The 87,268-nt window shown below is 32.7% G+C and carries 53 protein-coding genes and 1 pseudogene; 49 read left to right on the forward strand and 5 right to left on the reverse strand.

Going from position 1 to position 87,268, the window contains the following annotated elements:
- The 26 genes from ABRY23_13585 to ABRY23_13710 form a co-directional block, all read left to right on the forward strand.
- The coding region (locus tag ABRY23_13585; protein MFA3784086.1) for a FlgD immunoglobulin-like domain containing protein at window positions 1-406 on the forward strand (406 nt) is incomplete at its 5' end.
- A gap of 214 nt (window positions 407-620) precedes the next feature.
- Window positions 621-3,347: a carboxypeptidase-like regulatory domain-containing protein gene (locus tag ABRY23_13590; protein MFA3784087.1), complete on the forward strand. Its 2,727-nt coding sequence runs from the start codon at window positions 621-623 to the stop codon at window positions 3,345-3,347.
- A 177-nt stretch (window positions 3,348-3,524) separates the two neighbouring features.
- Window positions 3,525-6,758: a hypothetical protein gene (locus tag ABRY23_13595; protein ID MFA3784088.1), complete on the forward strand. Its 3,234-nt coding sequence runs from the start codon at window positions 3,525-3,527 to the stop codon at window positions 6,756-6,758.
- A gap of 88 nt (window positions 6,759-6,846) precedes the next feature.
- The gene (locus ABRY23_13600; protein ID MFA3784089.1) at window positions 6,847-7,878 is read left to right on the forward strand and encodes a PorV/PorQ family protein; all 1,032 of its coding nucleotides are present in this window, start codon (window positions 6,847-6,849) and stop codon (window positions 7,876-7,878) included.
- Between the two features lie 46 nt (window positions 7,879-7,924).
- The gene (locus ABRY23_13605) at window positions 7,925-9,436 is read left to right on the forward strand and encodes a hypothetical protein (protein ID MFA3784090.1); all 1,512 of its coding nucleotides are present in this window, start codon (window positions 7,925-7,927) and stop codon (window positions 9,434-9,436) included.
- Complete coding sequence (locus ABRY23_13610; GenBank protein ID MFA3784091.1) at window positions 9,437-10,726, forward strand: extracellular solute-binding protein; 1,290 nt, start codon at window positions 9,437-9,439, stop codon at window positions 10,724-10,726.
- A gap of 1 nt (window position 10,727) precedes the next feature.
- Window positions 10,728-11,579 (forward strand): carbohydrate ABC transporter permease, encoded by an 852-nt coding sequence (locus tag ABRY23_13615; protein MFA3784092.1) that lies wholly within the window; start codon window positions 10,728-10,730, stop codon window positions 11,577-11,579.
- Window positions 11,580-11,584: 5 nt separating this feature from the next.
- Window positions 11,585-12,394, forward strand: coding sequence for a carbohydrate ABC transporter permease (locus tag ABRY23_13620; GenBank protein MFA3784093.1), 810 nt, complete (start codon window positions 11,585-11,587; stop codon window positions 12,392-12,394).
- A gap of 181 nt (window positions 12,395-12,575) precedes the next feature.
- Window positions 12,576-13,478, forward strand: coding sequence for a glycoside hydrolase family 130 protein (locus tag ABRY23_13625; protein ID MFA3784094.1), 903 nt, complete (start codon window positions 12,576-12,578; stop codon window positions 13,476-13,478).
- A gap of 13 nt (window positions 13,479-13,491) precedes the next feature.
- Window positions 13,492-14,784, forward strand: coding sequence for a hypothetical protein (locus ABRY23_13630; protein ID MFA3784095.1), 1,293 nt, complete (start codon window positions 13,492-13,494; stop codon window positions 14,782-14,784).
- Between the two features lie 249 nt (window positions 14,785-15,033).
- Window positions 15,034-17,325 carry a glycosyltransferase family 4 protein gene (locus tag ABRY23_13635; GenBank protein MFA3784096.1) on the forward strand — a complete coding sequence of 764 codons (2,292 nt, stop codon included), beginning with the start codon at window positions 15,034-15,036 and terminating at the stop codon, window positions 17,323-17,325.
- Between the two features lie 25 nt (window positions 17,326-17,350).
- Window positions 17,351-18,601, forward strand: a complete 1,251-nt coding sequence (locus ABRY23_13640) for a glycoside hydrolase family 130 protein (protein ID MFA3784097.1) — start codon at window positions 17,351-17,353, stop codon at window positions 18,599-18,601.
- Between the two features lie 18 nt (window positions 18,602-18,619).
- Window positions 18,620-21,235: a hypothetical protein gene (locus ABRY23_13645; GenBank protein MFA3784098.1), complete on the forward strand. Its 2,616-nt coding sequence runs from the start codon at window positions 18,620-18,622 to the stop codon at window positions 21,233-21,235.
- A 157-nt stretch (window positions 21,236-21,392) separates the two neighbouring features.
- Window positions 21,393-23,861: a glycoside hydrolase family 2 protein gene (locus ABRY23_13650; protein ID MFA3784099.1), complete on the forward strand. Its 2,469-nt coding sequence runs from the start codon at window positions 21,393-21,395 to the stop codon at window positions 23,859-23,861.
- A gap of 1 nt (window position 23,862) precedes the next feature.
- Complete coding sequence (locus ABRY23_13655) at window positions 23,863-27,114, forward strand: LamG-like jellyroll fold domain-containing protein (GenBank protein MFA3784100.1); 3,252 nt, start codon at window positions 23,863-23,865, stop codon at window positions 27,112-27,114.
- 14 nt (window positions 27,115-27,128) lie between these two features.
- Window positions 27,129-28,223, forward strand: a complete 1,095-nt coding sequence (locus ABRY23_13660) for an ABC transporter ATP-binding protein (protein MFA3784101.1) — start codon at window positions 27,129-27,131, stop codon at window positions 28,221-28,223.
- Between the two features lie 1,131 nt (window positions 28,224-29,354).
- Window positions 29,355-30,077, forward strand: a complete 723-nt coding sequence (locus ABRY23_13665) for a hypothetical protein (protein MFA3784102.1) — start codon at window positions 29,355-29,357, stop codon at window positions 30,075-30,077.
- A gap of 3 nt (window positions 30,078-30,080) precedes the next feature.
- Window positions 30,081-31,100, forward strand: coding sequence for a dTDP-glucose 4,6-dehydratase (gene rfbB / locus ABRY23_13670; protein MFA3784103.1), 1,020 nt, complete (start codon window positions 30,081-30,083; stop codon window positions 31,098-31,100).
- A gap of 175 nt (window positions 31,101-31,275) precedes the next feature.
- Window positions 31,276-32,727 (forward strand): SLBB domain-containing protein, encoded by a 1,452-nt coding sequence (locus tag ABRY23_13675; GenBank protein MFA3784104.1) that lies wholly within the window; start codon window positions 31,276-31,278, stop codon window positions 32,725-32,727.
- Window positions 32,728-32,767: 40 nt separating this feature from the next.
- Entirely contained in the window at window positions 32,768-33,997 is a 1,230-nt protein-coding gene (locus ABRY23_13680; GenBank protein MFA3784105.1) for a GumC family protein, read from the forward strand.
- A gap of 2 nt (window positions 33,998-33,999) precedes the next feature.
- Window positions 34,000-35,394 (forward strand): O-antigen ligase family protein, encoded by a 1,395-nt coding sequence (locus tag ABRY23_13685; protein ID MFA3784106.1) that lies wholly within the window; start codon window positions 34,000-34,002, stop codon window positions 35,392-35,394.
- 72 nt (window positions 35,395-35,466) lie between these two features.
- Complete coding sequence (locus ABRY23_13690) at window positions 35,467-36,732, forward strand: flippase (GenBank protein MFA3784107.1); 1,266 nt, start codon at window positions 35,467-35,469, stop codon at window positions 36,730-36,732.
- Between the two features lie 76 nt (window positions 36,733-36,808).
- On the forward strand, window positions 36,809-37,864 hold the full coding sequence (locus ABRY23_13695) for a hypothetical protein (protein ID MFA3784108.1): 1,056 nt from the start codon (window positions 36,809-36,811) through the stop codon (window positions 37,862-37,864).
- A 177-nt stretch (window positions 37,865-38,041) separates the two neighbouring features.
- A complete protein-coding gene (locus tag ABRY23_13700; protein ID MFA3784109.1) occupies window positions 38,042-38,968 on the forward strand; it encodes a glycosyltransferase family 2 protein in 927 nt (308 codons plus the stop codon).
- A gap of 4 nt (window positions 38,969-38,972) precedes the next feature.
- Complete coding sequence (locus ABRY23_13705) at window positions 38,973-40,049, forward strand: glycosyltransferase (GenBank protein MFA3784110.1); 1,077 nt, start codon at window positions 38,973-38,975, stop codon at window positions 40,047-40,049.
- A gap of 412 nt (window positions 40,050-40,461) precedes the next feature.
- Window positions 40,462-43,110 carry a T9SS type A sorting domain-containing protein gene (locus ABRY23_13710; protein MFA3784111.1) on the forward strand — a complete coding sequence of 883 codons (2,649 nt, stop codon included), beginning with the start codon at window positions 40,462-40,464 and terminating at the stop codon, window positions 43,108-43,110.
- Between the two features lie 135 nt (window positions 43,111-43,245).
- Here ABRY23_13710 and ABRY23_13715 read toward each other — a convergent pair whose 3' ends face one another.
- The gene (locus tag ABRY23_13715) at window positions 43,246-44,307 is read right to left on the reverse strand and encodes a glycosyltransferase family 9 protein (protein ID MFA3784112.1); all 1,062 of its coding nucleotides are present in this window, start codon (window positions 44,305-44,307) and stop codon (window positions 43,246-43,248) included.
- Between the two features lie 132 nt (window positions 44,308-44,439).
- Between ABRY23_13715 and ABRY23_13720 the strand changes: the two genes are divergently transcribed.
- Window positions 44,440-45,627: a glycosyltransferase gene (locus tag ABRY23_13720; GenBank protein ID MFA3784113.1), complete on the forward strand. Its 1,188-nt coding sequence runs from the start codon at window positions 44,440-44,442 to the stop codon at window positions 45,625-45,627.
- A 25-nt stretch (window positions 45,628-45,652) separates the two neighbouring features.
- Complete coding sequence (locus ABRY23_13725; protein ID MFA3784114.1) at window positions 45,653-46,771, forward strand: glycosyltransferase; 1,119 nt, start codon at window positions 45,653-45,655, stop codon at window positions 46,769-46,771.
- Window positions 46,772-47,459: 688 nt separating this feature from the next.
- On the opposite strand, the gene ABRY23_13730 is transcribed toward ABRY23_13725, so the two are convergent.
- The 3 genes from ABRY23_13730 to ABRY23_13740 form a co-directional block, all read right to left on the reverse strand.
- Window positions 47,460-49,010 (reverse strand): lipid II flippase MurJ, encoded by a 1,551-nt coding sequence (locus tag ABRY23_13730; protein MFA3784115.1) that lies wholly within the window; start codon window positions 49,008-49,010, stop codon window positions 47,460-47,462.
- A gap of 235 nt (window positions 49,011-49,245) precedes the next feature.
- Complete coding sequence (locus ABRY23_13735; protein ID MFA3784116.1) at window positions 49,246-50,391, reverse strand: glycosyltransferase family 4 protein; 1,146 nt, start codon at window positions 50,389-50,391, stop codon at window positions 49,246-49,248.
- On the reverse strand, window positions 50,388-51,200 hold the full coding sequence (locus tag ABRY23_13740) for a glycosyltransferase family 2 protein (protein MFA3784117.1): 813 nt from the start codon (window positions 51,198-51,200) through the stop codon (window positions 50,388-50,390). The genes ABRY23_13735 and ABRY23_13740 overlap by 4 nt, the downstream gene beginning before the upstream one ends.
- A 178-nt stretch (window positions 51,201-51,378) precedes the next feature.
- Here ABRY23_13740 and ABRY23_13745 point away from each other — a divergent pair, with 178 nt between their 5' ends.
- Entirely contained in the window at window positions 51,379-52,782 is a 1,404-nt protein-coding gene (locus tag ABRY23_13745) for an undecaprenyl-phosphate glucose phosphotransferase (GenBank protein ID MFA3784118.1), read from the forward strand.
- A 42-nt stretch (window positions 52,783-52,824) separates the two neighbouring features.
- On the opposite strand, the gene ABRY23_13750 is transcribed toward ABRY23_13745, so the two are convergent.
- On the reverse strand, window positions 52,825-54,888 hold the full coding sequence (locus tag ABRY23_13750) for an O-antigen ligase family protein (protein ID MFA3784119.1): 2,064 nt from the start codon (window positions 54,886-54,888) through the stop codon (window positions 52,825-52,827).
- A 97-nt stretch (window positions 54,889-54,985) separates the two neighbouring features.
- Here ABRY23_13750 and lhgO point away from each other — a divergent pair, with 97 nt between their 5' ends.
- The 20 genes and pseudogenes from lhgO to tnpA all read left to right on the forward strand — a co-directional run bounded on the left by lhgO (window position 54,986) and on the right by tnpA (window position 87,057).
- Window positions 54,986-56,185 carry an L-2-hydroxyglutarate oxidase gene (gene lhgO / locus ABRY23_13755; protein ID MFA3784120.1) on the forward strand — a complete coding sequence of 400 codons (1,200 nt, stop codon included), beginning with the start codon at window positions 54,986-54,988 and terminating at the stop codon, window positions 56,183-56,185.
- Between the two features lie 16 nt (window positions 56,186-56,201).
- Window positions 56,202-57,605 carry a sugar transferase gene (locus ABRY23_13760; GenBank protein MFA3784121.1) on the forward strand — a complete coding sequence of 468 codons (1,404 nt, stop codon included), beginning with the start codon at window positions 56,202-56,204 and terminating at the stop codon, window positions 57,603-57,605.
- Between the two features lie 95 nt (window positions 57,606-57,700).
- On the forward strand, window positions 57,701-58,423 hold the full coding sequence (locus ABRY23_13765) for a polyprenol monophosphomannose synthase (protein ID MFA3784122.1): 723 nt from the start codon (window positions 57,701-57,703) through the stop codon (window positions 58,421-58,423).
- A 9-nt stretch (window positions 58,424-58,432) separates the two neighbouring features.
- Window positions 58,433-60,424, forward strand: a complete 1,992-nt coding sequence (locus ABRY23_13770; GenBank protein MFA3784123.1) for a glycosyltransferase — start codon at window positions 58,433-58,435, stop codon at window positions 60,422-60,424.
- On the forward strand, window positions 60,424-61,374 hold the full coding sequence (locus tag ABRY23_13775) for an acetyl-CoA carboxylase carboxyltransferase subunit alpha (protein MFA3784124.1): 951 nt from the start codon (window positions 60,424-60,426) through the stop codon (window positions 61,372-61,374). The genes ABRY23_13770 and ABRY23_13775 overlap by 1 nt, the downstream gene beginning before the upstream one ends.
- Window positions 61,375-61,450: 76 nt before the next feature.
- Window positions 61,451-61,861 (forward strand): acyl-CoA thioesterase, encoded by a 411-nt coding sequence (locus ABRY23_13780; protein MFA3784125.1) that lies wholly within the window; start codon window positions 61,451-61,453, stop codon window positions 61,859-61,861.
- A 402-nt stretch (window positions 61,862-62,263) separates the two neighbouring features.
- Complete coding sequence (locus ABRY23_13785; protein MFA3784126.1) at window positions 62,264-63,730, forward strand: polysaccharide biosynthesis C-terminal domain-containing protein; 1,467 nt, start codon at window positions 62,264-62,266, stop codon at window positions 63,728-63,730.
- A 98-nt stretch (window positions 63,731-63,828) separates the two neighbouring features.
- Window positions 63,829-64,284: a dUTP diphosphatase gene (gene dut / locus ABRY23_13790; protein MFA3784127.1), complete on the forward strand. Its 456-nt coding sequence runs from the start codon at window positions 63,829-63,831 to the stop codon at window positions 64,282-64,284.
- Between the two features lie 116 nt (window positions 64,285-64,400).
- Window positions 64,401-67,859: a DNA polymerase III subunit alpha gene (gene dnaE, locus ABRY23_13795; protein MFA3784128.1), complete on the forward strand. Its 3,459-nt coding sequence runs from the start codon at window positions 64,401-64,403 to the stop codon at window positions 67,857-67,859.
- 123 nt (window positions 67,860-67,982) lie between these two features.
- Entirely contained in the window at window positions 67,983-68,807 is an 825-nt protein-coding gene (locus tag ABRY23_13800; GenBank protein MFA3784129.1) for an enoyl-ACP reductase, read from the forward strand.
- A gap of 12 nt (window positions 68,808-68,819) precedes the next feature.
- A complete protein-coding gene (locus ABRY23_13805; GenBank protein ID MFA3784130.1) occupies window positions 68,820-69,962 on the forward strand; it encodes an acyl-CoA dehydrogenase family protein in 1,143 nt (380 codons plus the stop codon).
- 10 nt (window positions 69,963-69,972) lie between these two features.
- A pseudogene (gene trxA / locus ABRY23_13810) lies at window positions 69,973-70,305 on the forward strand (thioredoxin).
- Window positions 70,306-70,402: 97 nt separating this feature from the next.
- Window positions 70,403-71,986, forward strand: a complete 1,584-nt coding sequence (gene serA, locus ABRY23_13815) for a phosphoglycerate dehydrogenase (GenBank protein ID MFA3784131.1) — start codon at window positions 70,403-70,405, stop codon at window positions 71,984-71,986.
- A 796-nt stretch (window positions 71,987-72,782) separates the two neighbouring features.
- Entirely contained in the window at window positions 72,783-73,235 is a 453-nt protein-coding gene (locus ABRY23_13820) for a transposase (protein ID MFA3784132.1), read from the forward strand.
- A gap of 1,278 nt (window positions 73,236-74,513) precedes the next feature.
- Entirely contained in the window at window positions 74,514-75,269 is a 756-nt protein-coding gene (locus ABRY23_13825) for a hypothetical protein (GenBank protein MFA3784133.1), read from the forward strand.
- Window positions 75,270-75,309: 40 nt separating this feature from the next.
- Window positions 75,310-78,291, forward strand: coding sequence for a TonB-dependent receptor domain-containing protein (locus ABRY23_13830; GenBank protein ID MFA3784134.1), 2,982 nt, complete (start codon window positions 75,310-75,312; stop codon window positions 78,289-78,291).
- Window positions 78,292-78,345: 54 nt separating this feature from the next.
- Complete coding sequence (locus tag ABRY23_13835; protein ID MFA3784135.1) at window positions 78,346-81,564, forward strand: T9SS type A sorting domain-containing protein; 3,219 nt, start codon at window positions 78,346-78,348, stop codon at window positions 81,562-81,564.
- 67 nt (window positions 81,565-81,631) lie between these two features.
- Window positions 81,632-82,690: a PorV/PorQ family protein gene (locus ABRY23_13840; GenBank protein MFA3784136.1), complete on the forward strand. Its 1,059-nt coding sequence runs from the start codon at window positions 81,632-81,634 to the stop codon at window positions 82,688-82,690.
- A 1,718-nt stretch (window positions 82,691-84,408) separates the two neighbouring features.
- The gene (locus ABRY23_13845) at window positions 84,409-86,394 is read left to right on the forward strand and encodes a tetratricopeptide repeat protein (GenBank protein MFA3784137.1); all 1,986 of its coding nucleotides are present in this window, start codon (window positions 84,409-84,411) and stop codon (window positions 86,392-86,394) included.
- Window positions 86,395-86,577: 183 nt separating this feature from the next.
- Window positions 86,578-87,057 carry an IS200/IS605 family transposase gene (gene tnpA / locus ABRY23_13850; protein ID MFA3784138.1) on the forward strand — a complete coding sequence of 160 codons (480 nt, stop codon included), beginning with the start codon at window positions 86,578-86,580 and terminating at the stop codon, window positions 87,055-87,057.
- Window positions 87,058-87,268: the final 211 nt, after the last annotated feature.

Below are 87,268 nucleotides of genomic sequence, written 5' to 3' on the forward strand. Positions count from 1 at the left end.
AGAAGGTTCAAAATCATTGTCAGTAAGATTACATCCGTTAGGTAAATTTAAGGGAACAGTGTATTGTGACCTTCTACAAGTTCAGAAGTTGGATATTACAGGTATAAAGTCTAACGAAATAATACCTGTTCAGTATACTTTGTTCCAGAACTATCCAAATCCATTTAATCCTACAACTATAATCAGTTACACTTTGCCAAAACAAAGCATTGTTTCATTAAAGATATATGATATTCTTGGCAGAGAAGTTCGTACACTCGTAAATACAGAACAAACAGCTGGTACTCATAAAATTGAGTGGGATGGAAAAAATAACTATGGTTCAAGAGTTGCATCTGGAACATACATATACAGAATTGAAGCTGGTGACTTTATACAATCTAAAAAAATGATTTTATTAAAATAGTATCAAATAATACTAACTAAAGCAGTTGTTTATTTAATTGACCTTCGAGGCTTGTGCCTCCATGAAAAACAAAGCCTCGAAGGCTTATCTAAGTGATTTTTAATATGATTAAATTTTGTTGAATTGCTTTTAATAAAACGAAAGTTTTAGAGAGCTTAAAGTTAGCAATAACTTAAGAGGCAATTTAAATCTAAAAGTGTAGGGAATACGTTTTATGTATGGCCTAATAAATAGAAGTTTACTACAAGATTTAAAGATTATTGAAAAACTAAAAATTGCTTTGTCCATTGCAGCAATAATTGGTTTAATGACAGTTAATATTTATGGAGGAACTACCGGGAAAATAGCTGGAAAGGTTATAGACGCATCTAACGGTGAGCCGTTGGTTGGGGTTAATATAGTGCTTTTAGGAACAACAATGGGAGCTGCTACAGATGTAAATGGTGAATATTATATAATAAATATACCGCCAGGTACTTATCAAGTAAGAGCATCTTTGATTGGGTACTCTCCCGTTACAATTCAAGATGTTAGAGTCTCGGTAGACCAGACTACGAAAATTGATTTTAAACTTACCACTGAAGCAATTGAAATTAAAGATGTTGTAGTTACTGCCCAAAAGCCAATTGTACAGAAGGATCTAACTTCTACTGAGGCCAAAGTTAGTGGTGACCAAATATCAATGCTGCCACTTGAAGATATTCAATCAGTAGTTAATTTGCAAGCAGGCGTAGTAGACGGGCATTTTAGAGGCGGTAGAACTGGCGAAGTCAAGTATCTTATTGATGGTGTTTCTGTAAATGATGCTTTTTCAGGTAGTTCTGCTTTGGATGCTGAAGTTAACAGCATCCAAGAATTACAAGTGCTTACTGGGACTTTTAATGCTGAATATGGCGAGGCTCTCTCTGGAGTCGTGAATCAAATCACTAAAATTGCTGGCAACAAACTTGAAGGTGAAATCTCAGCTTATTCCGGTGATTATTTCACGAATAGAACATGGCTTTATCCCAACATTAATAAAATTTCTCCAAAAGACGTATACAATTTTCAAGGCAATCTAAGCGGACCAGTTCCTGGTTTGGAAAATCTTCTTAAATTTTTTATTTCTGGGCGTTATGTTTATGACTCGGGTGCTATATATGGCAGAAGAATGTTTAATCCTTCAGACTCATCAAATTTTTCAGCTAATGACCCTAAAGATTGGTACATAGGAGCTACGGGGGATAATAAGTATATCCCAATGAATTATAATCGAAGATTTACACTGCAGGGGAAAATTTCAATTAATATTGGTGATAAAGGAAGGGGGTTAGTTTTTAATACTCTTTACCAGGATCAACAGTATAAAATTTACGATCACAGATTTAAATTAAACCCAGATGGTGATTACAACTACTTTCAAAAAAGTTTCTTAGGAAGTATTAGTTACACTTATGTCATGAGTAATTCAGCATTTTTGGATCTTGTCGGCTCATCATTTACAACTAAATACAATCAGTATGTGTATGAGAATCCGTTAGACCCACGATATGTTAAACCTGAACGTATGAGAGATGTAAGTGGTAATGCTTTTTTAACAGGTGGTACTGAAAACTGGCATTTTCATCATACAACAACAACCTATACTGCTAAAGCCGATCTCACATGGCAAATAAATAACATACACCAAATTAAAACTGGTTTTGAGTATAAATTCAATACAATTGATTATCAAGATTTTCAAGTTGTTATTGATGCAACTACAAATTATAAGCCTGCTTTACCTTCGCCGGGTTCATTCAACTTTAATCAATATACTGCACATCCTTATCAGTTAGCAGGATATATCCAAGATAAAATTGAACTTGATTACCTGGTTGTAAATTTAGGAGTTCGCTTGGATTATTTTGAACCAGATGGTTTTTACCTTAAGAACCCGGATAATATTGCTGTGCTTGATCAGTTACAACCTCCATTTCCCGACTCACTTATGGCTAAGGCAAAAGCAAAATACCAAATTAGCCCGCGCATTGGATTGTCCTATCCAATAAGTGAAAAAGGAGCTGTTCATATTTCTTATGGCCATTTTTTCCAAATACCACCATTTGAATATTTATATCGTAACCCAAATTTCAGAATCCCTTTGACAGGCGATTTTCCAGCTAATATTGGGAATACTATTGGTAATACCGACCTTGATGCACAGCAGACGGTTATGTACGAAATTGGGCTGCAACAAGAGCTAACAACTAATCTGGGGTTAACTGTTACGGGTTACTACAAAGACATTAGAAATTTACTGGGCACAGAAATTCATATTAAAAACGAATTTAGAAAATTTAGTAAACTTGTTAATAGAGACTATGGTTCTGTAAAAGGATTTACAATTTCTTTCGAAAAAAGATTTAGTGATGGAATTGGCGCAACATTAGACTATACTTTCCAAGTAGCAAAAGGTAACGCCTCAGACCCTAACGACGCTTTTAACAAAGCTCAGGCAAATCCTCCTATTGAAGTTAATAAACAACTTGTTCCTTTAGATTGGGATAGAAGGCATTCTCTCAATTTTACTTTAACTGCAGGTAAGCCTGGTAATTTTATAGCGAGCGTTATTGGCAAACTTGGTTCGGGACTGCCTTATACACCCTCTATCCAAAATCAAAGAACTGGACTTGAAAATAGTGAGAATCGTCCTGCTTATTTTAATGTTGACCTCTATTTAACTAAATACTTTGACTTTTTTGGTAAACAAATATCGGTTTTTGCAAAAGTTTATAATTTGTTTGATACAGCTAATGAAATAAATGTATTCGGAGATACTGGCAGAGCTGGATACACCCTTGAATTAACCCGTGCTCAAGAAGCACCACGTGGCGTTAATACATTGCAAGAATATTTTACTAGGCCAGATTTTTACTCATCGCCACGTCAAATTATAATTGGAGCATCGTTTGGATTTTAGTCTCAAGTATTATGCGAGATATTTTATCTGTGAAAATTAATAGCAGTATAAATAAAGAAAAAGATTGCCTCGAGGTTTTTAATAAGTGAAGATGGAATATTCAAAAAATTGCATCGTGCTTTTTAGCAAAAGAAAAAACTTTGTCTATTAGCATCCTTCAACAGGAGGTTATTTAATATGTACAAAAGAACAGCCGCTTTACTTATACACTTAATATTTTTTTGTGGAATGATAACGGCTCAGGTGATTGTTGATAAGAACAAAGGGGACCATAATCAAACAAGAAAAGGATATATGGATGGCAATCTTGCTGCTACTGTATATTATAATTTTGGCGAAATTGCTGACTGGCTTAATGAACCGAGTAGAAGCGGAGTATGGCCTAAAGGTACAAATCATACTTATGTTGATGGCGTTGCAGTAATTGTTCAAGCTGAAACTAAAGACCCCTCTGGTAAAATAATTCACCCGTTAGAAACGAATTACTATGAATTTACCCGTTACGACCCCGCTACTGGGGTAACCTATGGATGGTGGCCGCTTCCCGGCTATGCCGCACCTTACTCTAAAATTCCTGCGCGGAGTGATGATCCTACAAGCTGGCCCTCATTGTGGCCTGACAGACCTTTAGATTGGAGCGGCTTATGGAATGGATTCTTTGGTAAAGGTGTCAAAAATGCAGATGTGGAAACTTACTTTGTTTTTGATGATAATGAAGACAGAGAGTATCTATTAAAAAATAACTTCACACCTGATGCCGAAGACCTAACACGCGGCGGACTGGGAATGCAAGTAAAAGCACGCGGATTTCAATGGTCGCAAGTCTTAGCTGAAGATGTAATTTTTTGGTACTACGAAATTACAAATATGAGTACTACAGACTATGAAAAAACACTTTTCGGGCAATATATTGATTGGGGTATTGGGGGACACGACAACTCATCAAATAATGCAGGAGATTACGATGACCTGCTTGATATTTCTTATGCTTGGTCTACTGTACCCACAGGCAGCCCCGGTAACTGGAGCCCTGTTGGTATGGCAGGTTACGCTTTCCTCGAAAGTCCAGGTATTTCAGACGACCGTAAAGATAATGACCAGGATGGTCTAACCGACGAAAGAAGAGATAATGTTGCAACTAGGTTTATTACGTCTCCCGACCAAGACCCGTTTATTTTAGACCCCGTTAGAGATACAGTTAATTTTAAAAACTTTTATGGTTATTCATGGAGACCTCATTGGGATGCAGATGAGAATGCAAACTGGAGGTCTTTTACTGATGAAAATGGTAATGGCAAATGGGACCCAGGTGAACCACTAAATGATGATGTGGGAAGTGATGGTATTGGTCCTTTTGATGAAGGTTACACAGGACCAGATGCTGATGGTACTGAAGGCAATGGGAAACCAGACCAAGGCGAGCCTAATTTTGGAATTCTCGATAAAGATGAATCAGACCAATTAGGACTTACAGGCTTTGCCATATTTCCTGTTCACCAGTATGAACTACATGATGATGAACAAAATTGGAAAGTGCTTTCTGGTTTGCCGTCACCACATGGGCAATCTTTGGTTGGTGTAAATCTTGCAAATTATTTTTCAAGTTATCTGTTTCATATGTGGGGTAGAAATAAATATTCTCAGATTACAGGCAAACAACAACAAACTGGAGAAACGGAAAGATTCTCTATGGCTTTGATTTTTGGCATTGATAAGGACGACCTATTTAGAAGAAAAAGAACTGTTCAGCAAATCTACAATGCTAACTATCGATTTGCTAAACCACCTGAAAAACCGAGAGTCAAAGCAATAGCTGGTGATAAAAAAGTTACCCTCTATTGGGATGACCGTGCCGAAAAAACTTTCGACGCCTTCTATCAAAAATATAATTTTGAAGGCTATAGAATTTATCGCTCTACAGAGCCAAACTTCATAGAAGACAAAATTATTACAGATGCTTATGGTAAACCTACTTTCAGAAAGCCTATTGCACAATTCGATTTAATAGATGGGGTAAAAGGTCTGCATCCGATTGATGTAAATGGAGCTTTATTCTATTTAGGAGACGATACAGGTCTTAAACATTCTTTTATTGATAGTACTGTAGAGAACGGTCAGACTTATTATTATGCAGTTTCAGCTTACGATCAGGGATTTACAACAACAACAGTACAAGGTGAATTTATAGGGATACCGCCTTCAGAAACGACAACAATTATTAAGAAGGATATTAATGGAAATATTACGACAGATATTAATACTGCCGTTGTTACTCCTAGAGCACCAGCAGCGGGATATATAGCACCAGAAATTAAAAATTTCTTTGCTAGTGGTCCCGGCACAGGTAACGTCTCAATTGATATTTTAGATCCCGATTCAATAAAAAATAATCATATATATCGAATAGAATTTACAGAGAATTCAAGATATAATAATGAATCCAAACCTAAATTCAAAATTGTAGATTATACACAAGGGGATACTCTAATTAAACCTACAGTTCTCGAAAGTTCTTCTTACGCATCAAAAGTGATTGACGGATTTTCTGTTAATATTAATAATGACAACACAGTTCTAATTGATTATGATAAAAGTGGATGGGAGAAAGGGAATAGTAATTACATTGTTCAACTTGGATTTGATTCCCGATTTGCTGCTGCTTACAATAGCAAACGTGTTAACTATCCAGCCGATTTTGAAATTGAATTAACAGAACCCGGCAAAGGTGATTTATCTTTTCCAGCCACTGGGTTTAGTCAACCTATACAATCAAACATAATTGTGAGAAATGTTACTGAAAACAAAAATTATCAATTTATATTTAGAGATGTAAACAATAATCAAATTTTTGATGACGGCGATGCAATTTTTATAGTTATGGGAGATTCTGCAGGCAAACCTGCTACTTCATTTTCTAATCTTAGAGTAAGTTGGTCAATAACGCTTGTTAAAGATACAACTATTGCCGAAGCCAACCAAAAGCCGCCACAGTTTGGAGATGTATTTAAATTGGTTACAAAAAAACCATTTCGAAACGGGGAATATTTTGAGTTTAACACACAAGCACCACAATTCGATAAGCAGAAGGCGATTAGTGATATGGATAAAATAGCCGTTGTTCCTAACCCATATGTTGGTGCCGCATCTTGGGAACCTGCTACTGTAGAGGTTGGCAGAGGCGAAAGAAGAATTTATTTTATTAATTTACCACGACAATGCACTATTCGTATCTACACAATAAGCGGGAAACATCTTAAAACAATTGAGCATAATAGTACGCTAGATAACGGACAAGAATCTTGGAACTTAGTTTCAAAAGATGGTATGGATATAGCTTACGGAGTTTATGTTTACCATGTTGATGCACCGGGCATAGGAGAAAAAATAGATAAGTTTGCAATTATTAAATAAGGCACGAACCTGTCTGCCGGCAGGCAGGTTTCACAAATTTTTACAAATAAAAGTAAACATGAGGTATAAAAATTTATTTGGGGTTTTTATGCGTAATGTGTATTTGATAAGTTTTTTAATTATGATTTTTATTTTACCGCACTCGAAGTATTTTGGCCAAAGTGTTTCTAAAACTGGTACAACCGCAGCTGCATTTTTGGAAATTCCAGTTGGAGCAAGTGCTATTGGAATGGGCGGTGCGTATGTTAGCGTAGTAAAAGATGCTTCTTCTTTATATTGGAATCCAGCAGGTGCGGCATCTATTGAAAATTATGAGGCAATTCTTTCTCATACAAATTGGATTGCTGATACAAGATTTGATTTTGCTGGACTCGTAATTCCTCTTTCAGATTTTGGGAATGTAGGCTTTAGTTTTACCTCTTTTTCAATGGATGATATGAAAGTGCGCACAGTTGAAAAGCCAGATGGAACAGGCGAATATTTTAGTGCTGGTGATATAGCTGTAGGGGTTTCTTATGCTCGTAATTTAAGTGACAGATTTTCAATTGGATTTACAGCAAAGTATATACAACAAAATATTTGGCATATGTCTGCTCAAGCTTTTGCTATTGATGCCGGTACTAAATTCAAAACTGATCTCTTTGGTGGAATGATAATCGGCGCTTCAATGTATAATTTTGGAACCCCGATGAAAATGACAGGAAGAGATACTCGATACTTTATAAGCGTTGACCCAACTAAACTTGGTTCTAACGACCAGATTCCTACTGAAATAGAAACAGACTCGTGGGATTTACCTTTAACTTTTCAAATAGGAGTTTCTACAAACTTGTTTAATTCTGAACTTTATCGTATGAGCATAGCAATAGATGCTATTCACCCCAACAATGAATATGAGAGCATGAATTTTGGCCTTGAAGCTTCATTCAAAGATTTTCTTTTTTTAAGAGCCGGCTACCAAAATGCTTTTTTGAAAGATTCTGAAGGCGGGCTATCGCTTGGTGTTGGAATAAACTCAAAGTTAATTTTATCTAATGCTTTATTGAAATTCGATTATGCATATAGGGATTTTGGACGCTTAGAAAATGTTCATACGTTTTCGTTGGAGATAGCATTTTAATTCAAAAAATTTATACAAATGAATTTGTTATTTGCGTTGAGAACGAATGAAAAAGTTATTTGTAGTAATTGTTTTGATTAATGTAATATTTTCTGAAGAAATAATTTCTCAAGTAGAAAGAGAAAATTCTAATTATGGTGAAAAAATCGTAGCTGAAGTTGGTAATATTAGAATAACAGCCGATGAGTTTATTAGTGGCTACGAATTTGGTCCAGCATTTTATAAAAGGGAAAAAAATTCAAAAAAAATTTATTTGGATAATCTTATTAGAGAAAAACTTTTAGCATTGGATGGCTATGCACGATTTCTTGATACCACACAAAATGTAAAGGAGTATTATCAAGCCATTTTAGATGATATTGCAACTGAGGAGCTTTTTAAAGATTCAATTCAAAGTAAAATTACATTCACACATGCAGAAATAGATACTGTAGCAAAACAGAAATTAATTGAAGTTGAAGTTCTGTGGCTTTATTCTCCTACCGAAAAAGGTATTGTTGATTTATTAGATTCATTGAAGCACGGAACAGATTTTCAAACACTTTTTAATAGACAGTTGAATGATTCTGTAACGATTGATGATCGTTCAATGAAAACTACGCGCTATCAAGTGGAATTAAAAAATCCACAGTTAGGGAAAATAGTAGATAAACTTGAACACGGTAAATATTCTTTGCCTGTTAAAACTAATGATGGCTGGTATATTGTTATGCTGAAAAATTTTTCATACAATCTTATTACATCTGAAACAGAGCAAAATAAGATTTTAGAAGAAGCTCGTCGTGCAGTAATTAAAATGAAGATGGACCATTTGAGCAATGAATATGTTAATAAACTAATGTTAGCTCATAATCCAATTATAAAAAGGAAAGCATTCCAAATTTTAAGATCTTACCTGGCAAATTTTGAGTTGCCTAAAAAAAAGTACTTTGAATGGAAGATGGATAAAATTCTTAGTGACGCACTTAAAGCATATAACATTGATAGTGTGCACAACTATGCTTCAATTACTCTTGTTGAACTGAATGATAGTAAAATTACAATAGCTGATTTTTTAAAGTGGTATAGAACGAGAGATGAATATATTAAATACGACAAGAGAAGCTTTGCTAATTTTTCGCGCTCACTTGAGCAAATTATTTGGAGAATGGTTCGTGATAAATTACTTACTGCTGTTGCAAAGAATAACGGATATTATAATTCTAAAGATATTATGAAGCAGTCTAAATGGTGGCTTGATAAAATTCTATATTCCACTGTTAAGAATGAGTTAACTAATTCAATTATTTTGGAACATAATGAGATGGACTCAAATAAAGTTAAATTTGAATCACAGTCTGAACTCATAGAGAATGAACTAACAAAAAAAATTTTTCATAAACTGAACGAGTTAAAAAAGAAATATTCTGTTGTTATACATAATGAAGTTTTAGATAAAATAAAAGTTGGCGATGAGAATGATCCTAAGGCAGTTGACTTTTATTTTATTAAAAGAGATGGGTTAATTCCAAGAACACCATATCCAACAATAGATGTTTATTGGGCTAACTGGCAATAAATGAAGAGCATTAGACTTATATCGTTTATTTTTTCATTTATGATTTTAGTCTCATGCAGCTCTAAAGTTGAGAAGCGCAGAGATGAAATTATATACTGGTCATCAAACAACACTGAGGAAATTGAATTTGCTAAGTATGTAGTTAATAAGTGGAATCAAATCAATAAAAATCAAAAAGTAAAATTTCAGCCTGTGCCAGAAGGGCAATCGAGTGAAGAAGTTATTCTTGCTGCAGTGGTTGGTAAGACCACACCAGATATTTACTCGAATATGTGGGAAGGTGATGTTGAATCTTATGCGCGTGCAGGTGTTTTAGTTGCTCTCGATACTCTTGAAGGATTTATGAATTTTTTATATGAAAGGTGCGACAGTTCTGTTATTAAAGAGGTGACCTCACCAGATGGACACATCTATCAAATACCTTGGAAAATAAATCCAGTAATGATGATTTATAATGTTAATGAATTCCGAAATTTAGGTTTTTTAGAACCGCCAAAGACATATTCTGAATTTTTAGAAGCAGCAAAAAAATTTCAGAGAGATGTAAATGGTGATGGATATGTTGATAGGTGGATTGGCTATGCTGAAGTTGTAGTTACTTGGTGGCAAAGACTATTTGATTTTTATCCGCTTTACTTAGCAGCATCAAACGGTGCTCCTCTCGTAAAAAATAACAAAGCTGTTTTTAATAATGAAGCGGCAAAAAAAGTGTTCGATTTCTTACGTAAACTTTATAAGAATAATTATTTTCCAAAGGAGAGATTGTCTGTACGACAGGATGTTTTTTTAGATGGAATTATTGCTACTAGATTTACAGGTCCCTGGGAAATTCCACATACAGAAAAATTCAAACCTGAAGGCTTTAATTATAATTTCACTAACATGCTGGTACCAGATAATCATGAAGGACCTGTATACACATACGGCGACCCTAAAAATATTGTTATATTTAAAAAATGTCCAAACCCCAATCTAGCTTTAAGATTTCTTATGTTCGCTCTTGATGAGGAGAACGATTTAAAGTTTCTCGAAATTACAAACCAACTGCCGCATAGAAAAAATTTGGATACTAACCCAAAATATTTGAGTTATTTTAGCAGAAATCCTAAAATGAAAATTTTCGCATCAGAGGTAAAATATGTAAAAGGAACGGATCAATCGCCTCAATTAAGGGAAGTTTTTGATTTGATATCACAAGAGTATGAAGCTTGCGTTATTTATGGTAAAAAAACTCCAGAAGAAGCATTAAATGATGCAGAGAAAGCTGTTAACCTTTTATTTATAAAATAAAATGAGAAAGAAAATAATTCCATATTTACTGGTATCGCCTTATTTGATTTATTTTTTAGTATTTATGGCCTTTCCAGTAGGTTTTTCTTTTTTCCTTACTTTTACGAATTGGAATATTATTTCTCCAATTGAATATGCTGGACTGAGCAATTACAAAAGATTAGTAAACGATGCTGTTTTTTGGAAATCACTTCTTAATACTTTTATCTTTTTGATAATTCATATACCGCTTCAAATTATAGTCTCTCTTTTTCTTGCAGAACTTCTTAATCAGAAAATTAGACTTCGAGGCTTTTTTAGAGCGGCGTTTTTCTTGCCGGTAATTGTATCTGGTGTAGTTGTAACTATTATATGGCAGCAGCTTTATGGCTTTGATTCGGGTTTGCTAAATCGTTTATTAATTAAAATTGGGTTTAGCAAGGTTGGATGGTTAACCGACCCTAATTTAGCAATGCCATCAATTGCTATCATGGCTACATGGAAAAATGTAGGCTTGTATATTGTACTTTTTTTAGTGGGCTTGCAAACTGTACCCCCTCAATTTTATGAAGCAGCTGAACTCGAAGGCGCTACTCATATGCAGAAGTTCTTTAAAATAACACTGCCAATAATAAATCCTACAATTTTTATGGTGGTTGTGCTTTCTACAATTGGTGGGTTTTCTTTGTTTATCGAACCTTATGTTATGACTGGCGGCGGACCGATGAATAGTACTATGTCGGCTGTACTTTACATTTATAAACAAGGTTTCTTTTATTATCACATGGGTTACGCAGCCACTCTTGGCTTGTTCTTTGCCTTATTAATTTTAGCTGTCGTCATAATTCAAAAGAAATTTGTTGAAAGAGATTAGTGATAATGAAAAAAATTTTTCTTTACATATTTCTGAGTTTAGCAGCAATTATATTTATTTATCCATTTTTTTGGATGGTAACTGCTTCGCTAGCATCTGAAAAAGAAATTGGCAGTCTAATTTTCTTGCCTTCAAGTTTTACATTTAGCAGCTATTTGCAATTATTTGATAAAATTCCAATTCTTAGAGCATTTTTTAATAGCATAGTTGTTTCATTTGCAATTACTCTTTGCGTTCTTGTTTTTGGTTCTATGGTTGGATATGCATTGTCTAAACTCGAATTTAAAGGACGAAATCTGATTTTTTACATAGTAATTTTTACTATGACCCTCCCTTTTCAAATAACATTGATACCACAATATATTTTAATTGTTAAGTTCAAATGGGTTGATACTTATGCTGGTCTGATTGCCCCTTATTTTATGAATGCTCTTGCAATAATTATGTTTCGTCAATATTTCAAATCTATTCCACAGGATTTAATTGATGCTGCAAGAATTGATGGCTGCGGTGAGTTAAGAATTATTTTTGGAATTTTATGGCCTAATTCAATTCCGGCAATTGTTACTGTTGGAATAATTACTTTTATGACATCATGGAACGAAGTACTATGGCCTCTAATTGTTGTTAGAAATGAAAATTTAATGACTTTGCCGCAGCTTATAACTTTGTTTGTTGTAGGAGGAAGAGCAGAATCACAGCTTGGTGTTAAATTAGCCGCTGCTACGGTTCTTGCTTTGCCTATAATTATAGCCTATTTGTTCTTTCAAAAATATTTTATTCAAAGTATGACTTCTTCAGGAATGAAAGAATGACTGATACGAATTACACATTTTATCATAAGTTTTCTTGTGAGTGTTTTTGAATCAATTAATAAAATTAGTGCCTTTGTAACTTAGGGGCGAGTATAAATGCTACAGAGACATTAAAACACAAAGAAAAGGAAGATATTTTATCAATAAATCATGGTTAAAATTTAATTTGAGGTGGTTTAATATGGGAATAATCAAATATTCTAAAAATCCAATTCTCACAAAAAAAGATGTTCCTTTTAATGTAAACAGCATTTTTAATGCTGGATCAACTAAAATTAATGATAAATATTTATTAATGTGCAGAGTTGAAATGCCTAACGGCAGGTCCTCGTTTGTTAAAGCTGTAAGTGATAACGGTTACGATTTTACTGTTGATTCAAAATTAACACTTACTCCACAAGACCATAAAGAACATTATAAATATGTAGAATGGGGAATTGAAGACTCGCGTATAACAAAAATTAACGATAGTTATTATTTAACTTACACAGGTTATTCTAAGTATATGCCATTGGTAATATTAGCTGAGACTAAAGATTTTAGTACCTTTAAAATTTTCGGTCCAATTACTGAACCGTCGAACAAAGACTGCACGATATTCCCAGAAAAAATTGACGGCATGTATTGGAAAATTGATAGACCTAACGCAGAACATCGACGTGACATTTGGATTAGTAGTAGTCCTGACTTGCTGCATTGGGGCAATTATAAAGTATTAATGGAGCCGGCAGAAGGAACGTGGGAAAATGATAAAATTGGTTCCTCAAGTCAGCCTATAAAAACAAAAGATGGCTGGTTATTGCTTTATCACGGTGTACGTGGATTTGGAATCTCTTCGTTATATAAAATTGGTGTTGTACTTCTTGACCTTCAAAAGCCATGGATAGTTAAAGGAAAATCTCAAGAGCCTATCCTTTCACCAGAGTTTAATTATGAGCGAATCGGCGATGTTCAAAATGTGGTTTTTTCATGTGGCTGGATTGACGAACCTGATGGTAAAGTTAAAATTTATTATTCAGGCGCCGATTCAAATATTTGTCTTGCTGAAACATCAATCGACTATTTATTAACTATCTGCAAATAATTCTGATAACAATATGAATCGCATTTTCAAAAATTTGTTTCCCTTTTTGATAATCTGTTTTTTAGGCTTAGTTAATATAAATCTAAGAGCCCAGCAGAAATTTCTCAACACATCACATCTCGACTCGCTTTATGAGGAAATTAATGTCAATGGAAATAGCTTTGGGATTGTTCATATTTACAGTGAATATCCAGATTACAAGTGGGTCGGGGATGATGACGAGGGGATTGCATGTGTAGATGATGCAGCACGTGCTCTAATTTTTTATGTAAGATATTCTAAAGAATATAACGATACTTCATCAGTCTTAAAAGCTAAAAAGTTGGTTGAGTTTCTTGTTTATATGCAATCGGAAAATGGTTTTTTTTACAATTTTATTTTACCAGATTATTCAATTAATAGAACACACCGAAACAGCATTGCTGAACCAAACTGGTGGAGTTGGCGTGCCTTGTGGGCTTTAACAGAAGGTTATGATTTTTTCCAAGACAAGGATTCTGTATTATCTAACAAAATAAAAAATGCTGTTAGTAAAATAGTTAGTGCAATTAAGCTATCCTTTGAAGGGAAAAAACAAGTCGTTGAACTCAATGGTTTTAAAAGAGCTTCTTGGAAACCCTTCGCTTCGGCATCAGACCAAGTTGCATTAATTATTGTTGGTTTGAGTAAATATTATCTTTTGTTCGGTGATAATTCCATCCTAAGATTAATAAACGATTTTTCAGAGGGTTTATTATTATCACAGGAAGGAAGCAAAAATCAATTTCCATATTATGCTTTTTTAAGCTGGGAGAATTCATGGCATGCTTGGGGAAATTTACAGTCTTACTCACTTTTATATGCTTATGAAGTCACGAAAAATCAGAGGTATCTTAAAGCTTCTTTAAGGGAGATAAAAAATTTTTATAAGTATCTTATCAAAGAAAATTTTTTAAGCGGATTTTCCTTAAAGAAAGATAACGGAAAAATTGTCTGTGATTCACTTAAAAAATTTCCGCAAATAGCTTACGGAATTAGACCAATTGTATTCGCATCTATGAAGGCAGCTGAATTAACAGGCGATGGAAAATATCTTTCTATTGCTGCAGAATCAGCATCATGGTTTTTTGGAAACAATCCCGCAAAAACAAAAGTTTATTTTGAAAAAAGTGGAATTTGCTACGATGGAATAATTAATCAAAGTGAGATAAATAAAAACTCTGGTGCGGAGTCTACTATAGAAGCTTTACTTTCTCTTCTTTCTATTGAAAAAAACAAAAAGGCTTGTGAGCTATTAAATAAAATTGTGATGTCGTTTGCTAAATAAAAAGTGAGTAGGGGGAAGTTTTTTAATTATTAAAACTTTTTGAAATAGGAACCATCATGAAAATTTCAAATAAATTAAAAGCATTCGAAATAAATTTTTTTCATGGGAACAATAAGTTTTTTATCTTTTTAAAAACCTCCTTGCAAAGATGTGATTATTTAGCATAATACTTCACTTCATTTGCACTAAGGTAATTAAGAAATAATGGTTAATGTGCTTGATTAATCAACTTTTCAAGGAGGATAAATTATGAGAAGAGATATTCCGCAAAAAATTGTTTTCTTAGGTGATTATGTGCCCCGTAAATGCGGCATTGCAACTTTTACTTACGATTTAAGAACAGCAATAGCAAATCAATACCCCCAATGCGAGTGTCTTGTCGTTCCAGTAAACGATAAAATATATGATTACCCTGATGAAGTAAGATTTGAAATAGAAGAACAGGATATTTCATCTTATCAACGTGCAGCTGATTTTATAAATTTTAATAACGTCGATATTGTTTCTCTTCAACATGAATTTGGAATTTTTGGGGGGCATTCAGGCAGTTATGTACTTGCACTTTTAAGAGATCTTAAAATGCCTGTTGTTACAACATTGCATACCATACTTAAAGAACCTAGTCCAGAGCAAATGAGAATAATGAGAGAACTTATAAAATATTCTGCTCGACTTATCACTATGACCGAAAAAGGAAAAGAGTTTTTAGTTGATATTTATAATGTGAACGAAGATAAAATAGATGTAATACCGCATGGAATTCCTGATATGCCATTTGTAGATCCTAATTTTTACAAAGACCAATTTGGTGTTGAAGGAAAACATGTTTTATTAACATTTGGATTACTTTCACCAAATAAAGGAATTGAAAATGTACTGAAAGCCTTACCCGAAGTATTGAAAGAATTTCCTAACCTTGTTTACATTGTTTTGGGTGCAACACATCCAAATTTATTAAAAACACAGGGTGAATCTTACAGAATTAGTCTCGAAAGAATCGCTTCTGATCTTGGCATAAAAAAGTCAGTTATTTTTTATAATCGATTTGTAGATATTGAAGAACTAAAGGCATTTATAGGTGCTGCAGATATTTACATTACTCCTTACTTAAATCAGGCACAAATTACTTCAGGTACTTTAGCGTACTCCTTCGGTTGTGGCAAGGCGGTTATTTCTACTCCTTACTGGCATGCTGAAGAACTGCTTTCTGATGGAAGAGGAATTTTAGTGCCTTTTGGTGACCATAAGTCTATTGCAAGCGAACTAATTAGCTTGCTTAAAGATGAAACAAAAAGACATGCTTTGCGTAAGAAAGCATACATGCTGGGTAGAGAAATGGTATGGAGTAATGTTGCTCATTTATACATGGAAAGTTTTCAAAAAGCAAAAATGGTTCGAAATGAAAAAATCACAAAAACTTTTGCAGTTAAGACTTTAGATGAGGCAAGAGAAGAACTGCCCGATATTAGGTTAGATCATTTGATTAGAATGACAGATTCAACTGGTCTGTTGCACCATGCTAAAGGTTCTATTCCTAATTTTTCTGAAGGGTATTGTACAGATGATAACGCCCGCGCACTTTTACTTACAGTTTTGTTGGAAGAAGTTTATAAAGAGCCTGATGTAGTGGAATCATTGGCTAATAAATATGCTTCATTTGTTAATTATGCTTTTAACTACGAGAAAAAGAGATTTAGAAATTTTATGAGTTACGATAGAAAATGGCTTGAAGAAGTTGGCTCTGATGACTCGCATGGAAGAGCAATTTGGGCTTTGGGTGCATGTGCGGGCAGATCAAAATTCAAAAATTTCCAAATCTGGGCTGTCCAACTTTTTAATGAGGCATTGCCTGAGTTACTAAAATTAAAATCACCGCGCTCATGGGCTTTTGGCATTTTGGGTATCAATGAGTACTTTAAAAGATTAAGTGGTGATAGGTTCGCTGCACAAGTGAACGAAATATTAACTTCTAATCTCATAGAATTGTTTAAAAGCAATATCTCGGATAATTGGTATTGGTGTGAAGAAATTGTTTCGTATGATAACGCTGTGATTCCTCATGCGTTAATTGTTAGTGGTTCTTTAACTCAAAACCAAGAAGCTTATGATATTGGAATTAAGTCCTTGAAATGGCTGCTTGACCTGCAGTTGAATGAAACGGGTTACTTTCGTCCAATTGGCAGCAACGGTTTTTATAAGAAAGATGGAATTAAGAGTGATTATGATCAACAGCCTCTTGAGGCTTATTCTACGGTCTCAGCTTGTTTAGATGTATATAAAATTACAGAAGAAGAATTTTGGCTTAACACTGCAAAAAAAATTTTTGAATGGTTTTTGGGACGAAACGATTTAGGTCTCCCACTTTACGATACACAAACTTGTGGCTGCCACGATGCACTTCACCCAGACCGACTCAATCTAAATCAAGGCGGTGAATCTACTTTAGCATTTCTTCTTTCTCTTACCGAGATGCATATTGTTGAAGCTAATATTCGTTCATTCCAGACAATAAATAATAAGGAAATTAAAATAGCCAACTAAACCATTAACAAAAATCTAAATGTATATGAAAGTAAACAGATTACCAGTTAAAATATTGCCAGATACTAAACGAGTGATTTTTAGACCCTTCATCATTCTTTCTGAAGAAAGAATCCAAAGAATTATAAATAGAATCTTGCTGCTTTCTGAGGAAGAAACAAAAGAAGAATTATTGAAAGTAATGGACAACTTTGAAAATCGCCATCATAAAACTCGTCAATTTTTTTATAAACGATTTGAACAAATGAAAAAATTTGTCCCTACCAATATTAACTTAAGTGAAGAAAGAAAATTATTAATCGGAGCTTATTTTACTCACGAGTATTCATTGGAATCTGCTGCTTTATTTAATCCTTCAATGATTTGGCACCCAGACCAATCAAATTTACCCGATAATAAGAAACGATTTATAATTAGTTTGCGAGCTACCGGCGAAGGTCATGTTTCCTCGCTTGTATTCCGCAGCGGAACTATCGATTCAAATAATAATATAGAGTTAGATGGTGTATCTAAGTTTGCTGTAATGCCAGAATACTTGACCATTGATGATGATAATTATATAGCTCAATTTGCCGATAATGATGTGCTTTCAGAAAGGACAATATTTCCTCATTCCCCTTCTGAACTAAATGGAATTGAAGATGCGAGATTTGTCCTTTTTGAAGATGATAATGAGCATACTTACTACGCTACCTATTGTGCTTACGATGGACATAATATTTCAATGAATCTTTTGCAAACTAATGACTTTCTGAACTTTAAAATAAGCAAATTGAAAGGCGCTGAAGTTAAAAACAAAGGTATGGCACTTTTTCCAAGAAAAGTTAATGGTAAGTATGCAATGCTTTCGCGCCAAGATAATGAAAATAACTACATAATGTTTTCAGACGATATTTACAGGTGGGAATCAAAACAGTTATTAATGGAACCAAAATATCCATGGGAATTTTTTCAAATTGGTAACTGTGGTTCACCAATTGAAACAGAAAAAGGTTGGCTGTGTTTGAGTCATGGAGTTGGTGCAACAAGACGGTATTCAATAGGTGCTTTCCTTTTAGATAAAGATGACCCGACAAAATTAATCGGCAGATTAAAAAATCCCTTACTAGAAGTTGATTCAACTGAACGCGAGGGGTACGTTCCAAATGTTGTTTATAGCTGCGGTGGATTATTAAATGGTAGCGAAATCGTGTTTCCTTACGCTATGGCAGATTACGCAAGCAGTTTTGCTTCGGTCAACTTAAATGAATTGCTCGATGAATTAACAAATGGATAAAAAGGTTTCTGATAGCTGATGAAAAATATTTTCTTTTATGATGAAACACATATGACACAGCTTGCCCCGTGTATTTTACGAGGGTTTTTCACAGATGTTAAATTTGTGCTAATTAGTGTAATATGTGTTTTATTTTTTTTATTAGTCAATATTAATCTTTTTGCATTTGGCAATAATAAGCTTAGTAAGAATGATCTTATAATTCGCTTTAATGGAGATGCCAAAATTGAAGTTGGCAGTTACTACACAGGACTTGAATTTCACCACAGTTACCCAGTACCTCAAAGGTTCAGTTTTTTTTATCCTATTGCAAACAGCATTGACTTGAGTACAGATTATTGGAAACGCGATACTACTTTTGTAATGGATGTTGGGTTAAAATTCGGTGAATCGAAAATAGAATGGTTGAACAACAAATCATTTGTTTTTGATCTTACTCCTTTCTCAGTTGATTTTTTTAAGAATGATAATGAAAAAAGAATTGAAATTTCTTATGCCTTCACTAAGAATAAGCCTGCCTTTGTAATTAGTTATTCAATAACCAATAGAACAAATCAAAACAAAACAATTGAACTATATACTAAGCAAGCTCTTGCTTTTAGAACAAGCCATACTTACAAATTAAGTGAGAATGTCAATTCTCAAATTTTTGAAAATGGCGAAACTGTATTTATAAATCATAATGATTACGAAACTCAAAATGCCTGCATGTTTATTGTTAATGGAAACGAACTGCCGGTTAATGTTCAATTCTTCAATCGAAAATCAGGCAGCAAAGGTTTTTTCAAAGAATCTTTAACAAAACGGAAATTTGTTGATGCACCTTCTTTGAATTTTGTTTGTAAAAAAAACTTAAAGCCGAATGAAAGACTTATTGTTACTCAAATTATTGGTACATGCAAGAGCAATGAAAGCAAACAAATAGTATCGTATTTAAAAGATAATTACAAAAAGGAAATTAATGGCTTTGAAAATGCAATTCTAAAAAAAATAAGTGAAAACTTGACATTCAAAACCAGTGACAAAATATTGGATCATTCCGTTCTTTGGTCGAAAGCAATACTTGAAGCAAACAAACATTACATCGATGGCAATATAATGCCTATGCCGTGTCCAGCCGAATATAATTTTTATTTCACTCACGATGTTTTAATGACTGACCTTGCTGCTGTAAATTTTGATATTGAAAGAGTTAAAAACGATATGCGATTTATAATAAAACTTGCTAACAAAGAAAAAATTATTCCGCACGCTTATTACTGGAAGGATTCTTCCTTTGTTACTGAATTTGCTGACCACGATAACTGGAATAATTGCTGGTTTATAATTGTTTCTGCAGGATATTTAAAACATTCTAATGACAAAAAATTTCTGGTAGAGCTTTACCCATTTATTGAAAAAGCATTAACACAAGCATTGAAAACAAAAGGTAATGACGATTTAATGTGGTCGTTTCGTCCTGATTGGTGGGACATCGGCAAAAAATACGGACAACGAAGCTACATGACGATTCTTGCAATTAAAGCTATACGCTCTTTTATTTATTTGTCAACGGTTCTAAATAAAAACACTGATAAACTTTTTGAACTTGAGCAGCTTGCCAAACGAATGACAAAAAACTTAAATGAAAAATTATGGCGTGAAGAATACGGCTATCTGATGAACTGTTCTACCCCCGATACAATCGATGAGCATTATTACAGTGGTTCGCTCCTTGCTGCACACTACGGACTTATTGACGGTAGAAAAATTACAAACATGATTGAAACAGCAAACAAAAAAATTGTTGATAAAAAAGTAGGTGTCTATACTGTTTACCCGATGGATTTTGACAAATTAGGTGAGTTTTGGCATTTCGCTGGTAATGAAGCTGGTGATAAGTTTTATTATCTCAATGGCGGTATTTGGCAGCATTCAAATTCGTGGTACGCACTTGCATTGATTGCTGATGATAAAAAAGAAAATGCTGCTCAGTTCATTAAAAATGTTATGACAATTGATGGCATTATGAACGGACCGAACGGGCAACCTGCTATGTACGAAGTACGCAACGGTAATTTTAATGATCCTAAAGTTTACGGTACAATAGATAAACCTCAATTTATGTGGGCTGCTGGGTGGTATCTTTATTCTCTTTACTATTTGTTTGGTCTTAACGACAACGAATGGAATATTGAATTCAATCCTTACCTCCTTGAAGATCAACAGCATTGTTTTTTTGATCTTCAAATCAACAACAAATTGGTAAAGGTAGAAGTTGCAAGAGATAAATTACAAAAAATAAGAATTAATGGTGCGGACGTTAATTCTTTAATAATCCCAAACAGAATTAAAGACATTAAAAAAATTGAATTAACAATCGGCAAGTTAGAGACACCATTGCTGAAAACTACAACTTCTGTCTTGAAATCATGTACGTTCCATAAAAGAACAAATGAGATGAAAATTATACTTCAAGCTTTTAAGGGACATAATAATAAGACGGTTATAGAATCACAAAAGAAACCGAAAATTATAACATTGAATGGACACAAATTAGAAAACATAAAAGCAGATTATACCAATGGAGAATATCTGACAACCATAAATTTTACCCATGAAAATAAAAATGATATTATTCGAATAGAATACTAACTTAAAGATGAGAGATTTCTTCGTGGAACTCAGTCTCTTCTCTGTGGCTTTCCGTGTAACAAAAAAAATTACACAGAGGTACACAGAGAAGGCACAGAGAACCACAAAGTTTTTTTATACAGAAATTATTTAGAAGTAAGATAGAGTAAAAGTAAATATGCTAGAAAAATTTTACTTAACCAGCAATTGGAAATTAAAACTTGGCAATGAATATTCTGTATCCACACCAAAAGAAATTAAAAGGGAGGAATGGATTAATGCTGAAGTTCCCGGAACAGTTCATACCGATCTTCTAAAAAATAAATTAATTGATGAGCCGTTCTACTCCAACAACGAAATTAAATTGAGCTGGATTGCCGAATCCGATTGGATTTACAAAACTGTTTTTGATTCACCATTTGAACTGCACAACTCACTCCCTATTAAATTAGTTTTCGAAGGACTTGACACAATATCAAAAATATTTTTGAATGGTACATGTATTGGTGAAACGAAAAATATGTTTTTGAAATATGAATTTGATGTATCAAATCTTCTAATGCGCAAAAAGAATAAACTGGAAGTCCACTTTAAATCGCCTGTAAAATACAGCAAAGAGGAAGAGAATAGATATGGTAAACTTCAAGTTGCTTTGGAATCTCACCGGGTCTACATAAGAAAAGCACAATATTCATTTGGTTGGGATTGGGGACCATCGTTTCCTACTATAGGCATTTGGCGGGATGTTTATCTTGAAAAAGAAAATAAAGTTGTTATAAATGATTTTCGGTTTAATACTGTAGATATTAAAGATGACTTTGCAGTTTTAGAAATTATTTTTAATGTAAAGAAGAATATAAAAGAAACAATTACTGGTAAAATAAATTTATCATACCGCAATTCGATCATTGAAAAGATTGTTGAAACAGTAGATGGTGAAAACCGTATACGGTTGGAAATTGAAAAACCACTTCTTTGGATGCCGAATGGATATGGCAATCAGCACCTCTACAATCTTGAAATACAAATCATAGATGAATCAAATAAAGTAATTAACTCAATTAGTAAAAAAGTTGGTATACGAACAATTGAACTTCAGCTCAAGGAAAATGGTAAAGATACTTTTAGGTTCATTGTTAACGGCAAAAGAATTTTTGCAAAAGGAGTTAACTGGATTCCAGCTGATGCCTTTTTACCAAGAGTAACTGAAGATAAGTATCGCAAAATACTTTTGTATGCTAAAGATGCAAATATGAATTTCATTCGTGTTTGGGGCGGAGGAATTTATGAAAATGATATTTTTTATGAATTGTGTGACGAACTTGGATTGTTGGTCTGGCAAGATTTTATGTTTGCTTGCGGCGCTTATCCCGAGCATGAGGAATTTATAGACAATGTTAAAGAAGAAATTTATTACAATGTCAAACGTCTTCAATATCATCCATCGATTGCAATTTGGTGCGGCAATAACGAAAATGAATGGATTTGGTACCAGCAGCAAAAAATAAGTTACAGATTGATGCCGGGTTATAAAATTTATAGCAAAATTATTCCAGAAATTTTGTCTGAACTTGACCCGCATCGTCCTTATTGGGAATCTTCGCCTTTTGGATTTGATGGAGACCCAAATTCTCAATCAAGCGGCAACAGACATCAATGGGATATTTGGAGCAGATGGATAGACTACAACGAAGTTGTACATGATAATAGTTTATTTGTTACGGAGTTTGGATTTCAAGGACCTGCGAACAAAATTACTTTCGAAAAATACATTCCGAAACAAGAAAGAAAAATTCACAGCGAGGTTTTTGAATTTCATAATAAACAAATTGAAGGACCGGAAAGAGTTACGCGATTTTTAAGCGCACATCTTCCTTTAAGTACTAAGTGGGATGAGTATATTTACCTTGCACAACTCAACCAAGGATTAGCATTAAAAACGTGTTTAGAATATTGGCGTTTTAATCAACCTCAAACAAACGGAAGTATAATTTGGCAAATTAACGATACTTGGCCGGTTACAAGTTGGTCATTAATCGACAGTGAATTAAAACCAAAGTTAGCTTATTATTTTGTTAAAAATTCTTTTGCGCCTGTTATAATTCGGTTAAACTATCAAACATGTTTAAGAACTAACGAAAATGAACTTAAGATAATTGGACTTAATCAAACGTCCCAAAAGTTTTCAGGCTACGTTGAATTGTTGACTCTCGATTCGAAGACAGGTGAAATTCTTAACAAAAAGAAATTTAATGCTGAAATACCAAAAGAATCTAAATTGGTAATTAAATTAATAGAAAAGAAATTCAACTCGACCAATATTTTGATAGCTACTCTTTTTGACAAAAAAGGGAACAAAATTTATCGCACTCATTTTTGCTTTAAAGAATGGAAACATCTAAAACTGCCAAAAGCAAAAATCAATTTGAAACTTATCAATAACAATAACGAGCAGGCATTAATAATTACAACTAACAAAGCAGCTTTCTTTGTAGATGTTATTGCTGATAATGCAATATTTTCTAACAGAGGAATGATTCTTTTGCCCAGAGAAAAATGTGAATTAAAAATAGAACCAAAGAGAAATAAGCGCATCAAGTTAGATGATATAGAAGTGTATTCCTTAAATCAATTTTTATCTGATTAATATGTTGAAAAAAGACAAAATAAAATACTCTGTGGTTCTCCGTGCCTTCTCCGCTAACCTCCGTGTAATTCTTTCGTTACAAGGATATACACAGAGTACAGTAAAGTTTTCTTATTTTGTAATTGCTATGCTATTCTGTTGGTTTTTAAATGCTTATCCTCAACAGATAGCAATACCACGAATAGAACAAATGCCAAATATTCCCTCGCCGTATTTAATGAGAGATTGGAAAAAAGTTGCTATTGGTTATGATTCATTGATTTATAATTTTAATGCAACTGGCGATTTTTTGCCGCTCTTATATTTCAATAACAATACAGTCAATTATTCTTCGCAGCAAAGTTTTGGTTTGCATACGTACGTTGGTACTTATAGTCCAACGAACGGCGAGGCAATAAACATTTTGCCTTCGCTTGTCGGCGCAACATTGGTAGGAATCGATAAAAGAAATCAGAATGGTTTTGATTGGGTGAAAATGAGCCGAGAATACTTTAATAAACGTCCCGAAATGAACATTTACAAAAACTCACCAAACGATAATTCTTTTGATGACTGGTGGTACGAAACAATGCCAAATGTATTTTTTTATCAACTTTATACTTTGTATAAAAATGTAGAAGATTATGATTACCAATTTCGCACCATAGCGGATCGTTTTTTAGAAGTTGTGCGACTAAGCGGTGGCGGCACTACTCCTTGGAAAATACCCGATTTTAACTATCGAGGTTGGGATTTTGTAAATATGCAGCCATACAAAATTGGTGTAGTGGAACCAGAAGCAGCTGGCGCAATTGGATGGATTTTATATAATGCTTATATCCAAACAGGTGAAAAGAAATATTTAATTGGTGCTGAGTGGTGTATGGAGTATTTGAATTCGCTATCGGATAATCCAGCTTATGAAATTCAATTGCCTTATGGCGTTTTAACTGCAGCAAGAATGAATGCTGAAATTGGAACAGATTATGACATCGAAAAAATGTTTGGATGGTGTTTCAGCAAAACTTATTTACGAAATTGGAACGTGCTTGTTGGAAAGTGGGGTGTTTATGACATTAATGGTTTAATTGGAGAGGACTCAGATCGTCAGTATGCATTTGCAATGAATACCTTTCAGCAGATTGGTGCGCTTGTTCCCTTAGTGAAATACGACGAACGTTTTGCTAATGCTATAGGCAAATGGGTTCTTAATGCTGCAAACTCACTGCGATTTTTTTATTCAGAATATATAGACAACTTACATCAAAGCGATTGGAGTTGGGCAAAACAATATGACCCCAACTCCTATATTTCTTACGAAGCTTTGTTGAAAACTGGCTCTGGCTGGCCTTATGCAACAGGCGATGCAAAAAGTAATGGCTGGGCAAGAACTAATTTATCGCTTTACAGTTCTTCTTCTGTAGGATACCTTGCTGCTCTGCTTGATACAACTGAAATCCCAGCTATTTTAAAACTTGACTTAAATATAACTGATTTCTTTGGAGTAAAATCTTATCCTTCTTATCTTCTTTATAATCCATACGATTCGGCAAAAGTTGTTGATATTAATCTTCCTTCTGGTACTTTCGATATTTATGAATCAATAACAAATAGTTTTGTGTTTACAAACGTCTCAACCTTTGCAAAAGTAAATATTCCGGCACAATCAAGTGTAATTTTAATTTTGATTCCCTCAGGAAGTAAAATTGAATATAAGTTAAATAAACTTTTGGTTAACAATATTGCAGTTGATTATAATACTAACCACCTTGTTTCTAATTACCCGCCGAGAATTAAAAGTTTATCTGCACTTTCCAGTATTTTATTAAGTGGAGACTCAACGAAAATTTACTGTACTGCAGTAGATAAAGATAATGATCAACTAAGTTATACTTGGAAAACAAGCAAAGGCAAAATTGTTGGAAGTGGCAGCATAATTAATTTTATTGCTGATAATGATACAGGTCAAGTTAACATTACAGTTTTAGTTGATGACTTAAAAGGAGGGAAAGACTCAGCGGGAGTAATTATTAAAATAGTGAAAGAAATTAATCATTCGCCCCAAATAAATTTTCTCAAAGCTTTTCCGAGGAAAATTAATCTCGGTCAGTCAACTAAAATAGTATGCAGCGCTTTTGACGTTGATAACGACAGGTTAAATTTTATGTGGCAGATTAATGCCGGAATAATTAATCAGATTAGTGAAGATTCTGTTTTATGGACTGCACCAGAAATAGAAGGTGATTATTTCGTGAAGTGTACAGTGGACGATAGTAAAGGGTCAGCTGTGAAAGACAGCATTAAAGTTATGGTTCGAGATTTCAGCAAATACCAAATTGGAAATCTCATTGCTTTTTATCCTTTCAACGGAAATGCAAACGATGAAAGCGGAAATGGAAACGATGGTATTGTTTCTGGCGCAACCTTTACAAACGATAGATTTAATAATCCTTTTAGTGCGCTTTCGTTCGATGGTATAGACGATAAAGTTCAAATAAAAAATTCTGCGTTTCTCAATTTTCAAAATGCGATTACAATTTCTTTCTGGATGAAACTTAATCAACTCCCTACAAAAGAAGTTTATATTATTTCACACGGGAGTTGGGATAGAAGATATAAAGTATCGATTTCAAGTAAGAAGTTGAGATGGACAATTAAGACAGATAAAAGTGGTAATCAAATTTTGGATTTAGACAGCCAATCAATAATTGATGCAAACAAACTATATCACTGTGTAGTAATTTACACCGGTTCTGATGCAGAAATATGGCTAAATGGTGAATTGGATTCATTTACTTCTTGGTCGGGCAAACTCTTAACTTCTGATGTTGATCTTACTATTGCTCAAATGCTGCCTTTGGATGCTAATTATAATTTCAAAGGTGTTTTGGATGACATTAGAATTTATGACTATACACTGTTACCGCAAGAAATTGAAAATTTGTATGACTTGCCAACCTCAGTTCAAAATAACAAAAAGAACAATTCGTTAACTTTAGAAACAAAATTAGATGGCAACTATCCCAACCCATTTAATTCATCAACACAAATAATTTATAAAGTTTCTAAACGTTCTAATGTAAAAATATATATCTATGATATTCTTGGCAGAAAAATAAAATCGTTATTAGATGATGAAAAAGATAAAGGAATTTTTAATCTTTGGTGGGATGGAAAAAATGACTTTGGAAAAAATGTTTCATCCGGTACATATATTTGTATTATGAAGAGTGATGAAAATATAAGCAAACTCAAATTACTTTTAGTTAAATAGTTCTTGGGGTAAAAATGGCAGAGGTAAAATTAGTTAACGTTAGTAAGATATATGATGGCAAAAATAAAGCTGTCGCAAATGTAAATCTTGATGTAAAGGATAAAGAATTTGTTGTTTTGGTTGGTCCATCTGGCTGCGGTAAAACAACAACTTTACGAATGATTGCAGGCTTAGAAGAAATAAGTGAGGGCGAATTATATATTGATGGAAAAATAGTAAATGATGTTCCACCCGCTAAACGAGATATTGCAATGGTCTTTCAAAATTATGCTCTTTACCCACATATGAGTGTTTTTGAAAATATGGCTTTCGGGTTAAAGCTTAAAAAGCTACCCAAACATGAAATTAAAGAACGAGTTAGTTACGCTGCTAAAATTTTGGGTCTCGAAGATTTACTTGATAGAAAACCCAAACAACTTTCTGGTGGACAAAGGCAACGAGTTGCTGTTGGTAGAGCAATTGTGAGAAAACCAAAAGTCTTTCTGTTCGATGAACCTTTAAGTAATCTTGATGCAAAGCTCCGTGTACAAATGAGAGCAGAAATTTCTAAACTGCACCATAGATTAGGCGCTACAATGATTTATGTAACCCATGACCAAACTGAAGCTATGACAATGGGCGATGTTATTGTTGTAATGAAAGACGGTGTGGTTCAACAAATTGATACTCCTCTTAATTTGTATAATTATCCCGTTAATAAATTTGTTGCGGGATTTATTGGTAGCCCTCCAATGAATTTTATTGAAGGGGAGATACTCAACGGAAACGGGCTAAAGTTTAAAAGCAAAAACGGTGAACTTCTCATTAATCTTGATGAAAAAAAACTGCAGCATCTTTCAGCCTACAAAAATAAAAATTTGTGGCTGGGAATTCGTCCAGAAGATATTAGCCTTACTCCTAATGATTTTAATTGTGCGATACAAAGTAATCCTGATCTTGTAGAACCTATGGGAAGCGAAGCTAATATTTATTTTAAAATTGACGATGTTCAATTTGTTTGCCGTAGCTATGCACCCTTCATGCCAAAAGTTGGTGAAACTATAAAATTATACCTTAACACCAATAAACTTCATTTTTTTGATAAAGACAACGAGACTAAAATACAGTGAGTTTTTAAGATAGAAGAAATTCTGTTAGTTAACTATATTTTATAATTTTTTTTTTAAAGCAGCAGTATGCGTAATAATATGTTCTTTAAAATCGTGTTTAATTCTTTGTTAAGACAAGAAGTAATGAACCTTAGTAACAAGCAAGATATCATTGTGAATTAACCTTATTACCTTATTATTGATAGTTAATCTAAGAGATATTAACAATAAAGATAATCAAAGTAGAAAGAGCAAGAAGTAAAAAGAGAATCTGAAAACAAACAAAGGTAAATAGAAGTAGAATGTAGACAAGTGACAAGTAAAGGTGAATATATAATTTTCTAATGCATAGGTTGGGATTATTTGTCGTTCTCACAAAAGTTTAAGTTTGACTGAAAGGCATCTGCAATTACGCACTGAATTTTTCAGAAGTTTCAAAGAATTAACTATTATTGGTTTTATGTCTACTGCAAGTAGAGTTGTTTTTTCAATAAGCTAATAAGGTTTGGTTTCTTTTTTCTTTGTTTATGTTACTAAGGTAGTAAGGAAAAGAATAAGGTATTATGGGAATTCGTTACTTCGCGGGAAGGTAAATAAATTAACATAACAAGAATACAGAACTTTGTGGAAGGGGAAAACACTCTCGAGAATAAATTATGAAAATTCCTTAGTGGTAAGTGAAAACCTTAGTCATAGAAAGTAATAGTGAGAAAGTAATGAACCTTAGTAACAAGCAAGATATCATTGTGAATTAACCTTATTACCTTATTATTGACAGTTAATCTAAGAGATATTAACAGCAAAGATAATCGAAGTAGAAAGAGCAAGAAGTAAAAAGAGAATCTGAAAACAAACAAAGGTAAATAGAAGTAGAATGTAGACAAGTGACAAGTAAAGGTGAATATATAATTTTCTAATGCATAGGTTGGGATTATTTGTCGTTCTCACAAAAGTTTAAGTTTGACTGAAAGGCATCTGCAATTACGCACTGAATTTTTCAGAAGTTTCCTAGGAGTTTACTGGGGAACTGCTCCAGAGAACATTGAACCCATTTTTTGATGTAACCAATAAAAATATAATGATGTTAAAACTTTGCCAATTTTTATTTTATACCTGGAATTACTAACTTTCGTTATAAAAACATACCAGTAAATGAAAAGAGTATTTTTTGCAATCCTATTGTATAGTTTTTTTTCTTCGCTGCAGGCACAAAATGATGAAGAGGTGGGTCTTGTCAGTAGATTTGGCATTGCAGGCGGATTTACTCCAATTATTGTTTTCCCTAATTTATCTCCCATTAATGATGAGCTTAATAAACTTGGCATTGATGAATTTTCTACTTCGGGTATGTTAAATTTTGGTGGAAGCGGCTACGCATATATAATGTTAATTGATAATTTGAGAATAGGAGGTATCGGCTTTGGGGGTACATTATCTCGCTCTAAAATTATTAATGGTTATTCTAACGAAATTAATTACAATTATGGAATAGGGGGACTAACTATAGAATATTCGTTACCTTTCATTAATAAAATTGCTGTATCGGTTGGAACTATAATAGGTGCAGGCTCATCGAGTATCGAGATTTATAGAAACAAGTCTAATTTTTCTTGGGATGATATTTGGAAAGAAAATACTACGCAAAATATCAACAGAAAGTTAAGCAATACTTTTTTCACAATTGCACCTATGATTAATGCTGACTTTCCAATTACAAGATTTATGGCTGTTCGACTTGGTGTAGGATATGCCTACTCTTTTAACGATAATTGGAAAGCCGATAATGATCAATCTTTAATAGGAGTTCCAGCTGATTTAAACAGCAAATCTTTTTTCATTCAGACCGGAATTTATTTCGGTTTCTTTGCATTATAAAGCATGGAGTTTAAGAAAATATTAATAACAGGCGGCGCTGGATTTATTGGCAGTAATTTTATTAACCATTTACTCTCAAAAAGAGATGATGTATTTATTGTTAATTTAGATAAGCTCACTTACGCGGGGAATTTAGAAAATCTAAAACCCTCCGAAGCTAAAAAAAATTATGTTTTTATCAAAGGTGATATAACAAACAATGAACTTGTAAACTATGTTTTTAATAAATATAACATAAAATACGTCATTAATTTTGCTGCCGAGTCACATGTGGATAGAAGCATTCTTGGTTCAGAAATTTTTTATAGGACGAATGTAATTGGTACAAATGTCTTGCTTGAAGCTTCCCGCAGATTTGAAGTAGAAAAGTTCTTGCAAATTTCTACTGATGAAGTTTACGGAAGCCTTGGACCAAACGGTTTGTTCACTGAAAAAACACCTCTTGCACCAAATAGTCCATATTCTTCAAGTAAGGCAGCAGCAGATTTGATGGCATTATCATTTTCCCATACATTTGGTCTGCCAGTTATTGTTACAAGATGCTCAAATAATTTTGGTCCATATCAATTTCCTGAAAAGTTAATTCCACTTATGATTATTAATGCAATAAATGACAAAAAGTTGCCAGTCTACGGTGATGGACTAAATGTTAGAGATTGGATTTATGTGTTAGACCATAATAGAGCAATAGAGACAGTGCTTGACCATGGAAAAAATGGAGAAATTTATAATATTGGTGCATCGAATGAGAAAAGAAATATTGATATTGTGAAATTGATACTTGATAAGCTACAAAAGCCAGAATCGTTAATAGAATTTGTGAAAGATAGACCTGGCCACGATAGGCGTTATGCTATTGACTCAACTAAAATTAAAAGTGAGCTTGGTTGGAAGCCAATTTTTGCATTTGAAGATGCTATTTTTGAGACTATTGATTGGTACATAAAAAATAAATCATGGTGGGAAAGAATAATTTCAGGCGATTACAAAAAGTATTATAAAACTCTTTATGAAAACAGATGAATTAATAAGCTAAATACTAGGAAAGCTTTTGTAACACAGAGTTCCACTGAGAAGCTACGGTCGTGAGACTTTGCCGAAAGAACCACGAAGATTCAGTTTTTTCTTTGTGAAACTTCGTGTGAACTTTGTGAGACTTTGTGTAACTAATTGGAATGTAAAAAAAATGGTTCTCAATATGAAGAAAATTTTCGTCTTGATTATTGCTGCAGCTTTTACCTTTAATACTCATGCTCAAACCGAAGATAAAGCACAAAACAATATAGGCAGCAATATTATTCAGCCATTAGCCGTTACTATAGGGGGAAATTTTATTGTTACTGGTACCTTTACCGCTACTAACGGAGAAAGAGTTGATCATTTTATTACCACTGTTTTTATGCAAGCTCAGAGACAGGCAATTGGTAGTTTAAGTCAACTCGAATCAATACAAAAAGTTAAAACGGGAATTCAAAACTATCCGTTGAGAAATATTACACTTCTAAGAGCTAAAGGAGATAAGATAAAAATTGATTTGTTAAGATTTAGACTTACCGGCGATTTTAAAAACAATCCTTATCTAATGAATGACGATGTAATAATATTCCCCTTTTACGATACAGAAAAGGATATTATTGATATAAGTGGAGCGGTTAATAACCCCATAAAATTCCAATTTGTTGAGGGTGATAAACTAAGTGATGCAATTTTATTTGCAGGTGGACTGAATAATACATACGACAATATTACACAAGCAGAAATTTCGCGCCTTGATAATACCGGTAATAAAGAACAACTGATTACCGTGAACATTAATGATGACTATCAACTAAAACCAGGCGATAGAATTAAAATTCTTGCCGATGAAAATCAAAGAAAAAATTATAAGGTTTTGGTATTGGGACAAGTGACCTATCCAGGCTTTGTCTACGTAAAAAAAGATGGCAGTTATCTTAAAGATGTAATTGAAAGGGCAGGTGGTTTTAAGCCAAATGCAGATTTACTGAGAGCAGAAGTTATACGAGATTATAACTCGCTGGATATACTCCAAAAATATAAATTAGCGCAGGATTTTGTTGAAAACCCAGAAAAACTGTTACTCCCCGAAGTACAATTAAAACTAAAACAAGAAAAAGCTTCACTTGAGTTGCTTCGCACTTCAAATCTTACTGAAGAAGATACTCTCTTTTTTAATATTGATAATAGACTTAGAATACTGCAGTCAGAAAGTCTTGTAGATTTTACTCAGCTATACGATTCAACTTCAGATGCGTATAAGTTTAAGGTTAAAGACGGCGATTTAATTTTAGTCCCGGATAAATTCAATTATGTTTATGTATTTGGACAAGTAGCAAATGCAGGTTATGTGAAGTATAATCCTGAGGCGAATTATAAATACTACATTAACAAAGCTGGCGGTAAGACTGAGCTTGCACGGAGCGATGATGAAGTAGTAGTAATTAAAGGGAAGGGTAAAAGCTGGATTACTGAGCAGAAAGAAAAATTGAAATTAGAACCGGGAGATTTTATTTATGTCCCCAAAGAAATTCCAAGAACAACTTGGTACTATGTGGGTAGAATTGGTACAGTAGCGGGTATAGTGGGAAGTGTAGCAACTATTGTCTTGCTGTTGAGGCAGTTTGGGAAATAGACGAATTACTTTATAACATTAATCATAGCAACAATATATTATGGAAAATTTAACTCATGCAAACAAAGAGAAAAAATCTTTTGCTGATTTTCTTATAATATTAATGAAATGGCGAAAGATAATTTTCTTGAATGTATTTACTATTACAATTTTAGCAACAGGAATAAGTTTAATCATAGATAAGTGGTATACATCTACTGCTAACATAATACCTCCCAAATCAAGTGGTGGTTTATTAGGAGACATTACTAGTTTTTCTACAACGATAAAAGACTTATCAAAAACTTTGGGTAGATTGGGAACAGTTTCAGAAGAAGCCTATAATTACTTAGCTATTTTGCAGAGTAGAACATGTTTTGAAAAAGTAATAGATAAATTCAATCTACGGAAAGTTTATAAGTTCAAAGATAGCGACCCTATAGAAGATATAATTAAAGAACTAGGGAATAATGTAGAGTTTAATGTGGAAGATGAGGGTAATATTACTATTAAAGTAACTGACAAAAATCCGAAGCGTGCTGCTGATATGGCTAACTATTTTGTTGAAGTATTAAATGAGATTAGTATAGAACTTGGAACGTATGAAGCCAAAAATAATAGAGAATTTATTGAAAAAAGATATCTGCAAGTTTTAAAGGATTTAAAAACAGCAGAAGATTCGTTAAAAGATTTTAGCCAAGAATATTCAGTTTATTCTATAACTGATCAGACTAAAGCTGCAATAACTGCTGCAGCAGAACTAAAGGCAAGAATTACTGTTGAGGAGATTGAGTTGGATTTGATGAAAAAAAATTATGGTGATACTAATCCAATTATAGCAAATAAAAAAATAGTTATTGATGAATTGCAAAAGAGATTAAAAGCGATGGAATTTTCAGACGAAAATTCTAAAAAGGGGAACTTTTTTACTCCGTTTTCACAGCTTCCTGACGTAGGAGTTAAATATCTTAGGTTGATGAGAGAATATGAACTACAGGCTAAGTTACTAGAGTTTATCTTGCCTATTTATGAACAAGCAAAAATTGAAGAGAAAAAGAATATTCCTGTTTGTCTGGTACTAGATAAAGCAGTGCCTGCACAAAAAAAGACCGGACCGAAAAGAGCAATAATTGTAGGGGCCTCTTTTTTAATCTCGTTGTTTCTTTCCATACTTGTGGTACTTATATTAGATTTTTTTGAAAGACTTAAACAAGATGAGGAACAATACAGAAAGATTAATGAGGGACTGTTCCTCCCATTGAAAAAGATGTTACATCTAAAAAGAAAATAATAATGAAACAATCATATAACATAGGCCTTGGTTCAACACATAAAAATACTTTTGTTATCTACATTTTGTGTGTATTCGAATTAATACTTTTGTCATTACTCGCATTAGAATACTATGATTATATATTAGTATTTGTCGGACTAATTCTCGCGGCTGTTTTCATATACATCTCTTTTAACCATCTTTTTTTCCTTTTATTAGCTTTCTTATTATCTATTTTAGCTGGTTCAATAGGTAGTGGCAAGTCTGAGGTATCATTTACAAACATTTTATTTCCTATACTCACAGTTATTTTTTTTATTAGGTTATTTCTAGATTTTGAAAGAAGGCAAAAACAAGATTTTGTACTTATAAAAGTTTTATTTGTAGCATTTTTAATTTGGTCGCTTTTTACTTCGTTAAATGCCGTTAATAAGTCACTTTCGTTATTATACTGGAGAAATTACTTTGCAGGTATTATTGTTTTTTCATTTGCGTTGTTTGTTCTTAATGATTACAGAAAGGTCAAAACTTTTATGATATTTCTTACTGTTTGGGGTATTATATTAGCATTAATTGAATTATATGTGTTTTCAACGTTAGGTGGATTTCCTGCTGCTTTTGTAAAAGTAATTTTTAGGAAAAATCTTCTTGCCACTTCATGGGGTAAATCGAATTATTTAGCAACCTTTTATGTGCTAATAATTCCTGTAACTATTGGTACTTTTTTAACATTAGGCTCTAAGAAGTTAAAGTTATTTTTGTCTGGTTCCATGCTGTTTTTGTTGACTGGTTTAATTTTAACTTTGTCAAGGGGAGGAATACTTTCTTTAGTTATAGCTATCACGATACTAATTTCGAAAGTACTGAAGCCTCGTACTTTTATTCCTTTGTTGCTGCTAATAACTTTATTAACAACTGTATTTATATTAAATCCATTTGCATCTATTCTATTCACCGGTATAAGCAATGTGGGAAGTAGTTTGTCATACTATTCAAGATTGAATTTTTACGAAGATGTCTGGAAGACTTTTTTAAACAATCCTATTGTAGGAGTAGGATTTGGTAATTTAGGCTATCACTCAAAATTTGAATTCACTAAATCTGTTGCTTCAGCACATAATATAGTACTAGGAATGTTAGGTGAAACAGGCATAGTAGGTGCTATATTATTTATTTTTTTGCTTTGTTATATTCTTTTTTTAGTTATCAAAAATTACACTAAAGAAAAGAACGAGCGAATTAAGGTTTTGGAGTGGGCTTTTATAAGTGGTTTTATTGGGGTTTTAATTCATTCTATGATGGAACCAAATTTTGAAGGATTTCAGTTTGCTATAGTATTCTGGTCTACTCTTGCCGTTTTTTTACGTTTATCATCATTTAGTGATGAGTATAAGTCTAGTTTATTACGAACTTAGTGGTGTCTTTCATTTTGTTAAAAAATCTTGCACACAAATTTTGTGCGTAAACGAATTTTTTAAAAGATTCTCTTGCTAAATAAACTTTATAATTCTAATACTAAAAAAACCTTGCTTGGGAATTTCTTTTCCTTAAGCATTCTTCAAATAACAAATTATGTATTACCCCTTGTGGCGTTACCATATCTAGTACGTGTATTAGGTCCGGATAAGTTTGGTCTATTAGCTTTTGCTCAAGCATTTATTCAATATTTTAACATTTTTATTGACTATGGCTTTAATTTTACTGCTACAAGGGATATATCTATAAATAGAAATAGTATTGAAAAAGTTTCAGAAATATTTAGTTCAGTGTTAGTATTGAAAATGGGATTTATTGGTTTGTCTTTACTAATTATATCGTTAATTACTTTTTCCTTTACAAAATTTAGAAATGAATGGCTTATTTACTTCTTAACATTTGGTGTTGTTATTTGTCAAAATATTTTCCCACGTTGGTTATTTCAAGGTTTAGAAAAGATGAAGTACATAACCATCTTAAATATAATTGCAAAAATTATTTTCACATTGTTTATTTTTATTTTTATTAAAAGTACTGTGGATTACTTATATGTTCCGTTGATAAACTTTATTGGTTTTTTTGTATCTGCAGTTTTAGGGTTGTTGATTGCACATAAGTACTTGAGAGTTAAATTTATTAGGCCATCATTTAATGAGTTAAAGCGTCAATTGAAAGAAGGATGGTACCTTTTTATTTCTACAATTGCTACTGGATTGTATACAACTTCAAATGCTTTTATCTTAGGGATATTTGCTAGTAACACTTTAGTAGGATATTTTTCTGCGGCAGAGAGAATAATAAAGGCCATAGAAGACTTGATAAGTCCAGTATTTCATTCAGTTTATCCTTACCTTAGTAAACTTTTTGAAGAGTCTGAATACAAAGCCGTAATTTTTCTAAAAAAAATAATTAGAATAACTAGTATTGTTGGTGTATTTATTTCATTACTTGTCTTTACATTAGCTAATTTTATAGTTGATATTCTTTTGGGAAGTAGTTACCATCAGTCAATCATTGTGTTAAAAATATTGTCACTGTTGCCATTTATTGGTGGAGTGAATATTATATTAACTTCTCTTACTCTTTTATCATTTAATTATAAAAAGGCATTTTCCAGTATAATTGTAGGTGCTGGTATCTCAAATATAATTTTTTCCTTTTTATTTGTCCCATATTATAAGCAAATAGGCAGTTGTATCTCAGTAATTTTGGCTGAGGTCTTTATCATGCTATCAACCTTAATTTATTTGAAGCGAAAAAAGATAAAACTAATATGAGGTAATAACTTAACTTATATTAATATGTGAACTACAATGAGATACACAATTTTTTTAATTAAAGAATTGGAGTATTATGTTAGAAATATTTGATAACACAAAAATTTATATTGTTGCGCCGGCTAACTCTAGAACTGCTGGGCCTGAGCTCCTCCATCAAATGGCTTTTTACATTCGTAATTTTTTAAAGTTTAATGTTTATATGTATTTTGTACCACCAGACCATCCAAATCCAATTCCTTCTGATTTCAAAGAATATGGGAATTGCTCAGTTAATAAAATAGAAGATGAATGTGAAAATATTATTATTGTCCCTGAAATATATAATACACTAAAAATCTTTGATAACTTTTGTAAAATTAGAAAAGTTATCTGGTGGATGAGTATTGATAATTTTTTTATTGATAGATTTATATTTAAAGATATAATACTATCGCTGCCCATTAGAATCATCAAAAAACTTACAGAATTATTAAGCCTTCCCCCTATTTTAGAAATAAATAAAGTAGCTTTGAAATATTATTCAAAATATAAAATTGAGTCAGATCCGTTAGTAAAACAAGCAATTCTAAATATTTGTTCAGCACATCATGTTAAACTTTTTTTAGAAAAGAGAGGATTAAAAGTTTTTTTTCTTGTAGAGTTTTTAAATAATGACTTTCTAGATTTTAATACAGATTTGACCAAGAAAGAAAATATTATTGTTTATAACCCTTTAAAAGGAGCTAAGTTTACACGAAAAATAATTAACAATGCAAAACATTTGAATTTTGTTCCTATAAGTAATTTATCACGAAAAGATGTTATAAAATTGTTGCAAAGAGCAAAAGTTTATATTGATTTTGGTAATCATCCAGGTAGAGACAGACTCCCAAGGGAAGCCGCTTTGTTAAAGTGTTGTATAATTACGAATAGGAAAGGTGGAGCCATGCTAAAGGAGGATCTTGGTATACCTGAAGAGTATAAGTTTGATGATAATTTTGTCAATATCCCGCTTATCATAAATAAAATTGAAGACTGTTTGACCGATTATGAGAATAAACTGTACGATTTTGAAAAATATAGAAAAAGTATTTTGGAGGAACCATCTCTATTTCTTGAGGGAATAAAAAAACTATTTGTGAAAGTGTAGTGCATTTTCTCACTAATTTTCAGATTGTGTAAAATACGTTTTTTAAAGTTAATGTTTATGCTTCAATTTTGTGAAAGTATTTTTTCAAAAAAATCTATATTCACTTGAGAAATTATAGTGTATATTTTTACTGATGATGTCTAGTTAATTTCTTCAAATAAAAATACTACTGCACAAATGATCCCTAAAGTTAGCATTATAGTTCTGAATTGGAATGGACTGGCAGACACTTTGGAATGTCTTCAGTCAGTACAAAAGATTAATTATGGCAATTTTGATGTAATTCTTGTTGACAATAATTCATCAGGTAATGATGTTGAAGTTATTATGGAAAAGTTTGGAGAATTTCTTAAAGTGATAATTGTAAATGATTCGAATAAAGGCTTTGCTGGAGGAAATAATGTTGGTATAAGGTATGCATTAGAAAATAACTCTGATTTTGTCCTTTTATTAAATAATGATACAATTGTAGAACCTGATTTTTTAGATAAACTTATTGAGCAAAGTACACAATTAGCAAACATTGGAATTCTTACACCTAAAATATTCTATTACACGAATAGAGATCAAATTTGGAGTGCAGGCGGCTATATTAGCAAAATTAGGGCGTCAGGGTTTCAACGTGGATTTAATAAAAAGGGGCGTAATTATTATAACATTAATAAATACTGTTCATTTGCAACAGGGTGTTGTATGCTTATCAAACGAGAAGTAATTGAAAAAGTCGGTTTGCTCGATGAAAGATTCTTCTTGTATCTTGAGGATACAGATTACTGTTATAGAGCGATAAATGCTGGTTTTAAAATACGTTTTGTTGCAAATAGTAAAATTTATCACAAAGTGAACACTACTACAAAAATGAACGGTGAGTTGCTTCCATTGTACTATACAATAAGAAATAGACTTTTTTTTGCAAAAAATAGATTAGGTTTTTGGTTTTATTTGTTCTATTTATATTTAGTTGTAACAATGAACATTAAGATTTTTATTTCAAGGAACGGAACAGAAATTAGAAAAATATATAAGTTAGCAACAAACGATTTCAGTAATGAGATGATGGGTCAACTAACAAAAAAAATATTTAATAATATGAGAGTAGGTTAAACCCTTGAAGGTATTAATTGATGACGGATTATCAACTATTAACAAGTTAACTGGTATTGGGTATCAAGCAATTAACCTTTATTTATCACTGAAGAAAATAATTTTCTGTGATATTACCGATTTTAATTACTTAAGGAATCTACATAGGTATTTAAGAAGATTTATCTATTTTTTTCATTCAAATTATTTAGTTAAAAAAAATATTTATGATATAATTCACTATCAAAATTATTATGTGCCGTTCTTAAAAGGAAGGGCAAAACAAATTGTCACTATCCATGATTTGGGAGCTTTCAAATTCCCGGAAACGATTCCTTACCTTTATGTGAAGTACAATCAACATTCAATACTTAATGCATTAAAACGAGCAAACGGCATTATTGTGCCCTCAAGTTCAATAAAAGAAGAAATCAGCCAGTTTTTTTCGAAAGTATCTCCAGAAAAAGTTTTTGTATGTAACAATGGTATAAGAGAGGTTTTCTGGAAATCAACTATAACAAGTAAGTTTTTAGAAAGTCATAATGTGAAGCCATACAGTTATTTTTTCTTCATTGGCAGCCTTTCAAGAAGAAAGAATCTTAAATTTATTTTAGAAGCTTTTATTAAAACAAAGCAGAATCATATAATTAATAAAGATACACAGCTTATTTTAGCAGGTCAGTTTTGGTGGGGGTCGTTGGATTTTAAACACCTATTGCGTGAGGACCTTGGTATAAAAACATTTGGTTATTTAGATGATGATGCAATAGTGGAATTGTATAAATACAGCAAAGCTCTTATTTTCCCCTCGTTGTATGAAGGATTTGGTATGCCGATAATTGAAGCAATGAGTCAGAATATTCCAATAATAATTTCCAATATTCCTACAAGTAGAGAACTAAATAAAAAACATAATAATCAAATGTTGGAATTTGAGATTGATAATCAAGAATCATTTATTAATCAATTGAAGAAAGTGGATAAAGATTATGATATCATTAAACAGAGATTGGACTATGGTGACTTATCAATTTATCATTTTAATAAAATTGCTGAAGAACATCTGAGGATTTATAAGTATGTGCTAAATAGTGACTTTTAAGGTGAGTAAATAATTTTTTTATAAAGTACGATTTCTCAACAGGCCTTTTCATTAGCTTATCAGAATAAGCGTCCTTTCTTCTTAAAACTAAAGCATTAATTTAATAACAAAGTGAGTCATAATAATTTTTGTAAATAAGTCTTTCTTAAAATTAATTTAATCATCTCATATGAACTATGATTGTTTTATATAACAAGGCCTATTTACGTTAAGCTTTTTAAGTAGATATTACAGGTAAAAATAGCAGTTAATAGATACTTTCTTTAATAAATTGTAAAAAAATCTATTTATCCACCAATATATTTATTCTGAGTTGGAACAATTATTGTTCATCTTAATTTATTATACAACTTCTTTTTTTAATAATTTTTCCAATAATAGTCATTTTACAAATAAAAAAGCGAGGAATAACATGAAAAAGTTAAAAAAATTGCCTGTTTCATTCTTATTATTAACAGTTTTGTATACTGCCCCAAAATTTGTTTCAGCTCAAACATCACCAATGCCTACTTCTCCCCCAGGAACAAATACTGTAACATTTAATTCGGCTACAAATGAATACTTTTTCTATTTTAATTCAGATACTCTTTATAGGTATAATATAGGCACGCTACCAAATCCTTATGAAACAGGGGGAAATCTGCATGCTTTGAAAGCAAAAGCAAATAACGGCAATTGGTTTTGGCCAAGCAATGTTGGTGGAATTGGAGCAGAATTATCAGGATTTGAGAAAAAACCTTGGGATAATGGGGTAACTTTTCAATGTCTAACACCCAATCCCTTTCAAAGTGGTAATACAGTAATATCATATTGGCGAATGTTATATAATGGAGATTACCTTGATTATAAATACGAAATGACAATTTCGGGGAGAACACTAATTATTAAAGTAGAAGTTCTTAATAATTCCACTAAAGCCACATCATTTGAATTTGATAGATGCGAAAATGCTAATGATAAAAGAATAGTCAGAGTTCCATATCTAACACTTTTTAATATTTTATACTCTGATAATAGTTATACTTCATTATTTGTTGACTGGGAAGTTACAAACGCTTCAACCATTTATCCTTTTGATCCAGGTGAGTATGCTGTACCAGACTGGGTGTCAACAAAATCCATTAGGTTTGCTCAAAAGGTGAGGTATAATGCAAAAACTAATGGGATTAGGAATCCTCTCAAAGAGACTATTTATTTAACTGTTGCATCAGACATTAGAAATGTCTTACCGAATATTGTTGCACCTAATGCTCCATATAAATCTATTGCAGCAAGTAAAACTGTTTTGTCCTATGGACCCCCATATCCATGGCTTATAGAACCACCAGAATGTAGCGGCTATGCAATTTCTTCTTTAGAACCTAGTTATCAACCATATGCTGTAGGGGATGCAAAGTATGGAAACAATTACAAGCTTCTAAACCTTTTAAAAAAAATGGGTGTAAATGGGCTGAATGTTATTATTAAACAATATCAGTATAAGGGATTTGATAGTGGCTATCCCCAGTTTTTACCAGCAAACACATTCATTTCAGGAAGTGATAGTTGTTCCCTTACCAATATATGTAGTAATATGACAGATAACAATCTTCTTATACGAACAAGGGATACGATAGTAATCAAATTGGGGTATAATTTTGCTTTGCATGAGAATTATATGGATACTTATACAAACTGGGATGAGTACTATTCGCATACTGGAGATTTAGCTAAAAATTCGAATGGTCAATATCTGCTTAATTGGCCGCGTGGGGGGTGTAATGGTTCAGATACAGCGCGTGTATTTAATGCTGGCAAAGCAAGTTATTATTTATCAAATTACGGATCAGGTCAGATAGTATCAGCCATGGGTAATCACAAACCTAATTGGTGCTATTTAGATGTACATTCTGCTCATAATCCTTCTAACATAGTTGATTATGATGCAAGTGTTAATAAAGATAGCGCTGGATATTTTAAATATGTTCTTCATAAATATCGCAACTTACCCAGTTTCCTGAGAACAAATTATTCTGGGCCTGTACAAGGAGAGGGAAATAATCATTTTCTTTATCTTGGTTATTTCGATGATCTTGAGGCACGACTTCACACTGCGGACTATACGCTGTACGGTTACAAAGCCCCCTTGCTTGTTGACTTCGATTTACTGAAAATGCATGGAAAGTCTGCGCTTCACGGTGTTGGTCATTGTGGTAGTTTTTTCGCTCCTACTCCTGGTGCAGATAGTGTTTATGCAACTATTTCAAACAGCCAAGTATTAACGTATATGGCAACAGAATTGGCGTATGGACATAGCGGTTTAATAACAAAGCAAAATGTAATTGATCATACAATTAATCAGGCATTATTAGAGTACAAGCATATTTATCCTATTCAGGAACTTATTTTCAGTACAACACCATCAACTATAGAATATTATAGAAACGGTATCGGTCCGTATACGGCTTCTCAATACATAAGTCAGTTTGTTGGCTGGGATGATTATACTTCTCCAGACTTTATGTCACAACTTAAGGTTACTTATAGCAACGGAATCATTATTTGGGTTAACAAATCCGAAGAAAATTGGACAATTTATCCCGAACAAGTATTTGGCTGGTACAGCTGGCATGCTAGTATTAACGGCGGTTCTGTTGAACTATTTGCCGGCAATAATTTCCCTAAGAGTAGTTCATTTACACTGCCATTTGGAAACGGTTGGTTTGTATTTGTACCCAATGGTCTTGGTAAAACCCAAAGTGCTGGCGGTTTGGAGTCGAATAGCTCTCCTGGAATGTTACCAACAGATTTTGATTTGTATAATAATTATCCTAATCCCTTTAATCCAGAAACAATAATTAAATTCGATTTGCCTGAGAACTCAAAGGTTGTAATTACAATTTATGATATTCTCGGCAGAAAAATTTCAACATTATTTGACGGCGTAAAAGAAGCGGGTTACCATTCAATAAAATGGAATGGTTCTAAATTAGGCAGCGGAGTTTATATTTGCCGTATGGAAGCTTTGAGTGAATCAGATAAACATTTTAGCAAAGAAATCAAGATGATGCTGCTCAAATGATAAGTGGTAACCATCATGTATAACCGCTAAGGACGCAAAGTGACGCTAAGTTTAATTTATATCTTTGTGCTCTTAGCGGTAGCACTTTTAACATACAAGATTTTATTTTTGATCAGACTTGGAATCGATCGTGGTTTAGGAAAACTTTCGAATTGTTTCCAATACTCTCTCAGGCTTTAAATACTGCATGCAACTATTTTCGCACGTTGGCGAATAATAACAATCACATTCAAAGTCCGGTTCTAAAATTTTTCCTCTGCCGTATAAATAAAACTCATTTTTGTTAAAGATATTATTGAAAAGAATTAATTTCTTTTTTAATCCTATTGCAATATGCATTGCCATTGTAACTGCTGTAACTACTATGTCACAATTATTGACCAGATTCATAAAGGTTTGTAAGTTAAAATAGCCGAAATATTTGGCACCACTTTCTTTTTGAATAAATTTATTTTTTTCGTTTTCCTGCTCGCCACCCAAAAGAATAACTTCATAATTTTCTTTCAGTAAATTTTTTGCAAGCTCAATCCAGTATTCTGTTGGCCATAATCTTGAAGTCCATCTTCCGCCACAACCTGTATTTAACCCAATAACTTTTTTGTTTTTGTTTATGTCAAAATTTGTTTGTACTTCGGGAAGTTCTAAGACATATTCCTCACCACTGAATTCATAATCACAAATCTCAAAAATCTCCTGCATGTAATTTTTTGTGTTTTCCTTACTTACATCGTCAAATAATCCCGTAAGCCATTTGTGATGTTCAGCTTTGTTCGATATTGGTTTGGCATGTCCAAACTCATCGATTGTAAATCCGGATTTTCTTTTTGCATTTATAGAATTAGCCAGAGAAACTGCCAGTGCATCTTTATCCAAATTAATTAACCAGTTGAATTCAATATTTTTCAATAACTCTAAATTTTCTATTGTTGGATGGAGAATTCTGTTTACCCACTCGCTACTTAAAATTTCTGGAGTATAAGTCAACCAAAAGAATTGATAATTGGGAAATTCTGCTCTAAGTTTCCGAAGTAGCGGGGTAGTTCTAATCACATCTCCAATTGCACCAAGTTTTATAATTAAAATTTTGCCATCGGAATTCTTATACTCTGGGCAGTCAACACAGTGGTATCCATATTGCTTATGTGGTTTGCATGGAACATCGCCACGAAAAAATTTACAATCTGTTTTTACAATCATGCTCTCTTATGTTTGTTTTAATAGTTAATCAAAAATAAATAAATTATTATTTTCAGGCTATTTTTCTTATTTTTTGTGATAGAAACTTAACCTTCCTAAAGGATAAAAATAATTTTGTACGGACTTCTGTAAGTGAAAATACTAATTATAACGCCTCGTATCCCTTATCCACCATATCGTGGTGATAAACTCAAAATCTTCAACATTTGTAAAAACCTCGCTCAAAAAAATTATATAAAGGTTCTAAGCTTTCATGAAAATAAAAAGAGTATGGAATATATTGCTCACTTAAGGAAGCTTGGTATAAGTATTGACACTGTTAAACTTTCCTTTTTTAATTCTCTACTGAATCTTATAAAGGTAGCTTTTTCAAATATTCCCTTTCAAGTTGCATATTTCTCGTCTAATAGAATGAAAAGTAAAATAAAAACTATTCTTGAAAATGAAGAATTTGATGTTATCTATTTTCATCTTATTCGTACTGCTCAGTTTTTTGAGGCTACTAATGGTTCTGACGCTCTTAAAGTTATAGATTTTACTGATGCTGTCTCGCTTTATTTATCACGATTTGTAAAGATTATAAAAAACCCTTTAAAGAAATTTGCAGTTAAGATTGAACTTAAGCGAGTTAAAGAATATGAAAAAATCTCTGGTAAGTTTGACACACTTTTTGTCTGTTCGCAAAAGGACAAAGAATATCTTGAGCATAAGAAAATTCATCATAATATTCAAATACTAAAAAACGGATTTGATGCAAGTTATTTTTCACCTGGTAGTTTAGGCTATGAAAAGCATAGAATAATATTCACAGGAAATATGCCATATTTTCCTAATAAAGATGCTGTAAGCTACTTTTCAAAAAAAATCTTTCCTAAAATTCTAAAAAAATATCCCGATTCTAAGTTTTACATAGTAGGGCAAAAACCCCCTTACTCGGTTAAAAAATTAAAATCAAGTAATATAATTGTTACTGGTTTTGTTGAAGATATTAAACAAGAATACTTAAAAAGTGAAGTTAATGTAGTACCTATAAGATTTGGTGCGGGTACATTAAATAAAGTTATAGAGTCCTTAGCTTTGGGTGTCCCGGTTATTGCCACCTCAGTGGCAGTTGTTGGATTGCCAGACGAATTACAAGAATATATTTTTATTGCAAATAGTGAAGATGAATTTGTTGAAAAGGTCTGTTTTGTTTTCAATAATCCTCCAGTGCGGGCTAAAATTATTAATGAAGCCGCAAAAAAAATTCAATCTTTGCTTGCATGGGAAAAAATTGTGGCGGAATTCGAAAGTTATATTTCATCTAAAGTAAAAAAATAAGTTAATTTATTTTTGACAAATTGTTATGGAAATGAAAATTGCTTTAGTTCACGACTGGCTTACTGGAATGCGAGGCGGCGAAAAGGTCTTAGAAGTTTTATGTGAATTATACCCGCAAGCAACACTTATAACTTTACTTCACAATAAAGGCTCTCTTTCTTCTACTATAGAAAAAATGAGTATCAAAACTTCGTTTATAGATAGATTGCCTTTCAAAGAAAAAAAATATAGAAATTACCTTCCATTGTTTCCTTTGGCTATTGAATCAATTGATTTTTCAGAATTTGATCTTATTATATCTTCTAGTCATGCTGTTGCTAAAGCTGCTAAACCTAATAAAAATGCCTTACACATTTGCTATTGCCATACACCAATGCGGTATATCTGGGATATGTATGATGATTATTTCGGAAAAGGCAAGGCTAATTTTTTTGTTAGAAAAGCAATGAAATTAATTTTACCAAAACTTCGCCAATGGGACGTTCGTACAAGTAATCATGTCCATTATTTTATTGCTAATTCTAAAAACGTGGCAGAAAGAATAAAAAAATATTATCAAAGGCAAGCTGATGTTATTTATCCCCCGGTTGATACATCGCTTTTTTCTTTGTCAAATAAATGTGAAGATTATTTTTTGATAGTAAGTGCGTTGGTGCCCTATAAAAGAATTGATATTGCTATTGAAGCTTTTAATAAAATTGGGGAAAAATTAGTTGTTGTTGGTACAGGTCCAGAAGCTGACAAATTGAAAGCTATTGCAAAGAAAAATATAGAATTTTTAGGCTGGTGTAATAATGAACAGTTAGCAAAAATTTATAGTGGTTGTAAAGCTTTAATTTTCCCGGGTTTAGAAGATTTTGGAATTGTTCCACTTGAAGCAATGGCTACAGGCAAACCAGTTATTGCATTTGCTAAAGGTGGGGCACTGGAAACAATAATAGGAGAAGGCGAGAACTCTACAGGTATCTTTTTTTATGAGCAAACTTCAGATGCATTAATTAATGCTGTAAAGATTTTTGACAAAAAATATTTTGACCCACAAAGAATTCGTCAACATGCTTTACAATTCGACCGCTCTTTATTTAAGGAAAAATTAAAAAATTATATAGAAGAGAAAATCGCAATTCATTTAAAAGCAAAATAGAATAAAAAGAATATAACGGGCTTTCTAAAAAGTATAGCCAAAGGCTTCGACCAAAGGCTGATAAACCCTTGGCTCGAATGAACCGCTGGTTCTAATTATCTTTCGGCTAAAAAATTTTTTGAAAAGTAGGTTACAAACGCGATGTGGATTGCGTGGATTTATACAGTCTAAAGTTGTGTATACCACTGTGTACTAATGATTTTCCAGGAATCTAGTCTAAAATTACTTTTTAAACAACATCGATTTATTTGTAGGATGGGAATACCTGTTAAACTTACTAAGCTGATAATCTTGATAACCAAATGTGACTTATTTGTAAAATTAGTTTAGAACCTTATTCATTACCCTTTAACCTTAGTAACATCCTATAGACCATAGGACAATTTACCTTATTACCTTATTTTCTTTGAATATGTTGTTTCATCTTGTGTTTTGTATTGCTTCGTTTCATTACATTACATGCATAATAACTGAAATAAAGGCCACTGTATGCCCTTTTTTTTATTAGGGCTTTATGTAATGTTGTCCGTTTGTTAATTGTTTAAGAGGTTTGTCAACAAACCCATTCGCCGATAACGTTGATTTAACTATCGTCAGACTTCCACGTAGTTTGTCGAGTCGTTTGACTTCAACAGAGACGGGTGACATTTAAAGTCCGTTTCATCAGCGTTCCATCTATAAATTAGTCTTACTTTTTATCCTTATAAGTTAAAAAATAAGCTGATATTTTTATAATCATATCTCTCAAAATAAGAAACACAACTGTGCAATAAATCAAGAGCAAAGTTAGTCCGACTAATAAAATTTTCATAGCTGTTTGTTCATTAATATTATCAAGTGCAAATAAGTATTGAGACAAATTCTTGCAAAGAATTATAATAATTGTAGTAATCAATGCAATAAGTAATAATTTAAGAGTAATAACTCGATCAAACACCACCCTTTTAAAACGAATTAAATAATAAATTAAGAAACCGCTATTAAGCCAGCCTACAGTAACCCATGTTATTGCCAATGCTTCTATGCCTGAAAGTACTTTGGAAAGAAAGAATAAAACGATAGCCTGAATAAAGACAAAAAGTAAATTAATTGCGATTAAATTCTTTGCGGATTTTAATGAATAAAAAATATTTGCCAGAACTGGACTCAACAAAAAAGGAATTAATGCAATTGCCATTATTTGCAAAGCGTGAGACGTTTCTACGCTATCATGCAGTGTAAAATGCCCTCGTTGATAAATTACTTGGATTATCGGCTGTGATAAAACAGAAAAAAGTAAAACGAAGAATATTGATGTCAAAACAGAAACAAGAATCCCTTTATTTGTAGCGTTGTAAAATTCTTTTATCTCACCCTCGTTAATTAATTTTGTTTGAATTGGTAAAAGTGATGTGCTAATTGCAAAGCTAAATATTGTAAGAGGTAATAAAATTACTTTTAAGGCGTACTGATAATGAGAAAATGTTCCTTCAACAAAGGAGTAGGCAAAATATCTCTCGATTAAACCTGAGAGACTTGGTATTAATGAATTCCCAAATATTAAAAGAATGACTGTACTCCATCCAAATATATTGAATTTATTATCCAACGAGTTTTCATAGAAATTTTCTTTTGTTTTTTGTGTTAAATCTATTCGATGAGTTAAAAAAATCTGGTAAATAAAGAACAAAACACCGCCGATAAGTAACCCAATAGGTAAAGAAATAATACCAAAGTATTTCGTCAAGAAAATTAAAGAGATAATTGAAGATACATTTAAAAAAACTATCATTTGTCCAGGATTTGTGATTTTCCCCTTTAATTGTAACACTGCAGCAAATATGCCGGAGGGGACTAAAAAGGAAGTTAAGATAAATAGTAATCTTGATGTATTTATTGCAGTTTGTGCGGCAATAGTAGATTTAGTAAAAATTAATGGTAAAATAAAGCCAGATATTGGATATAGAATTAGGGAAACAATAAATGAGAAGATGAATATTTTAACACCGATATTGAAAAGTGATTTGTAAAAAACATTCGAATTTTTGATTTGTGTATAGTATGATAATGTGCCAGATAGAATTGAAGAATTAGCTGCAATTGCAATATCAAATAGCAGAAGAGTCGTGAGATAAGCATCAGTTATTTCTGTTGCACCGAACTTAGATGCCATTAAAATTTCGCGTAGAAAACCAAGTAAGCGACCCAACAACGCAAACGCACTTAATCCAATTAACCCATGCAGCCATTTTTTCAGCATTTTTCTAATCTTTTATTTTTTTGCTTTGTTAAGAGACTTCTGAAAAATTCGATGAGTCATTCCCGTGAAACTTGTTCTCACGTAATTGGGGAACGGGAATCCATTGTTTTCAAAGTAGGGGGCTGTCTAAAAAGTAATTTTTCAATTTTAAAATCCGTGAAAATCTGTGTTGTCTGTGTTCTATTTTTTTAAAAAAATCTTACTTTTTAGATAGCCCCGACAACCACTGAAAATTCTATTTTTCAAATGTCTCGTTATAGTAACATTTCAAATAAATTTTTTCTGTTTCATTAATCATTTTGTTTAAACTAAACTCTCTCGAAACTTTCTTAAAAGCTTGTTCGGCTAATTGTTCGCACAGTTGTTTGTTATTCAATAAATGTATTATTGCCTTAGATAACGCTTGATAATTTTTAGGGGGAATAAGAATGCCTTCTTTTCCATTTTCAATAATTTCAGTTATTCCATTAACATTGGTAGCAACAATAGGTTTTTTAGATGCCATAGCCTCTAGGAGAACAAGCGGCAGACCTTCCCATAATGAAGGTAGCACAAAAATATCAAATTGTTTTATTAAGCTTGGTATATCAGTTCTGCTTCCTAAGAAAGTGAAATAGTTTTCAACTTTACTTTTTTTTGCTAAAAGTTCTAAATCATTTCTAAGTTCACCATCTCCAACAATAACGAATCGAACGTTCTGATAATTTTTTATTACATCTTCTGATGCTTTAATTAAATATTCGTAACCCTTTTGGGGGTGCAGTCTTCCAACTGAACCGATAATAGTTGTATTACTTATTTTTAATTTAATTGTACTTTTTTCAATCTGATTAGATTGGGTAAATTGGTCAATATCTACTCCATTAAAAATTACAGCTGACTTTTCTTTTCTTACTATGCCATATTTCATGCCCAACTCAAAATCATTTTTAGCAACACAAATTGTACAATGGGTAAATTTTAGTAAGAATTTATCAATTACTGTATAAATTTTTTTTTGTAATGGTTTATCAAAGTTCAAATAATGAATTCCGTGATAGGTATGAATTACAGCACCTTTAAAATTTTTGATTGCTGCAAGTCGCCCGTAAAAACCAGCCGTACCGCCGTGTGTATGCAAAATGTCAGGAGAAATTTTTTTAATTAGTTGATATGTTTTTATTAAGGAAAAAATGTTGGGACGATTAGAAATTTTCAATGGATGAACTTTAACACCAATCTTATTTAACTCATCTACTAGATAACCACTTTTTTCACAAGCTACTTCAACATCAAATTTTGACTTATCTAATCTTTGCGTAAGCCAAAGAAGATGCTGCTGACCACCGCCAATTTTAGCTTCATCAATCATCATAAGTATTTTTATCTTTGACTGGCTCAATTTAATTTCCCAGTTAATTTTAAATAAATTCTTAGTAATGCATGTTCAAATTTAGGTCTATGCTTTTGATAATAAAGTATTTGACTTTCGCGGTATTTCTGAAAAAGAAACCTTTGATTTGAGCTTGTCAAACTTTTCCCTCTTAAGTGAATTAAAGATACCTTAGGGAAATAAATTATTTTTTTGCCTTTTGCAATTGCCCTTGCACATAAATCTTTGTCTTCATAATACATAAAAAACGACTCATCAAAACCGTTTAATTCAAGGAATAGTTCTTTTTTTATGAATAATGCCGCGCCTGTAACCCATTGTTTTTCTTTTTTTAATAAATGCTTTTTACTAATATAATTAAGTGCAACTTTATTTTTTTTGTCTACTAATTTGTAAAGTATTTTATCTAAAAATTCTCTGTACAAAGAAGGAAGTTTTCCACAAGACAGTTGCAATGAATTATCTTCATTGAGCAGCTTTGGTCCTATTATTCCTATATGTTGATTAAGCGAAAATTCTTTTTCAATTTCTTTTAGAATTTCGGATTTAATTATCACATCGTTGTTTAAAAAAAGTAAAATATTACCCAAAGCTCTTTGTGCGGCCAAATTATTTGCTGCACCAAATCCTAAATTTTTTTGAGAAGTTATTAATTTAATGTTTGGGAAATCTTTAATAAGTTCAAAAGGACTTTGTTCGGTTGAGTTATTATCGACAAGAATAATTTCAAAATTGTCCGTGTGAAACCTTAAAAAAGATTCAATTGCAGTTCTTGTTAGATTAATATTGTTATGCTGAATAATGATGACTGAAACCATAATTCATAATTAGACACGAATTACACGAATTAACTCTAATTTTATTAAAAGTTTATGTTAATTAATGAAACTCATGCCTTGTGTACTAAGAAAAGTAATATCGTTAATTAAATTAAATTCTGTTGCAATAATAAATAAAAAATGTAATTAAATTACACATAATAATTTCTAAACTATTATGATTGTTAACCAGAAGTCTTTTTACGCTTTTAAGCTTTTTCTTGATTTAATATTGCTTAATGCAGCATTTCTTTTTGCAGCCTGGCTTGCTCAACCTGCATACATTCTTTATCAAAAACCTTATATGTTTATTCTAATGATAGGATTAAATGTTTTATGGTATGTAAGTACAAAAGTAACGGACTTTTACAATAATCTTAATCCTCGTTCATTTTTCTTTAGGTCGAGTATTATTTTTAAGAATGCTTTAATTCAAATTATGGCGGCTATTTTTTTCATATTTGCTGCAAAAGAAAATTTATACACACGTAATTTTATAGCATTCTATTTCTTGATGCTTGTTGTTTTTATTTTTTTAAGAGTTTTACTTTTTGATATAATACAACTTAGTTTTTATAGGACGGGTAAATACGTCAAGAACATTATAGTGATTGGGGCTAATAGTATTGGAGAAGAGTTTGTTCAATTGCTTGAATTAAATCCACATCTTGGATATAAATTTATTGGCTTTGTTGATGAACAACTTCACGAGTCGAATAAAAGAATAATTTGTTCATTTGATAAACTAAATTTGTTTTTAGAAAAAGAAAATGTTGATGAAGCAGTAATTACAGTCACTGATATTGAATCTTCTAAATTGAACGAGATAATTAATGTATGCAATAAAAATGCTTTAAGAGTACACATAATTCCAGACTATTTTCAGTTTCTTTCAAAAAGATTTGCATTAAATAATATAGGTGGCTTTCCAATAATAACTATACGCGATGAACCATTAGCAGAGTTTCAGTGGCGACTTATTAAGAGAGTGTTTGACATTTGTTTTACTTTAGTCATTTCTGTAGTAATATTAAGTTGGTTAGTTCCATTAGTAGCAATAATAATTAAATTGACTTCAAGAGGACCAGTATTTTTCATTCAAGAGCGAATTGGGCTGAAGAACGAGAAATTTAGGTGTATTAAATTTCGTTCGATGTATGTTGACAACAAATTTCGAAATGATGCTTTCACTCCCACCACAAAAGATGATCCTCGTGTTACAAAATTTGGTAGATTTTTAAGAAGAACGAATCTTGATGAAATACCTCAATTTTGGAATGTAATAAAAGGTGAAATGTCGATTGTTGGTCCGCGTCCTCACAGTGTTGCATTTAATCGGGAATATCTTAAATATTTTGAAGCGATTAAATTGCGACATTTGGTAAAGCCTGGATTAACTGGCTGGGCGCAGATTCACGGATTAAGAGGCGATGTTGAAGATGAAAGCGAAAACAGGAGAAGAACAATAGAGAGAATTAAACATGATATTTGGTATATTGAAAATTGGAGCTTATGGTTAGACGTTCAAATAATTTTAATAACTATATGGCAGATGATAACAGCCAACACGAAAGGGCATTAAACGCAAAAGCAAGTTGGACTTTAAATTTAAAAAGCCCTTCCCTTAGGGAAGGGTTTGGGATAGGCTTTTACCAATAGCGAGCAAGAACCAAACCATAGTTATAATTTCGTGGTCACCAAAATTCCATTCAGTCAAACCGGAAACGAGGAAAGCCAAAAAAGCTCCACTTGCGCCCAACGCATAAGATGATGCAAATGGTATGTCTTTTAGCGTAAAATAATTTTTTATGTGAATTACAAAAATCTTTACGAGCAAAAACATTACCGCAATAAAACCAAATAAGCCTAATGTGACCAAAAGATGGATATAATTATTATGCATGTGCCCTTGAATTTCCTTATCGAAATCTCTTTTATATTGCTTGTAAAGATTAGCTAAGTCAATATCGCCTACACCAAATAAAGGATGGTCCCTAAAAATTAAAAGACCAGCTCGCCACAACGCTAAGCGTGAAAAATTAGAAGGTAAATAGGGATCAAAAATACTAAGCAGTCGGCTTCTTTTTACTTGGGTGAAATACAAAAGAGAATCTTGAGAAATAATGCTTGTGGGTACAAATCCCAAATAACTTATAGAGCTATGTAAAAATTTTAAAGAGTCGGATATTTCAACTTGGGCTAGATATTTTTTAGTAGTAGCAATAAAAATTTTCTCATTACTTGAAGTAGCGAGATAAGCATTGCGTATATTTTTTTCTGTATTCATAAGTTCAATATTGTTTGGCTCGATTAAATATAAATTAAGTCCGTTTTCATCACTAACAATTATTTTAGAGTCTTTATAGAATACCAAATCACTTTTAGGTGAAAACTTTTTTGTATCTAATATTTTTTCAGGTAAAAAATTTTTTAAGGAGTACACAGACAGAATTTTAGTTTTTGAAAAAAGGACTAAGAATGAGGAATCAGCGAAAATTTTTACGTTATTATTTGTTATGGCTTTATCTGTATACCTAAGTTTATTTCTTAGATTTAGCGGGTCTCTAAAAATTGTAAGCCCGCTGTCGCTATCTATTGCATATAAGAATTTATTTGCTTTACACCAATCTGTTAAGAAGCCTGGGGTTAGGAATTCAGTTATTTTGTTAAACTTTTTTGAATGATTAACATTCATTAAAACAAACCGAGTATCTATAAGATTTGCTACATAAAAATTATCCTGCCATTTCTGAAATTTTATTACTGGAGATTCAAAATTGTATTTGTTCATTATTTTATTATTACTGGCATTGAATTCTAAAAGACCATTTTCAAAATCACTCACATAATAAATACTATCAGAAGGGAAGATGCTATATGCTCTGCCATCAGTTTTCAGTTCTTCAATAAAATGAAGATTGTTTTGTTTATAATCATAGATTGTAATTTTGCTTACATTCTTTTCGATGAAAAAACTAACGGCTACTAATAGAATAACCGGTAACAATAGTATCCATTTTCTACTAAGAAGTATAACCAGTAAAATTCCCGCAGCAGCGCCGAGCCATCCTGTTCTTTTGTAAGTTGCAGCTAAAGCTAATAAATTAATAACAAACGCAATTAGAGTTAAAGCTCTAAGTTTTATGTTTAATTTTTCATTTATTAGAAAAGCAAAAAGAATAATAAGCGAAAAACTCATTAACTCACTTGAAGTAATAGGGTATTGAAAAGTTGAAGGTCCGGATTCGTACAGTTGATAAAAACTATTGATAAAATATTTATACGAGGCACCAATATAAATTAGCATTGTTGCTATTGCAGCGGATAAATAAATAACCACATATTTTTTTGCCCGTTCAAAATCCGAAGCTGAAATTATGAACGTGTAAATTATTGGAATAAGAAACACTCTTTTAAGCAAATTGTGAAATGACTGTGATGGATTAACTGAAAAAACAGTAGATAATATTTCGGCGGCTATATAAAAAAGAAACGCATATTCTAAACCAGTTTTTCTGAATGGATTACTTCCAGTCAAATAAAATCTTACAATAATTAAAATTAATGCAGAATAATACCCAATTTGATTAAGAAAAATGGAATTTGTTAGAGTGCACAAAAAAACTATCGAAAAAAAATAAATTAATTTATCGATTGCAGTAATTAGTTTACTATTGGGTTCAATCATAAAAGGACTCGGATTTTTTGATTTTTACAAAAATACATATAATTGGAAATTCAAATGAAAATATTATTCAAATCCAAGAGTAAAAGAGAATCTTATAATGAAGTATGATGTTATAGTAGTTGGTGCTGGTATTGTGGGCTTGGCTTCGGCATTCAAAATACTCGAAAAAAATCCTCGATTGAAACTATTAATTATCGAAAAAGAAAATCAAATAAGTAAACATCAAAGTGGAAACAATAGTGGCGTTATTCATTCTGGAATTTATTATAAGCCCAAAAGTTTAAAGGCAATAAACTGTATTAATGGTTACAAGTTATTGGTTAAATTTGCTGAAGAAAATGATATAAAATTTGAAATATGTGGAAAAATTATTGTTGCTACTTCCGAACAGCAGATACCTGACATGCTTAAATTGTACAATAGCGGAATTGAAAATGGATTGAACGGAATTAAAATTATGAGAACAGAAGAGTTAAAAGAAATTGAGCCGTATGTAAATGCCGTTCAGGGGATTTTTGTGCCACAAACTGGTATTATTAATTATTCACAAGTATCAGAAAAATATCTCGAAAAAATTAAGCAATGGGATGGCGAAATTGTATTTAATAGTACTGTAATAAATATTAAAGAGAAAACAGACGAATGTGAAATTATTACAGAAGATAATCATTTCCAATCTAAGTATGTTTTAACATGCGGAGGACTTTATTCCGATTACTTAGCTAAAATGACAAATCCTGAAATTGATATTCGGATAATTCCTTTTAGAGGTGAGTACTATAAGATTAAAGAAGAAAAGAAACATTTAATCCGAAACTTAATTTATCCAGTTCCAGACCCCAATTTTCCTTTTCTTGGTGTTCATTTTACACGAATGATTGATGGAAAAGTGGAAGCTGGACCCAATGCTGTATTAGCCTTCAAGCTCGAAGGCTATCGCAAAATTGATATAAATCTCATTGAGTTTTTTCAAACCATAACTTGGCCTGGTTTTATATCAGTAGTTAAAAAATACTGGAAAACCGGGATAGGTGAATTTTATCGTTCCTTTAGTAAAAAAGCATTTGTTAAAGAGTTACAAAAAATGATCCCAGAAATTCAAGAAAGTGATTTAGAACAAGGGGGTGCAGGAGTGCGAGCCCAAGCTTGTTCTAAAAAAGGTGGACTTATTGATGACTTTTATTTTGTTGAAAGTAAACGACTGCTGCATGTTTGTAACGCTCCGTCCCCTGCTGCTACTTCTTCTCTTTCAATAGGTGATTATGTTGCTAATAGAATACTGAATAAATTTAACTAATAAATAGGTTCTCTAATTGAGCAAAAAAATTGAAAGACTGCTAATATTGACCTCTGATTTTATTGCAATTAATCTTGCATGGGTCGTTTTCTTCTATTTTAGAGTTGAAAGCGGCTGGTTCGATCTATTATCTCGTCCAGATTTTCTCCTACCAATGATAACCGTCTACTTTTACTGGCTTATAATTTTTACTTTCGTTGGAATGTATCGCACATGGTTTGCCCATTCAAGATTTGATGAACTTGCTACACTTTTCAAAGCTTCATTTGTAGGTATCTTTATACTTTTCTTTTTAATTCTTTACGATGATTACACTCACGGAGCCTCAACTTCAATTAGATTCTTTATCCTTCTATACTGGGCAATATTTTTTATCTTTGTTAGTTCAGGCAGATTAATTATACGAAGTCTGCAACGCAATCTTTTAATAAGAGGTATCGGCAGAAGAAAAGTCTTAATTATAGGTTTTAACCCCCAAGCGCATGAAGTACATAAATCAATAAAAAACCATAAGGCTTTAGGTCTTGATGTAATTGGCTATGTTGCTGTTAGAAGAGAAAACGTAGGTAAAGACTTTTTGAGCGTACCTGTAATAGACACAGTCAAAAACCTCGAGAGTGTAATTGAGAAAACCCAAATCAAGACTGTAATTATAGCTTTAGAAAGAAAACATGAAGACATATTGCTGGATATTATTTCTAAAAGTGAGGGTAAAGGAATCGAATTAAAAATTGTTCCTGATCTGTATGATATTATTAGTGGTCAAGCAAGAACTTCTCAAATTTATGGCTTCCCGCTTATCGATGTAATGCCAGAACTTATGCCTGAATGGGAAAAGAAAATTAAAAGGCTGATGGATATTTTTCTCTCCCTTGCGGTTTTGCTTATAACTTTGCCAATAACTTTAATTACTGCTGTAGCAATTAAGATAGATAGCAAAGGACCAATTCTTTATGCCCAAGAAAGAATGGGGCAAGGTGGAAAAATTTTTAAAATATACAAATTTCGTTCAATGATTAAAGATGCTGAGAAACTTACTGGTCCTGTTTGGTCTTCCAAAGATGACCCAAGAATAACTAAAGTCGGCAGATTCATTAGAAAATTTAGAATCGATGAAATTCCGCAAATGTTTAATATTTTGAAGGGGGATATGAGTTTTGTGGGACCAAGACCAGAACGACCCTTCTTTGTCGAAAAACTCTCTAAAGAAATTCCTTACTATAAAAGAAGACTTAAAGTACGACCAGGAATCACAGGCTGGGCTCAAGTTAAACACAAATATGATGAGACAATTGACGATGTAAAAGAAAAATTGAAATACGACTTCTTTTATATCGAAAATATGAGCCTGAAAATGGATTTTATAATTATACTAAGAACCGTTCTCGTTGTTTTGTTTGGGAAAGGACACTATGAGTGAATTCAGAATTTAAAATGCAGAGTTACGAATGAAATTACTTTTTTCAAGTATATTTTTATTAAGAACTTTACAACTAAAATGAAAGTAATCTTTTTATGAATGAAAAAACTATTGTTATTATACCAACTTATAACGAATTGAAAAATCTACAATCAATGATTCCATTAATTAATCAAATGTATCCATCATTAGATATTCTTATTGTTGATGATAATTCCCCAGATGGTACTGGCAAATTCGTGGAAAGTTTATCTGTAAAAGATAAGCGAATTAAATTGATTGAACGCGAAAAGAAAATGGGGCTGGGCACTGCTTATGTAGAAGGCTTTAAATATGCTCTTTCAAACGGCTATCAATACATAATCCAAATGGATGCTGACTTTTCTCACGATCCAAAGGAAATAAAAAAAATGCTAGAGTATATTAAAAATTACGACCTCGTCATAGGCAGCAGATATATTTCGGGAGTAAATGTAGTCAATTGGCCAATGGTAAGATTATTACTTAGCTATTTTGCAAATATTTATACTAGAATTGTTACAAGTTTACCAATAATGGATTGCACTGGTGGTTTTAAATGTTTTAGAAGGGAAGTTTTATCTTCAATAAATCTTGATAATATTCACTCTAACGGTTATTCTTTTCAAATAGAAATGAATTTTTTAGCTTGGAAGAAGAATTTTAGGATAAAAGAATTTCCTATAATTTTTGTTGATCGTACCGAAGGTAATTCTAAGATGTCTAAAAAGATTGTCTGGGAAGCAATTTTTATGGTTTGGAAACTTAGACTAAAAAGCATTTTCGGGAAATTAAATTGAATTTCAAAGATGATTGACCTTTCAATAATAATAGTGAATTACAATGTAAAAGAGTTTCTTCTTAACCTGCTCGATTCTATAAAAAAAGCAAGCGTTAATTTATCAATTGAAATAATTATTGTTGATAATGCATCCGACGATGGAAGTGTAGAATTAGTGAAAGAAAAATTTCCCGAGGTAGATTTTATAGTCAATAAAAAAAACATTGGCTTTGGTGCTGCAAATAATCTTGCATTAGCTAAAGCAAGAGGTAAGTATTTTTTGCTTATTAATCCAGATACAATTGTAAAGGAAGATACACTTTACAAGATGCTTATTTTCTTTGAAAATAATCCGCAGGCTGGTATTGCAGGCTGTAAAGTTTTAAATCCAGATGGCTCACTACAGTTAGCTTGTCGGCGTGGTTTCCCAGGACCTTGGACTTCATTTACGAAAGTGATGGGTTTAAGTAAACTCTTTCCTAAAAGTAAACTTTTTGCAAGATACAATCTCACTTATCTAGATGAAAATCAAACTTACGAAGTTGATGCAATAAGCGGCGCTTTTATGATGATGCGTCGTGAAGTTTATGAAAAAATTGGCGGTTTTGACACTCAGTTTTTTATGTATGGTGAAGACCTCGATTTATGCTACCGTGCTCAATCAGCGGGTTTTAAGGTTTATTATGTTCATTCAACTGAAATTATTCATTATAAAGGTGAAAGTACAAAAAGAAGCAATATTGATGAAACGAAATATTTTTACGACGCAATGCACATGTTTGTACGTAAACACCTTGCAACCTCTTTTTTTGTTGAAAGTATGCTACGATTAGCTATTATCTTTAGAAAATTTTTTGCTTTTCTTAATATTTATAAACTACCAATTGCTTCAATGTGCTTTGATTTAATTCTTTTTACAACTTCAGTTTATATCTCAGAAAAAATTTATAAACCTGGCCATTGGACCGGCTTCCCGCACTATGTTATCCCATGGATTTATTTTGTCCCGTCTTTGTTTCAGGTTATTATCTCCGGATTAACTGGCACATATAATAAAACTTCTCTTTCAGTACTTAAGACTGTTCTTTCTTTATTTTATGGATTAGTCATTCTTTCTTCACTTACTTTTTTCTTTAAACAATTTGCATTTAGTAGAGCTGTAATACTAATTACTTACGGAATTGTTTTTATACTTTTTTCAAGTTGGAGAATAATTTTTAAGGTAATATTTAAAGTTGGACTAATTAGTGAGACAAGAAAAATAAACACACTAATTGTTGGAGCTGGTGAAAAATCTATTAAGCTTGCTCAAAAACTCAAATCAAATCTTTCCAAGCTTTACAACATAGTAGGATTAGTTTCATTATCCAGAAAAGAAATTGGTGAAACTCACGGCTCTTATAAAGTGATAGGTGCTTTAGAGAACATAAAAAAAATAATTTCTGATAAAAAAATTGACCTTGTAATATTTTCATCAGAGCAATTGACATTTAATCAAATGTTTGGTGTAGTTTCGGAATGCCAAGGTTTAACTGTAGATTTTTTGGTCGCTGGGAAGGAAATTGACTATTTAGTGGGCAAATCTTCTGTTCTAATGCTGGATGATATACCTCTTTTAAGAATCGAATATAATATTTCGTCATTTTTACATCGGTTTATTAAAAGTTTATTCGATTTTGTGTTCAGTTTCTTTATTTTACTTTTCGTTTATCCTTTCATATATTTATTTTGTTTAATCACTAAACGGCGGTCGAATTTCACAAATTTTGTACTTCAGGTACCGTTGGTTATTTTGAGAAAAAAAAGTTTGGTCGGGCCTAAAGAAAATTCGTATCACAATGGATTGTACGTCGGCTTGCCTGGTCTAACTGGCTTATGGTTCACTGAATTAGTTGATTCAAATGATTCGGAAGAACTAAAAAAATTAGATGTCTTTTATGCAAAAAATTATAACATTTGGCTCGATTTGGAAATTTTAGGAAGAACTTTTTCAAAAATGATTTTAGGACGGAGAGATTAATGGCAAAAAATATACTTGACTTTGAAAAGCCTATCATTGAACTCGAAAACAAAATTGAAGAAATGCGAAAGTATGAGGGAAATTTAGATATAGGGAATGAAATTAGAACTTTGGAAGAGAAAGTAATTCAGCTTAAAAAAAATATTTATGAAAATTTGACCCGCTGGCAAAGAGTTCAATTGGCACGTCACCCCGAAAGACCTTACACACTTGACTATATCAATTTAATGACAACCGATTTTGTAGAACTGCATGGTGATCGATTGTTCAAAGATGATAAGGCTATTGTAGGTGGTCTGGCTAAACTTGATGAATATAAAATTATGATTATAGGTCATCAAAAGGGAAGAGATACAAAATCAAATTTGTATCGAAATTTTGGAATGCCTAATCCTGAAGGCTACCGAAAGGCCTTGCGATTAATGAAATTGGCTGAAAAATTTAATCTGCCTGTCATTACCATGCTTGATACACCAGGAGCTTATCCTGGTATTGAAGCTGAGCAAAGGGGACAAGCAGAAGCTATCGCAAGAAATTTATTTGAGATGAGTAAACTTAAAGTTCCAATAATTGTTGTTATTATTGGTGAAGGTGCAAGTGGAGGTGCACTTGGGATTGGCATAGGTGATAGAATTTTGATGCTGCAGAATACTTGGTATTCAGTAATTTCACCTGAATCTTGCTCAAGCATTTTGTGGCGGAGTTGGGATTATAAAGAACAAGCTGCAGAAGCATTAAAATTATCTGCAGAGGATTTGCTTCAACAGGGGATTATCGATAGAATTATACCTGAACCTCTCGGAGGTGCCCATAAAAATTATTCTCTAATGGCGAATACTTTAAAATCCGCTCTTAAAGAAGAACTTTCTCAGCTAATTAAAATTAAACCCGAAAAGTTGATTCAAAATAGATTAGAAAAATTTGGTAAAATGGGTGTATATAAAGAATAACTGTTTACCTTTAATTTCATATTAACCAATATTTTTTGGTTCTTCAATAACTTGTTAAAAATAATAGTTGTCTACTATGTTGAAACATATCACTTCACTTCGAGTACGCTATGCAGATACAGACAAAATGCAGTTTGTATACAATGGAAAGTATTTAGAGTATTTTGAAGTAGGCAGAACCGAATTGCTTAGAAGTACTGGTCTATCGTATAGAGAAGTTGAAAAAGCAGGTTTCCAACTCCCATTAATTGAGGCTAATGTCAAATATAAAAATCCAGCTACTTATGACGATATTCTTGAAATAGAAGCTGCCGTTAAAGAACTATACTCACCAAAAGTTCATATCGAATACATAATCAGAAAAAAAGACACAGGTGAACTGATAGCAGAAGGGTTTACAACTCACGTTTTTATTAACAGCCTTACCAAGAAAGTAGTTAAACCACCTCAAATTTATATCGACGCATTAAAAAAATACTTTGAATAAAAACGCACTTAAGAAGCAATTGAAAAATTGCCTTTTAGTAACCCTCAACTTTTGGGAACCATTATTTTAACATTATCGTAATCCCGTTAAGGATTGAATATTCATATAAGTTTAGAACCTTTTTAATTCTTAGTCCCGTAGGTGACTGTCGCATAAGTAAATATTATCAATATGTCATCATTTTGGATTCCAGTTCCCCACTTACGTGAGGACAAGTTTCACGGGAATGACGCATAAAGCACGACCTATTGCAACATCCACCGTAGGGACGACATAAAAAATTATTTTGGACAAATATGATTTATATATTCCTGCCAACTAAATACTTGTTTTTATTTTTTTATTCCATAGTTTCGAATGTATATTTTATTTTTTGTTTTTAGCCGGGATGCTACATTAAAAATGTTATCAAAAATAAAAGAACTTACTAAAGACACTGCTATATACGGCATTAGTACTATAGTGGGAAGATTTATCGGTTTTATCCTAGTCCCATTTTACACTAACGTAATAAATACTAATGATTTCGGAATATACTCCAATGTTTATGCATACATTGCTTTTCTTAATGTAATTTTTATTTATGGAATGGATGCAGCTTTTATGAAGTATGCATCTTTAACAACCGCTGATGAAAGAAAAAACATTTTCTCTACCTCTTTTTGGTTCATTATGTTTTCTACGGTTTTGTTTTCGGTCTTTCTTTTGTTGCTTAAAACACCCCTTAAATCAGCAATAGAAATTCCTCAGAATTTTTCTAATCTCTATTATTATTTAATTTTAATTTTATTCTTAGATACAGTGGCATTAATTCCATTTGCAAAGCTGAGACTGGAAAGAAAAGCAATAAAGTTTGCTGTAATAAAACTTATTAACATCTTTCTGAACTTGAGTTTGAATTTATATTTGATACTAAAATTAAAAATGGGAATTGAGGCTATTTTTATAAGCAATTTAATTGCTTCTTTATTTTCAGTTGTTGTTTTACTGCCGGAGATTTTTCACAGCATACGATTTAAAATAGATAAAGCAATTCTCAACAAATTGTTAAAGTTTGGCATTCCATATTTGCCAGGCAGTCTTTCCGCTATGATTGTACAGGTAATCGATAGACCAATTGTTCTTGCACTGACGGATGCTTCTACACTTGGTATTTATCAGGCTAATTACAAACTTGGTATTTTTATGATGCTTATTGTTTCTATGTTTAATTATGCTTGGCAGCCGTTTTTCTTAAATAACGCACAAGAGAAAAATGCAAAGGAACTATTTTCCAAAATATTTACTTTGTTTTTACTCTTTACAAGTCTTTTGTGGATAATTCTTTCTTTGTTTATAGATGACTTTGCTAAATTCAAAATATTTGATAACGTAACAATAATTGGAAAAGCATACTTAGGTGGTTTGGTAATAGTACCAATAATTTTGCTGGGTTATTTATTTAATGGTTTATATGTTAATTTTACTGCTGGTATTTATATAGAAGAAAAGACAAAATATTTCCCAATTGTTACCGGCTCGGGGGCGTTAGTTAATGTTGTAGTAAACTTTATGTTAATCCCAGTTATTGGCATTGTTGGCGCTGCATTAGCTACTCTCGCAAGTTATATGGTAATGGCGGGAGGACTTTTTTTCTTCTCGCAAAAATTTTATAAGATAAATTATGAGTACAAAAAAATCATAAAAATATTGACGTTGATTTTTATAACAGCTGGTCTGTATTATTTGTTTTATTATACAATTGGAATCTTTTTTACATTAAAACTTCTTCTGCTAATTCTTTTTGTAAGCAGTTTATTTATAATGAATGTAATTGAACTATCGGAAGTTAAGAAGCTGACTAAATTATTATTGGGAAAAGTTAAGTAGTAGTTCAGTCATATTACAAAAAAATCATTTTTAAAATTCAAGTGATTTTTATTCTCTTTTCTTTGTAAATTTAAATTGCACCTCACAAAAAATAGCACATGGAAAAAATTCAGATAAAAATAAAAAGAGTTCAAGAAAAATTTAATAACATTCCTTTGCCAGAATATGCCACCGAAGGAAGTTCTGGTTTAGATATACGCGCTGCAATTGATGAAGACTTTGTACTAAAGTCGAAACAATTTGCATTAATTCCTACTAACATGAGCGTAGAAATACCCGAAGGCTTTGAGATGCAGATTAGACCAAGAAGTGGACTAGCCGCAAAAAATGGAATTGGAGTTTTGAATTCACCCGGTACTATTGATTCTGATTACAGGGGAGAAATAAAAGTTATTTTATTCAATTTTGGGAACGATGATTTTATTATAAAACCTGGCGATAGAATTGCACAAATGATTTTAACAAAAGTTTGGAAAGCTGATTTTATAGAGGTTAAAGAACTAAATAACAGCAAAAGAGGTGAGGGGGGGTTCGGTCATACAGGTAAGTTTTAGGTTTGCTAGTTTAACCTACCTATGTTGATCTTTTGTAAAAATGTTTTTGTTCGTTGATATTAATCTAAGTAACTCTAATCGTTATCAACCAATGTAAATTAATAGGAAGGAATTAGATGGGAGATTTTGTACATCTTCACAATCATTCACATTATAGCCTGCAAGATGCTGCTTGTACTATAGATGACCTTGTTAACACAGCAGTTGAAATGAATATGCATGCAATTGCACTTACAGATCACGGTGTAATGTTTGGAATCCCGGAATTTTATAAAAAAGCTAAAAAAGCAGGTATAAAGCCAATACTTGGAATGGAAGCTTATTTAGTAGCAGAAGGAAGCAGATTCGATAAAGGCAGCGAAAATGGTTCTGGCAAAAAAAAATCTAAACACTACAATCATCTGCTTTTGCTTGCTAAAAATAAAGTTGGCTACAAAAATTTAATGAAACTTTCCTCAATTGCTCATACCGAAGGGTTTTACTACAAACCAAGAATTGATATGGAATTGCTAAAAAAATTTAGCGAGGGTTTAATTTGTACATCAGCTTGTCCTGCAGGCCCAATTTCAGCTTATTTGATAAACAACGATTACCTAAAGGCTAGAGACTTTGCAATAAAGTTGCATGAAATTTTTAGTGATGACTTTTATCTTGAAATTCAAAATCATGGACTCGACATTGAAAAACCAATACTTGATGGTATGCCCAAATTAGCTAAAGATTTGGGAATTAAATTAGTTGCAACTAACGACATTCATTACATCAATAAAGACCATTCCATTCCACACAATATTTTGCTTTTGCTTGGTGATAAAACGGGCAATGCAGAATATACAGAATTAAGATATGGCACAGACCAAATTTACTTCAAAACAGCCGAAGAAATGAAAAGACTTTTTAAGCCTTTTAAAGGTGCTATTGAAAACACCTTAGAAATTGAAGAGAAAATAGATGTGAATTTGGATTTTGAGGGCCATCTTTTCCCGCATTTCCCAGTTCCACCAGAATCAAACGTAAACTCACTCGAGGAATATTTAGCTCAATTAGCTAAAGAAGGTTTACATAAAAAATTTAAAAGAATAAATAAAGATATTGAAGACCGCCTCAATTACGAACTTGATGTTATTAATCAAATGGGCTATGCTGGCTATTTTTTAGTGGTTCAAGATTTTATTAATGCAGCAAAGTCAAAAGGTATTCCTGTTGGACCTGGTAGAGGAAGTGCAGCCGGCAGTTTGGTCGCCTATACACTTGGCATTACTAATGTTAATCCGCTTGACTATAATTTGTTGTTCGAAAGGTTTCTTAACCCCGCAAGAAAATCAATGCCTGATATCGATGTGGATTTTGCAGATGATCAACGAGAGGAAGTAATTAAATATGTTAAAGAAAAGTATGGCGAGAATTCTGTCTGTCAAATTATTACTTTTAATCGCCTCTCATCAAAAGCTGTAATTCGTGATGTAGCACGTGTTTTGAAAATACCGATTCCTACAGTAAACAATATTACAAAATGGATTCCATCAAAGTTTGGCAGAGTTTATACAATTGACCAAGCGTTAGAAGAAGTCCCAGAACTTAAATGGGTGAAAGAATCTGAAGACGAACAAATTCAAAATCTGATTAAGTATGCTAGAATTTTAGAAGGAATGAACAGGAACGCTTCTAAGCATGCGGCCGGTGTTGTAATCACACCAGGTGATGTAAGCGATTTTGTGCCTTTAGCAATTTATGGGGATAACGGAGATGTTGTTACTCAGTATAATATGAAGGAACTTGAAAACGCTGGCTTGCTTAAAATGGACTTTTTAGGACTGCGTACTTTATCTATAATTAGAGACACTATTGATTTGGTAAAAAAATCAAGAAATATTGAAATTGATATTGAAAACATTCCACTCGACGATGAAGAGACTTATAAACTTTTTTGGCGTGGACAAACTACAGCTGTATTCCAATTTGAATCTGCCCCAATGAAAGAATATTTGAAAAAATTAAAACCCACTAGTATTAACGACCTTGCCGCGATGAACGCACTTTATCGACCTGGTCCAATGGAATTTATAGACGATTTTATTGCGCGTAAACACGGTAAAAAAGAAATTACTTACCTTCATCCTGTATTAGAAGATATATTGAAGGAAACTTACGGAATAATTGTTTATCAAGAACAAGTAATACAAATTGCTAATAAAGTAGCAGGAATGAGTTTGGCCGAAGCTGATTTGTTAAGACGAGCAATGGGTAAAAAAGATCTCGAAGCAATGAAAGAACAAAAATCTAAGTTTACTGAAGGCGCTGTTAAAAATGGAATAGATAAGAAAATTGCAGAAGAAATTTTTGACGTAATTGATAAATTTGCTAACTATGGATTTAATAAAAGTCATGCAGTAGCTTACAGCATTGTAGCTTACCAGACAGCTTACTTAAAAGCTCATTTCCTGGAAGAATTTATGGCTGCGAACTTAACTAACGAGTTCAGCGATGTAGATAAAATTACTAAACTTTTAGACGATTGTCGTAAACTGCGGGTAAAAGTTTTGCCACCGGATATTAATAATCCCTCTGTAAAGTTCGATGTAAAAGATAAAAATATAATTTTTGGAATGTCTGCAATAAAAAACGTGGGCGTAGCTGCGGTAGAAGAAATTGTAAAAGCAAAAAAGAAAAAGAAAGGCGACTTTACTTCAATTTTTGATTTTTGTGCACATGTGGATACAAGAATAGTTAATAAGAGAGCTTTGGAAGGTTTGGTTGTTGCTGGTGCTTTTGATTCGCTTAAAGGAACGAGAGCTCAACTTTTTACAGCAATAGAACAAGCATTAGATTTTGGTAGCAAACTGCAATCTGCCAAAGCTTCACATGCAGAAAGTTTATTTGGAGATGCTGAAGAAGAAATTCATTTTCAAGAGCCCTCTCTTCCTAATGTGCCTGAATGGGAATCTAAAGAAACTATGGCAAAAGAACGTGAAGTGCTCGGTGTTTATTTGACAGACCACCCACTTTCTAAATTTGAATTAGAATATAATTCTTTTGCTAATATTCACCTTGGCGATTCGTTAACTTATAATTTTAATGAAACTGTAAGAGCCTGCGGCGTTATAACTCAATTCCGTACTAAAATTGATAAATCTGGTAAAAAAATGGCTTTCTTTAAATTAGATGACCTATCCGGCTCATGCGAATGTTTAATGTTTTCTAAGGTATATGCTGAATATGAAAATATAATACTGCCTGAATCAACAGTATTAATAGTTGGTAAATTAGAAAGCAGTGGCGATGAAATTAAACTTCACGCCGAAGAAGCTTATCCTTTATCAGAAGTTAGAAATAAACTTACCAAGAAAATTTTAATAACTATCGATCCGGCAATTCATGAGATACTGCATATAAAAAAATTAAAAAAGATATTTGAATACAACGAGGGCAATATTCCAGTATTTGTAAGAGTTAAAGAAAATGGTTCTTACAGAGATTTTTACATTGAATATTACAAAGTAAAATTAACAGATGAATTTATATCTGAAGTGATAGAGTTGATTGGAATAGAATACATAAAATTGCTGGCAAATTAATTCTTTCAATAAATTTTATAGTGTTGCATTATAAAGGTGCAAATCAGGTATTACTACAATTTGATATATATTTTCGTTTTGTTAAGTTTGGCATTACTAAAAAAAATAATTAGGATATAAAAAATGGAAAAAAGATGGGCTCTAATTCTTGGTGCTTCAAGTGGATTTGGAGGAGCCTCTGCTGTTGAACTTGCAAAAGCAGGCTATAATATATTTGGCGTCCATTTAGATAGACAAGCTACTATGCCAATTGTTAATCAAATAATAAAAGAAATAGAAAAGACGGGTCAACAAGCAGTTTTTTTCAATATAAATGCTGCTGATCCTATTAAACGAAATGATATTCTTGACGAAATCAAAGAAAGATTTATTGATAAAGACAAATCACTTATCCATGTACTAATTCATTCCTTAGCTTTTGGAACATTGAAGCCATATATTTCAAAAAAACCCGAGGAATGTATTACACCAGCACAAATGTCAATGACCCTAGATGTAATGGCCCATTCTTTAGTTTATTGGACTCAAGGGTTGGTCCAAAGAGATTTATTGGCAAAAAATGGACGTATTTTTGCATTAACTAGTGCTGGCTCTCATACTGTGATTCCATACTATGGAGCGGTATCTGCAGCTAAAGCTGCGCTCGAAGCTCATATCAGACAATTAACAGTAGAGTTAGGTGGTATGGGTGTAACATGCAATGCTATAATGGCTGGCGTAACAGACACCCCAGCCTTAAGAAAAATTCCTGGCAACGAAAAAATGTTAAGTTCTGCTAAACTTAAAAATCCTGGAGGTAGATTAACAACCCCGGAGGATGTAGCAAAAGCAATCGTCTTGCTTTGCAGTGAAAAAGCGGCTTGGATTTCCGGTAATACTATTGGTGTTGATGGTGGTGAGTATATTGTAAATTATACAGGTGAAAAAGTATGCAAGCAAATAAAATAGATGGGTTGAATAATGACCGAATTCTCCTTTACAGAAGAACAACAAATGCTGCGCGAAATGGTGCGCAGTTTTGTAAACAACGAAATTAAACCTATAGCAAGCAAAATTGATCAAGAAGAAAAAATACCTAAAAATTTAATTGAAAAGTTAGCAGAACTTGGTATACTAGGTGTTGCTTTCCCAGAAGAGTATGGTGGCGGCGGCTTCGGTGAAGTGGGTTATTGTATAGTACAAGAGGAAATTGCAAGAGGATGTCTTTCAACTGCAACTTTCATTGGTGCACATCAATCAATCGGGGCTAATGTAATTTATCTAGGCGGGAATGAAGAGCAAAAAAAGAAATATTTGGTTCCGCTGGCTAAAGGAGAAAAAATAGGTGCTTTTTGCTTAACAGAAGCTCAAGCTGGTTCAGATTCTTTTAATCTAAAAACTAGAGCATATTTAGATGGCAACGAATGGGTATTAAATGGAGAAAAGCTCTGGATTACAAACGGCGGTATTGCTAATATTGTTTCAGTCTTTGCAAGAACAGAAAAGGGAATTAGCGCCTTTATCGTTGAAACTGATAGACCGGGTTTTTATGCCGGTCCACCAGAAAAGAAAATGGGTATTAAAGGTAGTACTACCAACCCAATTACATTTGATAATGTGAGAATTCCTAAAGAAAATTTGGTTGGGGTTGAAGGAAGAGGATTTTTGCTTGCTATGAAAACACTTGATGCTGGCAGACTTGGGCTTGGTGCAGCTTGCATTGGGGCAGCTAAAGAATTATTGGAACTATCAACTCAATATGCAAAACAAAGAAAGCAATTCGACCAAAGCATAAGCAATTTTCAAGCAATACAATTTATGTTAGCTGAAATGGCAAGTTTAATTTATTGTATGGAGTCAATTGTTTATCGTACTGCTGTAGATTATGACCTTAAAAAAAATATTTCAAGACAATCTGCAATTGTAAAACTTTTCTGCTCTGAATCTTTAGATAAAATTGCTGATTATGCGGTACAAATTCATGGCGGCATGGGATATTCACGCGAATTGCCAATTGAAAGATTTTACCGTGATTCAAGAATTAACCGAATTTTTGAAGGTACTAATGAAATTCAAAAAGGAATAATTGCAAGAGAAGTATTGAAAAAAAACGGAGTATTATAAAAAAGAAAGGAGAACACATCAAATGAAACCATTAACATTTACAGACGATAATTTTGAAAATGAGGTTATTAAATCCGATAAACCAGTTATAATAGATTTTTGGGCTGAGTGGTGCGGACCATGCAGAATGATTGCTCCTATTATCGAAGAACTTGCAGCTGAATACGACGGTAAAGTAAAAGTAGGCAAACTAGATGTTGATGAAAATCAACAAACTGCAATAAAGTACGGCGTAAGAAGTATTCCTACTGTTTTGTTTATCAAAGATGGACAAGTTAAAGACACTATAATTGGCGCTGTACCTAAGTCAATGTTCATTGATAAATTGCAAAAACTAATCTAAATATTTTGCTTCGAATTGTAAGTCGATTTTTAATTAACATGCTTTATATTTCTTTTTGCTTAATAAAAAACTTTCTATCTAACTAATAATTGGAAAAATGAAGAAAAGAATTCTAATCCCAGAAGAAATAAGCAGTCATTTAATAAATAACCTTTCGGCAGATTTTTCAATTGATTACCAGCCCAAGTTTACTGCTAAGGAAATTCTAGAGGTTATTGGAAACTATAATATTGTTATAGTAAGAAGCAAAACTAAAATTACCTCGGAGATAATTAATGCCGGGAAAAATTTAGAATTAATTTGTAGAGCAGGAACGGGGGTAGACAATATTGATGTTGAGGCTGCGACCCGAAGAGGAATTCCAGTTATGAACACACCAGGTGGAAATACTATAGCCGCTACTGAACATACTATGGCTTTAATTCTTTCACTATGCAGACATGTGCCGCAAGCTAATATTTCTCTGAAAAGTGGAAAATGGGAACGCAGCAAATTTAATGGAACAGAACTCTATGGCAAAACTATAGGAATTATTGGATTGGGGAAAATTGGTAGAGAAGTGGCGCTAAGAGCAAAATCATTCGGCATGAGTGTAATTGGTTATGACCCATTAATTTCTAAAGAAGTAGCTGACCAGTTTGAAGTAGAACTATGCGATTATGAAAAATTAATTTCTTCATCTGACATAATAACATTACATATTCCTTTGACTGATGATACAAAAAATATAATATCTGCAAGTACAATCAATAAGCTGAAGGATGGTGTGAAAATTATTAACTGTGCAAGAGGAGGATTGGTGGATGAAAAAGCAGTATTAGATGGCTTGAATAGCGGTAAAATTTCCGGCGCAGCTTTTGATGTTTATACTGAAGAGCCTCCCAAAAATTTAGAACTGATAAATCATCCAAAAGTCGTTGCAACTCCCCACCTTGGCGCATCAACAGAAGAAGCCCAAGAAAAAATTGCAATCCAACTGACAGAACAAATTAAAGCTTGGCTGTACAACGGCAAATTAGAAGGATGTGTGAACGCAATTAATCTAAAGTACATTAATGATGAAAAGGTAAAGCCTTTTTTAGAGCTTGCTGAAAAAATTGGCATAATTCATTCACAAATTCTTAAAGGAAATTTTGTGAAGGTAATGTTGAACTGCTATGGGAGCTTTTTATCTAAGTACCTTTATGTAATTAAAGCAGCATATCTAAAAGGATTAATCCAAAATTTAGCTTCGCCGCCAATTAATTATATAAACTCTATTTTGATTGCTTCCGAGATGGGACTTTCTGTTGAAGAAAAAATTCTGCCAGCAGATAAAATTTACTCAACTTTATTTTCTGCTACTGTTGTTACTAATAGTGAAAGCTTAACTATCTCCGGCACTGTTATGCTTAATAATAATTCACTGATTACAGCAATTGGAGATTATCACTCAGAGATAAAGCCTGAAGGGAACTTGCTGCTCTATTATAATCAAGATAAACCGGGTGTCCTCTCTAAGGTGAGTGCAGTCTTGGCAAGTTTTAATATTAATATAGCAGGTTTAAGTCTAAGTCGACTTGGTAAAGGTTTAGATGCAATGACCATCATAAACACTGATGAAGTTGTAGAACAAAATGTAATTAATGAATTGATGAAAGTTGAAGAAATTAGAAAGATTTATTCTATAAGATTCTCTTAACGCTAATAATTTTTAAGAAAATAACTAAGGTAATCCACAAAGTGGTGAATTCTCAAAGGTTGAATTTCTGAAGGAGAGGATATTTTACTAAGGTTGGAGGAAAAAGACTAAGGTTTTTACAAGGGAAGATAGTTTGGGTAAGAAACATTGTATAGCCTTAGTAAAAGGATTGAGTTATCAGCACAACTAACCTTAGTAACAAAACAATACTCTGAAAGAATTAACCTTATTAGCTTATAAAAGAGGGAGGTTTGAGTAATAAGGTAACCCACAAAGCGGTGAATTCTCAAAGGTTGAGCATCTGCGAAGATTAGGCATGTTTATGAAGAGAGAGAATTTATGAAAAGGATTAAACAAATATAAAAACATCATAAAACCTTAGTAAGAGGATGAGTTATCAGCAGTGCTAACCTTAGTAATACAGATGACACCCAAGAGCAATTATACCTTATTAGCTTATAAAAAATGATGTCTAAGAAATAAGCTAATCCACAAATAGAATCCACCACTCCACAATGTGGTGAATACTCATCGTGGGTGGTGAATTCTCAAAGGTTGAGTTTCTGTGAAGTATGGTCATATTACTAAGGTTGGAGAAAAAAGACTAAGGTTTTTATGAAGGGAGATATTTTATAAATGTGAGTAAAGGAAAGAACATCGCATAACCTTAAAAAGAAAATTAAGTTGTTAACAGAGGTAACCTTAGTAACAGAGCGTTGCCCAGATGAGAATTAACCTAATTAGCTTATTTAACTAATAATGTATATAAGTTTTTTAATAAGAGGGTAAAGCAGCTTTGAAAATAGACTATAACAATTTATATACCCATTTTATTTTTATAACACTCAACCGTTCACCTATGATTTTGGAGAGGCATAGAGAACGAATAGAAAAATATATAACAGGAATAGTTAACAACAATAATTCCAAGTTATACGCAATATATGCTAACCCCGAACATGTTCATTTTATTGTATCTCGTAGTCCCAAAATTTCTGAAGAGACTTTGGCAACGATTATAGCGGAAAGTTCGGAGAGATTTATAAATAAGAATAAATTATGTATTGGACGGTTTGCATGGCAAGAAACGGCTGCTGCATTTTCAGTTTCAAAATCGGATGTAGATAAAGTATGTAAATACATATTAAATCAGCCTAAACATCATAGGAAAATAAGCTTTGCTGATGAATATGAGTCATTTGTAAAGTATTATGAAAAAAGTCTAAAAATAGATAAACTAATAAGCTAATAAGGTTGAGTTTTTGAAGGAGAGAATTTGTTACTAAGGTTAGGGGAAAAAGAAAAAAGTTTTTTTGAAGAAGGGGATTTTATTAGATAATTAAATTGGTAAAAGGAATTATCGTATAACCCAAGAAAGAAGATAGAGTTATTAATGGTAGTAACCTTAGTAACAGAACGTTGCCTAGAGTAAGATTAACCTAATTAGCTAATACATAGGAAGAAATTTGGGTAATAAGGTAACCCACAAAGCGGTGAATTCTCAAAGGTTGAGCATCTGCGAAGATTAGGCATGTTTATGAAGAGAGAGAATTTATGAAAAGGATTAAACAAATATAAAAACATCATAAAACCTTAGTAAGAGGATGAGTTATCAGCAGTGCTAACCTTAGTAATACAGATGACACCCAAGAGCAATTATACCTTATTAGCTTATAAAAAATGATGTCTAAGAAATAAGCTAATCCACAAATAGAATCCACCACTCCACAATGTGGTGAATACTCATCGTGGGTGGTGAATTCTCAAAGGTTGAGTTTCTGTGAAGTATGGTCATATTACTAAGGTTGGAGAAAAAAGACTAAGGTTTTTATGAAGGGAGATATTTTATAAATGTGAGTAAAGGAAAGAACATCGCATAACCTTAAAAAGAAAATTAAGTTGTTAACAGAGGTAACCTTAGTAACAGAGCATTTTCCCGATTGAGAATTAACCTTATTAGCTTATTTAAGTAGACATGGTCAAATAATCCTGTGCGAAAAAAGAAAGAATTTTGATTCTATCATAGAAGGTATATAAACAAAACAATTTACATGATAAAATTTTAGTCGAAAAAAGCAATTTTTTAAACTTCACAAATTCCTTGACAAAGAGAGCACCTTATGTTAAATTCATGTAAAAAATTACAGTTTTTGTTGAAAATCATTAGCCAGTGGCGCTTAATAAAAAATGAATAAAGAATTTAATAATGGAATATTCCCCAGCTCAAGAAGGGGAAGTTTCATGTGTTCTTTTTTAAAAACTCTGTTCTTTAAACCAAAAAATGTTTTTAACAAACTAAAAAAGGAGGAGGATATTGGAAATTTTTTTACAAAGTAACTCACCTAATGTACCTATCATTATTTAATCAATTAAAATGGAGAGAAAAATGCCAAAGGAAAATTTTTACTTTTTTTTGCTCTATTATGGTTAATAGTTTAATTAACATTTTGGAGGTTTTCTTATAATTATGTTAAACACAATATCAAAATGTTTCATGGTATTTAAAAATTATTTAGAAGGAGGCTGTATGAAAAAAGCTGATAAATTTAAGCTACTTACTTTTTTTAGTATCAGCTTAACTATCTTTTTGAGCAGTTGTATTGATACAGGTGTACAGATAATACCCGATAGTTTCAACTTGAGGACACAGTTCAAAATCGTTAATTTGAATACCAATGTCGGGAATGCATCGTTTACTATTAAAGACAATGCAGGTGCCACTGTTACCACTGTATCTAACTTAGCTGCCGGCAGCGAATATCCGGCAAGTGGACAGCCATTTTTTGATACCCCGGCTGGTTCAAAGACGTTTAGTATAACTTATTCTGGAATTAGTGCAACTGACGAAATTAAGCAAACACTCCCTTCAGATAAAAAAATTAGAATTTTTCTGATTGGAGATGCAGGAACCAGAACACTTGTATACTCTTCACAACGTTACCTTGAAGCAGAAAAAGGTACAGATTTAGGGAAATCAATTTTCCTCCCAGATACAACTTCAGTTTACATCTTTAATGGTTCTACCGACGTAACTATCGACAGTGTTAATTTTAATGGAGGTGGCGTTAATAAGACTCTTACTACAGCAGTAGCAGCTGGAAAGGGAAGTGGTAAGTATAGCAATATAAAAACCGCTGCAAGCTACAATGTGACAATTTATTCAGGTGGCTCTGCAGTTTCAACCTTTACAATGAATGCACAGTCTGAAAGCAGATATACTTTAGTTTTGTTCGGTTCTAAAGCTGCTAATAATTTGCAAGGTAAAGTATTTCTTGATGATTAGTAACAAAAAGTTTAATAAAACTATTTCGGAGGTAAATAATATGTTTCGAAAAATTATTTCGTTAATGAGTTTTATTTTACTATTTGCATCGGTTGTGCTGGCTCAAACAGGTAGAATTTCTGGAACTGTTATAGACCAGCAAACAGGTGAACCTTTAGTTGGTACAAACGTTATTGTTATGGGTACCAACTATGGCTCAACTACCGATGCTAATGGTAACTTTTTAATAACTCAAGTACCTGTTGGTGTTTACGATGTGAGAGCTTCTTACATCGGGTATCAGACAGTTACTATTCAAAATATAAGAGTAGTTTCTGGCTTAACTGCAGAGGTTAATTTTAAACTCCCTTCAAGTGATATTGTAACTTCTGAAGTCGTTATTGTCTCTCAAAGACCTCTAATAGAAAAAAGCGCAACTAATGCTGTAAGAATTGTCAGCGCTGAGGATTTAACTGCACTGCCTGTTAGAAGTCTTAATGACTATGTTGCTATACAACCTGGTGTTGTTAGACAAAATGGTATGACTTTTATACGAGGAAGTAGACCTGATGAAACTGGATACATACTCGAAGGTGCTGATATTAAAAATATATTAAATAGAAATGGAGGCTTCCTTGTTACTTCTACTCCAGATGCTTTACAGGAAGTTTTAGTACAAGCTGGCGGCTTTACTGCCGAATATGGCAATGCAAACGCTGGTATTATACAGCAAGACTTTAAAACCGGAACCGATAAGTACCATTTTTCTTTAAGATTGGAAACTGACAATTTTGGCAATTATCCGGGCGATCAATTCCTTGATACTTATTCTTATGGATACTCAGATTACACTTTTACTGTAAGCGGACCGGTTACAAACAAATTAAAACTCTTTTTATCCGGTGAAAATTATTTTATTAGAGATTACTCACCTATGTTCTTTGATGCTAACCCACTTTATTATTCAGATGGTGCTAGGTTCGACAATACTAAAGTTTATGACTCTGGAATTTATGGAGGTAAAACTACAGAAGGTCAAATATTGACATGGTCGGGTGGTAATATACCAGGCAGATTTCAAAATCGTTATACACTTAATGGAACTGCTCTGTTGGATATGAAGCCCTTAATTGTTAGATTAGCTGGTGCATATACTTGGCAGAGAACGAGGACTAATGATCCTAACGTTATAAATTTATTTGATACACAAAGATTACCTATTAATGATGCTACAAATTTGTTGTTGAACTTAAAGGCAAATTATTTTATTAGTGCTCATTCTTACTTAGAAGCCAATGTTAATTTCTTCGACCAAAGAGGAAAAACTTATGACCCATATTTTGAAGATAATTTTCCTGCATATAGTGATAGTTTGTTAGGAGTTCAATATGGGTGGACTTATTATAATCGCTTCTCTTCACCAGTTGCTTATGACTTCTATGGATTTCCATTTAATAGACCGGGTGCAGTATTAACAGGTTACTCAAAGAGCCAAAACAATTATATCGGAGGTTCAATTGCTTATACAGCACAAGTTTCGAATCATGAATTAAAAATTGGCGGGTCATTTCAACGGTGGACAGTAAGAAGCTGGGCTAATGGTGCTCCTGCAACTTTTTTATCCACAATATTGCAACAGCCTGATAAGGCTAATAATCCAGATTCTTTACTTCAGTTAATTGGTTCTTCGTTGTATTTTAATTTTAATAATTATGGATATGACCCACTAGGAAGAGAAACAGATGCATATCCATTTGGACCAAAACACCCTGTTATTGCTGCAGGTTATGTCCAAGATAAGCTTGAGCTAAGTGATTTGATTATTAATGCCGGCTTACGATTTGACTACATTGATATGGATACATGGAAATGGGTTAATCCTTTATTGCCTGTAGTTAATAGAAAAGATAATTCTATCCCTCAAGATCAACTTACTTCTAGCACTAAATACAGCTACATTTCTCCTAGGCTTGGATTTTCATTCCCTGTTACTGATCAGACAGTATTTCATTTACAATACGGTAAATTTATCCAATCGCCTAGCTTAGATCAGGCCTATAGAGGTATTTATCAGTCAGCGGCTATCTTGACAGGAAGTAACTTATTTACAAACCCTATTGCTTATGATCCAGAGCCAATTAGAACTACTCAATATGAAATTGGTTTTTCACAACAGTTTACAGATTTTGCTGCGTTTGATTTAACTGCGTTTTATAAAGACATAAAAGGACAGCTACAGTATGGTTATGTTTATACATTACCAGGCGCCCCAAGAGCACAATACGCTGTATTTCAAAACCAAGACTTTTCAACAACTAAAGGTATTGAGTTAAGTCTGAAAATTAGAAGAGTTGAAAGAATAAGAGCGGAAATTAATTACACTTTCTCGGATGCTTCTGGTACTAACTCGTTTTCCAATAGTGCTATTGGTTCGTTGGAAGTAAATAAAAATGCGCCTACAGTTCTTTTACCACTTGACTATAATCAAACTCACAGAGGCGCAGTAATGCTGGATTACAGATGGGGTAAAGATGACGGTGGACCAATTCTTGAACAGCTTGGTTTTAATTTATTATTTACATTTAATAGCGGTCATCCATTTACTTTTGCTGAATGGCCAGGCTTAGGTCAAAGTCAAGCTTGGACTGGCGGCTTAATACCTGCAACTGATACGAGAGGAAGAAGACCAATAGGACCGCCAAATTCTTCTACAACCCCTTGGGTATATAACCTTGACCTAAGAGTAGACAAAACTGTTTCCATATTTAATTTGGATGTTAATTTCTATGTTTACGTCCAAAACTTATTAAATACCAAAAATGTAATAAATGTTTATGACTTTACAGGCAATGCATTCGATGATGGGTTCTTAAATTCTGCTGATGGTCAACAAATTATATCACAAAGCAGATATACTGAAAGATTTGCCGATTTGTATAATGCCCTGAATCTTACAAATAGACAGCATATACTAAATGTGAAAGGTGTGGATTTATTTGGTACACCACGACAATTACGTGTCGGTGCGTTTATTAATTTTTAATTTAACGAAGTTCTGTTACCTCATGAAAATTAAAAACTTGTGGAGGTTTTTTATATGAGAAAATACAATTATATAACATTATTACTTTTGACTTTTTCCCTTTCATTTTACAGCGTGGATGCTTTTGCTAAAGGTGAAGGGAAAAGCAAGGTAAATATTCAACGTTTTGCTAAAACTTCAGATAATCCATCGGCAAGCGTTGTTGATATTAATAACATAACTTGCTGGGTTAATGATGCTGGCTTCCATGATTGGGTGATTGCTTCTTCTTGGAATGGTCAGTTCCCAAAAGGAAGTGGTGTTGGAGCAATTTTTGCTGAAGGTATTCTTTGGGGTGGACAGGTACATGATGGACAAGACCCACTTGTTAGAGTAAATGGGAATGAATATGGTGGAACTACTGTTCCAGTTACCCGTTTATACAGAGTGCGACCCGATTACCAAACAGCAGATTTAACCGACGATGCAGCAAATTTTAATACTGTTGGGCTCGGTGCTGTTACACCTGCTATGATTCAGGCTGTTTATGACCAATATGCAACTGATTGGAATGAATGGCCTGCGAAAACTGCTAATAATCCTGGAGAAGGTGCCTTGTTTAATGATGTTAATGGTGATGGGGTGTATGATCCTGCGGTAGATATTCCAGGAATTCCAGGTGCATCTCAAACTTTGTTTATTAAATATACTGATGGTAACAACACATCTCTTTGGGGTGCTCCACCAATTGGTTTCGTGGTTACCGAGACCTACTGGGCCTATGCATATAGTGGTGCGTTGGGAAATGTTATTTATAAAAAAGTTGATATTGTTTATAAGGGTACTCCAAAATCTGCACCGGATTCTAGGATTGATAGTTTGTATATTATGCAATGGGCTGACCCGGATGTAGGTTCATCAACCAATGACTATGCAGGTTGTGACACTACGCTTAATTTAGGTTATGCTTATACAGCCGGCACAACAGATGCTTCTTATAATGCTGTTGGATTACCATCACCAGCTATCGGTTATGACTTTCTGCAGGGTGTTTCTCAATATACTGGCAACCCCAGCGATAGCGCTATTTTTAACTTGAAATGGAGAAAAGGTTATAAGTATGTTAATAGAAAACCGATGAGTTCTTTTATTTATTTTGCTGCAGGTGGTGCTTGGTCTGACCCAGGCCATAATTATAATGGCGCATTACAATTTTATAATCTGATGCGTGGGAGGAAACCTTTACCTGCTTATCCTTCTGGCGACCCATTCCCATCGAGCGTTGCTGATGTTAACGACTTAGGCACATTTCTATTAACTGGCGATCCTGTAACAGGCACTGGTAAAATTGATGGTGCAGTGGATGGGCCGGGAGATAGAAGAATTTTAGTGATTAATGGTCCTATTACAATGCATTTAGGCGATACTGCGCAAGTTGTATTGGCACTCGTTGGTGGCATTGGTACTGATAACTTAAGTAGTATTACTGCGATGAAAACTAATGACGCTACTGCACAAATAGTCTATGACCAATTATTTAAATTACCACAAATTGCTCCTCCTTCAGTAGATGTTAGTGAACTCGATCAAAAGGTAGTTCTGAGTTGGGGTGGTAACGTTGCATCTGTAGATAAAATTGAACACTTTTCAGATCAAGGATATAATTTTGAAGGCTATAATGTTTATCAGTTGAAGTCGCCGAGTGCTAATATTAATAATCCAAATGAAGCTATTAAATTAGCAACTTATGACTTGGTAAATGGTATTACTAACATTTTAGATACAGTTATTACAGCTGATGGTGTAGCTTTGCCGGAGGTTGTTGAAAACGGTAAAGATGCAGGAATTTCAAGATCTATTACTATTACGAAAGACGCTTTTACAAAAGCACCTCTTAGAAATGGTCAGGAGTATTACTTTGTAGTTATTTCTTATGCTTATAACCCAGCACCTTTACTCCCTTTCCACTCTTTGAGGTCAGCTGTTGTAGTTAAAAAAGCAGTTCCTCAAACACCAGTACCTGGTGTTAGATATCCAGACGCTACACAAGTTATTAATGCAACCCATACTGCTGGACAAAGTGATGGTACTGTTACAGCATATATTATTCAGCCTGATAGGGTGACAGGGCAGACTTACCAAGTTAAATTTAAAGATGATCCAAATCTTGGTCTAACATGGGGAGTTTATGTTGGTTCTACCCCAAAACTTGAAAACCAAACTAACCAAAGTGGTGATAATAATTACTTATTCGTTGACGGCTTACAAATAAAAGTACAAGGACCTCCATATAAGGGTGTGGATTGGAGTTCGACTGGCACTAGATGGTTAAGTGGTGACCCAAATAATGGCGGTGATTTAATGTTTGGTTCTGTTTTCTTGGGAGCTAATTTCTGGGGTGAAACTACTGTAGCTCCTGCAGATTTGCGTAGTTTGCATGTAGAAGCTTATAAAGTCCAATCCTATGTTGACGCCAATGGGAATGGTAAGTACGATATTGGAGAAATCTATACTGTTGATCCTGCAAAAGGGCAATATGCAAATCTTTACACTACATGGGGCGCAGGTCATTGGGAAAAAACCGCTTTAATTCCATTCAAATTTTTTGCAATAGAACCAGATGGTTCACAACGTCAGGTTGATGTTATAGTTCGCGATAGGGACGCCAACGGACAGTGGGACCCTGATAATGGTGATAATATTCGGTTCAATTATATATTTGTTCTGAATACTACTTACGACCCTACCGGAAATGATTGGAATCCTACAGCAGGCGGTCGGGACTTTATGGCTGAGATTCTGGAAAATGGCGGTCCTGTATTGTGGGTTGCTTGGTGGTACCCGAGAGGAACGAGAGAACAATTTTCATCTGATTTTACTATGGATTTCATTGCTCCTAAGGTCCTTACAAGTGCTGATGTCTTTACATTTACTGCGCCTTCAGTTACAAACGATCCTAATCTTGCAAAAGATGATGTAGACAAAATAAATGTATTCCCAAATCCGTATTATGGATATCAAAATAGAGAAACATCAAGAAGTGACCATTATGTAACATTTAGCCACTTACCGGCTAATGCAACAATTAGAATATTTGACTTAGCAGGTGTTTTGGTTAAGACAATTAAGAAGAGTGACCCCACTCAATTTACAACTTGGAATCTGCAAAATAACGATAATTATCCAGTAGCAAGCGGTATATATATTGTTCATATTGATATGCCGGATTTAGGGAAAACCAAAATATTAAAATTAGCGGTAGTACAAGAACAACAAATATTGAGAGTATATTGATATTCGAAGAGGTATTTATGTGTATAAATACCTCTTTTATAAATTAAATTTTTAATTGGAGGAAATTATGATTTATGAGAACTCACCACTTCGTGGTTTGAAAAGATTGTTACTCATCCTTTTAATATTTGGCTTTGCTACTGTTGAAATATATGGTGGCGGTCAAAACCGGGCTGGAACATCTGCAGCTCCGGAATTAAGGATACCTCTTGGAAGTCGATACCTTGCAATGGGTGGTTCTAATGTTGCTTCCGTTGTAGGCCTCGAAAGTATATATTGGAACCCCGCAGGCGTTGCACTTAGCCCTAATAGTGCCGATGCTATATTCTCTTACCGAAAATATATCGCTGATATGAGTATGAATTACTTGGCCGTCAGCGGTAAACTTGGCATTGGTACATTAGGATTATCTTTTAGAGACCTCAGCATTGGCGATATTAATGTTACAACTATGGACCAGCCTGATGGCACTGGAGAAATTATTAGTCCGACTTACTTTGTACTTGGACTAACTTACTCAAATCAGCTTAGCGACCGTGTATCTATTGGTGCAAATTTTAACTTGATTAACGAAAGCTGGGCAAGAGTAAGTGCTGTTGGCTTTAGCGTTGATGCTGGTGTTATTTATAAAGACTTATTTGGAGTACCAAATTTTTCAGTTGGTGTTGTTGTTAAAAACTTAGGTGGCTCAATGGCTTACAGTGGTAACGGCTTATGGGTACAAGCTGAAGATCCTAAATCAGATAGAGGTCCAACATATTATCAAATTGCTGCTCAATCGTTCGATCTCCCATCTGAGATTTCAATAGGTCTTTCTTATACCAGAAATCTTAACGCTGATAATAAGGTTACTTTCTCAGGGGCTTTTGTTAACAATAATTATACCTACGACGATTATAAAATAGGTCTTGAATATTCATTCAGGGATATTCTGTATGTAAGAGGCGGATATTTGTTCTCACCTCAATCAACTGACGAAACCCCGAATATATATCAAGACTTTACCGCAGGATTTGGTGTTAATTTGTCATCATTTACTAATATTGACTTATCACTTGATTATGCTTATGTCCCTGTAAAATATTTTGATGCTAATCATGCATTTACACTGAGAATCGGTTTTTAATATTTTGTGCTAGTTTTTTAAGGGCAGTCATTCGATTAGAGTGGCTGCCTTTTTTTGTTTTGTGGGTTGGCTTATAATAAATCCTCTACAAGGATTTATAAAAATTATTGTTATTATTTTTCTACAATAATTTGACATCTACGATGTCAATTAACGAACCTCATAGAGGCTCAATTATTTGTAGATTAGATTAGTAAAAATTTGTTGTAGTTTTTCACAACAATTAGGCATTCATGATATCAATTAGCAGAACCTCGTAGAGGTTTAATTATTGTAGAACGTAGTTATTATCAAGAATCCAGGAATCCTCGTAGAGGATTTATAAAGAGAGGGTATTTAATATTTGTTCATGTTGATTCTACAAGGATTTATAAAAAATTATTGTTATTATTTTTCTCAATTATTTGTAGATTTAATTACAATGCCAATCTAAAACCTCGTAGAGGTTTTAATTATTGTAGAATGGTAATATCACCCAAAATTTACGAATCCTCGTAGAGGATTAATAAATGATGTCATTTTATTATTATAATTTAGGCGAGATTCAAAATAAATCCTCTTACAAGGATTTACGCAAAGATTTAGTGGTGTTTTTTTACAATAATAAGACCTCTACGAGGTCAATAAAAAAATCTATAGAATATAAAAGAACATCGTAGATGTTCAATTATTGTAGAATGGTAATATCACCCAAAATTTACGAATCCTCGTAGAGGATTAATAAATGATGTCATTTAATTATCAATGATTTAGATGAGATTCAAAATAAATCCTCTACGAGGATTTACGCAAAGATTTAGTGGTGTTTTCACAATAATAAGACCTCCACGAGGTCAATAAAAAAATCTATAGAATATAAAAGAACATCGTAGATGTTCAATTATTGTAGAATGGTAATATCACCTAAAATTTACGAATCCTCGTAGAGGATTAATAAATGATGTCATTTTATTATTAATGATTTAGGCGAGATTCAAAATAAATCCTCTTACAAGGATTTACGCAAAGATTTAGTGGTGTTTTTACAATAATAAGACCTCTACAAGGTTAATAATAATAAAATTTGCAGAATGGTAAAAGAACATCGTAGATGTTCAATTATTGTAGAATGATAATATCCGCAAGAGTTAACGAATCCTCGTAGAGGATTAATAAATGATGTCATTTTATTATTATAATTTAGGCGAGATTCAAAATAAATCCTCTACGAGGATTTACGCAAAGATTTAGTGGTGTTTTTACAATAATAAGACCTCTACGAGGTCAATAAAAAAATCTATAGAATATAAAAGAACATCGTAGATGTTCAATTATTGTAGTAGTAGAATGATAAAATCCATAAGGATTTGTACAAGATTTTAAGGGTATTTTTTTCACAATAATAAGACCTCTACAAGGTTAATAATAATAAAATTTGCAGAATGGTAAAAGAACATCGTAGATGTTCAATTATTGTAGAATGATAATATCCGCAAGAGTTAACGAATCCTCGTAGAGGATTAATAAAGGGTGTAGAACAAGGATTTAAAAAAAATTTTGTATGTTGTTTATAAAAATTAGAACATCTACAACATCAATTGAAAACCTCATAGAGGCTCAATTATTTGTAGATTTAATTACAATGTCAATCCAAAACCTCGTAGAGGTTTTAATTATTGTAGAATGGTAATATCACCCAAAATTTATGAATCCTTGTAGAGGATTAATAAGGAATTCATATGTACACTAAAAAAAATATTTTTCGATTAATTTTAATAATAACTCCCTTTTCCCTTCTTTTTCTTTTAGAAATGGCATTAAGAATATCAGGCTACGAAAACGAATTGCAGATTGTTTCAACCATAAAAAGGAACGGCAAAAGTTATTACACAATGAACCAACTTGTAGGTAAAAGATATTTTGGCAAAGATCGTTTTTATTACAGAAAAGGCACACACGATTTTTTTGAAGTCAATAAATCGCCGAATACAATTAGAGTCTTTTGTTTCGGTGCATCAACAACAGCAGGCTTTCCGTATGAATATAATGCAACACCAGCAGAATTTTTGAGAGAAAGACTTTCCGCAGCTTTCCCAGATAAAAATATTGAGGTGATTAACACTGCTATTGATGCTACTAATAGCTTTACAGTTGTTGAGTTCGCTAAAGAACTTGTTAATTACGAACCGGACCTTTTTGTTGTTTACATGGGACAAAATGAATTTTACGGCGTTTACGGAGTTGGTTCAACTATATCTGTTGGAAAGAGTCGATGGTTAATTAAGACAAACCTGTGGCTGCAGAACTTTAAGACTTTTCTTCTCATAAAAAATTTTATCAGATGGATTACTGAATTTGTTTCCAAATCAAGAGCTGACGATAACAAAATTCTAATGGAACAAATGGCAGAGAATAATTCAATTATATATGGTGATGAGGATTATAGGATCGCAAAAGAAAATTTCACAAAAAATTACGAAGAGATAATTGAAATTGCCAAAGAAAATAACGTTCCTTTAATTGTATCTACTTTAGTCACTAATGAGAAAGACCTATTCCCATTTGTTACTATGTATTCAAATAATATAGACACTATAAGAAAAAATAAATGCAAAGAATATTATAGACTTGGTCTCGTTTCTAAGGCAAATAAAGACTATAAAACAGCTTTAGATTATTTTAAGAAGTCTATCGAAATTGATTCTTTGCCTGCTAATGTTCACTTTGAACTTGGTAAAATTTATTTAGAACTGGGGGATAATAAAAATGCTCTAAGTGAGTTTACAAAAGCAGTTGATTTTGACGGATTAAAATTCAGAGCACCCTCAGAATTTAATACCATAGTTAAAAAACTTTCTATTAAGTACAATCTACCTTTAGCGGATGTGAATAAAATGTTTCGCCAGCATTCCAAAGATGGAATAATAGGTGATGAATTGCTGGTTGATCACATCCATCCGAACATTAAAGGATATTTCCTTCTGGCAAAATCTTGGTTTGAAGCAATAAAAGAAAATAATCTTCTTGGAAAAGATTTTAAGCGTGACGAAAATGATAGTTTGTTATGGGAAAATATACCTGTAACAGAACTTGATAGTGTGATTGGAGAATTCAAAATACGGCTGTTGCGAAGCAGACCACCTTTTCAAGAGCGCGATCAAAATTTAATAATTCAACCCAAAAATTTTATTGAACAACAGGCATACCTTTATTCTGTAGAACATCAAATATCATGGGGGTTAGCACACCTTAATGTTGAAAAAGAATATCTGTTAAATAAAAATTATGAAAAAGCAGCTAAAGAATTAAAGGCCATTCTTGTGACTGACGATAAGAACTCTACTATATCTATTATGCTGGGGGATATTTATTTACAGACTGAGGACTATCAAAACGCAGAAAGGTATTATTTAGCTGATACTATGTTTTTCGATAATCAGCTTTCCCTGTATAAAATGGGTATTGTTGAAATTAATCTCGGGAAATACGACCAAGCTATAGAATACTTAAATCGGAGCCTTTTTTTATATCAATATCAACAATTCTTAAGACCATCTCAAATTGAAGATGTCCATTTTAATTTGGCATTTTGTTACAGCAAGTTGAATAAGTATGATAAAGCTGTAGATGAACTCAAGATAATATTGAAAAGTGACCCTAAAAATCAAAAGGCAAAACAGTTATTGAAAAGTATAGAAGCATCATTTAAGGATAAGCAAGGATAAGTCGCCTTTAATAGAATATCGATAGCATAGACCAATTGGTCAACTAACAATTTATGGAGAAATAATAAATGCAATGAAAAGATGACAATTAAAAAATTGCAGAGCTTTCAGTTATTGTAGAGTTTGTTCACAGCATCAATTAAAAACTTTATAGATTGTAGAAGATTAATAAGAGGAGGAAGTATGAAACCAGGCGTGTTTACCCAAATATATATTCAAATAGTATTTTCTCCAAAGTACAGGGATCGATTATTAAAAAAGACTATAAGGGGAGAAGTTTTTAGTTACATGAGTGGAATTATTACAAATCGAAAACATAAATCAATTATAATCAACGGAATGGCAGATCATGTTCATATATTAATAGGTGCTAATCCGAATGATAAAATTTCCGATTTGGTTGGGACAATAAAAAGAGAAACATCGACATTTATAAATGAGAAGAGATGGTTCCGGGAAAAATTTCATTGGCAGGATGGCTACGGAGCTTTTTCCTATGGCAGATCACAATTGGATGCAATATATAAGTATATAGCCAACCAGGAAAGGCACCATGAGAAGAAGACATTTAAGGAAGAGTATACAGAGTTATTAAAAAAATTTTCAATAGAATATAATGAAAATTTTTTGTTCGAATTTTTTGATAATATTAACGAATTTTAACTATAATAAATCCTCTTACAAGGATTTACGCAAAGATTTAGTGGTGTTTTTACAATAATAAGACCTCTACGAGGTCAATAAAATAAAATCTGTAGAATATAAGAGAACATCGTAGATGTTCAATTATTGTAGAATGGTGATATCACCCAAAATTTACGAATCCTTGTAGAGGATTAATAAATGATGTCATTTTATTATTAATGATTTAGGC

The sequence above is a fragment of the Melioribacteraceae bacterium 4301-Me genome (assembly GCA_041538185.1).
In the GTDB taxonomy this organism is placed as follows: domain Bacteria; phylum Bacteroidota; class Ignavibacteria; order Ignavibacteriales; family Melioribacteraceae; genus Pyranulibacter; species Pyranulibacter aquaticus.

Bases quoted from the DNA above. Each gene is read 5' to 3' on its own strand.
- ABRY23_13845 (MFA3784137.1), top strand. From the start codon at position 84,409: ATGTACACTAAAAAAAATATTTTTCGATTAATTTTAATAATAACTCCC.
- ABRY23_13780 (MFA3784125.1), top strand. From the start codon at position 61,451: ATGTTGAAACATATCACTTCACTTCGAGTACGCTATGCAGATACAGAC.
- ABRY23_13610 (MFA3784091.1), top strand. From the start codon at position 9,437: ATGAAGAGCATTAGACTTATATCGTTTATTTTTTCATTTATGATTTTA.
- ABRY23_13685 (MFA3784106.1), top strand. From the start codon at position 34,000: ATGAAACAATCATATAACATAGGCCTTGGTTCAACACATAAAAATACT.
- dut (MFA3784127.1), top strand. From the start codon at position 63,829: ATGGAAAAAATTCAGATAAAAATAAAAAGAGTTCAAGAAAAATTTAAT.
- ABRY23_13825 (MFA3784133.1), top strand. From the start codon at position 74,514: ATGAAAAAAGCTGATAAATTTAAGCTACTTACTTTTTTTAGTATCAGC.
- ABRY23_13750 (MFA3784119.1), bottom strand. From the start codon at position 54,888: ATGATTGAACCCAATAGTAAACTAATTACTGCAATCGATAAATTAATT.
- lhgO (MFA3784120.1), top strand. From the start codon at position 54,986: ATGAAGTATGATGTTATAGTAGTTGGTGCTGGTATTGTGGGCTTGGCT.
- ABRY23_13640 (MFA3784097.1), top strand. From the start codon at position 17,351: ATGAAAGTAAACAGATTACCAGTTAAAATATTGCCAGATACTAAACGA.
- ABRY23_13660 (MFA3784101.1), top strand. From the start codon at position 27,129: ATGGCAGAGGTAAAATTAGTTAACGTTAGTAAGATATATGATGGCAAA.
- ABRY23_13785 (MFA3784126.1), top strand. From the start codon at position 62,264: ATGTTATCAAAAATAAAAGAACTTACTAAAGACACTGCTATATACGGC.
- ABRY23_13835 (MFA3784135.1), top strand. From the start codon at position 78,346: ATGAGAAAATACAATTATATAACATTATTACTTTTGACTTTTTCCCTT.
- ABRY23_13775 (MFA3784124.1), top strand. From the start codon at position 60,424: ATGGCAAAAAATATACTTGACTTTGAAAAGCCTATCATTGAACTCGAA.
- ABRY23_13695 (MFA3784108.1), top strand. From the start codon at position 36,809: ATGTTAGAAATATTTGATAACACAAAAATTTATATTGTTGCGCCGGCT.
- serA (MFA3784131.1), top strand. From the start codon at position 70,403: ATGAAGAAAAGAATTCTAATCCCAGAAGAAATAAGCAGTCATTTAATA.
- dnaE (MFA3784128.1), top strand. From the start codon at position 64,401: ATGGGAGATTTTGTACATCTTCACAATCATTCACATTATAGCCTGCAA.
- ABRY23_13595 (MFA3784088.1), top strand. From the start codon at position 3,525: ATGTACAAAAGAACAGCCGCTTTACTTATACACTTAATATTTTTTTGT.
- ABRY23_13800 (MFA3784129.1), top strand. From the start codon at position 67,983: ATGGAAAAAAGATGGGCTCTAATTCTTGGTGCTTCAAGTGGATTTGGA.
- ABRY23_13590 (MFA3784087.1), top strand. From the start codon at position 621: ATGTATGGCCTAATAAATAGAAGTTTACTACAAGATTTAAAGATTATT.
- ABRY23_13600 (MFA3784089.1), top strand. From the start codon at position 6,847: ATGCGTAATGTGTATTTGATAAGTTTTTTAATTATGATTTTTATTTTA.
- ABRY23_13655 (MFA3784100.1), top strand. From the start codon at position 23,863: ATGTTGAAAAAAGACAAAATAAAATACTCTGTGGTTCTCCGTGCCTTC.
- ABRY23_13630 (MFA3784095.1), top strand. From the start codon at position 13,492: ATGAATCGCATTTTCAAAAATTTGTTTCCCTTTTTGATAATCTGTTTT.
- ABRY23_13765 (MFA3784122.1), top strand. From the start codon at position 57,701: ATGAATGAAAAAACTATTGTTATTATACCAACTTATAACGAATTGAAA.
- ABRY23_13715 (MFA3784112.1), bottom strand. From the start codon at position 44,307: ATGATTGTAAAAACAGATTGTAAATTTTTTCGTGGCGATGTTCCATGC.
- ABRY23_13680 (MFA3784105.1), top strand. From the start codon at position 32,768: ATGGAAAATTTAACTCATGCAAACAAAGAGAAAAAATCTTTTGCTGAT.
- ABRY23_13840 (MFA3784136.1), top strand. From the start codon at position 81,632: ATGATTTATGAGAACTCACCACTTCGTGGTTTGAAAAGATTGTTACTC.
- ABRY23_13635 (MFA3784096.1), top strand. From the start codon at position 15,034: ATGAGAAGAGATATTCCGCAAAAAATTGTTTTCTTAGGTGATTATGTG.
- ABRY23_13710 (MFA3784111.1), top strand. From the start codon at position 40,462: ATGAAAAAGTTAAAAAAATTGCCTGTTTCATTCTTATTATTAACAGTT.
- ABRY23_13745 (MFA3784118.1), top strand. From the start codon at position 51,379: ATGATTGTTAACCAGAAGTCTTTTTACGCTTTTAAGCTTTTTCTTGAT.
- ABRY23_13830 (MFA3784134.1), top strand. From the start codon at position 75,310: ATGTTTCGAAAAATTATTTCGTTAATGAGTTTTATTTTACTATTTGCA.
- ABRY23_13625 (MFA3784094.1), top strand. From the start codon at position 12,576: ATGGGAATAATCAAATATTCTAAAAATCCAATTCTCACAAAAAAAGAT.
- rfbB (MFA3784103.1), top strand. From the start codon at position 30,081: ATGGAGTTTAAGAAAATATTAATAACAGGCGGCGCTGGATTTATTGGC.
- ABRY23_13675 (MFA3784104.1), top strand. From the start codon at position 31,276: ATGAAGAAAATTTTCGTCTTGATTATTGCTGCAGCTTTTACCTTTAAT.
- ABRY23_13650 (MFA3784099.1), top strand. From the start codon at position 21,393: ATGCTAGAAAAATTTTACTTAACCAGCAATTGGAAATTAAAACTTGGC.
- ABRY23_13665 (MFA3784102.1), top strand. From the start codon at position 29,355: ATGAAAAGAGTATTTTTTGCAATCCTATTGTATAGTTTTTTTTCTTCG.
- ABRY23_13620 (MFA3784093.1), top strand. From the start codon at position 11,585: ATGAAAAAAATTTTTCTTTACATATTTCTGAGTTTAGCAGCAATTATA.
- ABRY23_13725 (MFA3784114.1), top strand. From the start codon at position 45,653: ATGGAAATGAAAATTGCTTTAGTTCACGACTGGCTTACTGGAATGCGA.
- ABRY23_13615 (MFA3784092.1), top strand. From the start codon at position 10,728: ATGAGAAAGAAAATAATTCCATATTTACTGGTATCGCCTTATTTGATT.
- ABRY23_13740 (MFA3784117.1), bottom strand. From the start codon at position 51,200: ATGGTTTCAGTCATCATTATTCAGCATAACAATATTAATCTAACAAGA.
- ABRY23_13645 (MFA3784098.1), top strand. From the start codon at position 18,620: ATGAAAAATATTTTCTTTTATGATGAAACACATATGACACAGCTTGCC.
- ABRY23_13700 (MFA3784109.1), top strand. From the start codon at position 38,042: ATGATCCCTAAAGTTAGCATTATAGTTCTGAATTGGAATGGACTGGCA.
- tnpA (MFA3784138.1), top strand. From the start codon at position 86,578: ATGAAACCAGGCGTGTTTACCCAAATATATATTCAAATAGTATTTTCT.
- ABRY23_13805 (MFA3784130.1), top strand. From the start codon at position 68,820: ATGACCGAATTCTCCTTTACAGAAGAACAACAAATGCTGCGCGAAATG.
- ABRY23_13605 (MFA3784090.1), top strand. From the start codon at position 7,925: ATGAAAAAGTTATTTGTAGTAATTGTTTTGATTAATGTAATATTTTCT.
- ABRY23_13770 (MFA3784123.1), top strand. From the start codon at position 58,433: ATGATTGACCTTTCAATAATAATAGTGAATTACAATGTAAAAGAGTTT.
- ABRY23_13730 (MFA3784115.1), bottom strand. From the start codon at position 49,010: ATGCTGAAAAAATGGCTGCATGGGTTAATTGGATTAAGTGCGTTTGCG.